We start from the raw sequence: 114942 nt of genomic DNA on the forward strand, positions 1-114942 counted from the left end.
TGGGCGATGACGCAGGGCGAGACGGAGGCGACGGACGTGGTCTGCTGCTGGATGCCGAAGCCCATCAGGACGGTGAAGAAGAGGGCGACGGCGAGGATCAGGTTCATGAAGGGGCCCGCGAACATCACGATGACCCGCTTCCACGGCTTGCGCGTGTAGAACATGCGCGTCTCGTCGCCGGGCTGCAGTTCCTCGTACGCCGCGGAGCGGGCGTCCTCGATCATGCCGCGCCAGGGCGAGGTGGAGCGGGCCGTGACGCGGCCGTCGTCACCGGGCGGGAACATGCCGATCATGCGGATGTAGCCGCCGAACGGGATGGCCTTGACGCCGTACTCGGTCTCGCCCTTCCTGCGGGACCACAGGGTGGGGCCGAAGCCGACCATGTACTGCGGGACGCGGATGCCGAAGAGCTTGGCGGTGGACAGGTGCCCCAGTTCGTGCCAGGCGATCGACACCAGCAGGCCGAACGCGAAGACCACTATGCCGAGGATGAACATCAGGGTCGTCATGCACGGGCCTCCGCCGTCTGTGCCGTCAGTTCCCGGGCCCGGGCCCGGGCCCAGGTCTCCGCTTCGAGGACGTCCGGCACGGTGAGCGAGGTTCCCGCGCGCGGGGTGCCGTGCTCCTCGACGACCCTCGTCACGGTCTCCACGATCCCGTTGAACGGCAGCGCGCCCGCGCGGAACGCCTCCACGCACTCCTCGTTGGCGGCATTGAACACCGCCGGGGCCGTCCCCGCGAGCTCGCCGACGTGCCGGGCGAGGTTCACCGAGGGGAAGGCCTCGTCGTCGAGCGGGAAGAACTCCCACGTCGACGCCTTGCCCCAGTCGAAGGCGGGCGCCGCGTCGGGGACCCGCTCGGGCCAGCCGAGGCCGATGGCGATGGGCCCGCGCATGTCGGGGGGCGTCGCCTGCGCCAGTGTCGATCCGTCCGTGAACTCCACCATCGAGTGGACATACGACTGCGGATGCACGACCACCTCAATGCGGGAGAAGGGAATGTCGTAGAGGAGATGCGCCTCGATGACCTCCAGGCCCTTGTTGACGAGGGTCGCCGAGTTGATCGTGATGACCGGGCCCATGGCCCAGGTGGGGTGCGCGAGGGCGTCCTCGACGGTGACGTGCGCCAGCTGGTCCTTGGTGCGGCCGCGGAAGGGGCCGCCGGAGGCGGTGACGACGAGCTTGCGGACGTCGGCGCGGGTGCCGGCCGCGAGGGCCTGGAAGAGCGCCGCGTGCTCGGAGTCGACCGGGATGATCTGGCCGGGCTCGGCGAGCGCCTTCACCAGCGGGCCGCCGACGATGAGCGACTCCTTGTTGGCGAGCGCGAGGGTGCGGCCCGCCTCCAGGGCGGCGAGGGTGGGCGCGAGGCCGATGGACCCGGTGATGCCGTTCAGCACGGTGTGGCCGTCGGAGGCGGCGAGGAGGGTGGCCGCGTCCGGTCCGGCGAGGATCTCGGGGAGCGGCCCGCCGGGTCCGTACGCGCTGCTCAGGGCCTCCCGCAGGGCCGGTACGACGTCCTCGCGGGCGACCGCGACGGTCCGCACCCGGAGCCGGTGGGCCTGCTCGGCCAGGAGGGCGACCCGGCCGCCGTTGGCGGACAGGCCGGTCACCCGGAAGCGGTCCGGGTTGCGCAGCACGAGGTCGACGGCCTGGGTGCCGATCGAACCCGTGGAGCCGAGGATCACCACGTCCTTCGGGCCGTCGCCCGCCACGGGGTCGTAGACGAGGTGGGGGTCGGCGAGGGGAGCTGGACTGTCACTCATCCCCCCATTGTGGCCGCACCGGCCCCCCGCGGGGACAGCACGTCCTTCGCGCGGGTGCCCCGTCGCCCTGCGCGCCCGCGAGGGAAGATCCCCCTTTGTGGAGACCGCGTGAAGATCGTGTGATAACACTTCACTCTGGCCGGTGGACGACCGGCCGTCACGGGACGACATCCTTGGGGGGATTCTCCATGCGCATACGCGCCGCCCTGCCCGCGCTCGCGGGCGCCGCCGTCATCACCGGCACGCTGCTCGCCTCTCCGGCCCAGGCCGCCGGGTCCGTGCACATCTCCCAGGTGTACTACGACAGCCCCGGCTCGGACGGCGGCTCGAACACGAGCCTCAACGGCGAATGGGTCAGGATCAAGAACTCGACCTCGTCGGCGGTCTCGCTCAAGGGCTGGAAGATCAAGGACGTCACGGGCTACACGTACACCTTCGGCGACGTGCGGATCGCGGCCGGCAGCTCCAAGAAGGTGCACACCGGCAAGGGCACCAACACCGGGACCGACAAGTACTGGGGCCGCTCCTGGTACGTCTGGAACAACACCGGCGACACCGCGAAGCTCTACAGGGCGAGCGGCGCGAAGGCCGACTCCTGCTCGTGGTCCTCGAAGGGCAGCGGATACACGTACTGCTGAGGCACCCGCGCTCCGCCGCCCCTCGGGCCGTCATCCGACCGGGCGGTGGACGTTCTCCCGCGCGCTGGGGCCGGGCGTCGTGTCGGCGATCCACGGGCCCTCGCCCGACGGGTCGAGGATGCCCTGCTCCAGCCACGCGTAGGTGCCCGACAGGACGCCCTCGACGACCTTGCGGTCGAGGTCGTCGGTGTTGGACCACAGGCGGGTGAAGAGTTCCTCGACCCTCAGGCGGGACTGGCGGCAGAAGGCGTCGGCCAGCTGGTAGGCCTCGCGGCCGTGCTCGCCGCGGGAGCGCAGCAGTTCGGCGCGCACGCAGGCCGCGCTCATCGCGAACAGTTCGGCGCCGATGTCGACGATCCGGCCGAGGAAGTTCTGCTTGGTCTCCATGCGGCCCTGCCAGCGGGACATGGCGTAGAAGGTGGAGCGGGCCAGTTTGCGGGCGTGCCGCTCGACGTACCGCAGGTGCGGGGAGAGGTCGACCTGGTGGGTGAACCCGTTGAAGGAGTTCGGGAGCTGGCCGGGGCCCGCGACCAGCTTCGGCAGCCACCTGGCGTAGAAGAGGCCCGCGCCCGCGCCCGCCCTCACCTTGTCCTGGAGGGACTTGTCGGGGTCGATGAGGTCGCCGGCGACCGAGAGGTGGGCGTCGACGGCCTCGCGGGCGATCAGCAGGTGCATGATCTCCGTCGAGCCCTCGAAGATGCGGTTGATGCGCAGGTCGCGCAGGACCTGTTCGGCGGGGACCGCCCGCTCGCCGCGGGCGGCGAGGGAGTCGGCGGTCTCGAAGCCGCGGCCGCCGCGGATCTGGACCAGTTCGTCGGCCATCCGCCAGCCCATCTCGGAGGCGAAGAGTTTGGCCAGGGCGCCCTCGATGCGGATGTCGTTGCGGTCCTCGTCGGCCATCTGCGAGGACAGGTCGAGCACGGCCTCCAGGGCGAAGGTGGTCGCCGCGATGAAGGAGATCTTCGCCCCGACCGCCTCGTGGTCGGCGATGGGCCTGCCCCACTGCTCGCGGGCCGCCGACCACTCGCGGGCGATCTTCAGGCTCCACTTGCCGGCCGCCACGCAGGAGGCGGGCAGCGACAGGCGGCCGGTGTTGAGGGTGGTCAGCGCGATCTTCAGGCCCGCGCCCTCGGGGCCCACGCGGTTCGCGGCGGGCACGCGGACCTGGTGGAAGCGGGTGACGCCGTTCTCGATGCCGCGCAGCCCCATGAAGGAGTTGCGGTTCTCCACGGTGATGCCGGGCGAGTCCGCCTCCACCACGAAGGCGGTGATGCCGCCCCGGTGGCCCTCGCTCCGGGGCACCCGCGCCATGACGACCAGCAGGTCGGCGACGACGCCGTTGGTGGTCCACAGCTTCACGCCGTCGAGGACGTAGTGGTCCCCGTCGGGTACGGCGCTGGTGGCGAGGCGTGCCGGGTCGGAGCCGACGTCCGGCTCGGTGAGGAGGAAGGCGCTGATGTCGGTGCGGGCGCAGCGCGGCAGGAACCGCTGCTTCTGCTCGTCGGTGCCGAACAGCTTGAGCGGCTGCGGCACGCCGATCGACTGGTGCGCCGAGAGCAGCACGCCGACCGCCGGGCTGACCGAGCCGACCAGGGCCAGCGCCTTGTTGTAGTAGACCTGGGTGAGGCCGAGCCCGCCGTACCGGGGGTCGATCTTCATGCCGAGGGCGCCGAGTTCCTTGAGGCCGGCCACGACCTCGTCGGGGATGCGGGCCTCGCGCTCGATGCGGGCGCCGTCGATCCGCGTCTCGCAGAACTCGCGGAGCTTGGTCAGGAACTGCTCGCCGCGCCGCACGGCCTCGTCGGCGGGGAGGGGGTGGGGGTGGATGAGGTCGAGGCGGAAACGGCCCAGGAACAGTTCCTTGGCGAAGCTGGGCTTGCGCCAGTCCTGCTCCCGGGCGGCCTCCGCCACCTGCCGGGCCTCACGTTCGGTGACGACGGGCTTCTTGAGGGGTGGTGCGGACATGAGGCTCACCTCGCCGCGAATCGGGATCTCGGAACCCCATCGGTTACCGAGGGGTGCTACCCGATCGTTGGTACCCGATCCGGGACGGACCCACCACCCCTCGCGCGTCCGTTCAGCCGACGGTGACCGTGTACGACTTCGTGTCCAGACGGCCCTTTCCCTTGAAGACCTCGGTGCCGGACTCGATGCCGGAGACGTACTTGTCGTTGCTCAGCAGCTTGCGCCGGACGAGTGCCTGGGTGAAGTCGTCGAGGTTCAGCGTGGCCTTGGTGGTGTTGGTGCGGCGGACGAAGGAGTAGACGTTCCAGCCGATGTCGCCCCGGTAGAGGTCCCACATGGTGCCGCCCAGGCTGACGCTGCCGTACTTGGTGCCCAGCGGGCCCGCGCCGCCCTGGCGGTTGAGCCAGATCATGACCTCGTCGGTGGGCTGGTCCTGCCAGTCCGCGGTCTTCTTGTCGTGCAGCCACAGGTCGTGGGCGACGTTCATGACGCCGGGGTTCGCGGAGACGGAGAAGTCCCAGCTCGCGGTCACCTTCCTGCGGTCGCCGACCCGGATCGGCAGCCCGGTGCTCGCCTTGTCGACCTTCCAGCCCCAGTGCCAGCCGAGGACGGTGCTGGCATAGGACTTCACGTCGTAGTCCTTGCCGGTGGCGCTGTTGGCCCAGTCGTAGGACGTCCCCCAGGAGATGGTCGAGCCCGTCCGGGAGTTGTCCCAGACGCACTGGCTGCCGACGGCCTTCTCCTGGTTCCAGAGGTTGTTGTTCACGTAGTACTTGCCGAGCGTGACGGTGTCGAAGGCCGCGCACTTCCTGCTCGACTCGCCCGCCTGGGCGACGGTGACGCCGGCCGCGGCCGCGAGCGCGACCGAGGCGGCGACGAGGCCCTTCGCCGTCCGGGAGAGGCGGGGTCTGCGGTGTTGCATCGGGGGTCCTTCCGGGGAACGGTTCCTGTACGTCCTCCCAGTGGCCGCAGAGGGCCCGCGAGGTTGCCGCGGGCCGCGAGATCGGGCCCGCCGGACCGCGCCGGGGAAACCTCGGAGAAACCCTGTCGAAGCGCTTCGACAACCTATGGACACCCACCCCCGCTAGAGCTACTGTCAAAGCACCCTCACCCGCCCCTGTTCCCCCTGCGCACTGTCGAAGCGCTTCACACATCTTGGAGAGCTGGATGGTCACCCTCGCCGAGGTCGCCCAGCACGCCGGAGTCTCGGCGAGCACGGTGAGCTATGTCCTCAGCGGCAAGCGGTCCATCTCCGCGACCACCCGGGAGCGGGTGGAGCAGAGCATCCGCCAGCTCGGCTACCACCCGAACGCGGGCGCGCGGGCCCTGGCGAGCAGCCGGTCGAACATCATCGCGCTGATGATCCCGCTGCGCACCGACATGTACGTGCCGGTGATGATGGAGATCGCCATCGCGGTCGCCACCACGGCGCGCACGTACGGCTATGACGTCCTGCTGCTCACCGGTGAGGAGGGCCCCGACACGGTGCGCCGGGTCACCGGCAGCGGGCTCGCCGACGCGATGATCCTGATGGACGTCCAGCTCGACGACGAACGGCTGCCGCTGCTGCGGGGCGGGGGCGCCCCCGGCCGGGCGAAGTCGAGAGCGGGGGACGACCAGCCGTCCGTCCTGATCGGACTGCCCGCCGACACCACCGGCCTGACCTGCGTGGACCTCGACTGGAGCGCGACCGGCGCGCTGTGCGTGGAGCACCTGGCGGGCTTCGGCCACCACGACGTCGCCGTCATCGGCGAGGCGCCCGCGGTGTACGAGCGGCACACCGGTTTCGCCGAGCGCACCCTCGACGGACTCCGCTCCCGTGCGAGGGAACGGGGCCTGCGCGTGCTGCACCGCCCCTGCGAGAACGGGTACGACGCCATGGCGGTGACGCTGGCCCGGATCCTCGACGAGCGGCCCGGCACCACCGGTTTCGTCGTGCAGAACGAGTCGGCGGTCGAACCGCTGCTCGCCCTGCTGCGCCAGCAGGGCCGGGCCGTCCCCGAGGACGTGTCGGTGGTCGCCATCTGCCCCGACCAGGTGGCCGTGCAGGCGTCGGTGCGGCTGACGTCGGTCGCCATCCCCGCGCAGGAGATGGGGCGGCGGGCCGTGGAGCGGCTGGTGGCCAAGCTCGACGGCCGGGGCGACGACGACGTGGTGCTGCTCGCCCCGGAGCTGACGGTCCGCGCGAGTTCGGGCCCCGCGCCGACCGCTTCCTGACCGGACGGCCGTACCGCCTCCGCCCAGTCCGTCCGACCCGCACGTCCCCGCACGCCCGTCCGACCCGCACGCCCCGTTCGTCCGTCCGGTTCGTCCGTCCGGTCCCGCACGCCCCCGCCCGGCCCGCACGCCTCCCGCACGCCTTTGCTCGCCCCGACGTCCACGAGCCGCCCCGGTGCCGCGTCCGTGGCACCCCCATGTCTCTTCCTCCCCCTCCTCCCCCACTCCCTCTCCCCCCCGTTTCTCTTCCTCCTCCATGACTCACTCCTCCAGGAGCACAGGAGCACGCCACGTGAATCAGCCTGCCGAAAACCAGCCCCAGGTCAGCCTTGCGCAGTCGTCTCCCACCGTGGGCACCTTCCGCGAACGGGACGGTGCGCTGGAGTGGAGCGGCCGCCAGGAGACCGTCCGCGTCGAACCGTGGGGTCCGGACGGGGTCCGGGTCCGTGCGCGGCTCGGCGGTCCCGTCCTCGACGGCCTGCCCGGCGCGCTGCTCGACCAGGCGCCGCCGGCCTCCTCCACGGTCAAGATCGAGGACGGGCGGGGCCGGCTGACGGTCGGCGCGCTGACCGTCGAGGTCGACGCCGAGGGCCTGATCCGGTTCCTGGACACCGCCGACGACCGGGAGCTGCTGGCCGAGGAGCGCGCCCACTTCTGGTGGCCCGGCCCGCGGCTCTACACGGCCGTCGGAGGCGGCCACCACCGGCTGGAGCAGCGGTTCGCCGCCTACGACGACGAGAAGCTCTACGGCCTGGGCCAGCACCAGCACGGGCGGCTCGACCAGAAGGGGCTGGTGCTGGACCTGGTCCAGCGCAACGCCGAGGTCGGCATCCCGGTGCTCACCTCCAGCCGGGGTTACACCCTGCTGTGGAACAACCCGGCGATCGGCCGGGTGGAACTGGCGCACAACGGCACCCGCTGGGTGGCCGACGCGGCCCGCCAGATCGACTACTGGATCACCGCGGGCACCCCGGCCGACGCCCAGCGCCGCTACAGCGCGGTGACGGGCCGCACCCCGATGCTGCCGGAGTGGGCGGCCGGCTTCTGGCAGTGCAAGCTGCGCTACCGCACCCAGGACGAACTCCTTTCCGTGGCACGGGAGTACAAGCGGCGCGGGCTGCCCCTGGACGTCATCGTGTGCGACTTCTTCCACTGGACGCACCTGGGCGAGTGGAAGTTCGACCCGAAGGAGTGGCCGGACCCGGCCGCGATGGTCCGCGAACTGGACGAGCTGGGCGTCAAGCTAGTGGTGAGCGTCTGGCCGTCGGTGTCCCCGTTGTCGGAGAACCATCCGGTGATGGAGCAGCGCGGCTACTTCATCGGCACCCAGTACGGCCCGATGGCGCACGCCGACTGGCCGGACAAGGAGGTCGCCTCCACGGTCCAGGTCGCCTTCTACGACGCCACCAACCCCGAAGCCCGCGAGTTCGTGTGGTCGCGGATACGCGACAACTACCTGGCGCCGTACGGGATCACGGCGTTCTGGCTGGACGCCTGCGAGCCGGAGCTGAAGCCGGGCTTCCCGGAGAACCTGCGGTACTGGGCGGGGCCGGGCCTGGAGGTCGGCAACCTGTACCCGGCCGAGAACTCCCGGACCTTCTACGAGGGCCTGCGCGCGTCCGGCTGCGGCGACGACGAGATCATCACCCTCAACCGCTCGGCGTGGGCGGGCAGTCAGCGCTACGGCGCCGCCCTGTGGTCGGGTGACATCGGCACCGACTTCGCGACCCTGCGCCGGCAGATCGCGGCGGGTCTCAACACCGCCCTGTCGGGCATCCCGTGGTGGAACACCGACATCGGCGGCTTCCACGGCGGCGACCCGGACGACCCGGAGTACCGCGAGGTGATGGTCCGCTGGTTCCAGTTCGGCGCGCTGTCCCCGCTGATGCGCCTGCACGGCTTCCGCGACCCGGGCACGCCACTGGGCCCGGAGATGACCGGCGGCCCCAACGAGGTGTGGTCGTACGGCGAGGAGGCCGGGGCCGTCCTGGAGAAGTACCTGCGGCTGCGCGAGCGGCTGAAGCCGTACGTGCTCCACGTCATGCGGGAGGCGCACGAGGAGGGGCTGCCGGTGATGCGGCCGCTGTTCCTGGAGTTCCCCGACGACCGGGCGGCCTGGTCCGTCGACGACTCCTACCTCCTCGGCCGCGACCTGCTGGTCGCCCCGGTCCTGACGGCGGGCGCGACGACCCGCACGGTCCACCTCCCGGCGGGCGCGCGCTGGACGGACGCCTGGACCGGTGAGACGTACGAGGGCGGCTCGGCCGTGACGGTCGACGCCCCGTTGGACCGGATCCCGCTGTTCCTGCGGGACGGGGCGCGGCTGCCCGTGGCCGGGTAGCCACGAGGGGCGAAGAGACGCGGCCGGTCCCGGGGAGGAGGGACCGGCCGCGTCGCGGCGGTGGGGCCGGGGGCGCTCACGGGCTCCGTGAGGCCCCGCCCCGCCCGGTCAGCTGCTGGACACCGTCAGGTTGTCGGCCCGGAAGTCCAGGCCGCCCGAGGACGAGGTGATCTCGAAGCCGAACTGGACGTCGCCGATGGTCTCGTTGCCCATCCAGCCCTTGGTGTCCTTGATCCACTTGAGGATGGGCAGGATGTTCACGGTGCCGGACGACGAGTTCGAGGTGCGGATGAACGAGAACACCTCGTTGGCGCCGTTGCTGCCCTTGTGGACGGTCCAGGTGTGACCGCCCAGCGTCACGTTGCCCTGGGAGGTGCCGAGGGGGCCGACGGCTCCGGTCTTGTTGACCCAGAGCATGATCTCGTAGTCGTGGTCGGTGTCCCAGATGTCGTACGAGGAGTTGTAGGCGCCGGACGACGGGACGGTGACCTTGTAGCTGCTGGTGAGGGAGGCCAGCGAGGTGATCGTCTTGTTGATCACCTTCTTGGAGTTCGGGTACGACTTGATGCCGCCGGTGTTGGGGTGGTTCGCCCAGACACCCCAGTTGGTGCCGGAGTTGGCCCAGACGCACTGACTGCCGGCGCCGGAGCCCCAGATGTTGTTGTAGAGGGTGTAGCCGTTGAGGCCGGTGTTGCCCCACTGGTCGCAGGAGCTCCACACGGCCGCCTGGGCGGGGGCGGCGGCGAGGCCGACGGTGGCGCCGAGCGCCAGGGCGGGGGCGAGCAGGGCCTTGGTGACCCTGCCGAGGGCGGGAGATGCCATGGTGTCCCTTCCATGGGTGGGGGGAGGTGCGGGGGATGTGCGGGGAGCTACCACGTCCCCAGGGTGAGGACGTGGTCCTCTCCGGCGACGAGGTCGAGCGGCTCCGTGCCGGAGGGAGTCAGGACGTCGACGCGGTGCGTGCGGCGCGGGCGGAGGACGGCGCGGGCTCCTTCGGGGCCCCAGGAGAGGTCGAGATCGGCGCCGAAACGGGTGCGTACGCCCCGCAGTTCGCCCGCCGGGAGGGCGGGGACGGGGGCGGGCAGCAGGACCAGCCGGTCGGGGGTCGACTGGACGAGCGCCTCGATGACGACGGCGGGCAGGGTGTGGGCGGCGTCCGCGTTGTAGACGTCGCGGCGGGGGTAGTGGGCGCTCATCAGGGAGACGTGGAAGAAGTCGCCCTCCAGCACCCGGGCGAGCGCCTCGCCGACGCGCCGGCCGTCGCGCAGCCGGGCCGCGATCAGCGCGTGGTGGAGGTGACCGTGCGCGGAGTGGTTCTCGGCGCCGCGCAGTGCGAGCGCGCGGTGGGCGGCGGCCGCGAGCGCGGGCGTGTCGTAGGGGTTGATCTCGTCGAGGGGCCAGACGGCGTACAGGTGACTGAGGTGGCGGTGGTCGTAGGTGTCGCCGAGGCCGGGCCAGGCCCATTCGGCGAGGGCGCCGTCGGCGTTGGTCCGGTGCGGCGGGAGCCGGTCGGCGAGGGCCAGCAGGCGGGCCGCGCGGTCCGGGTGGTAGGCGGCGGCGGTGCGCAGGGCGTGCCGGGCGGCGGAGAGGTCCATGGCCGCGTTGACCGCGCCCCAGCTCCCGCCCGCGGGCCGGTTCTCCGGTGAGTAGGACGGCACGACGACGAGGTGCCCGTCGGCGTCGGTGCGGGTGAGGAAGTCCTCGTAGAACAGGGCGGTCTCGGCGAGCGCGGCGGCGGTGCGGGGGTCGTGTCCGCCGTGGGTCTCGTCGTGGTCGACGAGCGGCTTGAGCAGCCAGTCGGCGCCGGCCGTCCACAGGTGGAGCGGGTACTCGCGGCTGAAGTGGTAGGTCAGTCCCGACTCGCCGTCGGTGTGCGGCGGGGCGACGATCCCCCGGGCGCCGAAGATCGCGCGGGCGTTCTCCCGCCAGTCGTCGCGCTGGCCGTGGACGAGGGCGGCGAGGGCCTCGGTGACCTCGGGCAGGGCGGCGGCGGCCGCCGACGCCGTCTGGAGGTTGAGGTTGGCGTCGGTGGTGAACGCGCCGGCCCAGGCCGTGTCCCAGTCGCCGGTCCACAGGCCGGTGAGGCGGGGCGGCAGGAGGCCGCTCGCGCTGAGCAGGTGGTAGCGGCCGGCCGCGAAGAGCCGTTCCAGGAGCGCCGTGCCGCCGGGGCGTCCGAGCAGCTGCGAGCCGGGCAGGGCGCGTTCGTCCGGGTCGGCGGCGAGGTCGAGGACGACCCGCTCGTAGGCGGTGCGGTGCAGTGCCGTGTGGCGGTCGCGGAGGTCGTCGTACGTCCGTCCGGCGAGGACGGCGCGCAGGGCGCGGGTCTCCTCGGCGACGTCGAGGTCACCGGTGTGGCGGCGGACGCGGGTGAGGAGCAGGACGGAGTCGGCGCCCTCGACGCGGGTGCCCGGGGCGGCGAGGGAGAGCCGGCCGCCGGTCACCACGACGAGGGTGACGCCGGTGTAGGCGCGGTCGCTGTCCGGGTAGCGGGCGCGGAGGCTGAGGACGGCGCCCTCCGGGGTGAGGAGCGCGCCGTGGCCCACGCCCAGGCGCGCCGGCGCGTTCGGGAGCCGGTGGTCCAGGGTGATGTCGAGGGTGAGGGCCGGGCCGGTGACGTGCTGGACGACGACGTCGTCCGCGCGGGAGACCAGGACGCGGCTGGTCCAGTCGGCGGTGGCGGCGGTGACCTCACCGGTGCGGAAGTCGACGTGCCGGCGGTAGTCGCGGGCGTCGGCGTCCGGTCGGCGGATCCGGGTCTGGAAGGCGGGGTGGAAGGGCTGCACCCATTGCAGGGGCCGTCCGTCGGTGAAGTCCTCGGCCGCCGTGAGGTCCCCGGCGAGCAGGCGGTCCTGGAGGGCGGGGAGTTCGGCGGCGAGGTGCGGGGGTTCGGCGTGTTCGGCGCCGTTGGGGCGGACGAGGGTGTGGTGGGTGACGACGACGCGGTCGTCGTCCGGGTCGCCGAACACGAGGGCGCCGTGGTGGCCGTTGCCGCTGAGGAAGCCGTCCTCCCAGCGGGCGGCCGGGCGCGGCTCCCAGGTGCCGTGGACGGGGCCGGCGGTCATGACGCCAGCACCGCGACGCCGTGGCGGCCGAGGGTGACGCGGTCCGTCACCTCGGTGTCGGTCAGGAGGTCCCGGTGGGTTCCCGGCACCTCGACGGTCACGGAGCCGCGCCCGTGGTGGAGCAGGAACAGCAGGTCGCCGCGGCGGACGGCCTCCACCCCGGCGGGCAGGCCGGCGAGCACCGGGGCGGCCCCCGCGCCGGCCGCGACGCGGGCGAGCAGTGCGCGCAGGGAGTCGGGTTCGGGAAGCGTCGAGACGTACCAGGCGCGGTCCTTGCGGAGCACGGCGGGCAGGCCGTCGAGCTCGCCGCCCCGGTAGGAGGCCTCCACCACGGCGTCGTCGGTGCTGTCGATCTCCTCCGACCACAGGGTGCCGCGGAAGCCGTCGCACACGACGTGCTCGGCGGGGTCCAGCGGCCACCACTCGTGCAGGGTGCGGATGCCGAACAGCTCGCGCAGCCGGGCGTCCATCCCGCCGGGGCGGACCCGGTCGTCCTCGTCGGCGACGCCGGTCAGGAAGCCGCTGACGAGGGTGCCGCCGCCGCGGACGTAGCCGAGGAGGTTGTCGATCGCGGCGTCGGTGAGGAGGTAGAGCTGCGGGACGACGACCAGCCTGTACCGGCCGAGGTCGTGTTCGGGGTGGGCGAAGTCGGTGGTGAGGTGGGACTCCCACAGGGCGCGGTGCCAGGCGCGCAGGACGGCTGCGTGCTCGACGTGCGCGGAGGGCCGGCTCTGCTGGGAACTCGCCCACCAGGCGTGCCAGTCGTGCAGGACCGCGATGTCGTTCACGCTGTGCCGGCCGGCCACCCGTGGGGAGATCCGGGCGAGTTCGGCGCCGAGCCGCTTGACCTCCTGGAAGGTGCGCCCCTCCTCCCCCGCGTGGCCGACCATGCCGGAGTGGAACTTCTCCGCGCCCTGGCGGGACTGGCGCCACTGGAAGTAGCAGACGGCGTCGGCGCCGCGGGCGACGGCCTGCAGGGACCAGAGGCGGTTGAGGCCGCGCGGCTTGGGGTGGTTCACGTCGCGCCAGTCGACGGGTCCGGCCGCCTGCTCCATCAGCATCCAGGGGCCGCGGGCCTGCGAGCGGGTCATGTCCTGGACGAGTGCGCCGTGCTGGGCGCCGAGCGGGTCGCGCGGGTCGGGGTAGAGGTCGACGGAGACGACGTCCTCCTCCTCAGCCCAGCGCCAGGCGTCCTGGCCGGCCCACAGCGGCATGAAGTTGCTGGTCACGGGGAGGTGCGGGGTGGCCTTGCGGACGATGTCCCGTTCGGCGGTGCAGCACTCCAGGAGCATGTCGGAGGTGAACCGCTTGAAGTCCAGCACCTGGGTGGGGTTCTTCAGGTAGTGGGTGCGGCGGGGTGTGTGGATCTCGGCCCAGTCGCCGTAGCCCTGGCTCCAGAAGGCGGTCCCCCAGGCCTCGTTGAGGGCGTCGAGGGTGCCGTAGCGGGTCCGGAGCCAGTGGCGGAAGCGGGCGGCGGCCTCGTCGCCCCAGTCGTAGGTGCAGTACTCGTTGTTGATGTGCCACATGGTCAGGGCCGGGTGGCCGCCGTAGCGGGCGGCGAGGTCCTCGGTGACGGCGGCGGCGAGGCGGCGGTAGGTGGCGCTGGAGTGCGAGAAGTGCTGGCGTCCGCCCCACCACTCGGTGCGCCCGTCCTCGTCGACGGGGAGCGTGTCCGGGTGGAGGTGGCCCACCCAGGGCGGCGGTGAGGCGGTCGGGGTGGCCAGGACGACCCCGACGCCGTGCGCGTGCATCAGGTCCATGAGCCGGTCCAGCCAGCCGAACTCCCGCGCTCCCGGGCGCGGTTCGATCTTCGACCAGGAGAAGACGCCGAGGGTGACGGAGTTGACGCCGGCGTCCTTCATCAGCCGGACGTCCTCCTGCCACGTCTCCTCGGGCCACTGCTCGGGGTTGTAGTCGCCGCCGAAGAGGATGCGGCCGTTCGTCACGGTGTCCAGGCCGGGCATCAGACGGGCTCCCCGTACTGGATGCCGCGCCCGTTGGTGGCGAGGTAGACCCGGCCGTACACCCGTGGGTCACCGGTGATCGTCTCGCCGGTCCAGCCCCACTGGTGGGCGTCGTCGTTGATCCGCACCCAGCTCCCCGCCTCGTCGTCGGAGCGGTACACGGCGGTGATCTCCTCGACGGCCCCGACCAGGTAGAGGGCCGGGTAGGCGGCGCCGTCGGCCGCCTTGCCGAAGCCGAGGGTGTACGCGGCCCGGGGGCCGGCGACCTCCGAGAAGCTCGTGCCGCCGTCCGTGGACCGGTGGAGCCCGTTCCCCTTGGTGCTCAGCCACAGGTCGCCGGACCGGCCGGGTGCCGCGACCAGCTCGAACTGGCTGTCGCCCGCGGGCAGTCCGCTCGCGCGCGGGGCGAAGGTCAGGCCGCCGTCTGTGCTGGCGAAGAGCGTCCCGGTGTCGGTGTCGTAGGCGTAGAAGCGCGTGGGGTCGGCCGGGTCGGCGACCGGGGTGGCGCCCTTGGGGAAGGAGGGGACCTCGGACCAGCCGGCGCCGTTGTCGGTGGAGCGGTGGGCGGGGTACCTGGTGCCGTCCCAGTGCACGAACACCCACAGCAGCACGCTGCCGTCGGTGTTGACGGCGATCGGCCCCGGCGCGTCCTTGCCGAGGGCGGGCTGGGACGCGAAGGGCGTCCAGGTCCGCCCGCCGTCGTCGGAGTGGGCGCCGTTGCCGTGGTCGCCCCAGCCGGTGCGCACGACGTACGAGGGTCTGGCCGCGGCCAGCGCCAGTCCGGTGGCCGTGCCGAAGACGGGGTTCGTGGCCATGCCGCGCGGGGGCGAGGCGGTGAGCCGGTCGTGGTACAGCACGCCGATGTCCCCGCAGCCGCTGATCAGATGCGCCCGCCCGGCCGGGGGCGAGATCAGGTGGCGCACGGACGTCTCCTCCAGGCCGCGGATCCGCGGGGCCCAGTGCTTCAGGTCCCGGGTGCCGTAGAGGGTCGCGCCGGTGCCGTACACGAGGTTCCGCGAGTCGTACGGGTCGACGGCGACGGTCTGGATCCACCAGCCGAACTTGGGGCGTTCCTCACCCCACTTCAGGTAGGGGGTCTCCGACACGTCGAGGACGGCGGTGTCCTTGAGAGAGGTCCAGGTGCGGCCGCCGTCGGTGCTGCGGTACAGGGTGTCGACCGCCGCCCAGCGGTTGTTGGTGGAGACCACGACGGTGCCGGGGCGGCGGGCGTCCACGGCGGCCCCGCCGTAGCCGAAGCGGTCGGCCGAACCGTCGCTCGTGGTGCCGCCGGGCCTCACCGGGGTGACCTCGGTCCAGCGGCCGCTCGCCGTGGCCAACTTGTGCACGCTGCCGTCGGACTGGCCGTTGGGGCCGGGGGCGTCGGCGTACGTCACGTACAGCTCGCGCGCGTGCCGGTCGTACGCGGCCCGGACCGGGACCTTCGCGGCGGTGCCGGCGGGCTGTCCGGGGACGGGCTCCCAGGTGGTGCCGTCGGCGGTGCGGAAGAGGTTGGGCGTCGTGCCGTCGGAGTCGCCCCAGCCGGCGTAGAGGGTGCGGCCGGCCGCGACGAGGAGGGTGACGCCCTGCCCGGTGGGGCTCGCGGCCGCCGGGAAGGCGTCCGCCGCCTTCCAGGTGGCACCGCGGTCCGTGGACTTCAGGAGTCCGTCGTGCCGGGTCCCCAGCCAGAGGGTGTCGCTGTCGCGCGGGTCCACCAGGAGGCGCTCGCCCGTGCCCCGGCCGTCCTCGTTGGCGCCGAGCTTGACGGTGAGGTCGGTGCGGGTCCAGGTGGCGCCGCGGTCCTCGGAGCGCAGGACCGCGCCGTTGCCGGCCCAGGACTGGGCGTAGGTGCCGAGGGCCAGGTAGAGGCGGTCGGGGTGGGCCGGGTCGACGGCGAGGGCCTCCACGCCGAGGAGGTTCCAGTCGTCCCAGCCGAGGTGGTCGGTGAGGGGGGTCCAGCGGGCGGCGCGGTCGTCCCACCGGTAGGCGCCGCCGATGTCGGTGCGGGCGTAGGCCAGGCCCCGGACGGCGGGGTGGAAGAGGACGCCCGTCACGAAGCCGGTGCCGCCGACGACGGCGGTGCGCCAGCGGTAGGCGGGGGCGCCGGGCCGCCGGGCCCCGGCGTCCTGTTCCGCTCGCGCGGCGTGGGCGCGGCCCTGGAGGGCGGGAGCGGCGGTGAGGGCCGCCGCGGCCGCCGTCCCGGCGAGGACGGTGCGGCGGGAGGGGCCGGAGTGGGGAACGGCGGACATGGGTGACCTCGCGGGGGCTCGGGGACGGTCCGGGGTGCGGGTGGGGCGTGCGACGGGCGTCCGGGGTCGGCGGACGGGGGTGAGGGGGACCCACCCGGGGGGCACGGGGAACCGCGCCCCCCGGCCGCCGGGAGGCGCGGGCGGCGGCCGGCCGGGTGCCTCGTACGGCTGAGTCCTCGTACGGGCGAGTGCCTCGTACGGCCGAGTGATCCGTAAGGCCTGGTGATCCGTAAGGCCGGCGGAGCCGCTCTCAGCCCTTCACCGCGCCCGTCAGCATCCCCTTCTTGAAGTGTTTCTGGACGAACGGGGACAGCACCGCCACCGGCAGCAGGGCCATCACCATGACCGCCATCTGCACGGCCAGCGCCGACAGCTGGCCCGTCTTGATGGCCTGCCCCATCCCGACCGGCGCCTCCTGCTTCTGCACCAGCTGGATCATGACGTTCTGGAGCGGCATCATGTCCTGGTCGTTGAGGTAGAGCGAGGCGTTGAACCAGGCGCTCCAGTAGCCGACGGCGTAGAACAGCGTGATCACCGCGAGGACGGCCCGCGACAGCGGCATGACGATCTGCCAGAGGATGCGGAAGTCGCCCGCCCCGTCGATCCGCGCGCTGTCGACGAGTTCCTGCGAGATCCCCATGAAGAAGCCGCGCAGGACCAGGATGTTGAAGACGCTGATCGCGCTCGGCAGGATCAGCGCGAGGTAGGTGTCCGTCAGGCCCAGGGACTGCACCAGCAGGTAGGTCGGGATCAGTCCGGCGCTGAAGAACATGGTCGCCAGCAGGGTCATCAGGATCCAGCGGTGGGCGAGCGACCCCGAGCGGGACAGGCCGTAGGCGCACAGCACGGACACCGTCATCGAGAACGCCGTGCCGACGACGGTGATCAGGACGCTGACGACCGCGGCGCGGGTGACCTGGCCGCCGCTGAGGAGTTCGCGGTAGGCGACGAAGGTGATCTCCTTCGGGATCATCACCAGGCCGCCGGCCTCGTCGATGGTCTTCCGCGAGGACAGACTGGTGACGAGGACGATCCACAGCGGGAAGACGATGGCGAGGCAGGCGAAGCCCAGGGCGATGCCCTTGCCGGCGAGGCCGGCCCTGCTGGGCTCCTCCTCCCACACGGGCCGCGGCGGGGCGGCCCACCGGCCCGGTGGGCGCGCGGCCCCGTCGGTCGCGGATGCGCCGGTCGCGGGCTTGTCCGTCACGATGCTCACTTCTTGTACACCCCCTGCTCGCCCATGAGATGGGCCACCTTGTTCGCCACGAGCACGAGGCCGAGGCTGATGACGCCCTTGATCAGGCCGGCGGCGGCCGCGTAGCCGAAGTCCTGGTTGCGGACGCCGTTCCACCACACGAAGGTGTCGAGGACCTCCGACGCCCCCGGTCCCACCGCGTCGCGTTGCAGCAGGATCTGTTCGAACCCGACGGTGAGGGCGTCGCCGACCCGGAGCACCAGCAGCAGGGCGATGACCGGCCGCAGGGCGGGCAGGGTGACGTGCCACATGCGGCGCCAGCGGTTGGCGCCGTCCATCGCGGCGGCCTCGTACAGGTCCGGGTTGACCGAGGCCAGGGCGGCGAGGAAGACGATGATGCCCCAGCCGGCGTCCTTCCAGACGCTCTGCGCGGTGATGAGGAACTTGAAGGTCTCCGGGTCGGTCATGATGTCGATGCCGTCGTACCCGTGCTGCCGCAGCAGCTGGGAGAGGATCCCCGCGCCGCCGAACAGCTGCTGGAACACGGCGATGACCAGCACCCACGAGAAGAAGTGCGGCAGGTAGAGGATGGCCTGCGACACCGCCCGCACCCGGGGCCGGACCACGCTGTTGATGAGCAGCGCGAGCCCGATCGGGATCGGGAAGTACAGCACCAGCTGGAGGAGGAACAGCACGAGGGTGTTCTGGACCGCGCTCCAGAAGTCCGGGTCCTCGAAGAGGCGCTGGAAGTTCTCCAGGCCCACCCAGGGGCTGTGCAGGATGGAGACGACCCCGTTGTCGCTGATGTAGGGGTCGTAGTCCTGGAAGGCGACCACGTTGCCGAGGATCGGCACGTAGTTGAAGACCAGGATCAGGGCGACCGCGGGCAGCGTCATCAGCAGCAGGACGCGGTCGCGCCGGAACCTGATGCGCAGGCTCAGCCTGCCCGGGGGCCGGCCCTTGACGGCACCGGTGGTTTCGCCGGACGCCGCGGGGGTCCTGTCCGTCTCGTCGGCCTCGGTCCTGCTCCGAGGCACCGTGCTGTGGGACACGGCCGTTCTCCTCGCCTCGGTTCCGGGTCAGCCCGCCGCCGCGCCGTTGTCGTCGAGCAGCTTCTGGTACCAGTCGCGGAGCTGGTCGCCGCCCTTCTTCTTCCAGTCGGAGACGGCGGCCTGCATGTCGCCGATCTTCTTGCGGCCGCGGACGATGTCGTCCTCCAGCTGCTCGAAGTCGTTGGACAGGTTGGTCCAGCGGCTGGGCTCGGTGATCTGCATGCCGTAGAAGGCCGACTTCTTGGTGAAGGCGCCCATCCGCTGCTGCCACTCGACCTGGCCCTTGGCGATGTCCGGGAAGTCGGGGTGGGCGATGGTCGACGCCGGGCTCGCGATCATCACGAAGGCGTTGATGACCTCCTGGTTGCCCTTGTCGTTCTTGACGGGCACCCCGTCCTTGACGGTGTAGTGCGTGCCCTCCACCCCGTAGTTGGTGAGCATGTACTCCTTGGTGCCGTACGGGGCGGCGGTGGCGTTGGCGACGGCCAGCACGTCGCGGATCACCGCCTCGGAGGCCTTCTTGTTGACGAAGGCGAAGATGTTGGCGGGCTGGGTGGCGTAGATGACCGGGTCGGCGCCGCCGTGGCCGAAGATGTCCATGCCCCAGATCCGGAAGTCGGGGTTCTGGGTGGCCTGCGAGGCCTGCTGCCCGTACCAGCTGGAGATGTCGTTGTTGTAGATGAGGAACTCGCCGGCGGCGAACTTGGTGCTCGGGTCGACGGCCTGGCTCTTGCCCAGCTTGAAGTCGGGGTGCACGTACCCGGCGGCGAACAGCTTGCGGGTCCACTCCAGCGCCTCGAGGTAGGAGTCCAGCTCGATGCGGTTGACCAGCTTGCCGTCCTGGACGATCCAGCCGAGGGGCTTCTCCCCGCCGGAGGGCACGCCGAAGCTGTTGAACGCGGTCCACTTCATGTCGCCGCAGGCCCACACCTTGGCCTTGGCGTTGGTGATCTCCTTGGCGAGGGCGGTGAACTCGTCCGTCGTCGTCGGGACCGTGTAGCCCTCCCTGTCGAAGACGTCCTTGCGGTAGAAGGGCACGATGTTCGCCACGTACGACGACGGCATCGGCAGGCCGCGCAGCTTGCCGCCGAAGATCGACCGCTGCCAGGCGTCGGTCGGGATCGCCGCGAGGTTCGGGTACTCCTTGACCTTGTCGCCGGACAGGTAGGGGCCCAGGTCGGCGAACTTGCTGAGGATGGCGCTGGGTATCTTGCCGCCCATGTTCCAGCCGGGGACGACCACGACGTCGGGCACGTCGCTGGAGGCGAGCACGGCGCCGAGCTTCTGGTCGTAGGTGTTGCCGTCCTGGTTCTGCCAGACGACGTCGACGCCGGTGAGGTCGTTCATCGCCGTGTAGTAGGGGTTGTCGCCCTTCGGCGGCGATCCCCAGAACGGCGACATCACGGTGACCTTGCCGCCCTTGCCGAGCTTCTTCGGCACCGAGGTCTTCAGGCCCGCGAGGTCGAGCTTGGAGGTGAAGCCGACCGAGGAGCCGTTCTTGGAGGGGATGTCGGGCGTCACCACGCTGCCGGCGACGAAGGTCGGCAGGATCTTCTTGGCGTCCTTGCCCGAGGTGGTGCCGTCGCGCGAGCCGCTCTCCGAACCGCCGCAGGCGGCGAGCAGCGGCATCCCTCCGGCCACTGCCGCTGTGGCGACCGCCGTGGAGGCGAGGAAGCTTCTCCGGCTGGGTCCGGAAGGACCGGAGGAGGGGGAAGCGGCGTTCGGCGTCATTGCGTCAACCCTTCATGGCGCACCAGGACACCCGGCGGTGGCCGTCGGCTGCGGTGTCTCGAGTGGAACTGGCTGAGCTGAAGCGCCCCGGTCGCCCGGTCGGCGGAGGTCCGCCCGCCTCACGGCGGCGGCTCCGCACTGTCGAAGGATCGTCGAAGCGCTTCGATGTTGCAGTGAGGTTAAGTGAAGGCATGGGGGCGCACAAGGGTGGTTCCCAAGATTCCTCCGAGCCGTCCGGGAGGGGATCGCCCTCGCGCCCGGCTTGAAATGACGCCCATGAGTCCCCGTCATTACCGTGCGGACTCTTGACACCCACCCCGGCGCCGAATGAGCATCGAAGCGCTTCGAAAGCGTCTTCCCGCTCCATCGCAAAGGGAACCCCACGTGACCGCATCCACGCCGCCCGCCCCGCCGTTCCGCGATTCGCGCCTGCCGTTCGCGAAGCGCATCGACGATCTGCTGTCGCGCCTGACCCTCCAGGAGAAGATCTCCTTCCTGCACCAGTTCGCGCCCGCCGTGCAGCGGCTCGGCATCGGGGCGTTCCGCACCGGCCAGGAGGCGCTGCACGGAGTGGCCTGGATGGGTCCGGCGACGGTGTTCCCGCAGGCCGTCGGGCTGGGCGCGACCTGGAACGAGGACCTGGTGCGGCGGGTGGGCGAGGCGGTGTCCCGGGAGGTCCGCGCGATGCGTGCCCGCGACGAGCGCGTCGGCCTCAACGTCTGGTCGCCCACGGTGAACCTGCTGCGCCACCCCCTGTGGGGCCGCAACGAGGAGGGCTACTCCGAGGACCCGCGGCTGACCTCCGCCATCGCCACCGCCTACACGCACGGCCTGCGCGGCGACCATCCGGTCTACTGGCGCACGGCCCCCGTGCTCAAGCACTGGCTGGCCCACAACAACGAGACGGGCCGGGACGTCACCTCCTCCTCGGTCCGCCCGCGCGTGCTGCACGAGTACGACCTGCGGGCCTTCCGCGACACGGTCGAGGCGGGCGCGGTGGCCGGGGTGATGCCCGCGTACAACCTGGTCAACGGGCGTCCCAACCACGTGTCGCCGTACCTGCGGGAGCAGCTGCGGACCTGGACCGAGCAGGAGCTGCTGGTCTGCTCGGACGCGGGCGCGCCCTCCAACCTGGTCGACTCCGAGCACTACTTCGACACCCACGAGGAGGCGACGGCGGCCTCGCTGACCGCGGGCGTGGACAGCTTCACCGACCACGGCACCGACGGCTCGAAGATCGTCGAGCGGGTCACGGGCGCGTACGAGCGGGGGCTGCTGGCCGAGGCGGACATCGACGCGGCGGTCCGCCGCCAGCTCTCGGTGCGGTTCCGGCTGGGCGAGTTCGACCCGCACGCGGACCCGCACGCGGACACCGGCGCGTTCGACACCCCGGCCCACCGCGCCCTCGCCCTGGAGGCCGCCGAGCAGGCGGTGGTGCTGCTGCGCAACGACGGTGTGCTGCCGCTGGCCGCGGACACCCGGATCGCGGTCGTCGGCCTGCTCGCCGACGAGTGCAAGCTCGACTGGTACAGCGGCACCCTGATCCACCGCTCCACTCCCCTGGAGGGGCTGTACGAGCGGTTCGGCACGGAGCGGGTGGAGTTCGCGGAGGGGGTGGACCGGGTCCTGCTGCGGACCGCCGCCGGGACGTTCCTCACCGTGCCGGACGCCCCCGGCGCCGACGACGAGCAGCGCGGCGCCGAGGGCGCCCTCGACCCGGCGCTGCTCGCGGGCCGCACCGACCTCCCCCCGCTCACCGCCGGCCCCGCCGGCACCGAACTGGCCCTGGTCGACTGGGGCGAGGACGTGCTCACCCTGCGCGCCCCCGACGGCCGCTACCTCTCGGTCGCCGAGGACGGCTTCCTGCGCGCCTCCGCGGAGCAGCCCGGCGGCTGGGTCGTGCAGGAGACGTTCCGTCTGGAACCCCACGGCGACGGTCACCTCCTGCGGCATCTCGGCACGGGTCGCCACCTCCGGGTCGCCGCCGACGGCGTGAAGGTTGCCGACGCCGGCGACGGGGACCCCGAGGTGTTCGGCCTGGTCGTCGTCGAGCACGGCGAGAAGGCGGTGGCGCGGGCGGCGGCCGGGGCGGACGTGGTCGTGGTGGTGGCGGGCAACGACCCGCACGTCAACGGCCGCGAGACCGAGGACCGTACGACCCTGCGGCTGCCCGCCCACCAGGAGCGGCTGCTGACGGCCGCCCGGACCGTGAACCCGCGCACGGTGCTGGCGCTGGTGTCGGCCTACCCGTACGCGGTCGAGCCGGAGAACCTGTCCGCGGTGCTGTGGACGGCGCACGGCGGGCAGGCCGGGGGCACCGCCCTGGCCCGGGTGCTGGCCGGCGACGTCTCCCCCGCCGGCCGGCTCCCGCAGACCTGGTACGCGGACGACGCGGACCTGCCCGACCTGCTGGACTACGACGTGATCGGCGCCCGCCAGACCTACCTCTACTTCGAGGGCGACCCCCTCTTCCCGTTCGGGCACGGCCTGTCGTACGCGTCCTTCGGGTACGCCGGCCTGACGGCGCGGGTGGACGGGGAGACGGTGCGGGTCTCCTTCACGGTGACCAACACCGGCGAGGTGGGCGCCGACGAGGTCGCCCAGCTCTACGCACGGGCGGTGGACCCCTCGGTCCCCCGTCCCCGGCGCGAGCTGCTGGCCCACCGCCGGGTCACGCTGGCGCCCGGTGCCCGCGCGGAGCTGTCCTTCGAGGTCCCGCTGTCCGCCTTCGCGTTCTGGGACGTGGCGCGGGGCGGCCTGCGCCGCGAGGCCGGGGCGTACGACCTGCTGGTCGGCGCGTCCAGCGAGGACGTGCGGCTGCGCACGACGGTGACGCTGGACGGTGACGCGGCCGCCCCCAGGCCGGTCCTGCGCGACGGGCTGGCCGCCGTCGACTTCGACGAGCACAGCGGCGCGGAGATCGTGGACCGGACGAAGGTGTCGGGCGACGCGGTGACGCCCGCGGCCGGCGGCCGGGCCGAACTGCTCTACCGCTCCTGCGACTTCGGCGCCGGTGTCACGGGGGTCACGCTGGAGGTGGCGGGCGGGGGCACGGTGGAGATCGCGGCGGCCGACGGGCCGCCGGTGACCCTGACCCTCGGCACGCCCACGCCGGGACCGTACGCCTACACCACGCTGGACGCCCCCTTCACCGCCGCGGGCGTCCACGACCTGCGCATCGGACTGCGCGGCCCGCTACGGCTCGCGCTCGTCGGCTTCTCCGGTCGAGGGTCCGGGGACGGCTGACGCGACGAAGGGGCCCGGCGCCGAAGGGCATCGGTGCCGGGCCCCTTCCGGGACACGTCAGGGCTTCCTGAGCACGTCAGAGGGCGAGACCGGTGAGGACCAGCACGCGCTCGTAGGTGTAGTCGTCCATCGCGAACCGCACGCCCTCGCGGCCCACCCCGGACTGCTTGGCGCCGCCGTACGGCATCTGGTCGGCGCGGTAGGAGGGCACGTCGCCGATGACCACGCCGCCGACCTCCAGCGCCCGGTGGGCGCGGAAGGCGGCCTGGAGGTCGTGCGTGAACACGCCCGCCTGGAGGCCGTACTTGGAGTCGTTGACGGCGGCGAAGGCCTCGGCCTCGCCATCCGCCCTCGTCACCGTGAGGACCGGTCCGAAGACCTCCTCGCGGGCGAGGGTGGTGTCCGCCGGCACGTCGGTGAGGACGGTCGGCGCGTAGGAGGCGCCCTCGCGCTTGCCGCCCGTGAGGAGGGTGGCCCCCGCCGCGACCGCCTCGTCCACCCAGGTCTCGACGCGCTTGGCCGCGTCCTCGCTGACCAGCGGGCCGACGTCGGTGCGGTCGTCGGAGGGGTCACCGGTGACCTGGGCCTCGACGGCGGCGACGATGCGCGGCAGCAGCCGGTCGTACACGGAGGCGTCGGCGATGACCCGCTGCACCGAGATGCAGGACTGGCCGCCCTGGTAGTTGGAGAAGGTGGCGATGCGGGTCGCGGCCCACTCCAGGTCGGCGTCGCTCGCGAAGTCGCCGAGGACGACGGCCGCGCCGTTGCCGCCCAGCTCCAGGGTGCAGTGCTTGCGCGGCACCGAGTCCATGATCGCGTAGCCGACCTTCTCGGAGCCGGTGAAGGAGATCACCGGCAGCCGCTCGTCCTGGACGAGGGCGGGCATGCGGTCGTTGGAGACCGGCAGGACGCTCCAGGAGCCGGCGGGCAGGCCGGTCTCGGCGAGCAGCTCACCGAGGATCAGGCCGGACAGCGGGGTGGCCGGGGCCGGCTTCAGGATGATCGGCACACCGGCGGCGATCGCCGGGGCGACCTTGTGGGCGCACAGGTTCAGCGGGAAGTTGAACGGCGCGATGCCGAGCACGACCCCCTTGGGGAAGCGCCGGGTGAGGGCCAGGCGGCCCTGGCCGCCCGCGTCGGTGTCGAGCCGCTGGGCCTCGCCGCCGTTGAACCGGCGGGCCTCCTCGGCGGCGAACCGGAACACCGACACCGCCCGGCCGACCTCGCCGCGCGCCCACTTGACCGGCTTGCCGTTCTCGCCGGAGATCAGCCGGGCGATCTCCTCGGTGCGCTCGGCGAGCCGCCTGCCGACGTGGTCGAGGGCGGCGGCACGGACGTGCGCCGGGGTGGCGGCGAACCCGTCCCGCACGGCGTACGCGGCGGCCACGGCCTCCTCGACCTGCGCGTCGGTCGGCACGCTGACCCTGCCGACGAGACGGCCGTCCCACGGGGAGGTGACGTCGAAGCTGTCCTCGCCGGTGACCTGGCGGCCGGCGAGCCAGAAGGCGTGAGTGACCCCCGCATTCTTTTCCTGGGGCATGTGAGTCCCGGCCCTTCCGCGTGATGGGGTGTGCTGGCTTTTCCTGATCCACGGTAGGGGCGCGGGGGCACGGGGTCGCTTGTCCGACTCGTAGTGGTGGCGGCCGGGGGTGCGCCGCTTTGGCGAGGTCGGCCGCGACCCGACGGCGGTCCGACGACGGTCCGGCGGCGGCTCACCGCGCGATCCGCCGCAGGACCAGCCACAGCGCCCCCAGCAGCAGCACGCCCAGGCACCAGCTCGCCACCACGTCCAGGGGCCAGTGGTAGCCCCGCCGCACCAGGCCGAAGGAGACGGCCGCGACCAGGACGACGGCCGTGGCGGCGGCCGCCCGGCGCACCGGCCGGGAGCCGAGCCGGGGCAGCAGGACGAGCACGGCCGCCCCGTAGGCCACGGCCGCCGTCGCGGTGTGCCCGGAGGGGTAGTAGCCGGTGGCCGGCGGCACGGCGGGCGTGCCCGGCCGGTCCGTCCACACCTTCAGCGGTACGACGATCAGCGGCACCAGCACCATCAGCGCCGCCCCGGCGAGGGAGGGCAGCCACCACCGCGGCACGCCCGCGGACCGCGCCCACAGGGCCGCGCACCCGGCGACCAGCACCAGCACCGGCACCGCGACCTGCGCGTTGCCCAGGTCGGCCAGCAGCTCGGCGGGCCGGTCGGGGTGGACGAGGGCCCGGCTCAGCCGTGCGTCCAGGTCCAGCAGGGGCCCGTCGGCGGCGACCTGCCAGGTGATCAGGGCCAGCAGGAGCGCGGGCAGGCCGAACAGCAGCGTGCCCCGGGCGGCGCGTGCGGGGGCCGGTGGCGCGGCGGCGCCCTCGGCCTCCGGGCGGGAGCGGGTCGACATGGGGCCCAGCTTGTCAGGACGGGCGGCGTCCCGGTTCGCCCCCGGCCGCCGGACCCGGGAGGGAACAGGAAGAGGACCCCGGGCGTGGACCGGGGTCCGCGCTCGGGGCCGGTGCCCGAAGGGCCTGTCTCCGAAGGGTCTCTGTCCGAGAAGGAGGTCGGCCACCCCGGAACGGGGGGGATGGTTCCGAGGTGGCCGACCGGATCGGGATGCCGCGCGCCCCGGGGGGTTTGGGGCGGGCGACCGTCCGATCGGTGAGGAGATCCGCAGCGGGAAGCTCCGGTGGTGTGCGCGAGGCACGACCGGGTCGAGGCTGGGGAGGCCCCGTCCCGGGACCGCCCACAGTCCCCTGTGGGCGGGGTGTATCTCTCATCTGGGAAGAACCTACGACAGCGACCGGCGGGACGACAGGCGGATCCCCCTCCCGCCATCCACCTCGCACACCTTCTTCACACGCTCTGCCCGGCCCGCGATCTCCCTGGCTCCCGGACCGGACGCACGGGGGCCGCCCGGGATGCGGGCGGGACCGCCCGGATGCGGGCGGCGGCCCGCTCAGACGCCGGCGAAGGCCTGCTCGATGATGTCGAGGCCCTCGTTCAGCAGGTCCTCGCCGATCACCAGCGGCGGCAGGAAGCGCAGCACGTTGCCGTAGGTGCCGCAGGTCAGGACCAGCAGACCCTCCTGGTGGCAGGCCTTGGCGAGCGCGGCGGTCGCCTCGGGGGCCGGCTCCTTCGTCGTGCGGTCCTTGACCAGCTCGACGGCGATCATCGCGCCGCGGCCCCGCACGTCGCCGATGATGTCGAACTTCTCCTGCATGGCGGTCAGGCGGCCCTTCATGACCTCCTCGATCCGCTTCGCCCTCGCGTTGAGGTCCAGCTCCTTCATCGTCTCGATGGAGCCGAGCGCGCCGGCGCAGGCGACCGGGTTGCCGCCGTAGGTGCCGCCGAGGCCGCCCGCGTGGGCGGCGTCCATGATCTCGGCGCGGCCGGTGACGGCGGCGAGCGGCAGACCGCCCGCGATGCCCTTGGCGGTGGTGATCAGGTCGGGGACGATGCCCTCGTCCTCGCAGGCGAACCACTGGCCGGTGCGGCAGAAGCCGGACTGGATCTCGTCGGCGACGAAGACGATGCCGTTGTCGGCGGCGAACCGGCGGATCGCGGGCAGGAAGCCCTTCGCCGGCTCGATGAAGCCGCCCTCGCCGAGCACCGGCTCGATGATGATCGCGGCCACGTTGTCCGCGCCGACCTGCTTGGAGATCTGGTCGATCGCCTGGGCGGCGGCCTCGGGGCCGGCGTTCTCGGCACCGGTCGGCCAGCGGTAGCCGTAGGCCACCGGCACCCGGTAGACCTCGGGCGCGAACGGGCCGAAGCCGTGCTTGTACGGCATGTTCTTCGCGGTCAGCGCCATCGTCAGGTTGGTGCGGCCGTGGTAGCCGTGGTCGAAGACGACGACGGCCTGCCGCTTGGTGTACGCACGGGCGATCTTGACGGCGTTCTCGACGGCCTCGGCACCGCTGTTGAACAGCGCGGACTTCTTGGCGTGGTCGCCCGGGGTCAGCTCGGCGAGGGCCTCGGCGACCTCGACGTAGCCCTCGTAGGGGGTGACCATGAAACAGGTGTGGGTGAAGTCGGCGAGCTGCGCGGCGGCCCGGCGCACGACGGCCTCGGCGGAGGCGCCGACGCTGGTCACCGCGATGCCGGAGCCGAAGTCGATCAGACGGTTGCCGTCGACGTCCTCGATGACGCCGCCGCCCGCGCGCGCGGTGAACACCGGCAGCACGGAGCCCACGCCCTGCGCGACCGCGGCGACGCGGCGGGCCTGAAGCTCCTGCGACTTCGGGCCGGGGATGGCGGTGACGACGCGGCGCTCCTGCGGAAGTGCGGTCATGGGGGCTCCCTGATGGTCTTGCGTACCGGGCGTACCGGGGTGCGTCTCCACGGACGCACGGGTCCTTTTCTCGCAGGTTAGGCCGGGAAGGGGGGTGCGGGCATGCTCCATGTGGGCGTTGTCGGCGGCGTCCGTTGTCCGTCGTGGACATAGCCGCCCCAGGGCCCGGTGCCGACGCCCGGCCGCGTGAGCGGTGAACTCCCCGGGCGGGGGCGTTAGATTGACCGGCGACGGTGGACGGAGCGGCTGGTCGGGGGGCAAGGGCGATGGACGGCGACGGGACGCAGGACCCGCGGGGCACGCACGCGCATCCCGTGCCGCGCCCGGCGGTGCCGCCGGAGCGGCCGGCCGGCCCTCCCGGTGTGCCGCCCCGGCCGGGCGAGGCTCCGCCGCTGCCCGCCGGTGCTCCGCCGCTGCCCGCGGGCGAGCCGTCGGTGCCGCACCCCGGCGGGCCGGGCGCCCGAGCCCTCTCCGCGGCCGCGGCGTGGCTGAACGAGTCCCGCCCCGCCGCCCGGCCGGGCATCTGGCGGTTCGGCCACCGGCCGCCGAAGGACACGCCGGCGGCCGAGCGGCTCGCGCCCGTCACCGTCGTCGGTCTGCTCGTCCCGCTGGTGGTGGCGCTGGTGCTGTGGTCGCTGTGGCGCCGGGGCGGCCTGCCGTACCAGTTCGCGCCGTTGCGGCTGTTCACCCCGGACGACTGGTGGTGGGGCGGCACGCTCGCCTCCCCGAAGACCATGGAGGGCGCCGAGGCCCGGGTGGTGTACGACGGCGCCTTCTTCGCCGTCCTGGTGTACGCCATGGGGCGGCTGGGGAGCTGGGCCGACGTCGTGCGCCACTTCGTCGGCCGCCGGCCGCAGCCCGCGCGGGCGCTGCTCGCGCTGCTGGGCGCCCTGGTCGCGCTGAGCTTCGTGTTCCCGAGCGCCTTCCCGGGGGTGGGCTGGGACGCGCTGCCCGTCGTCGACCCGCTGTTCTCCCTCGTCGCCCTGATCGCCGGCGGCTACGACCTGTTCGCCTCCCGGCTGTTCACCGACACGCTGTACGCCGTGATCACCCTGCTCGTGGTGTGGCCGTTCGCGCGGCTCGGCGGCTGGTGGCCGTACCTGAGGGAACGGCTCGCCGCCCGGCGCGCGGCCGCCGGTCCCCACGCACCCGTTCCCGTCGAGCGGCCGCGTGCCGAGTGGCCGCAGCTGCGGCACGCCGGGCAGCACGAGGCGGCCGACGTGCTGACCGCCGAGGTCGCGGCCGGGCGGATGAACGACGTCGACTGCGCGCGCGTCACCCGCGCGTGGACGACGGGCCGTGCGGACTTCCGGGAGACCGTGCTGCGGCAGGCCGGGGCCGCCTGGACCCACCCCTCCGGCTCCCGAGACCTGCCGCGGCGCACCGGGCGCCACGACCTGCTCGCGCACCAGGTGCGCATCGGGCGGTGGGTGGCGGCCGAGCGTGCCCCGGCGGCCTACCGCGACGCGGGCGCCGCGCTCGGCCCGGACGTGCTGGGCACCTCGCTGCTCGCGGTCGGCCCGTCCGGCTCGGGCAAGACGCGGACGCTGGTGGAACCGGTCGTCGAGGCGCTGGCCCTGCAGGCGCTCACCGGGTCGTGCGCGCTCGTGGCCGTCTCCTCGGCCGGGAGCCCGCTCGCCTCCGACGCCGCCTTCGACGTGATCGTCCGGATCGGGGACCCCGCGTCGGTGCACGACCTCGACCCCTACGCCGGGTCCGACGACGCCGACGAGGCCGCCGCCGTCCTCGCCGAGGCGCTGGTGGGCGACCTCGACACGGTGAGCGCCCAGGGCGCGGCCACCGCCCTCGCCCAGCTCCTCGGCCCCTATCGGGCCGTGCACGGACGCTTCCCCGCGCTGCCGGTCCTGCGCGAGCTGCTGGAGGGCGGGCCGGCGGAGCTGTCCGCACTGCGCGAGGCCGTGGCCGGGGACGAGGTCATGCGCCGCGAGCTGGACGCGCGCGTCCGGCAGGCGGGCGCGCCCGGCGACCCGGGCCGGGCCCTCGCCGACCGGCTGGCCCTGCTGAACCGGCCGGCCCTCGCCGGTTTCCTCGGCGGGAGCGACACGGACGGCGGGACGCGGGGCGGTCCGCACCGGGCGTTCTCCCTGCGGGCCGTCGCCCACCATCCGCTGCGGGTGCGCGTGGATCTGCCCGAGCGCGGCCACGAGGAGGCCGGCCGGCTGATCACCCGGCTGGTCCTCGCCCAGTTCCACGCGGTCGTGCGGGAGGCGGGGCGCGCGCACTTCGCCGCCCTGGTCCTCGACGACGCGACGGGCACGGTGACCGCCGGGTCGGTGCGCCGGATCCAGCGGCTGCGCTCGCAGAACGCGGGGGTGCTGCTGTCGCTGCGCACGGTCGCCGACGTGCCCGAGGCCCTGCACGGTCCGCTGTACGGGGCCGTCGGCTGCCGGATGGCGTTCTGCGGGATCACCACCTGGGACGGCAGCCGGTTCGCGCAGACCTGGGGCACCGAGTGGGTGGAGACGACGGAGGTCGCCCGGCACACCGTCTTCGCCGACCAGCCGATGACCCGGGCCATCCACGCCCTGCGCAAGCTGGTCACCGGCAAGGCCGTGACCACGGACGCGGTGACCGTGCGCGAGGTGGAGCGGGAGCGGTGGTCGGCGTCGCAGCTGGCGCACGAGGTGCCGCCCGGGCACGCGGTGCTGTCCCTGACCACCGTCGGGGGCGAGCACGCGCCGCCGCTGCTGGTGGATCTGCGCGGCTGAGACGAGGCGCGGGGCACCCCTCCAGTGAGGCAGAATCGACATGGCCGCTTCATACGAAGCGGCCAAAAGATCACCCGGTCGACCGCCCGCGCGTCCGCCTCAGACCTGAAGGTCCCATGCCCCCCACGCTCGCCTCGCTCGTCCACCACTCCGCGCTGAAGCTGACCGTGCGGGCGGGCGGGGACCTCCTGGACGTACCGGTGCGCTGGGCACACGTCAGCGAACTCGCCGACCCCGTGCCGTACATGGAGGGCGGGGAGCTGCTGCTGATCACCGCGCTGAAGCTGGACGCGGAGGACCCGGAGGCGATGCGGCGCTACGTGCGGCGGCTCGCCGGGGCCGGGGTGGTCGGGATCGGCTTCGCCGTCGGCGTCGCCTACGAGGAGATCCCCGGGGCCCTCGTGGACGCGGCCGAGGAGGAGGGGCTGCCCCTGCTGGAGGTGCCCCGGCGCACGCCGTTCCTCGCCATCAGCAAGGAGGTGTCGGCGGCGATCGCGGCCGACCAGTACCGGGCGGTGACGGCCGGTTTCGCGGCCCAGCGGGAGCTGACCCGGCAGGCGCTGGCCGACGGCCCGGAGGGTCTGCTCGCCGCCCTCGCCTCCCAGGTCGACGGCTGGGCCGCACTCTACGACGCCTCGGGCGCCGTCGTCGCGAGCGCGCCGGAGTGGGCGGGGCGGCGGGCCGCGCGGCTCACGGCGGACGTGGAGAGGCTGCGGGAGCGTCCGGCGCCGGCCTCGGCGGTGGTCGGCGGTCCGGAGCACTCCGACCACGACGACCGGGTCGAACTGCACTCCCTGGGGACCGGCCGCCGTCCGCGGGCCGCCCTCGCGGTCGGCACGGCGTCGACGCTCGGCACGGCGGAGCGCTACGCGGTCCATTCGGCGATCGCCTTGCTGACCCTCACCACGGAACGCTCCCGCTCGCTCCAGGCGGCGGAGCAGCGGATCGGGGTGGCGGTGCTGCGCATGCTGCTGGCGGGCGAGCCCGACCACGCGCGGGCCGTCGCCGGTGACCTGTACGGCGGTCTGCTGGACGCTCCGTTCCGGGTGCTGGTGGCCGAGCCGGCGTCCGCGCGGGCGCACGCCGAGGCGTCCTCGCACGCGCGCGTGCCCGGCTCCGCCGACCGGGCCGGGGACCCGGCGGGCCGGCTCGCCGAGGTCGTGGAGTCGGCGGCCGCCCGGTCCGGGGAGACCGTGCTGGTGGTGCCCGAGGGCGAGCGGCTGGTGGTGCTGGCCGCCGACGGGGGCGCGGCGGTCGCGGCCGTCGCCTCCTACGGGGTGGCGCTGGAGGAGGCGCGCGCGTCCGGACCGGAGGGCGAGGCGGACGAACCGGTCGTCGGTCTGTCCGCGCCGGCCGGTCCGATCGCCGCGGCGGCCGCGTACAAGCAGGCCGAGCAGGCGCTGTCGGTGGCGCGGCGCCGGGGACGGGTCCTCGTGGAGCACGAGCGGCTCGCGGCGGGCTCGGTCCTGCCGCTCCTCGCGGACGACGCGGTGAAGGCCTTCGCCGACGGCCTGCTGCGGGCCCTGCGCGAGCACGACGCGACGGGCCGGGGCGACCTGGTGGCCTCCCTGCGCGCGTGGCTCTCCCGCCACGGCCAGTGGGACGCCGCGGCGGCCGACCTGGGCGTGCACCGCCACACCCTGCGCTACCGCATGCGCCGCGTGGAGGAGATCCTCGGCCGCTCCCTGGACGACCCGGACGTGCGGATGGAGCTGTGGCTGGCCCTGAAGGCGACGGCACCGCAGTAGCGCGGGGCGCCGAGCCGGACGGCCGGCGGCGAGCCGGACACCACCGGCCCCGCTCACGGACCGGGGGGAGGGCCGGGCCGTCGTCCCTGCCCCGGGCAGAGGCCCCGGCCGGCACGACGCGGGTCGGACGTCCTCGACGGAGTGAACCGGCACGTGCGCCCGGGGGCGCCGGCTCACTCCGTCGGGGCCGTCAGCTGTCGAAGCCGAGCCCGAGCCGGTCCATGGTCCGCAGCCACAGGTTGCGCCGGCCGTCGTGCGTGTCCGCCCGTGCCAGCGACCACTTGGTGAGCGCGATGCCGGTCCAGGCGAACGGTTCGGGCGGGAAGGGCAGCGGCTTCCTGCGGACCATCTCCAGCGAGGTCAGCTCGGTGGGCTCGCCCGCCAGCAGGTCGAGCATCACCTCGGCGCCGAACCGGGTCGCGCCCACGCCGAGCCCGGTGTAGCCGGCCGCGTACGCCACCTTGCCGTGGTGGGCCGTGCCGAAGAAGGCCGAGAAGCGCGAGCAGGTGTCGATCGCGCCGCCCCACGCGTGCGTGAAGCGCAGCCCCTCCAGCTGGGGGAAGCAGGTGAAGAAGTGCTCGGCGAGTCTGGCGTACGTCTGCGGCCGGTCGTCGTACTCGGCGCGCACCCGGCCGCCGTAGGGGTAGATCGCGTCGTAGCCGCCCCACAGGACGCGGTTGTCGACGGAGAGGCGGAAGTAGTGGAACTGGTTGGCGCTGTCGCCGAGGCCCTGCCGGTTCCTCCAGCCGATCGCGTCGAGCTGTCCGGCGCTCAGCGGTTCGGTCATCAGCGCGTAGTCGTAGACGGGCACGGTGTAGGCGCGGACCCGTCTGACCAGGCTGGGAAAGACGTTCGTGCCGAGCGCGACCTGCCGCGCGCGGACCCGCCCGTACGGGGTGCGGACGGCCATCCCCGCGCCGTACGGCTTCAGCGTCAGCGCGGGGGTGTGCTCGTGGACGCGGACGCCGAGGCGCAGGCACGCCCGCTTCAGGCCCCACGCGAGCTTGGCCGGGTGGAGCATGGCCACGCCGCGGCGGTCGTACAGCCCCGCCCGGAAGGTGGGTGAGGCGACCTGCTCGCGCACGGCGTCGCCGTCGAGGAACTCGATGCCCCGGGCGAGGCCCCTGCTCTCGATCTCCTCGTACCACTCGCGCAGTTCGCGCGCCTGGTAGGGCTCGGTCGCCACGTCGATCTCGCCGGTGCGCTCGAAGTCGCAGTCGATGCCGTACCGGGCGACCGCCGCCTCGATCTCGTCGAGGTTGCGCGCGCCCAGTTCCTCGAGCCGGTGGATCTCGTCCGGCCAGCGGGTCAGCCCGTTGGCCAGGCCGTGGGTGAGGGAGGCCGCGCAGAAGCCCCCGTTGCGGCCCGAGGCGGCCCAGCCCACCTCGCGGCCCTCCAGCAGCACCACGTCCCGCTGCGGGTCGCGCTCCTTGGCGACGAGCGCGGTCCACAGTCCGCTGTACCCGCCGCCGACGACCAGCAGGTCGCAGGTCGTGGCGTCGGTGAGCGCGGGTTCGGGGCGGGGCCTGCCCGGATCCTCCAGCCAGTACGGGACCGGCCGCGCCTGCGCGAGCGAGGTCGTCCAGTGATGGTCTCTGCCACGGCTCATGGCGCTCGGGGCCATGATGTCAACTCCCTACGGCGGGCTCTCGGCGGACACGGAAGGCGGGATTCAGGCCTTCTGCTTCTTGCGGCGGTGGGTGACGGCCATGGAGGTCAGCACGAGCAGGACGGCGACGAGGAACATGGCCGTGCCGACGACGTTGATCTGGACGGGCGTTCCGCGCTGCGCCGAGCCCCAGACGAACATGGGGAAGGTGACGGTCGAGCCCGCGTTGAAGTTGGTGATGATGAAGTCGTCGAAGGAGAGCGCGAAGGCGAGCAGCGCGCCCGCGGCGATGCCCGGCGCGGCGATCGGCAGGGTGACCCGCAGGAAGGTCTGCAGCGGGCCGGCATACAGGTCCTGGGCCGCCTGTTCCAGCCTCGGGTCCATCGACATCACGCGCGCCTTGACGGCCGTCACGACGAAGCTGAGGCAGAACATGATGTGGGCGATGAGGATCGTCCAGAATCCCAGCCGCGCCCCCATGTTGAGGAACAGGGTGAGCAGCGAGGCCGCCATGACGACCTCGGGCATGGCCATGGGCAGGAAGATCAGCGAGTTCACGGCGCCGCGCGCGCGGAAGCGGTAGCGGACGAGCGCGAAGGCGATGGCCGTGCCGAGCGCGGTCGCGCCGAGGGTCGCCCAGAGCGCGATCTGGAGGCTGAGCGACAGCGATCCGCAGAGCCCGGAGACCCCGCAGGGGTCCTTCCAGGCGTCCGTGGAGAACTGCTGCCACGCGTAGTTGAAGCGTCCCTTCGGCTTGTTGAAGGAGAACACCGTGACGACGACGTTGGGCAGCAGCAGGTAGGCGAGCGTCAGAAGGCCCGCGATGACGACGAGATTCCTCTTGAACCAGTTGACGAAGGGCATCAGACCAGGTCCTCCGTCCCCGACCTGCGGATGTAGAAGGTGACCATGAGAAGGATCGCGGCCATGAGGAGGAACGACAGGGCCGCGGCCGTCGGGTAGTCCAGCACCCGCAGGAACTGCGTCTGGATGACGTTGCCGATCATGCGGGTGTCGGTGGAGCCGAGGAGTTCGGCGTTGACGTAGTCGCCGGACGCCGGGATGAAGGTCAGCAGCGTGCCGGAGACCACGCCCGGCATCGACAGCGGGAAGGTGACCTTGCGGAAGGTGGTGACGGGCCGGGCGTACAGGTCGCCGGCCGCCTCGTGCAGCCGTCCGTCGATGCGCTCCAGCGAGGTGTAGAGCGGCAGGATCATGAACGGCAGGAAGTTGTACGTCAGACCGCAGACCACGGCCAGCGGTGTGGCCAGCACCCGGTCCCCCGAGGTCCAGCCGAGCCAGCTCGTCACGTCGAGCACGTGCAGCGCGTCGAGGGCGCCGACGACGGGCCCGCCGTCCGAGAGGATCGTCTTCCAGGCGAGGGTGCGGATCAGGAAGCTGGTGAAGAACGGCGCGATCACCAAGACCATGATCAGGTTGCGCCAGCGGCCCGCGCGGAAGGCGATCAGGTAGGCCAGCGGATAGCCCAGCACCAGGCACATGACCGTGGCGGCGGCCGCGTACAGGACCGAGCGCAGGAACTGCGGCCAGTAGTCGCCGAGCGCGTCCCAGTAGGTCGCGAAGTGCCAGGTGACCTTGTAGCCCTCTTCGAGGGAGCCCGTCTGCACGGACGTGGAGGCCTGGTAGACCATCGGCAGCGCGAAGAAGACCAGCAGCCAGAGCATGCCGGGCAGCAGCAGCCAGTACGGCGTCAGGCGGCCGCGCCGGCGGGGCGGCTTCCTCCCCGGCTCGGCCGGGGAGAGCGGCGGTGGCGCCTCGGTGAGCGTCGCCATCACAGCGCCGCCTCTTCTTCGAGCCCTGCGTCGATGGCCTGGGCGGCGTCCAGGCCGAAGGTGTGGGCCGGGCTCCAGTGCAGGACGACCTCCGCGCCGGGGACCAGCCGGGGGTCGCGGTCGACGTTCTGGACGTAGACCTCCAGCTCGGGGCAGACGGCGCTGTCGACGACGTACTGCGTGGAGACGCCGATGAACGAGCCGGCGGCGATCGTGCCGGTGACGCGGTTGCGGCCCTCCGGGACGCCGCCCGCGTCGTCGGCGTGGGTGAGGGAGATCTTCTCGGGGCGGACGCCGACCAGCACCTTGCCGCCGGTGGTGGCCGGCGCGGCGCAGCGGGCCGCGGGCAGCACGAGCTTGCCGCCGCCGGCCCTCAGCACGATGTCCTCGCCGCCGGCCGAGTCGACCTCGGCCTCGATGAGGTTGGAGGTGCCGAGGAAGTTCGCGACGAACGTGCTGCGCGGGTTCTCGTACAGGTCGGCGGGCGAGCCGAGCTGCTCGACGCGGCCCGCGTTCATCACGGCGACCGTGTCGGCCATGGTCATGGCCTCCTCCTGGTCGTGCGTGACGTGCACGAAGGTGATGCCGACCTCGGTCTGGATGCGCTTGAGCTCCAGCTGCATCTGGCGGCGCAGCTTTAGGTCGAGGGCGCCGAGGGGCTCGTCGAGGAGGAGCACCCGGGGGTGGTTGATGAGGGCGCGGGCCACGGCGACGCGCTGCTGCTGGCCGCCGGAGAGCTGATGCGGTTTCTTGCGGGCCTGCTCGCCGAGCTGGACCAGTTCCAGCATCTCCTCGACCTGCTTCCTGACGCCCTTGACGCCGCGCCGGCGCAGACCGAAGGCGACGTTCTCGAAGATGTCGAGGTGGGGGAAGAGGGCGTAGGACTGGAAGACGGTGTTCACGGGCCGCTTGTAGGGCGGGAGGGCCGTGACGTCCTGGTCGCCGAGGTGGACGGTCCCGGCGGTGGGCTCCTCCAGGCCGGCGATCATGCGCAGGGTGGTGGTCTTGCCGCAGCCGGAGGCGCCGAGCAGGGCGAAGAAGGAGCCCTGGGGGACGGTCAGGTCGAGCGGGTGGACGGCGGTGAAGGAGCCGTAGGTCTTGCTGATGCCGGTGAGGCGGACGTCGCCGCCGGTGCTGGTCGTCGTCTTCATCTCGTCACGCCCCGGTGAGCTTCGCGAACTGCGCTTCATAAGCTGTCTCTTCCTTCGCGCTCAGCGAGCGGAAGGCGTGCGACCTGGCCTGCGTGGCCTTGTCGGGAAGGATCAGCGGGTTGTTCGCCGCGTCCTCGTCGATCTTCGCCAGTTCGTCCTTCACGCCGTCGACGGGACAGACGTAGTTGATGTAGGCGGCGAGTTCGGCGGCCGGCCCCGGCTCGTAGTAGTAGTCGATGAGCCGCTCGGCGTTCGTCTTGTGACGCGCCTTGTTGGGGACCAGCATGTTGTCGCTGGAGGTGATGTAGCCGCTGTCCGGGATCAGGAAGTCGACGTCCGGGCTGTCGGCCTTGAGCTGGACGACGTCACCGGCCCAGGCGATGCAGGCGGCGAAGTCGCCGCTGGTGATGTCCGAGGTGTAGTCGTTGCCGGTGAAGCGGCGTATCTGGCCGCTGTCGACGCCCTTCTGGAGCCGGGCGACGGCCGCCGCGTAGTCGTCGTCGGTGAACTTCCCCGGGTCCTTGCCCATGTCCAGCAGGGTCATGCCGATGCTGTCGCGCATCTCGGTGAGGAACCCGACGCGGCCTTTGAGCCTGGGGTTGTCGAGGAGGTCGGAGACGGACTTCACCTCGATGCCGTCGAGCGCCTTCTTGTTGTAGGCGATGACCGTGGAGATGCCCTGCCAGGGGTAGGAGTAGGCCCGTCCGGGATCCCAGTCGGGGGTGCGGAACTGGCCGGACAGGTTGGCGTAGGCGTGTGGCAGGTGGGACGGGTCCAGTTTCTGGACCCAGCCGAGGCGGATGAGGCGGGCGGCCAGCCAGTCGGTGAGGACGAGGATGTCGCGGCCGGTGTCCTGGCCCGCGGCGAGCTGCGGCTTGATCTTGCCGAAGAACTCGTTGTTGTCGTTGATGTCCTCGGTGTACTCGACCTTGATCCCGGTCCGCTTCGTGAACGCGTCGAGCGTCGGGTGGTTCTTGCCCGCCTCGTCGACGTCCATGTACTCGGTCCAGTTGGAGAAGCGGACGGTCTTCTCCCGCGCCGAGTGGTCCTCCGCGGACGTGCCGCCCTCGGTCTTGCCGGCCGCGGGGATCCCGCAGGCGCTCAGCGCCCCGAGACCGCCCAGGGCCAGGGCGCCGCCCGCCGAGGCGCGCAGCAGCGACCGGCGGGTCATGGCCGCCCTGCCGTTGCGGAGACTGCGCCGCAGGGCGGCCGCCTGGGGCGGGGTCAGGCGGTCTGGCTCGTACTGCTGCTCCATGCGCGTGGTGCCCTTTCGGGAGGATGCGGCCCGGTCGGCGGCCGCGTTCGTGACTGTGTGACTACCGGTCCCCGAAGACGGTGCGGTGCCAGTCCTTGCGGACCACCGCGGTGTTGTCGAACATGACGTGCTTGATCTGGGTGTACTCCTCGAACGAGTACAGGGACATGTCCTTGCCGAAGCCGGACGCCTTGTGTCCGCCGTGCGGCATCTCGCTGATGATCGGGATGTGGTCGTTGACCCACACGCACCCGGCCTTGATCTCGCGCGTCGCCCGGTTCGCCCGGTAGACGTCCCGGCTCCACGCCGAGGCGGCCAGTCCGTACGGCGTGTCGTTGGCGAGCGCGATCCCTTCGTCGTCGCTGTCGAAGGGGAGGACCACGAGGACCGGCCCGAAGACCTCGGACTGGACGATCTCGCTGTCCTGTGCGGCGTCCGCGATCAGGGTGGGGAGATAGTACGCGCCGTTCTCGAGATCTCCCCGAGGGGCCCCGCCGCCGGTCACCACGCGCGCGTGGGCACGCGCCCGGTCGACGAGGGCGGCGACCCGGTCGCGCTGGACGTGCGAGACCAGCGGCCCGAGGTCGGTGCCCGGGGCGAAGGGGTCGCCGAGCCGGACGGTCTCCATCAGGGCGGCCGTCCGCTCGACGAACGCCTCGTAGAGCGGGCGTTGCACGTACGCGCGCGTGGCGGCCGTGCAGTCCTGTCCGGTGTTGATGAGCGAGCCGGCGACCGCGCCCTGCACGGCGGCGTCCAGGTCGGCGTCGTCGAAGACGACGAAGGGCGCCTTGCCGCCCAGCTCCAGGTGCAGCCGCTTCACGGTGGCGGTGGCGATCTCCGCGACCCGCCTGCCGACGGCGGTGGACCCCGTGAAGGACGTCATGGCCACGTCGGGGTGGCCGACGAGGCGCTCGCCGGCCTCCCGCCCGGTCCCGGTGACGATGTTGACCACCCCGTCGGGGATGCCCGCCGCGGTCGCCGCCTGCGCGAAGAGGAGGGAGGTGAGCGGGGTGAGTTCGGCGGGCTTGAGCACGATCGTGTTGCCCGCGGCGATCGCCGGGAGGATCTTCCAGGCGGCCATCTGGAGGGGGTAGTTCCAGGGGGCGACGGAGCCGACGACCCCGACGGGTTCGCGCCGTACGTAGGAGGTGTGGTCGCCGGAGTACTCGCCGGCCGACTGGCCCTGCAGGTGCCGGGCGGCCCCCGCGAAGAAGGCGGTGTTGTCGACGGTGCCGGGGACGTCGAACTCGCGGGTCAGCTTCAGCGGCTTGCCGCACTGGAGGGACTCGGCGCGGGCGAGGTCCTCGGCCTGTTCGGCGAGGACGGCGGCGAAGCGGTGCAGGGCGTCGGAGCGCTCGCCCGGGGTGGCGCCCGCCCAGGCCGGGAAGGCGGCCCGGGCCGCGGCCACGGCCGCGTCGACGTCGTCCGTCCCGGCGAGCTCGTGGGTGAGGACCTCTTCCCCAGTGGCCGGGTCGGTCACGGCGTGCGTGCGGCCGGACGTGCCCGGGCGGAGGCGGCCCGCGATGTACTGGGTGCCGTCCGCGAAACGTTCCCGCGCGGGAAACCGGCCGAGTGGGTCCGGGGTGGTGCTTCCCGGGTTCTGCATGTCGCTCTCCTCCGCCTTCGCCCCGATGTCCACGGGGGCGGGTGACGTAGCTCCAGCCTGATTTGAGTGCCGATCCTGACAGAGCAATAGGTCGCCAACAAGTGATTCCGTTGTTGCCTTTTGGTTACGCGACGGAATCTGTCGACCAGGTGTCGAGTCGGACCGGAAAAGGAGAGACGCACTGTCCGTGGCGCGTGCCACAGTGGAACGCATGGCGAAGATCGATTCCCGGGAAGCCCTGATCAGGGAGGTCCGGACGGGGGCGAGAATCAAGTATCTGCACTTCTGGGGCCACCGTGCGCGGTCCGACGGAGAGGTGGGCCCGAGCTGCCTGAGCCAGTGGTGGCCGTCCCCGTTCACCGTGGCCGGCGTGGAGTACCGCACGGCCGAGCACTGGATGATGGCCGGCAAGGCCCGCCTGTTCGGCGACGCGGAGGCGGAGCGGCGGGCGCTGGCCGCCGGCCATCCCTCCGAGGCGAAGAAGGCGGGGCGGCTGGTGCGCGGCTTCGACGAGGCGGTCTGGGAGCGGGAACGGTTCCGGATCGTGGTCGAGGGCAGCGTCCACAAGTTCGGCGCGGACCCGAGGATGCGGGGGTACCTGCTGGGCACGGGCGAGCGGGTGCTGGTGGAGGCGAGCCCCGTGGACCGCGTCTGGGGCATCGGCCTCGCCGCGGACGACGAGGCCGCGACGGCCCCGGAGCGCTGGAGGGGCCTCAACCTGCTGGGCTTCGCACTGATGGAGGCGAGACTGCGGCTGCGGGGGGCGTGAACGGGAGGGCCGTCCCCATGGCTGCTACAGCTACGGCTACGGCTACGGCTACGGCGCCACGATGAGCAGTACAGCCAGGCCCACCCCGAGGGCCAGCCCGACGGCCCCGCAGATGATGCCGGCCAGGGCCTGTCCCGGGTTCGTGGCCTCGCCCCGGTCGGCCTTGCTCCTGCCGATCAGCCCGAAGATCAGGGCGAGGACGCCCACGACGATCGCGACCGGCCAGAGGCAGAAGCCCACGGCGGCGACGATGCCGAGGACCATCGCCGTGATCCCCATGCCGTTGCTCGGGGCCGGCGGCATGCCGGGCCACCCGTAGTGGCCCGGGGCGCCGCCGTAGGTCGGGGCGGCGCCGTGACTCGGGGTGGCGCCGTAGCCGTGCGGGCCCGGGTGACCGTAGCCGCCGGGGTAGCCGTACGGCACCTGTCCGGGCCCGTCGGGGGATATCGGCGGCGGTGGCACCGCCCCGTCGGCGGGCGGGGCGAAGGGGCCGGGAGACGCCACGGGCGACGCGGTACCGGGGCGGGGCGGCGGGAAGGAAGCGAACGGGGCGTCGCCCCCGGAGGTGCCGACGGGGGGAGTCGGCGTCACGCCGGGCAGCGAGGTCACCGTCCGCTGGTCGTGGACGGAGGGCGGCACGAGGTCCCGCGGCAGGGGGACCTCGCCGGCGGCGATGGTGACGCCGGAGCCGTGGTCCGCGGCCGGGGCGGGGGCGGGCCAGGGGTCGGGGTCGGCGGACGCGCTCCCGCCGTCCGGCTCGTCCAGGGGGACGTGGGCGTACTGCGGCCCCTCGGTGCCCTCGGGCACGGAGCCGGGCGCTGCCCATGGGTCGTGGGACGGATCGCCGGCCGGACCACCCGGTACGTCGTCGGACATGCGCGGGACCCCCTCTGTCGTGCGTCCCGCAATGCTAGGGCCTGTCCGGCGCACGCCGGCGGGCGGCCGGAGGCGAGGCGGGCGGGCGGAGATGAGGCGGGTGGAGGCGGGGCGGACGGGTGGAGGCCGGGCAGGTCGGACGGAGGAGAGATGGGCGGGTGGTCGGAGGCGGTGCGGGCGAAGGCGGGGCAAGTGACCGGAGACGCGCAGAGGCCGGAGACGCGCAGAGGCCGGACAGGTGGGCCGGAGGCGAGGCGGGCAGCCGAAGGCCGGACGGGCAGGCGGAGGCGGGGCGGGGAAACGGCCGGACCGGCCGCGCGGTCCGGAACCGGACGCCACGCGGGGCCGGACGCCACGCGGGGCGGACGCCCTTGGACCCGACGCCTCGGCGCCCCGACACCCCTCGCCCTTGGACCCGGCGCCCCGACACCCCTCGCCCTTGGACCCGGCGCCCCGACGCCCCTGCGTCCGACGGCACGGTGCCCCACGCCCGGCTCCGCAGGAGGCCGGCAGCACAGCCACAGCCACAGCCACAGCCACAGCCACCGTCTCCCGGACCGTCCGGGCCCTGGTTCCGCCCCCCGCCCGTCGAGGCCCTGGTTCCTCCCCCGGCCCGTCCGCCTACGATGATGCCGTCCCACCGATCAGCCGATCATCCGCACCCTCGCCGGCCCGCGCGGCCCGGGGTGCCGTCCCGGGGAGGACCCCTTGAGCCTGAACGCCTTCATCGCCGGCCTGCCCAAGGCCGAACTGCACGTCCATCACGTCGGATCGGCCTCCCCGCGGATCGTCTCCGAACTCGCCGCCCGCCACCCCGACTCCAAGGTCCCCACCGACCCGGAGGCGCTGGTCGACTACTTCACGTTCACCGACTTCGCGCACTTCATCGACGTCTACCTCTCGGTCGTCGACCTGATCCGCACCCCGGAGGACGTCCGGCTGCTGACGTACGAGGTGGCCCGCGACCTGGCCCGCCAGCAGGTGCGCTACGCCGAGCTGACCATCACCCCCTTCTCCTCCACCCGCCGCGGCATCGACGAGCGCGCCTTCATGGACGCGATCGAGGACGCCCGCAAGGCTGCCGAGTCGGAGTTCGGCACGATCCTGCGCTGGTGCTTCGACATCCCCGGCGAGGCCGGTCTGGAGTCTGCCGAGGAGACGACGCGACTGGCCACCGACGACCGGCTGCGCCCCGAGGGGCTGGTCTCCTTCGGCCTGGGCGGGCCCGAGATCGGCGTACCGCGCCCGCAGTTCAAGCCCTACTTCGACCGGGCGATCGCGGCCGGGCTGCGGTCCGTGCCGCACGCGGGGGAGACCACCGGTCCGGAGACGGTGTGGGACGCCCTGACCCATCTGCGCGCCGAACGCATCGGGCACGGCACCAGTTCCGCGCGCGACGAGAAGCTCCTCGCCCACCTCGCCGAGCACCGTGTCGCGCTCGAGGTGTGCCCGACGTCCAACATCGCCACCCGCGCGGTCCGCACCCTCGACGAGCACCCGCTGCGCGACTTCGTCGCGACGGGCGTGCTGGTGACGATCAACTCCGACGACCCGCCCATGTTCGGCACCGACCTGAACAACGAGTACGGCGTCGCCGCCCGCCTCCTCGACCTGGACGAGCGCGGACTGGCCGACCTGGCGAGGAACGCCGTCGAGGCGTCCTTCCTCGACGGGCCCGGCAAGGCGAGGATCACCGCCGAGATCGACCGGTACACCACGGAGTGGCTCGCCCCCTGACGGTCGTCCCGCGCTCCGGCCGCCACCACAATGGGCCCATGCAGACCGTGACCGCCGTGGCCCACCGCGGCGACCCCTACCGCGTCCGTGAGAACACCCTCGACTCGCTGCGTTCCGCGCTCGACCGGGGCGCGGACGCCGTCGAGATCGACGTGCGGCTCACCCGGGACGGTGTGCCCGTGCTGCTGCACGACGAGACGCTGAAGCGGCTGTGGGAGCAGGACCGGCCGCTGCTGTCGCTGTCGGCGGCCGAGGTGCGCGGGCTGACGGGGGGCGGGGTGCCGACGCTCGCGGAGGCGCTGGCGGCGACCGGGGGCAGCCGGGTGATGATCGACCTGCCGGGCACCCGGGAGGTGCGGACGGCGCGCCGGGTGGTGGACGCCGTCCGTGAGGCCGGGGCGGCGGAGCGCGTCTACTACTGCGCCGGCGCCGGCGCGATGCTCGCCGTCCGGGCCGCCGACCCGTCCGCCGAGATCGCGCTGACCTGCACGAGCCTGGCCCCGCCGCGGCCCGCGCTGCTGGCGGCGGTCGGGCCCCGCTGGCTCAACTACCGCTTCTCCCTGGTCGACCGCGACCTGGCCGACCGGGTCCACCGGGACGGCCGGCTGCTGTCCGTGTGGACCCCGGACACCCGCCGCTCCATGCGCCGGCTCATCGGTCTCGGCGTCGACTCGATCACCACCAACCGCGTCGACGTCCTGCGGGCCCTCCGCGACGGGAGCCGACCGGCGGCCGACCGGCGCGGCTGACCGGCGGCGGGAGCGGACCGGCCGGGAGCGGACCGGCCGGGAGCCCTTAGGGGGCGGTCCCCGACGACACCCCTGTCACATCAGCCACTTGCTCCGGGACAGTCCGGGGTCGGACACCCTCCCGGGTGACGATCCGGCCGTCGCCGGGAGACCGCAGGATGAGCACGCATCCGACGCCGATCCCCCAGGAGCCTCCCGCATGCGCACTCGCCGCCGTACCGTCGCCCTGGCCGCCTCCCTGGTGCTCGCCCTCGGGGCGGGCCCGCTGGTGGTCCCCGCCGTCGCCGCGTCCCCTCCGGCCGCGTCCGCCCCGGCCGATCCGCGCCCCGGCGGCCTCGACACGCGGGCCCTGCGCGAGGCGGTCGCCGGGCTGCCGAACGGGGACGCGACGGCGGCCCTGGTCCGGGTGGGCGGCACCGACGGCACCTGGCGGGGCAGCGCCGGCGTGCACGACCTGGCGAGTGGCCACCGAGCCGACCCGCACGCCCGTTTCCGGGCCGGGTCGGTGACGAAGGTGGTGACCGCGGCGGCCGTGCTGAAGCTCGCGGCACGCGGTGGGGTCGACCTGGACCGGCCCGTCCAGCGCTATCTGCCCGGTCTCCTCGGCAGGGACTTCCGGCCGGTCACCGTACGGCAGTTGCTGAACCACACCAGCGGCATCCCGGCCGGCGACGGTCTCGGCGACACCTTCGCCGAGCTGTACGCCCACCGCTTCGACACGCTCGCACCGCGGGCGGTCGTGGCGTCGGCGGCGGCGAAGGGACCGGAGTTCGATCCCGGCTCGAAGCAGCATTACCTCAACATCAACTACACGATCCTCGGCCTGCTGATCGAGAAGGTGACCGGGCGGTCGTACGCCTCCGCGGCCACCGGACTGGTGCTGGCACCCGCCGGGATGCGTGACACGTACTTCCCCGGCACCGACCCGCGCATCGCCGGTCCGCACCACCACGGCTACCAGACCGTCAGGAGGGCCGACGGGACGACCGGGTTCGTCGACGTCACCGAGTGGAACCAGGCGGACCGGTTCGCGGCCGGGGACATGATCTCCACGACCGCGGACCTGGAGCGCCTGCTGACCTCCCTGTTCGGGGGGCGGATCGTGCCGCGGCCCCAACTGCGCGAGATGTTCACGCTCCCGGCGCACATCGAGGGGGCCACCTACAGCGCCGGGCTCCAGCGGTTCGAGTACGGCGGCCGGGTCTACTGGCTCAAGACGGGCGGCCGGTACGGATACCACACGGTGGTCGCCGGGACCCGGGACCTGAGCCGGACCCTCGTCCAGTCGGTCAACGCGACGGACGCGAAGGGCGAGGGGATGAACCCGGTGGCCGAGCGCATCGCCCTCGCCGCGCTCAAGTAGCGGCCACGGGCCGGCCGTCGGGGGCGGTGAGCGCCTCCAGTCGCTTGATCTTCCGCCGCACGACGTACAGCGGGATCACGCCGAGGACGCCGAACGACATGTCCAGCACGCTCCACCACGGGGGGATGCCGCGGATCGGCCCGCAGACCAGGGCCAGCGGGATGATCCCGGCGCAGGCGATCATCGCGAACTCGACGACCCAGACGTTGCGGACCGGGTCCCGGTAGGGGCCGTAGAAGGCGACCGCGATGACGAGGTGCGCGAAGGCCAGCCAGTCGGTGCCGTAGAGGACGAAGGGGTACTCGGCGTCGACGACGTCGAGCCCCTGCCGCACCCGCACGATCCAGTCCATGAGGGCGGGGAGGTGTTCCGGCACGGACAGGGACCGCAGCAGGTCCTCGGTCCAGTGCAGTTCGTGCACCAGGGGGAAGGCCGTGGCGCCGCTGAGCACCAGGCAGACGACGAAGATGACAAGCCAGACTCGGATGCCCCGGAGCAGGGCGGCTCTGTCGCTCATGCGGGCAGCGTACGCCCACGAGTTGAACGTGTTCAAAACGGGGCCGGCATGCGTGACGCCACCCGAGCCGCCGACTTTCCCTATACCCGGAGGGGGTATAGAGTGCCGTCATGGATACCCCCCATGGGTATCCATGACGGACGGACGAAGAGAGACGAGTCGGGAGCCCGGTATGAACCCCCTGCAGAAGATCGGCGCGTTCACGGCGGCGCTGGCCGCGGCCTTCGGCACCGCCTACGGGGTCGGCACCGTGCTCGGCCCGGCCGACCCGCCGACGGCGGCCGTCGGGCACACCGAGGGCCACAGCCCGGAGCCGGCCGCGGAGCCCCCGGCCGGGGAGCTCCTCCCCGCCGGTCTCCAAGTCTCCCAGGGCGGCTACTCCCTGGACCTGGAGACCACCGCCGTGCCGGCGGGGAGGAGCGGCCTGCGCCTCGTCGTCCGGGACGCCGACGGCGAGCCCGTCACCCGCTACGAGAGCGCGCACGGCAAGCAGCTGCACCTGATCGTCGCCTCGCGCGAGCTGACGACGTACCGCCACCTGCATCCCGTCCGGGCCGCCGACGGCACCTGGAGCACACCGGTGGACCTGCCCGCCGCGGGCGGCTACCGCGTCTTCGCGGACTTCGTGCCGGCCGGCGGGGACGAGGGCCTCACCCTCGGCTCCGACCTGACGGTCACCGGCCCGTACCGGGCGAGCCGGGCGCCCGCGCCCGCGGCGACCGTCACCGTCGACGGCTACACCGTCGCCCTGGAGGGCAGGCTCGCCGCGGGCGGCGAGAGCGACCTGGCCTTCACCGTCCGCCGGGACGGACGGCCGGTCACCGACCTGGAGCCCTACCTCGGCGCCTACGGCCACCTGGTCGCCCTGCGCTCCGGCGACCTGGCCTACCTGCACGTCCACCCGCACGAGGAGGCCGAGGGCGGGGAGAGGTCCGGACCCGAGGTGTCGTTCGCGGCCACCGCGCCCAGCGCCGGCACCTACCGGCTGTTCCTCGACTTCAAGGTCGACGGGACGGTCCGCACCGCGGCGTTCACGGTACGGACGGGCGACGCGCCGGCACCCGCGACCGACTCCGGCTCCGGCTCCCACGAGGAGACCCCGCACGGCCACTGAGCCCGCCCGCCGCCAGGGCCCCCGACGTCGACGGGCGCGGATGTGCGACCCTTTCGTGCGTGTTCGGTTTGCGACGTCTTCAGACACTGGACCGGGTGGCGATCGGCCTCCTGGCGACCGGACTGGCCTGCGTGGCCACGGGTCTGCTCCCCACCGGCCCGGCCTCGGACGCGATGACCCGTGTCGCCCCGCTGGTGGCGTTCCTCGGCACGGTGGTCGTGCTCGCCGAGCTGACCAGCCGCGCCGAGGTCTTCGACGTGGTCGCGGCCCGGATCGCCCGTGCCGGCCGGGGCCGGTACCCGCTCCTCTTCCTGCTCTGCGTGGCGTTCGCCTCGGTCACCACCGTCGCCCTGAACCTCGACACCACGGCGGTCCTCCTCACCCCGGTGATGCTGGCGATGGCCGCCCGCGTCGGCATCGCGGCCGTCCCCCTGGCGATGACCACGGTCTGGCTCGCCAACACGGCGAGCCTGCTGCTGCCCGTCTCCAACCTGACGAACCTGCTGGCCGCGGACCGGGTCGCGCTGTCCCCGCTGGGGCTGGCGGGCCGCATGTGGGCCCCGCAGCTCGCGGCGATCGCGGTGACGGCGGCCTGCCTGTGGGGGTTCTACTGGCGGCGGGGACGACGGGGCGCGCCGGTACCCGGCGAGAGGGTCCCGGGTACGGGCCCGGGCGCGGCGCTCGCGGCGGACGTACGGCCCGAGGACCGTCCGGACGCGCGGGGCGCGGACCGTTATGTCCCGCCCGGTCCGCACCGGCCTGCCGACCCTGTGCTGTTCCGCGCCTGTGCGCTGGCCTGCGGCGGGTTCCTGCTGGCGATCCTGGTCGCGGACGTGGAGCTGTGGCTGGCCTCGGCGACGGCCGCCGCGGTCGTCGTCGCGGCGTTCGCGGTGCGCGACCGGGCCGCGCTGCGGCTCTCCCTGATCCCGTGGCGGCTGCTGGTCATGGTCCCCGGCATGTTCCTGGTCGTGGAGACCGTCAATGCCCACGGCCTGCACACCCTGCTGGCCTCCGCGGTCGGCGACGACGGCGGCCTCGCGGGCATGTTCCGCGCGGCGGCGGTCGGCGCGGGCATGTCCAACGCCCTCAACAACCTCCCCGTCTACCTGGCGGGAGAGGCGGCCGTCCCCCTGGCCAACCACGACCAGTTGCTGGCCCTGCTGATCGGCACCAACGCCGGCCCGCTGATCACCCCGTGGGCCTCCCTGGCCACCCTGCTCTGGTACGAACGCTGCCACGCCCACGGCGTACGGGTGCCGCCGGCCCGCCTGATGGGAACGGGTGCGGTCCTCACGGTGGCGGCGGTGACGGCGTCGGTCGCGGCGCTGGCGCTCACCCGGTGAGAAGCACCGGGCGGCCCGCCCCCGGGCCGGGCGTCTCCGGCCCGCGCCGCGCCGGGGCCGGCTCCGGCGGTCCCGCCTGAGCCTCTCGTCCGGACGCGGCCCCCGGCACGGACCCCGCCCTCACCTCCGTACCGATGCCAGGTCCCGACACCAGCGTTCGACACCGACAGCCGACAGCCGACAGCCGACAGCCGGGACAACGCTTCCGGCCGGCCCGCGACGAAGGGGTGCCGGTGTCCGGCCCGTCGGCGCCGCACCCGCACGGGCGCGGCGCGTGGACCGACGTCACCGGCGCGTGGCGGCCTCCGAGGGCGCGCGCGACGACGTGCCCGGCTCGGTGGACGGTGACGGTGACGGTGTGACCCGCCGGGGTGACTCGGACGGGACCGGCGTGGTCCCCTGTCGCACATCGGTGCGGCCGGGGCGGGGCACGGGCAGCGCGGTGGCGGGGGTGGAGGGCAGGGTCTCGCGGGCGGGGTCCGAGGTGGGCGCCGGTGACGTCGACGGGGTCGGCGCGGCCGGGGGGCTGCTCGCGGGCGGCGGGGCCATCGGCACCGCCGGGACGGCCGGCCCGTCCGGCCCGCCCGGGCGCAGCGGCAGGACGACGAGCGTGGCGACCGCGCAGGTCGCGCCCACTCCCACCGCGGCCCGCAGCAGCCGGCGGCGGGCGGCCCCGCGCCGGACCGCCTCGTAGTGGCCGGGCGGCGGGGCGAGGTGACCGGAGGGGGGCCGCAGGACGACGGTCAGCGGGTCGTCGGAGTCGCGCGTGCCGTCGCCGGCGTCGTCAGCGTACGTGATCAAGGCTTCTCCCCAGGTGTGCGCGGAGCAGTTCGCGGGCCGCGTGCAGATCGGCCTTGACGGTTCCTTCCTTGCGCCCGGTGAGCGCGGAGACCTCCCGGATCGGCATGTCAGCGTAGTAGTGCAGCAGGATCGGCACCCGCAGCCGGTCGGGCAGCGACTGCACGAGCAGCCGGACCGACGGGTCGGCGGGCGGGGCGGGCGGGTTCACCGCGGCCTCCACGGTCGCCCGGCGCACGGCCCGGCGTTCGCGTTCGCACTTGCGCCAGTGGTCGCGGACCAGGTTGGCCGCGGTGACGTAGAGGAAGCCCTGCGGTTCGGCGACGGCCGTCCAGCGGGCCCAGAGCCGGGTGAACGCCTCCGAGGCGATCTCGTGGGCGGTCTCGTCGTCGTCGACGAGCCGGCGGCACCAGCCGGCCAGACGCGGGTAGAGGGCGGCGAAGAGTTCGGCCGCCGCCCTCTCGCGGGATCGCTTCACCGTTCTCCCGCGGAGGTCAGGACCGCGAACACGATCACGTTGTCGCGGTACCCGTCCCCGGTGACCGGGCCGCCGCAGGTGATGAGACGCAGCTCGGGCCGGTCCACGTTCCCGTAGACGTCGGTCGTGGGGAACTCCGTCTTGCCGACGGTCCGTACGGCGGTGACCTCGAAGTCCACGCTCGTGCCGTTCTCCAGGCGCGCCGTGATCCCGTCGCCGGGCCGCAGCCGGTCGAGCCGGCGGAAGACGCCGTCGCCGTGCTCGCCGACCGTGACGTGGCCGAGGATCACCGACGGCCCGGTCTGGCCGGGCGTCGGCGAGTACCGGTACCAGCCGGCCCGGTCGTCGGCGGTGACGGCGGGCACCTCCACCCTGCCGTCGGCCCGCAGACCCAGCCGTACGACCGGGGTGTCGACCCCGATGGCCGGGATCCGCAGGGCCACGGGTGCCGAACGCACCGGCGGACGCGCCGCCCCCGCCGGGGAACCCGGCGAGGAGGCGGGCGAGGTGACCGGCGCGGCGGACGGTGCGCCCGGGGTCCGGCCGGCCGGACGACCGCCGGCGCAGCCCGCGAGCAGGCCGGCGCCGGCCGCGGCGAGGAAGGCGCGCCTGGAGTACGGACTCATGCGCCGGTCGTCCTCCGGCGCCGCAGCACGTAGACCCCGGCGCCGGCCACGGCGAAGGCCGCGGCGGCCCCGCCGCCGATCACGGCGCCGGCGCCGGAGGACGACGCGGCCGTCCCCGCCTCACCGGTGTCGGCGGCGCCGCGGGGAACGACGGAGACCTGGTCGCGGGAGCCCGGCATCACGGTGGGCTCGGTCACCGGCGTCGCCTCCGAGGGGGCGGGAGCGGTGGTGGGGGCGGTGGCCGGGGGGACGGACGGGACGGGCGTCGGCGTCCCCCCGTCGGCGGACGCGGGCCCCGCGCCGATCAGCAGGACGGTGCCCGCGAATGCCAGGGCGCCGAGGCCGGTTCGGTGTACGAATCGCATGTGTCGCTCTCCTTCGTCGGTCCGCACGGGCTGCGTGACGGATCGAGCGGAGAGACGAGACAGCGGGAACACAGGTTGTAAAGAGATGGCAAAGCCGTGGGCGGCCCGGAACGGACACACGGCGCCGCCCCGGACGGGCGACCCGTCCGGGGCGGTGACACACGACGACCGGACCCCGGACGGGCCGAACCACCAGGCACCGACCCGGAGCACCGCACCCGGTCCACTCCGAACGCCCCACCACGGACCGAACCACCACGGCCCCGCACGGACCGAACCACCACGGCCCCGCACGGACCGAACCGGCACGGACCGAACCACCACGGCCTCACACGGACCGAACCGGCACGCCTCACGACGGACCGAACCGGCACGACTCGGCCCCACACGACTCGGCGCGACGCAGACCGGACAGCCGCGACGCGACCCCTCGCGCCCCGGCCCGAACCCGCACGGACCAACGGGACGTGAACCGGCGCAGGCCGGCACGGGGTGCCCCCTGACGGCCCGGACCGGTACGGTCCCGCACGGCGCAGACCGGCACGGACCAGTGCGGCGTGAACCGCCCCGGGCCGGCACGACGCGATCCCTGGCCGCCCGGACCGGCACAGGTGGACCGACCGGACCGACGCGAGCCGGCACAGGCCGGACCGGCTCGAGCCGATGCGGCACAGTTCGGTCCGAACCGGACAGGGCCGGCACGGGCCGACCCGGACAGGGCCGACCCGGACAGGGCCGACCCGGACAGGGCCGGCACGGCGCACGCCGGTGCCGCCCCCCGCGACCGCCGGAGGCCTACGCGTCCAGCGACGTCATCACGTGCTTGATCCGCGTGTAGTCCTCGAAGCCGTAGCCCGACAGGTCCTTGCCGTAGCCGGACTTCTTGAAGCCGCCGTGGGGCATCTCGGCGACCAGCGGGATGTGGGTGTTGATCCACACACAGCCGAAGTCGAGCTTCTTGGACATCCGCATCGCGCGGCCGTGGTCCTTGGTCCACACCGAGGAGGCGAGGGCGTAGTCGACGCCGTTGGCCCACTCGACCGCCTGGTCCTCGTCCGTGAAGGACTGGACGGTGATGACCGGCCCGAAGACCTCGTTCTGGATGATCTCGTCGTCCTGCCGGAGGCCGGAGACGACGGTCGGGGCGTAGAAGTAGCCCTTGTCGCCGACCCGCTGTCCGCCCGCCTCGACCTTGGCGTGGGCGGGCAGCCGCTCGATGAAGCCGCTGACCTGCTGGAGCTGGTGGGGGTTGTTCAGCGGGCCGAAGAGCACGTCCTCGTCGTCCGGCTGCCCGGTCTTCGTCTCGGACGCGGCCTTGGCCAGCGCCGCCACGAACTCGTCGTGGATGGCCTCCTGGACGAGGACGCGGGTGGCCGCCGTGCAGTCCTGGCCGGCGTTGAAGAAGCCCGCCACGGAGATGTCCTCGACGGCCTTGGCGATGTCGGTGTCCTCGAAGACGACGACCGGCGCCTTGCCGCCCAGCTCCAGGTGGACGCGCTTGAGGTCCTTGGAGGCGGTCTCGGCGACGGACATGCCGGCGCGCACGGAACCGGTGATGGACGCCATCGCCGGGATCGGGTGCTCCACCATCAGGCGGCCGGTGTCGCGGTCGCCGGTCACGACGTTGAAGACGCCCTTGGGCAGGATCGAGCCGACGATCTCGGCGATCAGGACGGTGGAGGCCGGGGTGGTGTCCGAGGGCTTGAGGACGACCGTGTTGCCCGCCGCGATCGCCGGGGCGAACTTCCACACGGCCATCATCATCGGGTAGTTCCACGGCGCGACCTGCGCGCAGACGCCGACCGGCTCGCGGCGGACGATCGAGGTCATGCCGTCCATGTACTCGCCGGCCGAGCGCCCCTCCAGCATCCGGGCCGCGCCCGCGAAGAAGCGGATCTGGTCGACCATCGGCGGGATCTCCTCGGACCGCGTGAGGCCGATCGGCTTGCCGGTGTTCTCCACCTCGGCGGCGATCAGTTCCTCGGCGCGCTCCTCGAACGCGTCCGCGATCTTCAGCAGGGCCTTCTGCCGCTCGGCGGGGGTGGTGTCGCGCCACGCCGGGAAGGCGGCCGCGGCGGCCTCCATGGCCGCGTCCACGTCCGCCGGGCCGGACAGCGGTGCCGTCGCGTACGCCTCGCCCGTCGCGGGGTTGACCACCTCGGTGGTCCGTCCGTCGGCGGCGTCCCGGAACTCACCGGCGACGTAATTCCGTAGGGTGCGCAGCTCCGTGCTCACTGCCGGCCTCCTGTGCAGGGTCGAACTGTCCAATGGATGAGACACCCACCCTAATCGGCACACCGACGTTTTCAACACCCCCGATCGCGCCACCACTGCGAAATCCGCAAGTCTCAGTCACGTAAACAACGAATTTCATCGCCCGCGCCTTGCGTAACTGTCGATACGTCGTGCAGAGTGACCCCGTGGCCAGTCGAAGCGCAGAGCACCGGGACTCCCGCGAGTCCAAGAACGGCACCCCGCACCTGGATGCCGTCAGTCTCGGCATCATCGAGCAGCTCCAGGAGGACGGCCGCCGGCCGTACGCCGCGATCGGCAAGGCCGTCGGCCTGTCGGAGGCGGCCGTGCGCCAGCGCGTCCAGAAGCTGCTCGACCAGGGCGTGATGCAGATCGTCGCCGTCACGGACCCGCTCACCGTGGGATTCCGCAGGCAGGCGATGGTCGGGATCAACGTCGAGGGCGACACCGAGGCGATCGCCGACGCGCTGACCGACATGGCGGAGGTCGAGTACGTGGTGATGACCGCGGGCTCGTTCGACGTCCTCGCCGAGATCGTCTGCGAGGACGACGACCACCTGCTCGACGTCATCAACAAACGCATCCGTGCGCTGCCCGGCGTGCGCTCCACCGAGAGCTTCGTCTACCTGAAGCTCAAGAAGCAGACCTACATGTGGGGAACCCGATAACCGTGAGGACCCGATAACCGTGAGCTCCAAGGACCTCAGCCGCACCGCGTACGACCACCTGTGGATGCACTTCACCCGCATGTCCTCGTACGAGAACGCCCCCGTGCCGACGATCGTCCGGGGCGAGGGCACCCACATCTACGACGACAAGGGCAAGCGCTACCTCGACGGCCTCGCGGGCCTGTTCGTGGTCCAGGCCGGTCACGGCCGCACGGAACTGGCCGAGACCGCCTTCAAGCAGGCGCAGGAGCTGGCGTTCTTCCCGGTGTGGTCCTACGCCCACCCCAAGGCCGTGGAGCTGGCCGAACGCCTCGCCCACCACGCGCCCGGCGACCTGAACAAGGTCTTCTTCACCACCGGCGGCGGCGAGGCGGTCGAGACCGCCTGGAAGCTCGCCAAGCAGTACTTCAAGCTGACCGGCAAGCCCACCAAGCACAAGGTCATCTCGCGCGCGGTGGCCTACCACGGCACCCCGCAGGGCGCCCTGTCCATCACCGGCCTGCCGGCCCTCAAGGCCCCCTTCGAGCCGCTCGTGCCGGGCGCGCACAAGGTCCCGAACACCAACATCTACCGCGCCCCGATCTTCGGCGACGACCCCGAGGCCTTCGGCCGCTGGGCCGCCGACCAGATCGAGCAGCAGATCCTCTTCGAGGGCGCGGACACCGTCGCCGCGGTCTTCCTGGAGCCGGTCCAGAACGCCGGCGGCTGCTTCCCGCCCCCGCCCGGCTACTTCCAGCGGGTCCGCGAGATCTGCGACCGCCACGACGTGCTGCTCGTGTCGGACGAGGTCATCTGCGCCTTCGGCCGCCTCGGCACGATGTTCGCCTGCGACAAGTTCGGCTACGTGCCGGACATGATCACCTGCGCCAAGGGCATGACCTCGGGCTACTCCCCGATCGGCGCCTGCATCATCTCCGACCGCCTGGCCGAGCCGTTCTACAAGGGCGACAACACCTTCCTGCACGGCTACACCTTCGGCGGCCACCCGGTCTCCGCGGCCGTGGGCCTCGCCAACCTCGACCTGTTCGAGCGCGAGGGCCTGAACCAGCACGTTCTCGACAACGAGGGCGCCTTCCGCGCCACCCTGGAGAAGCTGCACGACCTGCCGATCGTCGGCGACGTCCGCGGCAACGGCTTCTTCTACGGCATCGAGCTGGTCAAGGACAAGGTGACGAAGGAGTCCTTCACCGAGGAGGAGACCGAGCGCGTCCTGTACGGCTTCCTGTCCAAGGCGCTCTTCGACAACGGCCTGTACTGCCGTGCCGACGACCGCGGCGACCCGGTCGTCCAGCTCGCCCCGCCGCTGATATCGAACCAGGAGACCTTCGACGAGATCGAGCAGATCCTGCGCGCCACGCTGACGGAGGCGTGGACGAAGCTCTGACCTCCCCCCGGGGACCCTGTCCCCGGGGGTCCCGATCCCCGGCCGAGCCGTGGGGATCTTCCTTTCAGGTGATCAACACCGGCCCCGGTGCCGTCCGTTCGAGTGAGAAACGGCGGCCCGGGGCCGTGTGCTGTCCGGATGCCCGACCCGGGCTGCCTAGCGTTCCAGTGACCGATCGGCCCTGCCTTCGTTCCCCCGGACGGGGGAACGGCACGGGAACTACGGATCTGAACGAAGGTGTACGCCCATGGAGGCCCCGCCGGACAACGACGTGCTGTGGGCACGTGCCCTGCACTACACGCACCCCGACGGCTCCCCCGCGCTGGGCGGCGTGTCGCTCGGCGTGCGGGAGGGCGAGATCCTCGCCGTCACCGGCCCGCGCGGCAGCGGCAAGACGGCCCTGCTGCACTGCCTGTCCGGGCTGACCCGGGGCCAGCGCGGCGAGGTGTGGTTCAACAGCGTCCCCGTGCACACCATGGGCCCGATGGCCCGCGAACGGCTCCGCCGCGACCGCTTCGGCTGGATCGACCCGGCGCCGGCGCTCGTGCCGGAGCTGAACGTCTGGGAGAACGCGGCCCTGCCCCTGATGCTGCGCGGCACCAGCCGCCGCCGGTCCAAGGCCACCGCCCTGGAGTGGCTGGAACGCCTGGACGTCGGCGACAGGCACCGCCTGCGGCCCCACGAACTGACCCAGGCGGAACGCCAGCGCGTGTGCATCGCCCGCGCCCTCGCCCCGGCCCCGTCCGTCCTCTTCGCGGACGAACCGACGGCCCCCCTGCACCGGGCGGACCGCGGCCACGTGCTGCGCACGCTGACCACGGCGGCCCGCTCGCACGGCATCACCGTGGTCCTGGCCACGCACGACGCCGAGACCGCGGCCCTCGCCGACCGCACGGTCCCGCTCCTGGACGGACGCCGGGTGCGCACCGTCCACCTGCCGCCGGTCACCGAGTCGGAGGGCCGGGCGACGTGCTCGCTCTCCGCCTGACCCGCAGCGCCCGACCGGCCGTGCACCTGCGCCGCCTGCTCGTCGCGACGGCCTCGGCCGGCACCGGATTCCTGCTGCTGGGCACCCTCGGCCACGCCCTGGGCCACCCCGGCTCCCCGGGAGGATCGGCGCTCCGGCTCGCCTGGTGCGCGGTCCCGCTGGCCGCCGCCGTCCACTTCGCCCTCGCGGTCGCCCGCACCGACCCGGGCACCCGGCCCCGGCCCGGCCTGGCGGCGATCGGCCTGGGTCCCGCCCGCCTGATGGCGATCTCGGCGGCCACGACGGCCCTGTCCACCGCGCTCGGCTCGATGCTGGCCCTGCTCCTCTTCCTCCACCTCCGCGGCGACCTCACGGGCATGCCCTTCGACGGAGCGGCGGCGTCCTTCCTGGCGGCGGACGTACCGCTCCCCCTGCCCGCCGCCCTCACCCTCCTGGCCCTGACCCCCGCGGCGGCCTCGCTGACGGTGGCCCTGGCGCTCCGCCCCCGGGACGCCCGGCCGGCCGGGACCGCCCGGGGCGCGGGCCTGGCCCTGCGCCGCTTCACCGTCTCCGCGGGCGTCCGGGAGACGTTCGGCGCGTACGGCAGGTTCGGCGCGAGGCAGGCCCACCGGGCCGTGGCCGCGCCCGCCCCGGACGCCGGCGCCCGGCGCTCCCGTCACACCACGGCCACGGCGGCGCCGGACGGGGACGGTGACACCCTGGGCCCCCGTCGCACGGTGACCGCGGCCGCCCCCGGCGGGGACGGCGCGGCCCGGGAGATCCCGCCCCACGACCCCGGCGGCGCCCCGCACGACCCCCCGCGCCCCGACCCCACCGGCCTCCCCTGGGGCGCGGCCCTCCTCGCCGCCGGCCTCGCCGTCGAGGCGTACGCCGGCCGCACCCCCGGCCACCAGGTCACCCTCCCCGGCGGCCCCACGGGCCCCACCGCGGTCCTGGTCGGCTGGACGCTCACCGCGATCGGCCTCGCCGTGGCCGGCCCCGGCCTCACCCATCTCTGCGGCCGCGCCCTGCAGTCGGCCCGCCCCGGCGCCCTCCGCCTCCTCGCCGGCCGCGGCCTGATGGAGGAGGCGTCCCGCATCGGCGCCCCCCTGGGCATCCTGTGCGCGGTGGTCTCCGGCGCGTACACCATGGCCGTGCTGCGCGAGCCCGCCGACCCGTCCTTCGGCCCGCTCGCCGCCCTCGGCGCGGCCCTGGTCGCCGGCTGCGCCCTCGCCACCCTCCTCACGGCCGCCGTCGAGGCCCGCCAGGCCCGCGCCGGCACGACGGCCGCCCTGCTCCGCCTCGGCGCCCCGTCCACGGCGCTGCGCAGCGCGGCGGCGCTGCGGGCCGCCGCGCTGGCCGCGCTGTTCGTCCCGCTCACGCTGACCGTGGCGGCGCTCGCCGCCCTCCCACTGACCCCCTGAGCCGCCCGGGGCAGTCAGCGCGGCCGGGGCGCCCGGGGCGGTCGGGGCAGCCGAAAATCCGCGCGGAAAACCTCTCCGGCGACCGATGACTTCCGCGCGGCTCCCGGGTCTGCCCCCTCGGAAGAACCCGCACGACACCGTGCCCGACCGCACGGCACGAACGGCACGAACCGATGGGAGACACCCGATGAGCACCCCGGCCCACCAGCAGATGGTCTTCGTCAACCTGCCCGTGAACGACCTGGAGGCCTCCAAGAAGTTCTTCACGGACCTGGGCTATTCGCTCGACCCCCGGTTCAGCGACGAGAACGCGGCCTCCGTGGTGATCAGCGACACCGTCGTCGCGATGCTGCTCACCAGGCCCTTCTACTCGACCTTCACCAAGAAGGAGATCGCGGACGCCACCAAGACCAGCCAGGTCATGATCGCGCTGGGCGCGGAGAGCCGCGAGAAGGTGGACGAACTGGTCGACCGCGCCCTGGCGGTGGGCGGTTCGCCCGCCAACGAGACGCAGGACCTCGGCTTCATGTACGGGCGTTCCTTCGACGACCCCGACGGCCACACCTGGGAGGTCGCCTGGATGGACCCGTCGGCGTTCGAGGGCTGATCCGCCCCGACGGGGCACCCCGGTACGGGCGGGTCCGCCTCGGCACCCGCCCGGCCGGACGACGGCCCGCGCGGCCGGACGACGGCCCGCGCGGCCGGACGACGGCCCGCGCGGCCGGACGACGGCCCGCGCGGCCGGACGGCCCGCGCGGACCGCACGGCCGCGAAGCAGAGTCCCCCGCCCGGTGCGTCGGGGGACTCGGCGACACCGTCCCGGCACCTCCGGCGAACTCCCTTCCGACGCAGGGGCGGTGGGGACGAAGGGCCGCCGCCGTGCCGGAAGCGACGGGGCGGAGGGGGAGGCCGGTGCCGCGCGACGCGACCGCGAACCCGCCCTCGCGGGGCGGCCCGTGGTGGACGGAGGGCCGGGCCGAGGAGACTCCCGACGCGCTGAAACGTATCGGCGGTCCATGAGTGGGCAAAGCCGAGGGGCCGGAACCATCGACGCATTGACACTTCTTATGGAACGCTTATAGACCTGTGGGATCCCCGGGGAGGTCGCCGCCGCCGCACAGAGGCCGGCATCTCCCCCTCCGCGCCCCGCAGTTGCACATCACGTAAAGGACAAACGTGTCCCCATCCCGCCGTACCGCCGCTCGTTCGGTGCGCCTGTCCGCTCTCGTCGGCGCCTCGGCCGCCCTTGTCCTCGGCGCCTCCGGCTCCGCGCTGGCCACCGACCCCGCCGGCATCGACCAGTTCTCCGCGGCAGCCTCCTGTGACGGGGCGAAGGGCGTCATCACCGTCACCGGCACGGACGTGACCGACACCCCCACCGTCGTCAGCATCTTCCTCCAGAACAACAACGCCGACCTGAAGCGGGTCGGCAAGCCCACCCGGGTCGAGGAATCGGCCGAGGGCGTCACCGCCGTCTTCGCCGAGCAGTGGGGGCCGAACGCCGAGTACCGGATCCACATCAAGGCCGGCAAGCTCGAAGCCGACATCGCGCCCAACCTGACCACCCCGGCCAAGGCCTGCCGGGCGGCGGACACCACGCCCACCGCCCCCACCACGCCGTCGGCCCCCTCGAAACAGTCGACGGCCTCCTCGACCCCGTCGACGACCCCCTCCGACAGCGCTTCCGGCGGCGCCTCCGCCACCGCCTCGCCCCCGTCGAAGCCGACGGCCCCCGCCCCGTCGCCCTCCACGAGCGAGAGCACCGCACCCGCCGGCACCGTGAGCAACGTCCCGTCGCCCGCCGCCCAGGATTCCAACCTCGCCGAGACCGGGGCCAGTTCCCGCACCGGCCTGGTCGTCGGCATCGCGGCCGTCCTGGTCCTCGTCGGCGGCGGCGCGGTCTTCTTCGGCATGCGCCGCAAGGGAACCGGCAACCGCTGACCACCCGGGCGTCCCGCGCCGCCCCGTTCGTCGGAGCGGCGCGGGACGCCCGCCGGTTCAGCCGAAGACCGTCTTCTCCAGCCAGAACTCCAGCAGCTCGCGATCGCCGAGGACCTCCAGCTCCGGTGTGTCCAGGGGCAGTCGGCGGTAGAAGGCGAGCAGGACCGGGGTGAGCGGGCCGCGCAGCGTCACGGACGCCGTCCCGGGTCCCCGTCGCCACTCGATCCCGTCCTCGGTCAGCCGCACCCACCATTCGGCGTCCAGGCCCGCCGGTACGTCGGTGGCCTGCAGCCGGATGCCGCGATCCCGGTGCCGCGCGGCACGCAGCTCGCCGGACGCCCGCTGCGGCAGGTTCCGCTGCACCCACTCCACGATGTACAGCCACTCGTCCAGCGCGTCGGCGGCGATCTCCGGCGCCACCTCGTAGGGCAGCCCGGCGGTGAGCGCGGCGTCGGCGCGGTGCACGGTGATCTCGTGGGTCATCCGGCGGGCCCAGAACCGGGCGTCGCCCTCCCCCGTCCAGCCCCAGACCTCGGCGTCGGGCCCGGCCTCCCGCAGCGCGGCGACGACCGCGTCGCCGGTCTCCGCGAGCCAGGCGTCCAGCGCGGCGGGATCGGCGCGGGCCGACGGACCGTCGTGCGCGGGGACCTGTTCGTCGCGGACGTTCTCCCGCGCCCGGGTCCGCACCAGCAGCTCCGTCCAGCGCAGGGCGCCGCCCGTGTGCCGGACGAGCTGTTCCAAGGACCAGTCGGGGCAGGTCGGCACGGTGGCCGACAGATCGGTCCCGGAGGTCACGATGGACCTCAACTGCCCTACCTGATGGGCTATTTCGTCGCAGTACCGGTCGTGCGCGAGAAGGCTCATGCCCTCACCGTACGGGCGCGCGGTTCAGCCGAGCACGACGATTTCGGCCGCGTCGAACTCCACCCCGACCGTGTCCCCGGTCTCCGGTGCGAGCCGCAGCGCGCAGGCGGCCTCCAGGCGCGGGGCGTCCCGCGGCTGCAGGTGGACGGCGACGTGGGTGCCCTTGAAGGTGCGGGCGGCGACCGTGCAGGGCAGGCCCTGCCCGGCGGCGACCAGCCGCACCCCGGCCGGCCGCACCAGCAGCGTGCGGGTGCCCTGCGGGGAGCCGGCCGGCACCGGCACCTTGCCCCACGGCGTGTCCGCGGCCTCCCCGGCCACGCTCGACTCCACCACGTTGTCGAAGCCGAGGAAGCGGGCCACGAACGCGTCCGTCGGCCGCTGCCACACCTGAAGCGGCGTGCCGGACTGGGCGATCCGCCCGTCCCGCATCACCACGACCCGGTCGGCCAGCGCGAACGCCTCGCCCTGGTCGTGGGTGACCGCGAGCACCGTGGTGCCCAGCCGGCCGAAGAGTTCCCGCAGTTCGACGACCAACCGCTCCCGCAGCGACCGGTCGAGCTGCCCGAGCGGTTCGTCCAGCATCAGCAGCCGCGGGCTGGGCGCGAGCGCGCGGGCCAGCGCCACCCGCTGCTGCTCGCCGCCGGAGAGCGCGGCGACGGCCCGGCCGGCCGCGTCCGGCAGACCGACCAGGTCGAGCAACTCCCCCACCCGTTCGCGCCGTCGCCCCCGGTCGGCGCCGCGCACGCGCAGTCCGAAGGCCACGTTGCCGCCGACGTCGCGCTGCGGGAACAGCTGGTGGTCCTGGAACATCAGCCCCAGCCCGCGCCGGTGCGCGGGCACCCCCGCCTGGTCCCGCCCGTCCAGCATCACCCGTCCGGCGTCCAGCGGTTGCAGCCCGGCCACCGCCCGCAGCAGCGTCGACTTGCCGCTGCCGCTGGGCCCGAGCACACACACCACCTCGTGCTCGGCGACGGTGAGATCGAGGGCGTCCAGCACCGCCCGGTCCCCGAACCGCACGGTCGCGCCTTCCAGCCTCAGCATCAGAACTCCCCCGTCCGGTCGGTGCGCAGCCGCTCCAGCACCAGCAGGGCGATCGCGCACACCACCATCAGAATCGTCGAAAGGGCCATGGCCTGGCCGTAGTTCAGCTCACCGGCCCGCCCCAGCAGCCGTGCCACGGCGACCGGGAGGGTCGGGTTGTCGGGCCGCGCGATGAACACCGTCGCGCCGAACTCCCCCAGCGACACCGCGAAGGCGAACCCGGCCGCGACCAGCAGCGCCCGCCGCACCATCGGCAGGTCCACCTCCCGCCACACCCGCCACGGCGTGGCCCCCAGCACGGCCGCGGCCTCCCGCAGCCGGTCGTCCACGGCCCGCAGCACCGGCAGCATGGTCCGCACGACGAAGGGGACGCCGACCAGCGCCTGTGCGAGCGGTACCAGGATCCAGGTGGCCCGCAGGTCCAGCGGAGGTTCGTCGAGCGCGATCAGGAAGCCGAAGCCGACGGTCACCGCGGAGACCCCCAGCGGCAGCATCAGCAGCGCGTCGAACCCGCGGACCAGACGCCCGGCGTCCCGGCGGGTCAGGGCCGCCGCCGCCAGAGCGCCGACCGTCACCGCGATCGCGGTGGCGGCCAGGGCGTACTCCAGCGAGTTCCCGACCGCCTCGATCGGCGGCACCAGGAACACGTTGCCGTCGTCGTCGGCCAGCGCCCGGTAGTAGGCGAGGTCGGGGGCGTCGAGGGAGCGCTGCACCAGCACGGCCGGCGGCAGCACGAGCAGCAGCGCGACCGTGCCGAGCACCCCGGCCAGCAACGCCCACTGCCCCGCCCCGCGCGGTCGCCGCGCCGTCCCCGCCGCGTCCACGAGCCGCAGCGCGCTCTCCCGCCGCCGTACGGTCCACGCGTGCACGGCGAGGATCGCGCCGACGGCGGCGAACTGGACGATCGTGAGGACGGCCGCCGTCGACAGGTCGAAGATCTCCGAGGTCTGCCGGTAGATCTCCACCTCCAGCGTGGAGAACGTCGGCCCGCCGAGGATCTGCACCACGCCGAAGGAGGTGAAGGTGAAGAGGAACACCATGAGCGCGGCGGCGGCCACGGCCGGCGCGAGGGCCGGGAGGGTGACCTGCCGCCAGGCCCGCAGCGGTGAGGCACCCAGCATGCGCGCGGCCTCCTCCTGCCGCGGGTCGAGCTGCGCCCACAGCCCGCCGACCGTCCGCACGACCACGGCGTAGTTGAAGAAGACGTGGGCCAGCAGGATCGCCCACACGGTGGTGTCCAGCCGTACGCCCCACAGGTCGTCGAGGAGGCCGCCGCGCCCGACCAGCGCCAGGAACGCCGTACCGACGACCACCGTCGGCAGGACGAACGGGACGGTCACGACGGCCCGCAGGACCTGCTTGCCGGGGAAGGAGAACCGGGCGAAGACGTAGGCGGCGGGCAGGGCGAGCAGCAGGGTCAGCGCGGTGGAGGCGAGGGCCTGCCAGGTGGTGAACCACAGGACGTGCCGGATGTCGGACTGCCCGAGCACGTCGAGCAGGCGCCCGAAGTGCCAGCCGTCGCCGGCGCGCAGTCCGCGCGCGGTGATCGCGGCGACCGGGTAGGCGAAGAACAGCCCGAAGAACGCGACGGGCAGGGCCATGAGCCCGAGCCGCGCCGCGCTCCCGGTACGCCGGCGGCCGGCCGGCCGCCGCCCTACTTCAGTACGAGCGAGGTCCACGACTTGACCCACTGGTCGCGGTCCGCGGCGATCTTCGCCGGGTCCATCGTCTCGGGATCCTCGGCGGCGGGGCCGTACGCGGTGAACTCGGCGGGCACGGCGGCGCCCTTCGCCACCGGGTAGACGAACATGTTGAGCGGCATGTCCTCCTGGAACTCCTTCGAGATCAGGAAGTCGATCAGCGCCTTGCCGCCCTCGCTGTTCTTCGCGTTGCTCAGCAGTCCGGCGAACTCGATCTGCCGGAAGCAGGTGCCGGCCGCGACGCCGGTCGGCGCGGTCGCCGGCTTCGGGTCGCCGTAGATCACCTCGGCGGGCGGGGAGGAGGCGTAGGAGACGACGAGCGGCCGGTCGGCCCCGGCCTTCCTGCCGCCGGCCGACCCGGAGAACTCCTCGTTGTAGGCCTGCTCCCAGCCGTCGACGACCTTCACCCCGTTGGCCTCGAGCTTCTTCCAGTAGTCCGGCCAGCCCTTGTCGCCGTACTTCGCCGCGGTGCCCAGCAGGAAGCCGAGGCCGGGCGAGGAGGTGGAGGCGTTCTCGGTGACGAGGAGGTTCTTGTACGCCGGCTTCACCAGGTCGTCGAAGTCGGCGGGCGGCGTCAGCTCGTGGTCGGCGAAGTACTTCTTGTCGTAGTTGACGCAGACGTCGCCGTAATCGACGGGGGTGACCCGGTGCTTGCCGGCGGCCGGCCGGTACCGGCCGTCGACCTGGTCGAGCCCCTTCGCCTCGTACGGCTGGAAGAGGCCGTTGTCGAGCGCGCGGGAGAGCAGGGTGTTGTCGACGCCGAAGAAGACGTCGCCCTGGGGGTTGTCCTTGGTGAGGATCGCCTTGTTGACGGCCTGCCCGGCGTCGCCGTCCTTGAGGACCTTCACCCGGTAGCCGGACCGCTTCTCGAAGTCGGCGAGCACGCTCTTGGAGACGGCCCACGAGTCGTGGCTGACGAGGGTGACGGTCCTGCTCCCGCCCTGCGCGGATCCGCCGTCGTCCGACGACCCGCAGGCGGACAGCGTGACGAGGCCGAGGCCGACGGCCGCGGCCACGAGCGTCCTGGTGTGCACTGGTATTCCTCCTGGAGGTGACCAGGAAGAGACGCGGCCCTGCCCGGGGCCCGCGAGGGGGCTCCCGGGCAGGGCGCAACAGCTCGAGTGATGACCGAACTTCCTACCCAGAATGACCTGGGCGAGGTTCAGAGGGTCTGCGGCCCGGTTGCCGCACTCTCAGCGCTGTGGCGCTCCCCTGTCGGAATATGAAGATGTCCGATGATCCGCACTGCCCGAAAACAGGACAGTGCTTTCATCCCTACTTACGCCTTACGGCTTACGCCGGTCAGACTACCGCTCGGTGGCGGCGAGCTGACCACACGCCCCGTCGATCTCCTGACCGCGGGTGTCCCGGACGGTGACGGGTACCCCGTGCGCCGCGATGGCCTCGACGAACGCCTTCTCGTCCTCGGGCCGGGAGGCGGTCCACTTGGAGCCCGGCGTCGGATTCAGCGGGATCAGGTTCACGTGCACGGGCCGGCCCTTGAGCATGCGCCCGAGCCGGTCACCCCGCCAGGCCTGGTCGTTGATGTCGCGGATCAGCGCGTACTCGATGGACAGCCGGCGTCCGGACTTCTCCGCGTACGCGAACCCGGCGTCGAGCACCTCGCGCACCTTCCACCGCGTGTTCACGGGGACGAGGGTGTCGCGCAGCTCGTCGTCGGGGGCGTGCAGCGAGATCGCGAGCCGGCACTTGAAGCCCTCGTCGGAGAACCGGTTGATGGCCGGCACCAGCCCGACCGTCGAGACGGTGATCCCGCGCTGCGAGAGCCCCAGACCGTCGGGCGCGGGGTCGGTGAGCGCGCGGATCGCGCCGACGACCCGCTTGTAGTTGGCGAGCGGCTCGCCCATGCCCATGAACACGATGTTGGACAACCGGGCCGGCCCGCCGGGGACCTCTCCGTCGCGCAGCGCCCGCATCCCGTCCACGATCTGGTGGACGATCTCCGCGGTGGACAGGTTCCGGTCCAGCCCGGCCTGCCCGGTGGCGCAGAAGGGGCAGTTCATCCCACAGCCGGCCTGCGAACTGATGCACATGGTGACCCGGTCCGGGTACCGCATCAGCACCGACTCCACGAGCGTGCCGTCGAACAGCCGCCAGAGCGTCTTGCGGGTGGTCCCCTGGTCCGTGGACAGATGCCGCACGACCGTCATCAGCTCGGGCAGCAGCGCCTCGCGCAGCTTCTCGCGAGCGCCGGCGGGGATGTCCGTCCACTCGGCCGGGTCGTGCGCGAACCGCGCGAAGTAGTGCTGGGACAGCTGTTTCGCACGAAACGGCTTCTCCCCGGTCTCCGCCACCGCCTCCTTCCGCTCGGCGGGCGAGAGGTCGGCAAGATGCCGCGGCGGCTTCTTGGCTCCGCGGGGGGCGACGAAAGTGAGTTCTCCGGGTGCAGGCATAACACGTCCAGTGTGGCAGATCATCGCCGGGTGCCCGGGCCGGAGGGGGGTGGGGGTGGTCACCCTCGCCTGTCGCCTGTCGGCGTCGGCCGGCTTCGGACGGCCCGGAGGCGGCCCGGCCCTCGGCCGGCCGTGCCCAGACAGGGGCGCCACCACCCGTCATTCCACCTGCACGGGAGCGACCGGGAGCCGTTCCCTGCAGGGCCAGGTGAAGGTGCGGTCGGGTTCGAGGTGGAGGTGCCCCCGGTGGACGGCGTGGACGCCGTTCTCGGCGTCGGCCGTGAAGGACACGCGGACCAGCCGGGTGGAGGCTCCCAGCTCCTCGAAGGCTTCGCGCAGCCCCAGGCACTCCTCGGTCGCCAGGTCCTCGTCGACGTCGAGCAGGCCTTCCGGAGGCTGCGGCCCGTGCGCCCGGAGCAGCCGGTGCCGAGTGGGCGACGCGTCGGCCGGCAGCCGGGCCCGGTCCAGGGGTCTCGGCCCGTCCGCGCACCGGAACGGGAAGAGTGCGTGATCGTCGATCACCGCGTACGCGTACCCGCGCACGTCCCGCACGGCCTTCCCCGGCTCCCGCGCCGTCTCGCCGGGTCCTCGCGCGCCACGCCCGCGGGGGCGGCACCGTACGGACTCCGCTCGGCATCGGCTCGGAGCCGCCCCGGGAAGCCGTTCAGGGCCTCTTGACCGGCTGCCTGGCCTCAGGGTGGGGCCGGGCCGCGACGGGCCCCGGTCCGCGCCGATCCGGTCAGGGTGAGACGAGGATGAGCGTGGCGGTCGGCAGGAGGGTGCCCAGGACGCTGAGCGACCAGTAGCCGCGGGCGTCGAGCGAAGTCCGGCGTGCCAGAGGCCGGTTGGCGGCGGACCAGAGCAGCAGGTAGAGAGCGACGACGGGGGCGATGATCACCAGCCACAGGGCCATGCCGTCGTTCTCCGTGGGTTCCCGGGGCCCCAGCCAGTTCGCCGCGAGGAACCAGAGCAGCCAGATCGGCACCACCGCCGGGACTCCGAGCAGCAGGTTCACGCCCAGGGCCGTGTACCAACGTCCGGCCATCCAGACCCCTCCCCGTGATCGTCTGCGGAAACGGTACAGCGAAGATCGGCGGAGCGGCTTCGACGTCCACGAGCGGCAGCACGCCCTTGCCGCGGCCGGCCTCGTCCCGATGCCGGACCCCGGGAGGCCGTACGCCTCAGCCCGGCAGCACGGGATGCAGGCCCTCCGCCGCTTCCACGCCCCGGTCCTCCCGGACGCGGACGAGAACGTCAAGGACGTGAGCGCGTACCTCGGCCACGCCGATCCGGCGATTCTCCGGGTGCGGGCACCGCCCTCCCCGGGGCGCGGATCGACGCGGATGCCCGGGCCGGCTCAGAACAGCCCGGCGATCACAGCGGCGCACCACCCGGCGTACGCCTTGGTCCGGTGCCATCCTCCGCAGTACAGCTTCGGTCTGCGCCGTCCGTTCTGCGCGAGGAGCGCCTTGCACCACCGGCACTGCAGGTCACCGTGGTAGGTGCCGTCTTCCTCGCGTCTCGCCCGCCCCATGCGGAGAACCCTAGCGGCCCGCTCGTCGGCCGGTCCATGCGACGAGCCCCCGTCCTCGCGGGGACGGGGGCTCGTCGCGGGAGCGGAGCGGGACGTCGCTCAGCCGGAACCCACGAACAGCACCAGCAGCAGCCACACCACCGGCGCGGTGGGCAGCAGGGAGTCCAGGCGGTCCATGATGCCGCCGTGGCCGGGGAGCAGGGTGCCCATGTCCTTGATGCCGAGGTCCCTCTTGATCATGGACTCGCCGAGGTCGCCGAGGGTCGCGCTGGCCGCGACCGCCAGGCCGAGCAGCAGCCCCTGCCACCAGGCGCCGTCCTCGATCAGGAACTGCATGCACAACGCGCCCACGACCATCGCGAAGGAGACGGCGCCGAGGAGGCCCTCGCGGGTCTTGCCGGGGCTGATGCGCGGAGCGAGCTTGCGCTTGCCGAAGCGCCAGCCGACGGCGTACGCCCCGGTGTCGCTGACGACGGTCAGGAGCAGGAACGTCATGACGCGGCGCGCCCCGTCGTCCGCGGTGAGCATCATGGTGACGAACGTGGCCAGGAACGGGACGTAGAAGGCCGCGAAGACACCGGCCGTGACGTCCCTGAGGTAGCCCTCCGGCGGTTCCGTCATCCGCCAGACCAGGACCGCCAGCGCGGTCAGGGCCATCGCGATCCAGGCACCCTCGGCGCCCCTGACGTACCCCGCGACGACCATGGCGGCACCGCCGACCGCGAGCGGCACCAGCGGAGCCTTGATGCCCTTGCGCTCCTGGAGCCGGCTCGTCAGTTCCCACAGGCCGACGACGACGGCGACCGCGACCACGCCGACGAAGACGGCCTTGACCACGAACAGTGACGCGATGATCACCGCACCGAGTCCGACGCCGACGCCTATGGCCGCAGTCAGGTCACGGCCCGCGCTCTTCTTCTGCGGGACGGGTGCCGGCTGTGGTGCGTCGGGCATGGGCTCCGGATTCTGCGGCACCACCGCAGGGGGCAGAGCCGACGGGGTCTCGTGACGGGACGTCCCCACGGAGGACGTCCCGTCACGGAATGTCTCGTCACGGGACGTGCCGCCGTGGGGTGTCCCCTCGCGGAACGTCTCGTCTCGGAACAGGGGGCCGCCCAGCCGAGCGGCCCCCCGGTCGTCATCCTGGTCTCCGCCGTGGGCGGGTACGTCGGGGACGATGGGCATGGGGCGAGTCTGCTGCGCCTCAGGCGCATCGTACGCGGGACCCGCCGCGGCAGCCCCCTGGACGGGTCCGTGCGGGACGGCCCCGTGATCGTTGGGCCCCCAGTACCCGGCCTGTGAACCGGCACGTGGCGGAGCGCCCCAGGAAGAGTCGTTCATCAGACCTCGAGCAGCTCCGCTTCCTTGTGCTTCAGGAGCTCGTCCACCTGCGCGACGTACTTCGCGGTGGTGTCGTCGAGTTCCTTCTCCGCACGGCGGCCCTCGTCCTCCCCGACCTCGCCATCCTTGATGAGCTTGTCGATGGCGTCCTTGGCCTTGCGGCGCACGGCGCGGATGGACACCTTGGCGTCCTCGCCCTTGCCCTTGGCGACCTTGATGTAGTCGCGGCGGCGCTCCTCGGTCAGCTCGGGGAACACCACCCGGATGATGTTGCCGTCGTTGCTCGGATTGACACCGAGGTCCGAGTCGCGGATCGCCTGCTCGATGTTGCGCAGCGCGCTCTTGTCGAACGGGGTCACGACCGCCATGCGCGGCTCCGGCACGGAGAACGAAGCCAGCTGGTTGATCGGCGTCGGCGCGCCGTAGTAGTCGGCCACGATCTTGTTGAACATCGCCGGGTGCGCACGGCCGGTGCGGATCGCGGCGAAGTCCTCCTTGGCGACCACGACGGCCTTCTCCATCTTCTCCTCGGCCTCGAGGAGGGTCTCTTCGATCACCACTTGCTCCTGCGTGTCTTGAGTAGGCCCGGCTGCGGTTCCTCGCGGAGACGGCGGCCGGCTGCGTCGCGTCTTCTTCCTGCACGGTTCCCGACCGGCAGGACATTGTCCATCCCCCGACCAGGGTCCGTCCCCCGACCGGAGTCCGTCGCCCGGTCGGGCTGTGTCGTACGAACCGGGGTTCCCCCGGGCCGGACCCGGGTTTTCCCGGTCAGGCCCGGCTGCCCTGCTCACTCACCAGCGTGCCGATCTTCTCACCCTTGACGGCCCGCGCGATATTGCCCTCTGCCAGAAGCTCGAAGACAAGGATCGGGAGCCTGTTGTCGCGGCACAGCGTGATGGCGGTGGCGTCGGCGACCTTCAGGTCGCGGGTGATGACCTCGCCATAGCCGAGGGCGTCGAACTTGACGGCCCCCGGGTTGGTCTTCGGGTCGGAGTCGTAGACGCCGTCCACGCCGTTCTTGCCCATCAGGAGGGCCTCGGCGTCGATCTCCAGGGCCCGCTGGGCGGCGGTGGTGTCGGTGGAGAAGTACGGCATGCCCATACCGGCGCCGAAGATGACCACGCGGCCCTTCTCCAGGTGGCGCACGGCGCGCAGCGGGATGTACGGCTCGGCGACCTGGCCCATGGTGATGGCGGTCTGGACGCGGCTGTCGATGCCCTCCTTCTCCAGGAAGTCCTGGAGGGCGAGGCAGTTCATCACCGTGCCGAGCATGCCCATGTAGTCCGAGCGGGCCCGGTCCATGCCGCGTACCTGGAGTTCGGCGCCGCGGAAGAAGTTGCCGCCGCCGATGACCACCGCGATCTCCGCACCGTCGCGCACGACGGCCGCGATCTCGCGCGCGATCTTGTGCACCACGTCGGGGTCGACACCCAGGCTGCCGCCACCGGCGAAAGCCTCTCCGGACAGCTTCAGCAGGAACCGTCCGCTCACTTTGCCGTCGTCGCTCTTCTGGGCCTTGGTGGTGGTCATGGGAGATCCCGCCTCTTTCACGTGGTGCACATACGAAGAAGGCCATTGCCGGTGGGGTGTTCGCAACCCTTGCGCGGCAATGGCCTCCTCGTCAGATCTGCTGTCGTCCGCCACACGCCAGGTGACGGCGTCCACGGACGACTGCTGCCGACCCTACCGGGGCCGGGCGTCCGTCGCGGTACGGACTCAGATGCCGACCTTGATGCGCGAGAAGCGCTTCAGGGTGACACCGGCCTCGTCCAGGACCTTCTGCACGGACTTCTTGTTGTCCAGGGCGTACGGCTGGCCGAGGACCGTGGCGTCCTTGAAGAAGCCGTTGAGGCGACCCTCGACGATCTTGGCGATCGCGGCCTCGGGCTTGCCCTCGGCGCGGGTGGTCTCCTCGGCGATGCGGCGCTCCGACTCGACGACCTCGGCCGGCACGTCCTCCTTGGAGAGGTACTTCGGCGCGAAGGCGGCGATGTGCTGGGCGATGCCCTTGGCGACCTCGGCGTTGGGCTTGTCCAGCTCGACGAGGACACCGATCTGCGGGGGCAGGTCGGGCATCGTGCGGTGCATGTAGACGGAGACGTAGCCGTCGGCGAACTGCGCGAAGCGGTCCAGGACGATCTTCTCGCCCAGGTTGGCGTTGGCCTCGTCCACGAACGCCTGGACGGTCTTGCCGGGCTCGATCTCGGAGGCGAGCAGCGCCTCGATGTCGGCCGGGGAGGTCTTGGCGACGTGCTCGGCGATCGCCTTGGCGACGGCCTGGAACTTGTCGCCCTTGGCGACGAAGTCCGTCTCGCACTTCAGCTCGACCAGGACGCCGGAGGAGTTGTCGTCGGCGACGATGGAGACCACGGCGCCGTTCTCGGCGGAGCGGCCCTCGCGCTTGGCGACGCCCTTCTGGCCCTTGATGCGGAGCGCCTCGACGGCCTTGTCGACGTTGCCCTCGGCCTCGTCCAGCGCCTTCTTGCAGTCCATCATGCCGGCGCCGGTGAGCTCGCGGAGCTTCTTGACGTCGGCGGCGGTGTAGTTCGCCATGAGTCTGTGAGTCTTTCTCGAAGTCTGGAAGATCGGAGATCTACGGGGTCTGCGGCCCACAGGGAGCTGGAGAACCGCGACCCACCGCTGACCTACGGGTGAACGGCGGGAGCGGACGTGATGTCACCGCTCCCGCCGTCGCACGTCCCGACGGGTCAGGCCTGCTCGCCCTCGGCGGCCGGAGCCTCAGCCTCAGCCTCGGCGGCCGGAGCCTCGGCCTCGGCGGCCGGAGCCTCAGCGGCCGGGGCCTCTTCGGCGGCGGGCGCCTCGGCGGCGGCCTCGGCCGGCTTCTCGGCGTCGGCCTTCTTCTCGCCCTCGAGCAGGTCGCGCTCCCACGCGGCCAGCGGCTCGCCGGCGGCCTTCTCGCCCTTGCCCTCGGTGGCGACACCGGAGCGGGAGATGAGGCCCTCGGCCACGGCGTCGGCGATCACGCGGGTGAGCAGGGTGACGGAGCGGATCGCGTCGTCGTTGCCCGGGATCTTGTAGTCGACCTCGTCGGGGTCGCAGTTGGTGTCGAGGATGGCGACGACCGGGATGTTGAGCTTCCGGGCCTCGCCGACCGCGATGTGCTCCTTCTTGGTGTCCACGATCCAGACGGCGCTGGGAACCTTGGACATCTCGCGGATACCACCGAGGGTCTTCTCGAGCTTGGCCTTCTCACGCGAGAGGACCAGGAGCTCCTTCTTCGTCAGACCCGACGCGGCGACGTCCTCGAAGTCGATCTGCTCGAGCTCCTTGAGGCGCTGCAGACGCTTGTAGACGGTCGAGAAGTTGGTGAGCATGCCGCCCAGCCAGCGCTGGTTGACGTAGGGCATGCCGACGCGGGTGGCCTGCTCGGCGATGGCCTCCTGCGCCTGCTTCTTCGTGCCGACGAACATGACCGTGCCGCCGTGGGCGACGGTCTCCTTGACGAACTCGTAGGCGCGGTCGATGTACGACAGCGACTGGAGCAGGTCGATGATGTAGATGCCGTTGCGCTCGGTGAAGATGAAGCGCTTCATCTTCGGGTTCCAGCGACGGGTCTGGTGACCGAAGTGGACGCCGCTCTCCAGCAGCTCCCGCATCGTGACGACGGCCATGGCCGTTCTCCTTGTTTTTCTCGGTTGTGCCGCGGGTACCGGACGGTTCCCGCGCCTGACGCCCGCGATGCGCCGAGCCACGAAGGACCGAGGGGCGCGGATACCGGAATCCGGCTACTGCCGGGACCCCGGTACCGGGGCGTGCGAAGTCGACCCGGTGACCCGGATCGCCAGAAGAAGTGTACGGGACCGGCGGGGCACCGGGTGACGCCGCTGTCCACAACCGGGGAGTGGTCCACAGGTACGGGCGCCACCGGCCGGCGGGCGGGGACCGTACTGCCATGCACGTCAAGCGACTCCTGCCCCTGCTGCCGGCCCTCCTGCTCGCCGCGACGGCCTCGGCGGCCGGCGCCACGCCCGGATGGGCCGTCCGGGCTCCGGCCGCGGTCCGGTCCCCGGGTCCGGCCCCCGCCCCTGACCCGTCTCCGGCCCCGCCTTCGGCGACGGCCCCGCCTTCGGCGCCGGTCCAGCCTTCGATGCCGACCTCGCCTTCGGCGCCGGTCCAGCCCTCGGTGCCGGCACCGGATCCGGGCCCCGGGACGGATCCGGCCCCGGAGACGGCGCCCGTTCCGGCGATCGCCCGGTCCTGGCCGGTGGGCACCCGTCCCGTGGTGGTACGCGGCTGGGACCCCCCGGCCACCCCGTACGCCCGCGGCCACCGCGGTGTCGACCTGGCGGCCCCCGTCGGCGCCCCCGTCCGGGCGGTGGCGGCGGGCCGGGTGCTGTTCGCGGGCCGGGTGGCGGGCAGGGGCGTGGTCTCACTGGAGCTGGCGGGCACGGGCACCCCGCCCCTGCGCACCACCTACACGCCGGTGCGCCCCTCGGTCTTTGAGGGCGACGAGATCGCCCCGGCCCAGCCGGTCGGCACCCTCGCCGCCGCCACGCCCTCCCACTGCGCCACCGCGTGCCTCCACTGGGGCCTGCTCAGGGGCGAGACCTACCTGAACCCGCTGTCCCTGCTGCCGGCGTGGCTGAGGGCGAGGGCCCCGGCGCGGCTGCTGCCCGTACTGGGCGTACCGCTGCCGTGACCGGCCCGGTGATCCGCGGCGACCGTGCCGTCCGGGGGCGGCCGTCGGTCACCGGTGGACGGCGTCCCGCGGTCGCCGGGCCGCACGGCCCGCCCCGCCGCCACCGGCGGGCGCCGGACAGCGAACAGCAGGTACGGACACAGGCACCGGTACAGGCACGGGCACGGGCACGGGCACAAACATCGTCACCGTCACCGGCAGTGCCGGCGCGCCAGGTGAACCCGCGGTGCGCGGCCTACCCCCGGACCCCGCGCACCACCATCCCCACCGCCGCCTCCGTCACGACGGAGGTCTCCTCCACCCCCAGCTCGATCCTCCGCACGGCCGCGTCCACGACGCCCTGGACCAGCATGGCCGCCAGCCGCGGTTCCGCGTGTCCCATCTCCGCCACCGCTTCGACGATCATCGCCACGAGCCCCCCGTGCGCGGCCCGGATCTTCTCCCGCGCTCCCGCGTCCAGCTCGCTCGCCGAGATCGCCACGACGGCACGGTGCCGCCGGTCCCCGACCAGCGCCAACTGCCGGCGGACATACGCCTCGACCTTCGCCTCCGGCTCTTCCTCCGCGGCCATCGCCGCCTCGACCTCGGCCGCCCAGACGGGGAAGTCGACCTCGCACAGCTCCTCGACCACGGCCGCCCGCGACCGGAAGTACTCGTACACGGAGGAGCGCGCGAGCCCCGTCCGCTCGGCGAGAGCGGGGAAGGTCAGCGCCTCCGTACCGCCCTCGGACAATAGCGAGCGGGCCGCGTCCAGCAGGGCGGCTCGCTGCATCGACCGGTGCTCGGCCACGGAGGCCGCTCGAATCCTTGGCACGTCGACCACTGTACGGACGCCGCACCCGCATGGGGAGTGGCTCCGCCCGCACGCCCCCGCAAGGCCCGCGCGACGGCCGCAGGGCCACGGCCCGTCACCGCACCGACCGGGTCCGGCCCGGCCCGGTCCCACCGGGTCCGACCGGACCCGGTGGGGTCAGCGGCCGAAACCGGCCAGCTTCGCGCGCAGCTGGAGCACCGACTTGGTGTGGATCTGGCTGACCCGGCTCTCGGTGACTCCCAGCACGTTGCCGATCTCGGCGAGGGTCAGTCCCTCGTAGTAGTACAGCGTCACGACCGTCTTCTCCCGCTCGGGCAGGGTGTTGATGGCCCGCGCCAGAAATCGCCGCAGCTCACGGTCCTCGGCCACCTCCACGGGGTTGTCCGCGGCGGTGTCCTCCAATGTGTCCATGACACTGAGGCCGTCCCCGCCCTCGCCGCCGACGTGCAGCAGCTCCTCCAGGGCCACCACGTTGGCCAGCGACAGCTGGCTGAACACGGAGTGCAGGTCGTCCACCGCGATGCCCAGTTCGGCGGCCACCTCGACCTCCGACGGAGTCCGTCTGAGGCGTGCCTCCAGGGTGGCGTAGGCCCGCTCCACGTTCCGCGCCTTCTGCCGCACCGAACGGGGGATCCAGTCCAGCGCGCGCAGTTCGTCGATCATCGCGCCCCGGATCCGGGTGATCGCGTACGTCTCGAACTTGATCTCCCGTTCGATGTCGAACTTCTCGATCGCGTCGATCAGCCCGAACACGCCCGAGGACACGAAGTCGGCCTGCTCCACGTTGGGCGGCAGGCCCACGCTCACCCGGCCCGCCACGTACTTCACGAGCGGCGAGTAGTGCAGGATCAGTTGCTCCCGCAGCCGCTCGTCCCCCGTCGCCTTGTACGACCGCCACAGTTCGTCGAGTGTCGAGGGAGCGGGCGGCCGCACGCTGCCACCGTCACGGGCGGCTGGGGGGATCGCCGCCCGGTCGGACCCGGAGGTGTGCTGGGGCATTCGTCGCCTTGTGTCGTTCTGCCGTGATGTGCGTGCGGGGTCTGGGGTGAGCCGTCGGTCTGGTGTCGGGTGGTGCCGGGCGGCCGGTCCGCGCCGGAATCCTCGTGAGCGTAGCGTGACTGGGCCGTCGCGGTGTGCGAACAGCGTGCCCGTCCTGTACGCGGATACGTTCCGCCGGGCACCCCGGCGAGACGCGCCCCTCGCCCTGGGTGACGGGCGGACGGCGTCAACTACGGTCAATCTCAAGGGCTTCGGCGTTCCCTCGGACGGCCGAACCCCCTCGGTCAACACGGGCGACGCCCCGCTCGGACGGAGATCATCGCCTGGCGTGTCAACTTCCAGTCGTCGCCGTGTCGTTCGACGTAACCGAGTGCCCTGAGTTCGTACAGTCTCGCGATCGCGTCGTCCTCGGTGGTGCCGCCCTCCCGGGCGATCTCGTCGACCGCCGCCGGCCGCCGGCCGGGAAGCGCGGCCAGGACTCGCCGGGCGTCCGGCTCCAGGAGGTCGTGGGGCAGCACCGGGCCGCGCCGCTCCGGAGCCAGCTCTCCGATGCCGCCGACCAGTTCGACGACCTCGGCGGCGTCGGTGACCAGCACGGCCTCCTCGCGCAGGAGCTCGTGCACCCCCGCCGAGAGCGAGCTGGTGGCGGGGCCGGGGACGCCCATGGTGTGCCGACCCAGCCGCTGGGCCGCCCGCGCGGTGACGAGGGAGCCGCTGCGGTGGGCCGCCTCGACCACCACGGTGCCGCCGGTGAGCGCGGCGATGACCCGGTTGCGCAGGATGAACCTGCTCTGTGTGGGATGGTCGCCCGGCGGCAACTCGCCCACGACCAGTCCCTGCTGCGCGATCCGGTTGATCAGCTCCGTGTGCCCGCGCGGGTAGGGCCGGTCGACCCCGCAGGCGAGCACGGCGACGGTGGCACCCCCGGCGGCGAGCGCGCCCCGGTGGGCGGCGCCGTCGACGCCGTAGGCCCCGCCGGAGACCACCACCCAGCCGCGCTCGGCGAGTCCGGCGGCGAGGTCGGCCGCCATGTGCGCGCCGTACTCGGTGCAGGCGCGGGCGCCGACGACCGCGACCGACCGGAGCGCCCACATCCGCAGGCTGGGCCGGCCCCGGACCCACAGGCCCAGCGGCCGGGCGTCCCCGAGATCGTCCAGTGGGCCGGGCCATTCGGTGTCCCCCGGGCACACGAACCGCACGCCGGCCTCCCGGGCGACGGCCAGGTCCCGTTCCGGCTCGGCCCGGGCGGCCCGCGCCAGGAGACCGGCCCATCGCCGCCCGCTCACCCCGGGCAGGGCCTCCCGGCCGGGGCGCAGCCGCCGTACCACCTCTGCGGCACCGCGCTCGCGCACCCAGCGGCCGCCGGCCTCGTCGCCGGGTTCGAGGACCCGGGTGAGAAAGGCCCGCGCGAGCCGGTCCCCGCCCGGTCCGTCGGTGCCGGTCACGCCGGCGCCCCCAGCGCCATCGGCACGCCGCGCGGGACCCCCGTACGCAGCTGCAGGGCCAGGGCGACGTCCCCCGCGTCGGGCCGGTCGTGTCCGACCAGGTCGGCGACGGTCCAGGCGACGCGCAGGACGCGGTCCAGCCCGCGGGCGGTGAGCAGCCCCCGCTCCAGGCTCCGCTCGGCCTCCTCCATCGCACCGGGCGCGGGATGCCACCGGCTGCGCAGTTCCCGTCCCGGCACCTCGCCGTTGGTCCGCCAGGGAGTGCCCGCCAGCCGGGCCCCCGCGCGCTCGCGTGCGGCCCGGACCCGGTCGGCGACGGTCGCGGTGGAGTCGCCGCCGGGGCCGCGGTGGGCCAGCTGGGCCCTGCTGACCGGGTCGACCTCCACCCGCAGGTCCACCCGGTCGAGCAGCGGTCCGGAGAGCCGGGCCTGGTAGCGGCGGATCGCCGAGGGCGGGCATTCGCACAGGCTGTCGCGCTGGGAGAAGCGGCCGCACGGGCACGGGTTCGCCGCCAGCACCATGAGGAACCGTGCGGGAAACCGCACCACGCCGGCGCTGCGCGCGATCACGACGTGACCGGCCTCCAGGGGCTGCCGCAGGGCGTCGAGGGCATGGGGGCTGAACTCCGGGGTCTCGTCGAGGAAGAGGATGCCGCGGTGCGCCATCGACACGGCTCCGGGCCGGGCGACGTGGGGTCCGCCGCCCACGAGCGCCTGCAGGGTGGCCGAGTGGTGCGGGGCGCAGTACGGGGGGACGTCGATCAGCGGTTTGCCCGGTGGCAGCAGGCCCGCGACCGAGTGGACGGCCGTCACCTCCAGGGACTCCTGCCGGCCGAGCCGGGGCAGGACGGCCGGCATGCGCTCCGCGAGCATCGTCTTGCCGGCGCCCGGCGGACCCTCCAGGAACAGGTGGTGCCCGCCCGCCGCGGAGACCTCGACGGCCGTGCGCGCCGAGCGCTGTCCCACCACGTCCGCGAGGTCGTGCCCCGGATCGTGCGGGGCGGTGCCGAGTCCGTGCGTCCCGGTGGCCGCGCCGGTGCCGGGCATCCGCAGACCGGCCATGAGCGGGTCGGGCCGGCCGGAATCTTCCGGTTCCTCATCGGGCACCGGTTCATCGGCGAGGACGGCGATCAGCTGGCGCAGGCTGCGCACGCCGAGCACGGAGACGCCCGGGACCAGTGCGGCCTCGGCGGCGGCGCACTCGGGCACGACCACCTGTGCGTAGCCGGCGTCCGCCGCCGCGAGCACCGCGGGGAGGATCCCGCGGACCGGGCGGACCCGTCCGTCGAGCCCCAGCTCGCCGATCATCACGATGTCGGCGAGCACCCGCGGGTCGATCCGCTCGGCCGCGCCGAGCACGGCACTGGCGATGGCGAGGTCGAAGCCGCTGCCCGCCTTGGGCACGGAGGCGGGGCTGAGACCGACGGTGAGCTTCTTCTGCGGCCATTCGCCGCCCGAGTTCACCACCGCCGCCCGGACCCGGTCCCGGCTCTCGCTCAGGCTCTTGTCGGGCAGCCCCACCAGGGTGAACGCCGCCACTCCTGGTTCCAGGTCGGCCTGGACCTCGACGACGACGCCTTCGACGCCCACCAGCGCCACCGAGCAGGTGCGCGCGAACCCCATCTCAGGCCACCCCCCGCACGTGCTCGACGAGGGCGGCCCCGCGGCGGGGCAGGAGGACACCGACCAGGTCGATGCGGACGCCGCCCGGCGGGGCTCCTCCGTGCGCCTGGATCCATCGTTCGGCCAGTCCCCGCAGCCGCTGTGCCTTCTGGGGCGTCACCCCGGCCATGGGGTGCTGGAAACCACCGCCGCGGCGGGTCTTGACCTCGCAGACGACCAGCGCGTCGCCGTCCCGCGCGACGATGTCGATCTCACCGGTCCTGCCGCAGCGCCAGTTGCGCTCCAGGACCGTCATCCCGGTCTCCGTCAGCCGCCGCGCGGCCAGGTCCTCGCCGTACCTGCCGAGTGCTCCTCGTGCCAGATCCGTCTTCATGCCGGCACCACCTCCGGCGCCCACGTTCACGCATCGGCGGAGACCGGAAGGATCTTGGTGTACAACTCGGCGGCTGTGGACAACTCCGTCACCCCCGGGAGCGGCGGAAATCAGCGGGTATCAGCCGGAAGGCTCCCTCGGGAGCGGCGGTCAGCCGCCCGGAAGCTCCAGGTCGCTCTTGTTCAGCTCCTCGATGTTCACGTCCTTGAACGTGAGCACCCGTACCTGTTTCACGAACCGGGCCGGCCGGTACATGTCCCACACCCAGGCGTCCGCCATCGACACCTCGAAGAACACCTCACCCTGGACCGAGTGCACCTGCATCTCGTAGTCGTTGGTCAGGTAGAAACGCCGCTCGGTCTCGATCACGTATTTGAACAGACCGACGACGTCGCGGTACTCCCGGTAGAGCTTCAGCTCCATCTCGGTCTCGTACTTCTCGAGGTCCTCGGCGCTCATGGCATGTTCCCCTTCAGCCGTGCGATCCCCCCATTGTGCGCCAGTCCGGAGAGCCGCTAGACGATTTCCGTGTCGAGGGTGACGGGCCGGGCGGGAGGACCTTCGTCGAGCAGCCTGCTCAGCAGCCCTGCGAGTCTGGTCGGATACACCGTCTCATGTGCCCGGGCCAGTTCCCGACACGTCCACCAGCGCGCTCCGGAAACGCTCCGCCGCTCCAGTTCGGTGAGGGCCGTCGCCCGGGGCTCCGCCCCGGACGCGTCGGCCGTACGGGCCAGGTAGTACCACTCGTCCTGGTCCCAGCGGCGGCCCGCGAACGGGAAGGAGCACCTCCGGCGCCACAGCACCGGGCCGAGTTCGACGTCGGTGATGCCGGTCTCCTCGGCGAGTTCCCGCAGCGCGGCCTCTTCGCGGGTCTCGTCGCCCTCCACGCCACCGCCGGGCGTGAACCACCAGGCGTCGGCGGGGTCGTCCGGCTCGTGGCCGTGCAGCAGCAGGATGCGGTCCTCGGGGTCGAGCAGCACCACCCGGGCGACCCTGCGCAGTCCGCCCTCGTACGGGTCGACCCCCGCGTCCGTCGTCTCAGCGGGCACCGGCGGGCTCCGGACGGGTGCCGGCCCGGCCCCGGGCGACACGCTTGGCGATCGGTCCGTAGGCGCCGCCGCCGAGGACGAGCACCGCGCCGGCCACGATCAGCAGGCCGATCGTGCGCAGCGGCCCCGGCTCGGAGAGCGTGCCCAGCGCCTCGAAGCCGGTGGGACGCTCGAGCATGCCGTCCATGGGCCACACGACGGCGTCCACGCGGGCCTTGACGGACCCGCGGGAGACCGTGCCGCTGGCGGCGTCCGTGAGGTGGGCGGTGGAGTCCAGGGAGCCCTGCCGCTCGTCGCCGAGCAGGAAGAGACGGCCGTCGGGGACCTTCACGGTCGGGAAGTCCGTGATCTCGGCGAGGCTGCCCTCGGGCAGGTACGGCTCCTCGATCTGCTTGCCGTTGACGGTCAGCCTGCCGTCGGTGCAGCAGGAGACGGTGTCGCCGCCGACTGCAACGACCCGCTTGACGACGGGCGCGTTGCTCGCCCACGTCTTGTCGGTGAAGACGACGACGTCCCCGCGCCGCACCTCGTCGCCGTCCACGACCTGGGCGAGGACCCGGTCACCGGCGGTGATGGTCGGGGACATGGAGCTGGTGGGGACGGTGTACGGCCGGTAGACGAGCGCCGCCCAGCCGAATCCGCCGAGGAACAGCGCGAGGCCCAGCGCGACGGCCACACCGGACAGCACCTGTCCGGTCCGCCCGCCCGCCGGGCCACTGCCGGTGCCGCCGCCGTGCGGGGCCGTACGTGTTGTGCTCTCGCCACCCATGGATCGGCACCCTACCCGGCGGTACGAGCCGGGGGCAGCCCCTCGTCCCCGGCCGGGGCCGGGGCTTGGGAAAGGGTTTGCCGAGCGAATCAGCGGTTCCCGGCCGCCCCGGTGCGCCGGCGGCGCCAGAGTGCCACCGGGACGACACCGGCCAGCGCGACGCTCTGCGGAGCGACCGTGAGCGCGGCCGAGGTTGCCGGGCCTGCCTGGAGACCCTGCTGGTCGAAGGTGTCCGGAACCGGCAGCGTGCCCCAGCGGTTGATCGGCCAGGCCTTGACGATGGCACGCCCGACGACCTGGTCGACGGGGACCATGCCGTGGTTCTTGTCGGCCTGGTTGTAGCGGGAGTCGCGCGAGTTCTGACGGTGGTCGCCCATCACCCAGATGAAGCCCTCGGGCACCTTCACCGTGAACTGGCCGCCCTGGTCGTCCATGCTGCACGGGGTGTTGCCCGGGTACACGTACGGCTCGTTCAGCGCCTTGCCGTTGACCCTCAGCGGGCCGGTCTTGTTGCAGGAGACGGTGTCACCGCCGACCCCGATCACCCTCTTGATCAGGTCCTTCTCCTCCACCGACGGCATCAGGCCGATCCAGCTGAGGAAGGTCTGGATCGCGTTCGGCTCGGCGGTGGGCTCGCCCGCGAGCCAGGCGGCCGGGTCGTGGAAGACGACGACCTCGCCGCGCTCGGGCTCGGAGCCGAACCACGGGGTGAGCTTGTCGACCAGGACCCGGTCACCCTCCTGGAGGGTGTTCTGCATCGAGTCGGAGGGGATCGAGAACGCCTGCACCAGGAACGTCTTGATCAGCAGTGCGAGGACGAGCGCGATGCCGATCAGGATCGGCAGTTCCTTCCAGAACGAACGCGGTTTCTTCGCCCTGGGGGCGCCGTCGCCGGAGCCCTGTCCCGTCCCGGGGGGCTGCCCGTCACCGGGCCCGCCGTCCCCGGCCGCCGGAGCGTCGTGCCCGGAGGTCACAGCGCCGTCCGCGGCCGGGCCGGCCTCGTCCACGGGGTGTCCGCGGTGCTCCTCGCCGTCGTGCCCGGACCGTGCGCCAACCGCCACATCCCCCACGCCAACTCCTCACTCTGTGCCGCTGCCTGCCCCACATGCGGCGCAGGCCCACCACTCCCATAACGAGCGGGAGTTCCGCAGGGCTCGGGAGTCGGATCGTTCCGTTCGGATCGTCGGGGGCAACCCTATGCGACCCGTCGGACCGCGCGGTCGCCCCGGACGCCGAGTCGGTCACGGAGGAAAAGGTTTGCGGTTCCTTGAGGGAGTTCCAGTGACCCAGCGGCCAGGCGATCACCATGGCGCGCCCCACCACCCCGTCCTCGGAGACCGTGCCGCCGTACGTGTCCTGGTGGGACCGGGAGTCCGCGGAGTTCTCCCGGTGGTCGCCCATCACCCACAGGCGTCCCTCGGGGACGGTGATGTCGAAGGGCGTGAGCGAGGGGGCGTTGGCGGGGTGGAGGTAGTCCGCCTCGTTCAGGGGCACGCCGTTGACGGTGACCCGCCCTTGCGCGTCGCAGCACTGGACGTGGTCGCCGCCCACGCCGACGACCCGCTTGATGAGGTCCTTCTCGTCGTCGGACGGCAGCAGCCCGATGAAGGTGAGCCCTTGCTTGATCTGCTTGACGACGACGGGGTCGTCCTTCTTCGCGGTGGTCTGCTCGTCCTGCAGCCAGCCGCCGGGGTCCTTGAAGACGACGACGTCCCCGCGCTGCGGCTTGGAGCCGAACCACGGGGTGAACTTGTCGACCAGGACCCGGTCACCGATCTGGATCGTCTGCTCCATGGAGCCGGAGGGGATCACGAAGGCCTGCACGAGGAAGGTCTTCAGGACGAGCGCGATCAGGACGGCGACCCCGACGAGCAGCGGGATCTCCCGAACGGCGCTGCGCCTGCGCTTGCGCTTGACCTTGCGCTGGAGTTTGCGCCGCTCCGCGCGCGTGCGGCCGCCGGCCGGCACGGCGGCACGCCGGACGCCGGTGGGCAGGAGGTTGTCCGCGGCGCCACCGGACACGCCGCGGGGCTTGCCGCGGTTACCCATGGGCGCCCGCCGGGTCCGGCTCGGTGCTCGCCTCCGGCACACGCGCGTAGCCGCTCGGTCGGTGCAGACGGGTGAGGTGGGCGAAGGGCCAGGTGATCCAGTCGGCGCGGCCGATCACGACGTCCACGGGGACCATGCCGCCGCCCGGCGAGCCGAGACGGTCGCGGGAGTCGCTGGATTCGCTGCGGTGGTCGCCGAGGACGAACAGGGTGCCCTCGGGCACGGCCACGTCGAAGGGCACCGTGGACGGGCTGTCGCCCGGATACAGGAACGTCGACTCGTCGACCGGCCGGCCGTTCACCTGGATCCTCCCCTCCTTGTCGCAGCAGACCACGTGGTCTCCCCCCACACCCACAACGCGCTTGATGTAGTCGGCGTCCCCGAAGTACCCGCTGCCGTCGAAGACGACGACGTCACCGCGGCGCGGCTCGGCACCGAAACGGTACGCCAACCTATTTACGAGAACGCGGTCGCCGATCCTCAATCCGTTCTCCATGGATCCGCTGGGAATCTGGAACGGTTTCACCACGAAGAGGTTGAGGAGCAGCAGGAACAGCAGGCAGATCAGCAGGGTGAGACCGATCCGGCCGCCCGGCAGCCGGGTCGTGATCCGTGCCGGGAACGCGAAACGCGACCGGCCCTCCGGTCCCTCCGGGTCCGGGATCGCTCCGGGACCGGAAGGGCGGGAGGAGCGGTCGCGCTCCGTCGGCTGAGCTTCGGTGTCCATCGGGGCCCGATGTTATCGGGCCCCTCACGAACTCCCGAAGGCGCTCACCTGTCGCGCTTCTCCTTGATCTTCGCGGCCTTGCCGCGCAGCTCACGGAGGTAGTAGAGCTTGGCGCGACGCACGTCACCGCGGGTGACCAGCTCGATCTTCTCGACGATCGGGGTGTGCACCGGGAAGGTGCGCTCGACGCCGACGGAGAAGGAGACCTTGCGGACCGTGAAGGTCTCGCGGACACCGGCGCCCTGGCGGCGGATGACCACACCCTTGAACTGCTGCACACGGGAGCGGTTGCCCTCGATGACGCGGACGTGGACGTTGACGGTGTCACCCGGGCGGAAGGCCGGGAGGTCACTGCGCAGCGACGCGGAGTCGACGGTGTCGAGCAGGTGGGACATTTCGTCTGCTTTCCTCGTTGATGCCACAGGTCATCAACGGAAACTAGGAGTTCTGAAGGGGAGTGGCGCGCGTCGGGGCGGGCGTCGTGTCCCCCCGTGGCAGGGGCGCACGCCGGACTGCGCACAACAGCGACCTATTGTTCCACGGCGTCGGTCCTGCGCCAAAATCGGCCGTACGGCGCGCCCTCCGGGTCGGGCGACCAGCCCAGGATGGAGAGCATCTCGCGGTCCTTCTTGTCGAAGGCCCGCGGGTCGCAGCGCTCGATCAGGTCGGGCCGGTTGGCCGTCGTGCGCCGCAGGGCCTCGTCGCGGCGCCAGCGCGCGATCTTCCCGTGGTGTCCGCTGAGCAGCACCTCGGGGATCTCCCGGCCGCGCCAGGCGGGCGGCTTGGTGTAGACGGGGCCTTCCAGGAGCGAGGCCATGGCGCCGGGCGCGAAGGAGTCGTCGCGGTGGGACTCGGCGTTGCCCAGCACGCCGGGGAGCAGCCTGGCCACGGCCTCCGTGACGACCAGGACGGCCGCCTCGCCGCCGGCCAGGACGTAGTCGCCGATGGAGACCTCGTAGACGGGGATCCGGGTGGCGTACTCGTCGATGACGCGCCGGTCGATGCCCTCGTAACGGGCCGGGGTGAAGATCAGCCAGGGCCGCTCGGAGAGTTCGACGGCGAGTTCCTGGGTGAAGGGCCGGCCGCTCGGGGTGGGCACGACGAGCGCGGGGGCGTGCGCGCCCCGCTCGTAGCCGTCGGCGAGGACGGTGTCGAGGGCGTCGCCCCACGGCTCGGTCTTCATGACCATGCCGGGGCCACCGCCGTACGGGGTGTCGTCGACGGTGTTGTGGCGGTCGTACGTCCACTGCCGCAGGTCGTGCACCTGGACGTTCAGCTGTCCACGCGCGCGTGCCTTGCCGACCAGGGAGACGTTCAGCGGGTCGAGGTACTCGGGGAAGATCGTGACGACGTCGAGGCGCATCAGGAGCCTTCCCCGGCCCGGTCGGCGTCCTCGCGTGCCTTCTCGTCCGCGTCCTCGTCCCGCGCGGAGGCGATCTCGGCGCGGTCGTCGATCAGGCCGGGCGGCGGGTCGATGACCGCCCGCTGCTCCTCCAGGTCGATCTCGACGACGATCGTCTCGACGAAGGGGATCATCACCTCGCTCCCGTCGGCGCGCTCGACGATGAAGAGGTCCTGGGAGGGCAGGTGCGAGATCTCCGTGATGCGGCCGACCTCGACGCCGTCCTTCGTCACCACGTCCAGGTCCATGAGCTGGTGGTCGTAGTACTCGTCCTCCTCCTCGGGGAGCTCCTGCGGGTCCACCTCGGCGATCAGGAGGACGTTGCGCAGGGCCTCGGCCGCCGTGCGGTCGGTGACCCCCGCGAAGCGCAGGAGGAGACGGCCGCTGTGCACCCGGCCGGTCTCGATCGTGAGCGGACCCTTGGCGGCGGGGTCCGTCGCCAGTACGGCCCCGGGGGCGAGCCGCAGTTCCGGCTCGTCGGTGCGGACCTCCACGGTGACCTCGCCCTTGATGCCGTGGGCGCGGCCGATCCGTGCGACTACGAGCTGCACTGTCGAAGATCTCCTGTCATGCCTGTCGTACCTGTCATGCCTGGCGTCCGTGTGCGCGCGCCCGCCGCAACGACTGCGGGCCGGGGACGGCCCGGAGGCCCTCCCCGGCCCGAGCCGGTGCTGCTGTTGCGTCAGCGGACGTGGTCGACGTCGACGAGGTCGACGCGGACACCGCGGCCGCCGATGGCGCCCACGACGGTGCGCAGGGCGCGTGCGGTGCGGCCGTTGCGGCCGATCACCTTGCCGAGGTCGTCCGGGTGGACCCGGACCTCGAGCACACGCCCGCGGCGCAGGTCGCGCGAGGCGACCTGCACATCATCGGGGTTGTCGACGATGCCCTTCACGAGGTGCTCAAGCGCCTCTTCGAGCATGCTGCTCAGGCCTCGGTCGACTCGGACTCAGCCGCGGCCTCGTCCTTCTTCTCAGCCTTCTTCTTCTGGGTGATGGCCTCACCCTTGCCCGTGTCGTCGCCGCCGAGGGCCTCGAACGACGGACGCGCCTTCTTCGGCTCGGCGACGAGCAGCGGAGCCGGGGCGGGCTCGCCCTTGAACTTCTGCCAGTCGCCGGTCTTCTTCAGGATGGCGAGGACGGGCTCGGTCGGCTGCGCGCCGACACCCAGCCAGTAGGCCACGCGGTCGGCGTCGACCTCGATGACCGACGGGTGGTACGTCGGGTGGTACTTGCCGATCTCCTCGATCGCACGACCGTCACGACGGGTACGGGAGTCGGCGACGACGATGCGGTAGTGAGGCGCACGGATCTTGCCCAGACGCTTCAGCTTGATCTTGACTGCCACGGGAGTGAGTTCTCCTGGATTGACGTGGTTGGGCACGGCGAGATTGCCGCGTGGGGTTGCGGTACCCGAGTGCCCGACGGACGCGTCAGCCGGAGGAGAGAGGGGTCCTGTTCGGCTGTCGAGTACAGCTGACCATTCTGCCACACGCCGCGGGCCCTCCTGAGCTGCGGGGCGCGGAGCACGCCTCGGCCCGGGCATGCCACAGGAGCACCCGGCGCCACGACCGCCTCACGGCGGCCGCGCACGGGTGCGGGTACCGCGGTGGGGGGGGGGGGGGGGGGGGGGGGGGGGGCCGGCCCCCCCCACCGCCCGTCGAACCGGCAGCCACGAGATGCCGGTGCGTCCCTGCGCGCGGCTACGCCGCGCCCATGACCTCCGGGATGCGGAACGGCTTGCCGCAGCCGCCGCACACGATCGGGGCCTGGGCCAGGACCGACGGAACGACCCGGACGTTGCGTCCGCAGTCGCAGACGGCCTTGACGCGGACGCCGCCACCGGAGGAGCCGTGCCGGGCGGCCGGGCCGCGGAAGGCACGGGTCGTCTCGGCGGTGGTGGCGGCCACGTGGGCCTTGAGGGCCCGCTGGAGGCGCTCGATCGTCGGCCGGTAGCGCCGCTTGGCCTCGGGATTGAGCACCACCAGGGAGAAGCCGCTGCTGGGATGCGGTTCCTCCGGGTGGTCCAGGCCAAGCTCCTCGGCGATCGCGAGGAACCGGCGGTTGTGGTAGCGGCCGGCGCGGGAGGTGTCGCGGACCCCGCGGGCGGCGGCGATGCCGTGGACTGCCTCATGGAGCAGTCGTTCGAAGGAGAGTTCGTGACCGCAGGCGGACGACGACTCCCCGATCAGTGACTCCGGCGCGGCAAGATCGGGCAGTTCGGGGTGGTACCGCTGAATGTCGGCCCACGCCTGTGCCAGCTCTGCGGCGAGAACAGGTGGTGTCTGTGTCGTGCTCACGTAATGACAACGAGCGGGGGTGCCGCTGTGTTCCGATTCCGGGGCATCCCAAATAATTTGCACGTACCCGTCAGTTGCCCCTGATGCGTCCTGACGAGGGCGGGTGCGCTGATCTGCGGAGAAGCCTCACAGCTCGTACCAAGCCGGTGCGTAGCCCCACGTACGCCCCTCGTCTCCCAGCATGTACACGGCCGGGCGGGAGAGTGTCCGGACGGTGCGCAAGAGACGTTTCGGTCGCTCTCGGAGCCGGGGACGCCGGTTCGGTGGGCGCGCGCGACGACGGCGACGTTACCGGGCGCGCCCTCGGCCCCGGGCACCGCCCCGTCCTCCGCGACCGGATCCCGGCACCGGCAGGGGAAGTCGTCCGCACGCGAGGTGGGGACGGGTGCCTCTGCCATGGCACGACGGTACGGGCCCACGTCGCCGGAACGTGAAATCCCGCCACACGCGCGGGCAGCGCGCAAGCCGGCCTCCGCGACCCCTGGACGCGGGGTCGAGGGGGGAGTTACCTGGCATACGGGAGGGAGTGCGGGCGCACTGACGGGGGCCACCTGAACGGGTACGCGGCAAACTCTCGGCGGATTGGGGCGCTTATCCATGACACCTACGCTCGTGCGGGAGCACCTGCCTCATGCGGGGCCCGCGCTCCGCGTCGACCGCGGTGCACGCGCGCGTGACTGGTCCGAGATCCAGGAGCGGATGCTGGTTCCGCTCTACGAGGCCGTCTACGAGCGACTGGGAGTGGGGTCCGGCACCCGTCTCCTGGGCCTCGGCTGCGGTTCCGGGCTGGCCCTGCTGATGGCGGCCTCCAGGGGCGCGGTCCTCACCGGCGTCGAGACCCGGGCACCGGAGCGGCTGGCCCTCGCCCGGCAGCGGCTGACCCCGGAGGCGGACGGCACGCGCGCGGGGAGCGGCACGCGCCCCGTGGACGGCACACGGCTCGTGGACGACATGCGCCTCGCGGACGGCTCGCCCGGGGACCCGGCCGGCGCGAAGACGCCCGCGTACGACCTGGTGACCGCCTTCGAACCCGTCGGATGCCTGGCGGGCGACTCGGAGGGGCTCGGCGCGCTGCTCGCGGCCGCCGCACCGCTGGCCGCACGCGGAGCACCCGTGGTGCTGGTGGGCTGGGGTCCGCCGGAGCGCTGCGCGACCTCGTCCGTGTTGCGGGTCGCCGCCGGACTGGCCGATCCGCCGCGGACGGCGGGGAGGTGGCGCCCGGCGCTGCGCGACGACCTGGAGGAGGTCGCCCAGCGGGCCGGTCTGCGGCCCGACGGCTCCGGCCGGGTGGCCTGCCCGTTCGGGTACGCGGGCGTGGACAGCGCCCTCAGGGGCCTGTTGTCCACGGGCCTGTTCGACGCGGCGATCTCCGCGACGGACCAGGCTCAGGTGGACAAGGAGGTGACCGAGGCGCTCCACCCCCACCGGCGGCCGGACGGGACGGTGTGGATGCCGAACGTGTTCCGGTACCTGATCGCCCGGGTCCCCTGAGGCCTCGCCCCTGAGGCCCCGGGCCCGCCGGCCCCGCCCGGTCCCGGCCCCCGGTGCCGTCGCCCCTACGCCTCGGCGTCCTTGGTCAGCCTGGTGATGCCCGCGATGCGGTACGCGTCCGCCTCGTCCAGCGTCTCGTTCTCCAGCAGCGCCCGGGCGAGGGCGTCCAACTGGCCCCGGTGGTCGCGGAGTTTGCGGCAGGCCTCCTCGTAGCACTCGTCGACGACGCGTCGCATCTCGTCGTCGATGGAGTCGAGGGTCCGCGGCGCGGCGGAGAGCCCGTAGGCCTGCTGGGCGTCTCCGGGCAGGGCCGACATGCGGCCGACGCGCTCGCTCATGCCCCAGCGGCCGACCATGCCGCGCACGATGCCGGTGACCTGTTCCAGGTCGTTCTCGGAACCGGTCGTGATCATGTCGTAGACGACGTGCTCGGCGGCCATGCCGCCGAGCGCGCCGATGACCCGGCCGCGCAGGTACTCCTCCGTGTACGCGTACCGGTCGGCGTCCGGCGTCGACAGGGTCACGCCGAGGGCGCGGCCGCGCGGCACGATGGTGATCTTGCGGACCGGGTCGGCGCCGGGCTGGAGCATCCCCAGCAGGGCGTGCCCGCTCTCGTGGTACGCCGTCCTGCGCCGCTCCTCCTCGGGCATCACCAGGGAGCGTTCCGCGCCGAGCTGCACCTTCTCCAGCGCCTCCGACAGGTCGCTGCGGGTCACCTGGTCCTGCCCGCGCCTGACGGCGAGCAGCGCCGCCTCGTTGGCGAGGTTGGCCAGCTCGGCGCCGGTCATGCCCGGGGTCGTACGGGCCACCTGGGCGAGGTCGACGTCCCGGGCGAGCGGGATCTCCCGGGTGTGGATCGCCAGGATCGCCTCCCGGCCGCCGCGGTCGGGGGGCGAGACGTTGACGATCCGGTCGAAGCGGCCCGGCCGGGTGAGGGCCGGGTCCAGGATGTCGGCGCGGTTGGTGGCGGCGAGGACGATCACGCCCTCGGAGCCGGAGAAGCCGTCCATCTCGGTCAGGATCTGGTTGAGGGTCTGCTCGCGCTCGTCGTGGCCGCCCATGGCCGAGCCGCCGCCGCGGGCCCGCCCGATGGTGTCGATCTCGTCGATGAAGATGATCGACGGGGCCACTTTGCGGGCCTCCGCGAACAGCTCCCGCACCCGGGAGGCGCCGACGCCCACGATCATCTCGATGAACTCGGACGCCGACGCGGAGAAGAACGGCACGCCCGCCTCCCCGGCCACCGCCCGCGCCAGCAGCGTCTTGCCGGTGCCGGGCGGGCCGGCGAGCAGCACACCGCGGGGCATCTTGGCGCCCATCCTGCGGTAGGCGTCGGGGTTCTTCAGGAAGTCGACGACATCGCTCAGCTCGCCCGCGACCTCGTCGATGCCGGCCACGTCGGCGAAGGTCGTCCGTTCCTGCCCCGGCTCCAGCTCGACCGGCCGGGGCGGCGCCTTGCGGCCCAGCATCCCGCCCGCCCCGCCGAAGCCCGAGCGCATCCGTCGGGCGATGAACACCCACACGGCGACGAGCAGCACCATCGGGGCGAGCGCGATCAGCAGATTGGCCAGAAGGCTGCGCTGGCGGACGACGGGCTCGGCGGTGACGGTGACGTCGTTCTCGGTCAGGTGCTCCCAGAGCCGGTCGTCGGCGAAGGTCGGCCGCTCGGTGCGGAACTTGGTGTACGTGCCGTCGCCCTGCGGTTTGTCCCGCTCCTTCCTGAGCTGCCCCTGGATCGCGTCGCCCTTGGCGTAGATCTTGCTGACGTTGCCAGCGTCGACCTGCTTGCTGAACTCGGTGTAGGAGATCGTCGGCTCGTCGCCCTCGTTGTAGAACGACAGCACGAGCAGTGCGATCAGGAAGACGACCAGCGCGGCGAGGATCAGGCTCCACCAGCCGCCGCGCACCCGCCGTCCCCCCGACGGCGGCTTCGGCGGCTCCTCCGGGGCGCCCTCGGTGCGCCAGGGCTTGTCGGTCGACTTCCGTGGCGGCGCGGGGTTGGTCATATCGGGACGTTACGACACACCGCAGCCGTCAGCACCCGCGGGAACGCGAAGGGGTCACCCGTCCCGGCACGAGGGGGCACACGAAGGGGGCGCCCCTCGAGGAGGGGCGCCCCCTTCGTCGTACGGCCGTGATCAGCCCATGAACTTCTTGAACTCGTCGGGCAGCTCGAAGTCCTGGCCGGCCTGCTGGCCCGGCAGACCGAGGGCACCGCCCTGGGCGGCGGCGGCCCTGCGGGCGGCCTCCTCCTGCTCCTGCTGCCTGCGCTTCATCGGGTTGCCGGAGCGCTGCTTGCCCTTGGCCTTCTTGGGCTGCTTGCGGGCGCGGCCGGGACCGCCCATGCCCGGCATCCCCGGCATGCCCGGCATCCCGCCGCCCTGGGCCATGCGGGACATCATCTTGCGGGCCTCGAAGAACCGCTCGACCAGGCCCTTCACGGCGCTGACCTCGACACCGGAACCCTTGGCGATACGGGCGCGGCGCGAGCCGTTGATGATCGTCGGGTCCTGGCGCTCGCCGGGGGTCATGGACTTGATGATCGCGGCCGTGCGGTCGACGTCGCGCTCGTCGATGTTCTGGATCTGGTCCTTGATCTGGCCCATGCCCGGCAGCATGCCGAGCAGCTTGGAGATCGACCCCATCTTCCTGACCTGTTCCATCTGGGACAGGAAGTCGTCCAGGGTGAAGTCCTGGCCCTTCTTGGACGCCAGCTTGGAGGCCATCTTCTCGGCCTCTTCCTGACTGAACGTCTTCTCCGCCTGCTCGATCAGGGTGAGCAGGTCACCCATGTCGAGGATGCGGGAGGCCATCCGGTCAGGGTGGAACGCGTCGAAGTCGTCGAGCTTCTCGCCGTTCGACGCGAACATGATCGGCTTGCCGGTGATCTGCCGGATCGACAGGGCGGCACCACCGCGGGCGTCGCCGTCGAGCTTGGAGAGCACCACGCCGTCGAAGCCGACACCGTCGCGGAAGGCCTCCGCGGTGTTGACGGCGTCCTGGCCGATCATCGCGTCGACGACGAAGAGGATCTCGTCGGGCGAGACCGCGTCGCGGATGTCCGCGGCCTGCTGCATCAGCTCGGCGTCGATGCCGAGCCGGCCTGCGGTGTCCACGATCACGATGTCGTGGACCTTGGACTTCGCGAAGTCGATGGAGTCCTTGGCGACCTGGACCGGGTCACCGACGCCGTTGCCCGGCTGCGGCGCGTAGACGGCCACGCCGGCCCGCTCGGCGACGACGCTGAGCTGGTTGACGGCGTTGGGGCGCTGGAGGTCGGCGGCGACGAGCAGCGGCGAGTGGCCCTGCTCCTTCAGCCAGCGGCCGAGCTTGCCCGCGAGGGTCGTCTTGCCCGCGCCCTGGAGACCGGCCAGCATGATCACGGTGGGCGGGTTCTTGGCGAAGCGCAGGCGCCGGGTCTCACCGCCGAGCACGTGGACGAGCTCGTCGTTGACGATCTTGAGAACCTGCTGGGCGGGGTTCAGCGCCTTGGAGACCTCGGCGCCGAGGGCCCTTTCCTTGACGTTCTTGATGAACGACCGGACGACCGGCAGGGCCACGTCGGCCTCGAGGAGGGCGATACGGATCTCGCGGGCCGTGGCGTCGATGTCCGCCTCGGACAACCTGCCTTTGCCGCGGAGGTTTTTGAAAGTCGCGCTGAGGCGGTCGGAGAGGGTATCGAACACGGTGGCGTCGGTCCTCGAAGTCGGGGGCGGAACTGGGCTGCCCTCCAGAGTATCCGGCCCGGCAGGCAAATCGTCCCCGCCCACCGCAGCGAGTGGACGGGGACGGATCCCCGCGCCGGCGGGGAGCAACCGAAGATCGTGACACGTTCGTCGTTCACGATCGGACCATCCCCGCACCAGCGGGGAGCACACCTGGTCAACGCACCGAACGGCCACGAGGTCACCCCCGCAGCATCTCCTCCAGCTTCCGTGCCAGGGAGACCGCCTCGTCGCCTGGGAGCGGGCTGCCGGAGCGGCCGGTGACGTAGAACGCGTCCACCGCGTTCGCGCCCAGCGTGCTGACGTGGGCGCTGCGCACCCGTACGCCCGCGTCCTCCAGCGCCCGCCCGATCCGGAACAGCAGGCCCGGCGCGTCCTGCGCGCGCACCTCGATCACGGTGGCCAGCCGGGAGGCCGCCGGGGCGACGGTCACGCGCGGCGGGGGCGCGACCACGCCCCGGCGCCGGGGGTAGGCCGCGTCGCGTTCCGCGAGCCGGCCCGCGACGTCCAGGGAGCCGTCCAGGGCGCGCACCAGGTCGGCGCGGAGCCGGGCGGCCTGGGGCAGTGAGCCGTACTCCGCGGCGACCCGCCAGTTCAGCAGCAGGACGGAGCCCTCGACGCCGGACGGCAGCTCCAGCGCCCGCAGCTCCGCCGTGCGCACGGTCAGCCGGTGCATGGCGAGCACACCGGCCGCCGCGGGCAGCACGCCCGGCTGGTCGGGTACGGCGATGAGCAGTTCCACGCCGAGCGGCTCGGGATCGCCGGCCGGCCGGTCCGCGAGGTCGGCCGCGGGTTCGGTCTGGGCGCGCAGCGACAGGACGGGGCCGCCGGTGGCGACCGTCTCGATGGCGAGCCGTTCCTGTTCGGCGGTGGCCGCGGCGGCCTCGGGCTCCTCGGGGGCGTCCCCGGCGAGCACCGCCGAGACGCGTTTGACCAGGTCGGCCACGAGCGAACCCCGCCAGGCGGACCAGGCGGCCGGGCCGGTGGCCAGTGCGTCGGCCTCGGTCAGCGCGTGCAGCAGTTCCAGGGTGCCCTGGGAGCCGACCGCCTCGGCGACCGAACGGACGGTGGCGGGGTCCTCCAGGTCACGGCGGGTGGCCGTCTCGACGAGCAGCAGGTGGTGGCGCACGAGGGTGGACAGGACGGCCACGTCGGTGCGGTCGAAGCCGATGCGGGCGGCCACGTCCTTGACGATGATCTCGCCGGCCACGGAGTGGTCGCCGGGCCAGCCCTTGCCGATGTCGTGCAGCAGGGCGGCGACCAGCAGCAGGTCGGGGCGGCTGACGCGACGGGTGAACCCGGAGGCGCGCACGGCGGTCTCGATGAGGTGGCGGTCGACGGTCCAGATGTGCACGGCGTTGCGCTGGGGGCGGCAGCGCACCCGCTCCCAGTCGGGCAGCAGCCGGGTGATCAGCCCCTCGGCCTCCAGCGCCTCCCAGACCTCGACGGTGGGCTGTCCCGAGCCGAGCAGGGTGACGAGCTGCTCGCGGGCCTCGGCGGGCCAGGGGGTGGGCAGGGGACGCACGGTGGCCGCGAGGCGCCGTACGGCGTGCAGGGAGAGGGGGAGGCCGGCCTGGGCGGCGGCGGCCGCGGCGCGCAGGGGCAGCACGGGGTCGCGTTCGGGGCGCGCGGCGCGGGCGAGCACCACCTCGCCGTCCTGTTCCACGACCCCTTCGGCCAGCGGGGAGCGCTCGGTGACGGGCTTGCCGCCCAGGATGGCGCGCAGCCGGGGCCGCGTCGAGCGTGATCTGAGCACGCGCCCCACCTCGCGCCAGGTGACGTCGCCGGCGTACGAGATGACGCGCGCGGCCTCGTACACCTGGCGCAGCAGGGTGTCGGCGTCGAGGAGGCCGAGTCCGGCGGCGACCTGGTCCTGTTCCTGCAGGGCCAGCCGGTCGGTGGCGCGGCCGGTCGCCAGGTGCAGGGCGTCGCGGACGTCGAGGAGCCGGCGCCGGGCGTCGTCGAGGCCCTCGCGGGGCGCGTCGGCGAGCCAGGAGGCGGCGACGGCGCGCAGGGCGGTGGCGTCGCGCAGGCCGCCGCGGGCCTCCTTGAGGTCGGGTTCGAGGAGGTACTGCAGCTCGCCCTGGCGTTCGGCGCGCTCGGCGCACAGTTCCCGGAGTTCGGGCAGCCGCTTGGACGCCTGGTTGCGCCAGTCGGCCAGTACGGCCGTCCGCAGTCCCGCCGTCAGTCCCGGGTCGCCCGCGAGGTGGCGGGCGTCGAGCAGGCCGAGCTGGACCTTGAGGTCCTCGCCGGCGGTGCCGCGGGCCTCGGCCGGGGTGCGGACGGAGTGGTCGAGGGCGAGGCCGAGGTCCCAGACCGGGTACCAGAGGCGGTCGGCGAGGGCGGCGACGGCCGGTGCGTCGGTGCCGTCGTGCAGCAGGAGGAGGTCGAGGTCGCTGCGCGGGGACAGTTCGCCGCGGCCGTAGCCGCCGACGGCGACCAGGGAGACGCCCCGCGGGTTCTCGCCGGCGGCGGTGAACAGGCCCGCCAGCCAGTCGTCGGTCAGTCCGGAGAGGGCGGAACGGCGCGACGGCCCGGACCGCACCCCCTCGGTGAGGAGGTGCAGCCGGGCCGCCGCGTAGCCGCTGGGTCCCGAGTCCTCTGCATCCTTGCGCACGTCCGTACTCGTCACCCAGTGACTCCTGTTCCGTTCCTCTGTCAGAGCGCGTCCGGGCCGCGCTCGCCGGTGCGGACCCGCACGGCGGTCTCGACCGGGAGGGACCAGACCTTGCCGTCACCGATCTTGCCGGTGCGGGCCGCCTTGACGACGACGTCGATCAGCTGTTCCGCGTCGTCGTCCTCGACCAGCACCTCGATGCGGATCTTGGGGACGAGGTCGACGGTGTACTCGGCACCGCGGTAGACCTCGGTGTGTCCCCGCTGACGACCGTAGCCGCTGGCCTCGGTGACCGTGAGGCCGTGGACGCCGAAGGCCTGGAGGGCCTCCTTGATCTCGTCGAGCCGGTGCGGCTTCACGACGGCGGTGATGAGCTTCATGCGTCCACCTTCTTGCTGGCGCTGGCAGTGTCGGCCACCGGGCCCGTGACGTTGGTCCGGGCGGCACCGCCGCCCGCACCGCTGAAGTCGTACGCGGTCTCGGCGTGCTCGGCCTGGTCGATGCCGGCCACCTCGTCGTCCTCGGGGACCCGCATGCCGATCGTCCTGTCGAGCAGGAAGGCGAGGACCGCGGAGACCACCAGCGAGTAGCCGAGGACCGCGAAGACGCCGGCGCACTGCTTCCAGAACTGGTCGAGGCCACCGCCGTAGAAGAGGCCCTGGACATCGGACTGGCCCTTGCCGCTGGCGAAGAAGCCGACGAGCAGGGAGCCGACGACTCCGCCGACCAGGTGAACGCCGACCACGTCGAGCGAGTCGTCGTAGCCGAACCTGTACTTCAGGCCGACGGCCATGGCGCACAGCACACCGGCGACGGCGCCGACGGCGATCGCGCCGAGCGGGGAGACCGCACCGCCGGAGGGCGTGATGGCGACCAGGCCGGCGACGGCGCCGGAGGCGGCGCCCAGTGTGGTGAACGCGCCGTGGCGGATCTTCTCGTAGATCAGCCAGGCCAGCATGGCGGCGGCGGTGGCGACCTGCGTGTTGACGAACATCAGCGCGCCGACGCCGTCGTCGTTGCCGAGCCACGAGCCGGCGTTGAAGCCGAACCAGCCGAACCACAGCAGGCCGGCGCCGAGCATGACCAGCGGGAGGCTGTGCGGGCGCATCGGGTCCTTCTTGAAGCCGACGCGCTTGCCGATGACCAGGATCACGCCGAGGGCCGCGGCACCGGCGTTGATGTGCACGGCCGTACCGCCGGCGAAGTCGATGACGCCGAGCTCGAAGGCCCAGCCGCCGGCGCCCCACACCCAGTGGGCGACCGGGAAGTACACGACCGTGGCCCACAGGGTGATGAACAGCGCCCAGGCGCTGAACTTCACGCGGTCCGCGAGCGCTCCGCTTATCAGGGCGGGCGTGAGGACGGCGAACATCAGCTGGAAGACCAGGAAGACGAAGACGGGGATGGTGTAGCCGTCCCACAGCTCCGTCAGGCCGATGTCGCTGAGGCCCACCCAGTCGGAGTTCCAGCCGATGACCGAGCCGGAGTCGGTGCCGAAGGCGAGGGAGAAGCCGTAGAGCACCCACAGGATCGTGACGATCCCCAGGCTGATGAAGCTCATCATCAGCATGTTCAGGGTGCTCTTGACGCGGACCATGCCTCCGTAGAAGAAGGCCAGGCCCGGGGTCATGAGCATCACCAGGGCGGAACAGATGAGCATGAAGCCTGTGTTCGCGGACGACAGTGTGGGTGCGTCCGCCGCAAGCGTGATGGCTGGAGCCATCGGCGTCTCCTCGTCGTTGGTACGGCCCCGTGCGGGCGAAGCCAGAGCGGGATTGAGGGGTGGGCCGGTTATGCGCCATGAGATTCGCGCAGCGCCGTTTCGGTGGACGCCCCTCGTTGTTTCGCCGCCGTGACGAAGGCACCGCGCGCGTTACGCCTCGATGAACTGGCCGATGCGCCCCGAACGGATCGTTGTCGTGGCGCAACCTTCTCCGGAGCGACGCGAACCGGCCGCGGTCGGCCTTCCGGTGACCTGGCATGGGGGGAGCCGAGTCGGGCGGTTCGGGAAGGCCGGCCGCGGCCGGGGTCCAGGGGTTTCGCCGGGTCTCAGACCGCCTCCGCGGCCTCCGGGAGCTCCACGGCGAGCCGGTCGGTGAGATCGACGACCTCGGTGAGGTCTCCGAAGTCGCGGACGGCCGTGTCGACGGTCTTTCGGATACGAGTGTCGACCCGCTCGGAGCGCACCTTTTTCGCCGCCCTCATGGCCTGTTCGGCGAGCACGGCGCTCCGCTCGGGTTCCCTGCGCAGCAGGTGCACGGTGGCCAGGCCGATGAGGTTGAGCGCGTAGGACCGCTGGTGCTCGTCGTCCTTCGCGAAGAGGTCCACGGCCTTCTGCATCAGCGGCTCGGCCAGCGAGGCGTACGCGGGGCTGCGGCCGGCCACGTAGGCCAGGTCGCGGTAGGAGTGGGAGTTCTCGCCGTGCAGCTCGGCCTCGGAGAAGAACCGGATCCAGTCGGGGTCGGGCTCGTCCCAGTCCTCGGCGTCGGCGAAGGTGTCCTCGGCCATCCTGACGGCGCGCTTGCATCGGCCGGGCTGGCCCATGTTGGCGTAGGCGCGGGCCTCCATCGCATACAGCATCGACTGGGTGCGCGGGCTCGCGCAGTCCCGGCTGCCGTACTGCGCGAGGTGGATCAGCTCCAGGGCGTCCTCGGGCCGTCCGAGGTGGATCATCTGCCGGCTCATGCTGGACAGCACGTACGAGCCGAGGGGCCGGTCGCCGGCCTCCTTGGCGGCGTGCAGCGCGAGGACGAAGTACTTCTGTGCGGTGGGCTGGAGCCCCACGTCGTACGACATCCACCCGGCCAGTTCGGCCAGTTCGGCGGCGACCTTGAAGAGCTTCCTGCCGGTGGCCTGGGGCTGCGGTTCCTGGAGGAGTTCCGTCACCTCGTGGAGCTGGCCGACGACCGCTTTGCGGCGCAGTCCGCCGCCGCACTGGGCGTCCCACTGGCGGAACATGGCGGTGGTGGACTCCAGCAGCTCCAGTTCGGGCCGGGAGAGCCGGCCGCGGGCGCGGCTGGTCGGGAGGGAGCCGGTGTCCTCGTGCGCGGCGGGCGGGGAGGGGACGAGCCAGCGCTGCATGGGCTCGATGAGGGTGGGGCCCGCGGACAGGGTGAGCGAGGAGCCGAGGAAGCCGCGCCGCGCCAGCATCAGGTCGCTGCGCGAGAACTCGCTGAGCAGGGCCACGGTCTGCGGGCCCGTCCAGGGCAGGTCGACGCCGGTGGCGGAGGGCGCCTGGCGCGTGGTGCGCAGACCGAGGTCCTCGACGGAGACGACGCAGCCGAACCGCTCGGAGAAGAGGTCGGACAGGATGCGGGGGATCGGCTCGCGGGGGTTCTCCCCGTCGATCCAGCGACGCACGCGCGAGGTGTCGGTGGAGATGTGGTTGGCGCCCAACTGGCGTGCCCTGCGGTTGACTTGACGGGCGAGCTCGCCCTTCGACCAGCCGCTGCGCACGAACCAGGAAGTGAGCAGGCCGTTCGGGCGCTTGTCCGCGTGCACGGCGCTCCCCGCGCCCGTCCCGCCTTCGCCGTTGCCGCTCACTGGAACGCCCCCATCCCTGAGACCACTTGTCGCTCTGATGCGCCAAGCCTTATCAGAATGCCCGTAAACAGGGCCCGACGTCCGGCGGTTCTCACCCTTCGAACGGAGGGCCGGCTTGCCTCCGGCATACCCGTGACGGCATGTGCCCCTGGCCCTCGCGCACTCACCGTAGTCTCACGATCACGCCTCCGGCCACGGCGGTCCCGGAAACGCCACCATTCGCCACCCCTACGAATGAACTCACGGTGGCGTACAGGCGATTCACTTGACAGAGGACGGCCGAGGCGGGCGGAACGGTGCACTCAGGGGCGCGAGCCACCCTTCACACCACCCCGAACACTTCCGGGCGCCGTCTCGGAACAGGCGGCAGCAGGAAGGCGTCGGCACGCAGAGTCACGCGATGCGTCCGCTGCGTAACCATCGGTGTGTCGGACCCGTTGGAGGGGGCATGGGCTTCACGATCGGCGGCATCCGCGAGATCCGCTCCGGTACGCGCAGGCGCGGTCGCTCGTCCGAGTGCACCGCGGTCGCCGAGTTCACCGGGCTGTGGGGCTGGGACGTGGTGCCGGGCGCACGCGCCGCGGCCGGCGTCTGCTCCTGCGGCCGCGGTGACTGCCGTCGGCCCGGCGCGCACCCCCTGGACTTCGCGCCCGAGGTACCGGCCGGCGCCACCCTCGACGACGTGACGAGGACCTGGGCGGACTTCCCCGGCGCCGCCGTGATGCTCCCGGTCGGCCGCGCCTTCGACGTGATCGAGGTGGCCGAGCCCGCCGGGCGCCGCGCGCTGGCCCGCCTGGAACGCATGGGCCTCCCGCTCGGGCCGGTGACCGCCACCCCCGAGGGCCGCGCCCAGTTCCTGGTCGCCCCCGGCGCCGCCGCCGACCTGCCCGGCCTGCTCTACCGGATGGGCTGGGACGACCCGTCCTCCCTCGACCTGCGCGGCCTCGGTCCGGGTACGTACATCACCGCGCCGCCCTCCGACCGCGGCGGCCTCGGCCCGGCGCGCTGGCTGCGCCCACCGGCGCTGGACTCGGCGACCAGGCTCCCGGCGGCCCGGCTCCTGCTGGGCACGCTGGCGTACGTGGCGCACCGGTCACGCGCGTAGCCCCGGCCCGGCGGCGCGGTGCGGCCGGGCGGCACCGCCCCGGTCGTGACCGGGCTCACGGTGTACACAGCGAAGCGCCCGTCCCCCGACTGCACCTCGGGGGGCGGGCGCTTCTTCGTGACCGGTCACCGCGTCGGGTCCCCGGTCACCCTCCGACGAGAGCGTCGACGAACGCCTCCGGCTCGAACGGCGCCAGGTCGTCCGCGCCCTCGCCGAGCCCGATGAGCTTGACCGGCACGCCCAGCTCGCGCTGGACGGCGATCACGATGCCGCCCTTGGCCGTGCCGTCGAGCTTGGTCAGCACGATGCCGGTGATGTCGACGACCTCGGCGAACACGCGGGCCTGCACGAGGCCGTTCTGCCCGGTCGTGGCATCGAGGACGAGGAGCACCTCGTCGAGCGGGGCGTGCTTCTCCACGACCCGCTTGACCTTGCCCAGCTCGTCCATGAGGCCGGTCTTGGTGTGCAGCCGGCCGGCGGTGTCGATGAGGACCACGTCGACCCCCGTCTCCTTGCCCTCCTTGACCGCATCGAAGGCGACGGAGGCGGGGTCGCCGGCTTCGGGACCGCGCACGGTGTGGGCACCGACGCGCTCGCCCCAGGTCTGGAGCTGGTCGGCGGCGGCGGCCCGGAAGGTGTCGGCGGCGCCCAGGACGACCGTACGGCCGTCGGCGACGAGCACGCGCGCGAGCTTGCCGGTGGTGGTGGTCTTGCCGGTGCCGTTGACGCCGACGACCATCACGATGCCGGGCTTGCGGCCCTCGGGCTCGGTCCGCACCGTGCGGTCGATCTCGGTGCCGATCAGCTTGAGCAGTTCGTCGCGCAGCAGGCCGCGCAGTTCGTCGGGCGTGCGGGTGCCGAGCACCTTCACCCGCTCGCGCAGTCGTTCGACCAGCTCCTGGGTGGGCATGACGCCGACGTCGGCGGTGAGGAGGGTGTCCTCGATCTCCTCCCAGGTGTCCTCGTCGAGGTGCTCGCGCGAGAGCAGCGTGAGCAGGCCCTGGCCGAGGGCGTTCTGGGAGCGGGAGAGACGGGCGCGGAGGCGGACCAGCCGCCCCGCGGTGGGCTCCGGGATCTCGATCCGGGGAGCCTCGACAACGGGAGGCTCCTCGACGGTGGTGGGAGTGCCGCCGCCGAGGTCCACCTCCTCGATCGTGCGGCGCGGTTCTTCGCGCGGCGTCTCGGCCTCGTCGCCGACGTGCGGCTCGGCCGGAGGCGCCGTGATGTCGGGCGCGGCCGGGGGCGGCGGCGGCAGCGGCTTCTTCCGCCGGCTGCCGACGATGAGCCCGCCGAGCGCGACGAGCACGACCACGGCGATGACTACAGCAAGGATGACGGTTTCCATAACGCGTCCAGTATGGCGTGACCTTGCGCGGGACGTCCGTCGTCCACGCGGGGGTCCGTGCCCCGCCGGGCCGGGCCGGCCGCCCGCCCGGCTTCCGCCGGCCGGGAGGGCCGCCGGGGGGCGACGACGGCGCCGGTGTGCGCCGGCGCGGCGGCGGCCCGGCCGGTCCCGTACGCGCCGGCGGTCGGCGCGCACCCGGAGGAGGGCGCCACGGCCTGCGGCTGTCCCGCGAGAAGGACGTGCCGCCCCGGCTCACGGTGTGAGCCGGGGCGGCACGTCCTACGAGTGTCGAGGAGAAGGGCAGCGGGGACTTGGCCCGTCTCCTCGAGTCCAGGGGCCTCGGTGCGAGGCTCAGCCCATCTCCTCCAGCGCCTTGCCCTTCGTCTCCTTGACGTACTTGAGGACGAACGGGATGGAGAGAGCGGCGAAGACCGTGTAGATCACGTAGGTCGCGGAGAGGTTCCAGTCGGCCAGGGACGGGAAGCTGGCGGTGATGGCCCAGTTGGCGATCCACTGGGCGGCGGCGGCCACACCGAGCGCGGCGGCGCGGAGCTTGTTCGGGAACATCTCGCCGAGGAAGACCCACACGACCACACCCCACGACAGGGCGAAGAAGAGGACGAAGATGTGGGCGGCGATCAGGGCGACCCAGCCCTGGGTGGCGGGCAGCTTGCCGTCGACCAGGTCGAAGGAGAACGCCCAGGCCTCCAGGGCCAGGCCGATCACCATGCCGACGGAGCCGATCAGGGCGAGCGGCTTGCGGCCGACGCGGTCCACGAAGATCATCGCGATCACGGTGCCGAGGATGTTGATGATCGACGTCGTGAAGGAGTAGAAGAACGAGTCCGTCGGGTCGACGCCGACCGACTGCCACAGCGTCGAGGAGTAGTAGAACGCGACGTTGATGCCGACGAACTGCTGGAAGACCGACAGGCCGATGCCGATCCAGACGATCGGCTTGAAGAAGAAGGATCCGCCGAGCAGGTCCTTGAAGCTGGACTTGTGCTCGCTGTTCATGGCGTGCTCGATCTCGGTGATCCGGGCGTCGAAGTCGACGTCCTTGCCCTCGACCTCCATGAGGATCTCGCGGGCCCGCTCGCGCTTACCAACGGAGATCAAGAAGCGCGGGGACTCGGGGATCGCGAAGGAGAGCAGGCCGTACAGGACGGCCGGGACCACCATGACGCCGAGCATGACCTGCCAGGCCTCGAGACCCATGATCTCGCCGCGCTGGTCGCCGCCGGCGGCGTTGAGCAGACCCCAGTTGACCAGCTGCGACACGGCGATGCCGATGACGATCGCGGCCTGCTGGAAGGAGCCGAGGCGGCCGCGGTAGGCGGGCGGGGCGACCTCGGCGATGTAGGCCGGGCCGATGACCGAGGCCATGCCGATGGCGAAGCCGCCGACGACCCGCCAGAAGGCGAGGTCCCACAGCGAGAAGGGCAGCGCCGAGCCGACGGCGCTGACGGTGAACAGCGCGGCGGATATCTGCATGCAGCGGATACGGCCGATGCGGTCGGCCATGCGGCCGGCGGTCGCGGCGCCGATGGCACAGCCGATCAGGGCGATGGCGATGACCTGGGCCAGGGCCGCGGAGCCGACGTCGTAGCGGTCCCGGACGGCTTCCACGGCACCGTTGATGACGGAGCTGTCGTAGCCGAAGAGGAAGCCGCCCATCGCGGCCGCCGCGGCGATGAAGATGACGTGCCCGAGATGATCGGGGTGAGCCGTCCTGGCTCCTGGCTGAGGTGCCTGCGCTGTGCTGGTCACGTGTTCTCCTCGGGCCACCCGGCAGCGCTGCCGGGCGTGGGGGGGCGAGCCGTTTCAGGTGAGGGTTCCCGTGGTAAGCGAATCGACACCACTGACACCTGAAGGTAAAAGCAACGTTGCAGAGACTATGCCTTCAAGTTTCGAAGTCAATACTTCGACAGAGGTGAGCTTCCCCCCAGGTCGCACGGGGATTACGTTCACTTCTTGAAGGCTTGAAAAGATGCTGGTCACACTAGATGTAGGCCGCAGGTTGATTCAGCGGAGGCGCTGCGAGATGACCTTCGACACACCGTCACCCTGCATGGACACGCCATAGAGCGCGTCGGCGACCTCCATCGTGCGCTTCTGGTGCGTGATCACGATCAGCTGCGAGGACTCCTGGAGCTCCTCCATGATCCGGATCAGCCGCTGGAGGTTGGTGTCGTCGAGGGCGGCCTCGACCTCGTCCATGACGTAGAAGGGACTGGGCCGGGCCTTGAAGATCGACACGAGCATCGCGACCGCGGTCAGCGACCGCTCGCCGCCCGAGAGCAGGCTGAGCCGCTTGACCTTCTTGCCGGGCGGCCGGGCCTCGACGTCCACGCCCGTGGTGAGCATGTTGTCGGGGTCGGTCAGGATCAGCCGTCCCTCACCGCCCGGGAACAGGCGGCCGAACACGCCCTCGAACTCACGGGCGGTGTCGTGGAACGCCTCGGTGAAGACCTGCTCGACGCGCTCGTCGACCTCCTTCACCACCTGAAGGAGGTCGGTGCGCGTCTTCTTCAGGTCCGCCAGCTGCTCGCTGAGGAACCGGTGGCGCTCCTCCAGCGCGGCGAACTCCTCCAGGGCGAGCGGATTGACCTTGCCGAGCTGCTGGTACGCGCGCTCGGCCGCCCTCAGCCGTTTCTCCTGCTCCGCCCGGACGAAGGGCCGGGGCCGGTTGCGCGGGTCCTCGGGGTCCTCCGGCAGTACCTCGCCCTCGGCGGGCGGCGAGGGCGGCACCGGCTGGTGGGGTCCGTACTCGCGGACCAGCCCCGCCGGCTCGACGCCCAGCTCCTCCAGCGCCTTCGTCTCCACCTGCTCGATCCGCAGCCGTTTCTCGGCGCCGAGCACCTCTCCCCGGTGGACCGAGTCCGTCAGCTTGTCGAGTTCCGCCTTGAGGTCGCGCCCGGCGGTCCGCGCGGCGGCCAGCTCCCGCTCGCGCCGCGCCTTGGCGGCGTCGGCGGCGCCCCGCTCCCGCTCGGCCCGGCCGAGCGACACCTCGACGTGCGCGAGCAACTGCCGCGCACCGGCTGCGACGGCCTCCGCGACGGCGGCCTCGTGCCGCAGCCTGGCCCGGCGCTGCTCGGCACGCGCGCGTGCCTCGCGTTCGGCCCGCGCGGCCCGGTCCAGCGAGTCCGCCCGCCCGGCGAGCCCCTTGACCCGCTCCTCGTGCGTGCGGACCTGCAGGCGCGCCTCCATCTCGGTCTGCCGCGCGTTCGCCCCGTCGGCGGCGAGCCGGTCCCGCGCGGAGGTGTCGGGCTCCTCCTCCACCGGCATCTCCTCGGCGACGGCCAGCCGCTCGGCCAGTTCCTCGGCCTCCCCCGCGGCCCGGTCGAGCGCGTCCTGCGCACGGGCGGCCGCGGCCTCGGACCTCTCGGCCTCCCCCGCGGCGCCGCGCGCCTGCCCGGCGAGCCGCCCGAGCTGCTGGGCGACGGCCGACTTCTCCCGGTCGGCGGCCCGCCGCCGCTCCCCCAGCTCCTCGACCAGCGCGGCGCACTCCCGGCGCCGCTCCCCCGCGGCCCGCTCCGCCCCGGCCAGCTCCTCGCACCGCACCGCCAGCTCCTCCAGCTCGGCGGCGGCCTCGTCGACGGAGGCCCGCACCTCCAGCAGACTGGGCGCCCCGGCGGAACCGCCCTGGGCGAAGTGCGCGCCGAGCAGGTCCCCCTCGGCGGTGACGGCGGTCAGTTCGGGCCGCGCGTGGACGAGATCCTCGGCGTCCTGCAACGTCCCGACGACCACCACGCCCCGCAGCAGCCGCCGTACGGCGGGCATCAGCTCGGCGGGGGCGCGGACCAGGTCGGCGGCGAAGGGGGCGCCGGGGTGCGCCACCGGGTCGGCACCGGGTTCCCGCGGCCCCTCGTGCCGGCCCGGCCCCGTACCCGCCGGCCCTCCGGCGGCGGCGCGCTCCGGGGCGGTGGCGGCCCCCGCGGACGGCCCCCGCGCCGCGCCCGTCAGCAGGAGTGCCGCCCGGCCCGCGTCCCGTTCGCGCAGGAGGCGGATGGCTTCGGCGGCGGCGGACGGGGTGGTGACGGCGAGGGCGTCCGCGGCGGTGCCGAGGGCCGCGGCGAGCGGGACCTCGTGTCCGGGGGCGACGGTGAGGAGTTCCGCCGCGGGGCCGAGCAGGCCGGTGAGACGGTCCTTCGCGTCCAGGAGCGCGCCCGTGCCGTCCTTGCGGCGCAGGCCCATGGCGAGGGCCTCGTGGCGGGCCTGGGTGGCGGCGCGCCTGCGTTCGGCCGCGGTGGCCGCCTCGCGGGCGGCGGTCGAGGCGTTCTCGGCCTCGGCGAGCCGCCGCCTGGCCTCGTCGTGCCGCTCGCCCAGTTCCTGATCGCCCGCCTCCAGCTCGTCGACCTCCGCCTTCAGGGCCTCGTACTCCTCCTGCGCGGTGACCGCCCGTTCCCGCGCCTCGTCGCGGGCGGCGGCCAGACGGTCGATCTCGGCCCGGGCGGAGGCCGCTCGGGAACGGGCGGCGCTGACCTGGCCGTGCAGCCGGGCGAGCCCCTCGCGGCGGTCGGCGATCGCGCGGGCGACTTCCTTCAGCCGCCGCTCCTCGGCCGCCAGCTCCCGCTCCAGATCGGCGCGGTGGGAGACGGTGTCGTCGAGGGCGTACCGGGCCGCTTCGAGAGCGGCCTCCAGCTCCGCCTCCTGCTCGCGGACGCGGGCTGCCTCGCGCTCCAGGTCCTCGGGGTCGCGGCCGCGCCGCTCCTCGTCCGGCGCGGAGGTGGCGCTCTTCACGCGGGCGTCGGCCAGCGAGACCGTGCCGCGGACGCGTTCGGCGAGCTGGGAGAGCTCGTACCAGGTCTGCTGGGCCCGCTGGAGCCGGGGCGCGAGCCGCCGGACCTCGTCCTCCAGGAGGGCCTCGCCCTGAAGGGCCTTGCGCAGCTCCCGCTCGGCGGTGTCCTTGCGTTCCTTCAGGGCGGCCTCGTCGGCGATCTCCACGGCGAGCGCCTCGCGCAGCCGTACGAGGTCGTCGGCGAGGAGGCGCAGGCGGGCGTCGCGCAGGTCGGCCTGGATGACGGCGGCGCGGCGGGCGACGGCGGCCTGCCGGCCGAGCGGCTTGAGCTGTCTGCGCAGTTCCTCCGTCAGGTCCTGCACGCGCGCGAGGTTGGCCTGCATCGCGTCCAGTTTCCGCAGCGCCTTCTCCTTGCGCTTACGGTGCTTGAGGACGCCGGCGGCCTCCTCGATGAAAGCGCGGCGCCCCATGGGGTCGGCGTGCAGCACGGAGTCGAGCCGGCCCTGGCCGACGATGACGTGCATCTCCCGGCCGATCCCGGAGTCGGACAGCAGGTCCTGGATGTCGAGGAGCCGGCAGGTGTCGCCGTTGATCTGGTACTCGCTGCCGCCGTTGCGGAACATGATCCGCGTGATGGTGACCTCGGCGTACTCGATGGGCAGGGCCCCGTCGGAGTTGTCGATGGTGAGGGACACCTCGGCGCGGCCCAGCGGGGGGCGGCCGGTGGTGCCGGCGAAGATGACGTCCTCCATCTTGCCGCCGCGCAGCGACTTGGCGCCCTGCTCGCCCATGACCCAGCTGAGCGCGTCCACGACGTTGGACTTGCCCGAGCCGTTGGGCCCGACGACACACGTGATGCCCGGCTCGAACCGGAGTGTGGTCGCAGAGGCGAACGACTTGAACCCTCGGAGGGTCAGGGCCTTGAGGTGCACGCCGCTGGACTTTACCGGCCGGCGATGTCTCACTCCATGAACCGGCGGTTTCACCCAGGAGGGCGCAGGGCAGACCAGACGTTGAAGGCGGGGAAAGGACGCACGGGGAAACGCCGGCAGACACGGGGAAAGAAAGAAGGGACGCCGAAGCGTCCCTTGCAGACTCTGCGCACTGAGCGGTCCGACGCGGTTTCATGAGTCGCCCGACCACTGCGTTTGCTGTTGTGGAGCAGTGCAGCGATCAGGTGAGCGCGGGCTCCGCCTGGTGTGCGTCGATGCTCTCCATGAACCTGTCGTGAGACGCGGCAGCCGTCAGAGCGTCGTTCTCGGCCTGGATCCGTCCGAGCTCGTTTTCCAGGTCCTGGACGCGCTGCTGCAGCCGTCGCATCTCGGCGAGGAGTCGCGGGTCGGAGCCGCCGACGTAACCGAGAAGCGCCTTTGCCATGATGGATGGTCCTCCACAATGAGTGACCGACCGAAGCGGTGTGGGTCGTGAGGGATTCGCACCCGCGGTGTTGACCGGATTGTTCTGGTGTTGCCGTTCATCCATGCCAAACAGCTGGGTGCGCGGGGTGCTTTCAGCGTCTCACCAAAAAGTTTGACGGTCAACACGATCACGCCCCGTATCGGCGGGCAACCCTCGCGTGCGCGGCTCGGAACGGCGGCGCGACGACTCCTCGGGACCCTCGGGGCGTGGCGATCATCCTTGCGTGCGGAGCCTGCCGACGCAAGCGATTCTCGGCACCACCTGCCTCTTTCCACCGGGCGCGGCCGCCACCGCCCCTCCCCCGCGCCCCCATGGGGCGGTTTCGCGCGCGCCCGTCAGCGGATCGCGAAGCCGTCGTAGCCGCCGCGGGGTGTGTCCCATATCTCGGTGACCCCGTCCACGCGGCCGGGCGTGTCGCCGCCCTGGAGCCAGTCCAGCAGTCCTTCACAGCCCTCCCGGGAGCCCTCCGCGACCACCTGGACCCGTCCGTCGGCCACATTGAGAGCAAAACCACTCAGGCCGCCGATCTCCAGCGCCTTCGCCCGCGTGAACCAGCGGAAACCCACACCCTGGACATGTCCGCGCACCCAGGCGACCAGCCGTACATCCTCGCTCATGGAGGCAACCTAACCAGGCGAAGTCACTCGGGACACTTCCTCCCCCAGCGGCATGCGGTACCGTCCCCACCCAATGAATCTCATATGAAACTCACTCGATGGAGTGAGTCAGGTTGACCATGAGGAGCCATGTGCCCCCTCCGCCGCGGTCGACCACGGGAGTCCCGCGGACACCAGGTGACCGGGGACTCCGCCCGGACCAGTTGGACGAGGAAGGCCAGAACATGGGACGCCACCGACGCTCCGACGCAGGCCGTGCCGCGGCGGCCGGCCACACCGGCGGCTCGCACCCGGAAGGCCGCCCACGGCGGGACGTGTACGGCGGCGACCGGCCCACCATGGGGACCGCGCCCTATCTGAACCCTGAGGCGTACGCCGAGACGGTCGCCCGGAGCCAGGAGTACCTGTTCGCCCCGGACGACGACCGCGCGGCCGCCGAGGACACCGCGGTCCTCGCCTCCGACGGGTTCCCCTCGGTCGGCTTCGCCTCCGACGACTTCGCCTCCGACGGGTTCACCTCGGACGACTTCGCCTCCGACGGCTTCACTCCGGGCCGTGGGCCGGCGCGCGGTGCCGGTGGCCCCGGCGGTGCGGGCCGCCGCCGCAAGCGGAAGGCCGTGACGCCGGTGAAGACCGGCCTGCTCGGGATGTCCGCGGCGGTCGCCCTCGGCACGGTGGCGGTGGCCACGGGTGTGGTGCCCGGCCTCGACAGCTACCGGCTGGGCGGGGGCGGCGGCGCGGGCGACCGCGTCCAGGCCGCCGACTCGCCCACCAACTCGGCCTCCGAGCAGGGCGGCACCTCCGGCTCCGCCGAGACCGGCCGCGACACCACGTCGACCAGCCGCGACGCCGGCCGCGCCACCTCGCCCTCGGCCTCCGCCCCGACCTCGGCCACCCCCTCCCCCTCGGCCCCGAAGGCGTCGCCGAGCGCGTCGACGACCACCGAGAAGCCCGAGGCGACGCCGACGGAGAAGCCGGAGAGGACCCCCTCCGGGGCGGCCACGAAGGCCCCCCCGAAGTCGTCACCGCCGGCGGTGACGGTCTCGGCGGAGATCCAGGCGGCGGCCGAGGTGCTGAAGCTCGTCAACGAGGAACGGGCCGAGGCCGGCTGCAGCGCCGTCTCCGCGAACAGCTCTCTGGCCGACCTCGCCCAGAGGTTCAGCCAGGACATGGCGGCGCGCGGCTTCTTCGACCACACCGACCCGGACGGCGCGTCCCCGTGGGACCGCGCCGCGAAGGCCGGCATATCCGACCTCGGCGGCGAGAACATAGCCCGCGGCCAGGCCGACGCGGCGGCGGTGATGGAGGCCTGGATGAACAGCCCCGGTCACCGCGCCAACATCCTCAACTGCGACTTCAAGACCCTGGGCGTCGGCGTGCACCTCGGCTCCGGCGGCCCCTGGTGGACGCAGGACTTCGGCTACTAGGACCCTCGCCGCGCCCTCGAGCCGACGGCGGCAGGGCGAGGGCGGCAGGGCTCCGGGGGGTGCCCTGCCCGGCTAGGCGGCCGACGCCGCGCGGCCCGCGGCGAGGGTCCGCGCCGTCTGCGCGACCCGGCGGCCCAGGTGTTCCGCGGTGGCGATGTCGGCCTTGTGCACCGCTTCGGGTCCCCGGTCGACGTCGGTCTGGGCTGCCGCGCCGAGGAAGACGCCCAGGCGGTTGAGGTCGTTCTCGGAGGCCGTGCTGCTGTTCCAGCCGGGGAGCAGGCCGAGGTTGATCCAGTGCATGCCGAGCTGCGCGGCCAGGATCTGGAAGAACTGCAGGGTGTGCAGCTTGTCCCCGCTCTTGGAACCGGAGTTGGTGAAGCCGGCGGCCGGCTTGTCCTTCCATGCCTGGGTGGCCCAGCGGGCGGAGGTCGCCTCGGCGAAGGCGTGGAAGGCGGCGGACGCGGTGCCCATGTAGGTGGGCGATCCGAACACGATCGCGTCCGAGCTGTCGAGCAGCGCCCACTGTTCCTCGGTGATCGCGTCGACCTCGATCAGGTGCGCCTCGGCACCGGCCTGGACGGCGCCGGAGCGGACGGCCTCCGCGATGACGGCGGTGTGGCCGTAGCCGGAGTGGTAGGCGATGGAGACAACGGGGGTGGTCACGTGCGTCCTCCTCGAAGCAGGTCAGGGGAACCGGCGGGAGCGGCTGACGGCTCGCCACCGGTGACGAAAGGAAAGCACTAACTTCTAGTTAGCGCAATCTGCCGGCTAGCGCTGCGTTCGAGTACGCTTGGGTCATGACCGGCATTCAGGAGCGCACCCCGGAGCAGGACCTCCCGTACGACGTGTTCGCCAAGGCCTGCCCCTCGCGCGGCACGCTGGAGCATGTGACGGGGCGCTGGGGCGCCCTCACCCTGGGAGCCCTGCACGAGGGCTCGCTGCGCTTCAACGAACTGCGCCGACGCGTCGACGGCGTCAGCGAGAAGATGCTGTCCCAGACCCTGCACGCGCTGGAGCGCGACGGCCTGGTGCACCGCGAGGCGCAGCCGACCAACCCGCCCCGAGTGGACTACGAACTGACGCCTCTGGGCCACGAGGTCGCGGAGCGGCTGCTCGGCCTGATCCGCCTGGTGGAGGGACGGATGGACGAGGTCCTGGCGTCCCGCGGGCGTTACGACGAGACGCGCGGCGGCCTCTGACACCGCGGGCAGAAGTAGCTGGACCTGTTCATCCAGGGGCGTCGGCGCATCGGTGTGCCGCAGCGCCGGCACGGCAGTCCCTCGCGCCCGTAGGCGTCCAGTGACCGGTCGAAGTAGCCCGACTCGCCGTTGACGTTGACGTACAGGCTGTCGAAGCTGGTGCCGCCGACGGCGAGGGCCTCCGTCATCACGTCCCGGACGTGGCCGAGCAGTTCGAGGGTGCGCGGGCGGGTGAAGCCGGCCGTGGGGCGGTCGTAGTGGAGGCGGGAGCGCCACAGGGCCTCGTCGGCGTAGATGTTGCCGACACCGCTGATCAGCGACTGGTCGAGCAGGGCCCGCTTGACGGTGCTGCGCTTGCGCCGCAGGGCCTGGTGGAAGGCCTCGTCGTCGAACAGCGGGTCGAGGGGGTCGCGCGCGATGTGCGCGATGACGTCGGGCAGCCCGTCGGGGGCGGTGTCGTGCAGCGACAGGCCGCCGAAGGTGCGCTGGTCGACGAAGCGCAGCTCGGTGTCCACCTCGTCGGCGAAGCGGACCCGGATGCGCAGGTGCTTCTCGTCGGGGGCCGCGTGGGGCTGGACCAGCAGCTGGCCGCTCATGCCGAGGTGGGCCAGGATCGCCTGCGGCGTGTCCTCCAGCGGCAGCCACAGGTACTTGCCGCGACGGCTGGGGGTGCCGATGCGATGGCCTTCGAGGCGGTGCGTGAAGTCGTCGGCGCCGGCCAGGTGACGGCGTACGGCACGCGGGTGCAGCACCTCGGCGTCGGCGACCGTGCGGTGGGCGACCCACCGCTCCAGACCGCGCCGGACGACCTCGACCTCGGGCAACTCGGGCATGGGATCCCCCGTACGGAGCGCCCGCCTCCGAGTGGGGGGCGGGCGCTCGTCTCGTACTGCTGGTGGTGCTGTCGTCGGTGTTCGTCAGGCGGAGGCGGACTCGGGGTCCGGGCTGCTGCCGTCGGAGGCCCCGACGGCCTGGGCCGTCGTCGCCGCCTTGGCACGCTCGTCCGCCGCGGCCCGGATGGACCGCCACGCGGACTCGGCGGCCTGCTGCTCCGCCTCCTTCTTGCTGCGGCCGGTGCCGGTGCCGTACGAGACGCCTCCGACGCGGGCAGCAGCAGTGAAGGTCTTCTCGTGATCGGGGCCGGTCTCCGTCACCAGGTACTCGGGAACGCCGAGTCCTTCGGTCGCGGTGAGCTCCTGGAGACTGGTCTTCCAGTCCAGGCCGGCTCCGAGGTTCGAGGACTTCTCGATCAGCGGGTCGAACAGGCGGTGCACCAGTTCGGAGGCCGCGTCGAGGCCCTGGTCGAGATAGACCGCGCCGATCACCGCTTCGAGGGTGTCGGCGAGGATGGACGCCTTGTCCCGGCCGCCCGTGCCCTCTTCGCCCCGGCCGAGCCGGATGAAGGAGCCCAGGTCGAGGCCGCGGCCGACCTCCGCCAACGCACGCGAGTTGACCACCGCGGCCCGCAACTTGGCCAGTTGGCCTTCGGGCAGGTCGGGGTGGGTGCGGTACAGCGTGTCCGTGACGACGAGGCCGAGCACGGAGTCCCCGAGGAACTCCAGCCGCTCGTTCGTCGGCAGACCGCCGTTCTCGTACGCGTAGGAACGGTGGGTCAGCGCACGCACCAGAAGGGCGGACTCGAGCTGATAGCCGAGCCGCCCTTCCAGAAGCGTGTGGGACGAGGCCGTGTTGTCCGCCTTTTTCTTGGCGAGTGAATCCGCCTTGGCGTCATCTGCCTGCTTGGGGCTGGACACGGTGCCTCTCACCAGCCGCTCAGACCTCGAGGACCTGGCGCTTGTTGTAGGTGCCGCAAGACGGGCACGCGATGTGCTGCAGCTTGGGCTCGTGGCAGCGCTCGCACGCAACCAGGGTGGGGACCGCAGCCTTCCACTGCGACCGGCGGTGGCGCGTGTTGCTGCGCGACATCTTCCGCTTCGGAACAGCCACGGCTACTTCTCCTGCTTCTCGTTGGCGCGCGCCGATCGAGGCGCTTCGCCACTCATCTCGTCCTTCTCGCCGTCTTCGAGTGAACCGGCGAGTCCCTGCAGTGCCGCCCAACGGATGTCGACGGCGTCATGGTGGTGGTCCGGGTCGTCCGCGAGGCGTGCTCCGCACTGGGCGCACAGTCCTGGACAGTCGTCCTGGCACACCGGCTGCATCGGCAGTGCGAGCACCACCGCATCACGCAGCACGGGTTCGAGGTCGAACAGGCCGTCCTCGAGAAAGAGCGTGTCCTCGTCTTCCTCGGCGTCGTCGGCCGGTTCCGCCTTCACGCGGCCCCGGTCGTCGGCGTCAGGGTACGAGAACATCTCCTGGAAATCCGCTTCGAGCTCCAGCTCGACCGGCTCCAGACACCTTACGCACTCCCCCTCGGCCCGTGCACGGGCGGTGCCCGTGACGAGCACTCCGTCCATGACCGACTCGAGTCGGAGTTCCAGCTTCACCGGGGTGCCTGTCGGCACTCCGATGACCCCCTGGATCCCGAGGTCCCCGGGGGCTTCGATCTCACGGGACAGGCGCTGGAGCGCGCCAGGACGCCGCCCCAGCTCGTGCGTGTCGAACACGAGAGGGTTGCGGTGGTCGAGGCGGGCGTTCAGGGCCATTCCTGCTTTCGATCTTCCGTGCTGTGGGGGCCGCCGCCCTCAGGTGTTGCGGGCAGCGGCGATCGCGGACATACACGCGACCGAAGGGCCAGGATACTGGAGCATTCGCTCACAGCCCAATCCGGCCTCCCCGACCCCGCCCCGGACCTCGGCTCCTACAGGCCGCGGCCCTGTTCGTAGGCGCGCAGCTGCTCGGCGCTGATCATGCTGGTGTCGAACAGGCTGGCCTCGTCGAGGGCGTAGCCCTGCTGTTCCTGGGGGGACTGCTGCGGGGGCTGCTGCGGGTCGTACGGCGCCTGCCGGGGGTCGTAGTCCTGGACGGGGGTTCCGCCCGCCTGCGCGTAGTCGAACGGGGCGGCGGCGTAGGGGTCGGCCTGCTGGTAGCCGTAGGCGTCCTGCTGACCGCCGTAGCCCTGCTGCTGGTAGCCGTACGGGTCCGGCTGCTGCTGGTAGGCGTAGGAGTCCTGGGGCTGCTCGTACGACCGCTGCGCGGGCCGCTCGGCCGGGGTCTCCCGCTCGGCGAGGGCGGCGAGGTCGGCGAGGTAGTCGGCGTCGGAGGAGTGCTGGAAGGTCGTGTCGTCGTCGGCCAGGGCGCCGAGGTCGTCGCTGGCGATCCGGCCGTGCAGCTTCTGCCGGCCGCGGCCGACGGCTTCCAGGGTCTTGGCGAGGACCGCCTCGAAGGCGCCCAGCTTGACGTCGACGTAGGCGTCGGCGTCGCGGCGCAGGGTCTCCGGGTCGTGGCTGCGCTCGAGGGCGTCCTCGTCCTCGTACCCCTGCTCGTCGACGCCGGGGCCGGTGCCCAGGAGCTTCTCGCGGCCGCGGCCGACGGAGCCGAGGGTCTTGGTGAGGACGACCTCGAAGTTGGCGAGCTTGGAGTCGACGTAGTCGTCGGCCTCCGCGCGGACGTCCTCGGCCTCCTTGCGGGCCTCGGCCAGGATCCGGTCGGCCTCGGCCTGCGAACGGCGGGCGATCTCGGTGTCGGAGATCAGCGAGCCGCGCTCGGCGTGCGCGGTGGAGATGATCCGGTCGGCCTCCTGACGGGCCTGTTCGACCATCTGCTCGCGGCCGCCGATCAGCTCCCGCGCCTGGGCGAGGGAGTCGGGCAGGGCGGCGCGCACCTCTTCGAGGAGGGCGAGCAGTTCGGCGCGGTTGACCACGCACGAGGCCGACATCGGCATCGACCGGGCACTGGAGACCGCCGTGACGATCTCGTCGAGCTTCTTCTGCACGTCCACCGGTTGCTCGCCACTCTCTGCTGCTGTGTTGGAGACGGACGGAACGACTGTACGGCCACGAGGTGTCCGGCGGACACCGAGTGACGGGCCGTCAGTTCCTCAGTCCTTGCGGAGACGTCCGGAGAGTGCTTCCAGGACGAGCGGCGGAACCAGGTGGGAGACGTCGCCGCCCCAGGTCGCGACCTCCTTGACCAGGGAGGACGACAGGAAACTGTAGGTGGGGTTGGTGGGGACGAACAGCGTCTCGACACCGGAGAGGCCGTTGTTCATCTGGGCCATCTGCAGCTCGTAGTCGAAGTCGCTGACGGCGCGCAGGCCCTTGACGATGGCCGGGATCTCGCGCTGCTTGCAGAAGTCGACGAGGAGACCGTGGAAGGCCTCGACGCGGACGTTCCCGTACTCGGCGGTCACCTGGCGGATCAGGTCGATCCGCTCGTCGATCTCGAACAGGCCCTTCTTGGACTTGTTGATCATCACCGCGACGTAGACCTCGTCGTACAGACGGGAGGCACGGGAAATGATGTCGAGATGTCCGTTGGTGATCGGGTCGAACGACCCGGGACAGACGGCGCGGCGCACTTGAGATCCCTCGCTCTCCGGTCCGGTCATCGTGCGTCTTCGCACGTAGAGGCGGCGCGACCGTACCAAAACGTTCCCTCGCCGTAGCGACGGGACCGGATCGCCTCGAAGCCGTCCGGCCACGCGAAAACGCCGCCTCTGGTGCTGCGCTCCACGGTGACGAGGGCTTCCGCCGCGAGCCACCCCTGCGAGCGGAGTGTGAGCAGGATCTCCCGAAGATCGTCGTCGGTGACGGCGTACGGGGGGTCGAGGAAGGCGAGGTCGTACGGCTGCGCCGGCGGCGTCTGGATGATCTGCCGGGCCTTGCCGGCCCGGACCTCGGCGCCCGGCAGGCCGAGGGTCCGTACGTTCTCCCGGATCGTGCGGGCCGCTCGCGCGTCGGCCTCGACCAGCAGGGTGTGGCCCGCCCCCCGGGAGAGGGCCTCCAGCCCCACGGCGCCCGAGCCGGCGTAGAGGTCCAGGACGCGTTCGCCGTCGAGGGGGGCGCCGCCGAGCAGGGACTGCCAGGTGGAGAAGAGGGCCTCGCGCGCGCGGTCGGAGGTGGGGCGGGTGCCGGTGCCTGGCGGGACGGCCAGGCGACGTCCGCCGGCTTTTCCGGCGATCACGCGGGTCATCTCGGGGTCCTTGTTCGGGGGCGTTCTTACGGGGGCGGTACGTGTCGGTACGTGGTCAGTCTGGCAGGCGGAGGTGCGGGGTGCTCGATCACGGTCGGCGGTGCCGGGCGGGGCCTGTGGGGCCTCCCGTCCCGTGGGGTCTCCCGTCCCGTGCCTCACGGGGCACCCGTCCGCCCCGCCGTACGCGGGCTGCCGTCCGTCCGGCCGGGTCGGCGGGGGCAGGGGGCTCTCCGCCTCCCGCCCCGGCGCACGCGGTGGTCCCCCGCCCACCCTGGCGGGGGAAGCCGTCCGCTCCACCGCACGCGGGAGCCCTCCGGTCTGGCACGGGGAGTCCTCCGGCCGCCCGGACGCGGGGAATCGCGGGCCGGCAGCGACGCGCGATCCCCCGCGCCCGGGCACCCTGGCGGCCGGGTGCTCAGCCCTTCTCCAGGTACTGCTCCCGCTCCTCGTCCAGGAGGGCGTCCAGGGCGGTGCGCAGACCCGGGTAGGCGGCCAGCTCCGGGTCGGACGCGACCACCTGGGCCGCCTCCTGCCTCGCCTCGGCGATGACCTCCTCGTCCTCGATGACGGCGAGGACGCGCAGGCTGGAGCGGGCGCCGGACTGGGCCTGACCGAGCACGTCGCCTTCGC

The 114942-nt window shown here is 72.6% G+C and carries 100 protein-coding genes and 1 pseudogene (2 of these 101 running past the window's edge); 23 read left to right on the forward strand and 78 right to left on the reverse strand.

Annotation, left to right across the window (positions count from 1 at the left end):
- Both ACZ5FU_RS00230 and dxr read right to left on the reverse strand, forming a co-directional pair.
- A protein-coding gene (locus ACZ5FU_RS00230; protein WP_451526356.1) for a M50 family metallopeptidase crosses the window boundary here: on the reverse strand, window positions 1-509 show its beginning. 796 nt of this gene lie to the left of the window's left edge; 509 of the gene's 1305 nt are visible here — the first part of the coding sequence; its start codon is at window positions 507-509; the stop codon falls past the left edge of the window.
- Window positions 506-1762, reverse strand: coding sequence for a 1-deoxy-D-xylulose-5-phosphate reductoisomerase (dxr, locus tag ACZ5FU_RS00235; RefSeq protein WP_451777271.1), 1257 nt, complete (start codon window positions 1760-1762; stop codon window positions 506-508). Before dxr ends, ACZ5FU_RS00230 begins: the two co-directional genes overlap by 4 nt.
- 188 nt (window positions 1763-1950) lie before the next feature.
- On the opposite strand from dxr, the gene ACZ5FU_RS00240 reads away from it, so the two are divergent.
- Window positions 1951-2400 carry a lamin tail domain-containing protein gene (locus tag ACZ5FU_RS00240; protein ID WP_468644928.1) on the forward strand — a complete coding sequence of 150 codons (450 nt, stop codon included), beginning with the start codon at window positions 1951-1953 and terminating at the stop codon, window positions 2398-2400.
- A gap of 30 nt (window positions 2401-2430) precedes the next feature.
- Here the strand turns inward: ACZ5FU_RS00240 and ACZ5FU_RS00245 are convergent, their stop codons facing one another.
- Together ACZ5FU_RS00245 and ACZ5FU_RS00250 are read right to left on the reverse strand one after the other, a co-directional pair.
- Window positions 2431-4365, reverse strand: coding sequence for an acyl-CoA dehydrogenase family protein (locus ACZ5FU_RS00245; protein WP_451526353.1), 1935 nt, complete (start codon window positions 4363-4365; stop codon window positions 2431-2433).
- Between the two features lie 112 nt (window positions 4366-4477).
- Window positions 4478-5287 (reverse strand): GH12 family glycosyl hydrolase domain-containing protein, encoded by an 810-nt coding sequence (locus ACZ5FU_RS00250; protein ID WP_469044004.1) that lies wholly within the window; start codon window positions 5285-5287, stop codon window positions 4478-4480.
- A gap of 245 nt (window positions 5288-5532) precedes the next feature.
- Between ACZ5FU_RS00250 and ACZ5FU_RS00255 the strand changes: the two genes are divergently transcribed.
- Together ACZ5FU_RS00255 and ACZ5FU_RS00260 are read left to right on the forward strand one after the other, a co-directional pair.
- On the forward strand, window positions 5533-6582 hold the full coding sequence (locus ACZ5FU_RS00255; protein WP_451526351.1) for a LacI family DNA-binding transcriptional regulator: 1050 nt from the start codon (window positions 5533-5535) through the stop codon (window positions 6580-6582).
- A 292-nt stretch (window positions 6583-6874) separates the two neighbouring features.
- Entirely contained in the window at window positions 6875-8923 is a 2049-nt protein-coding gene (locus tag ACZ5FU_RS00260) for a glycoside hydrolase family 31 protein (protein WP_451526350.1), read from the forward strand.
- Between the two features lie 108 nt (window positions 8924-9031).
- Here the strand turns inward: ACZ5FU_RS00260 and ACZ5FU_RS00265 are convergent, their stop codons facing one another.
- The 7 genes from ACZ5FU_RS00265 to ACZ5FU_RS00295 form a co-directional block, all read right to left on the reverse strand.
- Window positions 9032-9745: a glycoside hydrolase family 12 protein gene (locus ACZ5FU_RS00265; protein WP_451526349.1), complete on the reverse strand. Its 714-nt coding sequence runs from the start codon at window positions 9743-9745 to the stop codon at window positions 9032-9034.
- A 47-nt stretch (window positions 9746-9792) separates the two neighbouring features.
- Complete coding sequence (locus tag ACZ5FU_RS00270) at window positions 9793-11985, reverse strand: glycosyl hydrolase family 95 catalytic domain-containing protein (RefSeq protein ID WP_451526348.1); 2193 nt, start codon at window positions 11983-11985, stop codon at window positions 9793-9795.
- Entirely contained in the window at window positions 11982-13949 is a 1968-nt protein-coding gene (locus ACZ5FU_RS00275; RefSeq protein ID WP_451526347.1) for a beta-galactosidase, read from the reverse strand. The genes ACZ5FU_RS00270 and ACZ5FU_RS00275 overlap by 4 nt, the downstream gene beginning before the upstream one ends.
- A complete protein-coding gene (locus ACZ5FU_RS00280) occupies window positions 13949-16195 on the reverse strand; it encodes a 1,4-beta-glucanase (RefSeq protein WP_469044006.1) in 2247 nt (748 codons plus the stop codon). The genes ACZ5FU_RS00275 and ACZ5FU_RS00280 overlap by 1 nt, the downstream gene beginning before the upstream one ends.
- Window positions 16196-16445: 250 nt before the next feature.
- Entirely contained in the window at window positions 16446-17402 is a 957-nt protein-coding gene (locus tag ACZ5FU_RS00285) for a carbohydrate ABC transporter permease (protein WP_451526345.1), read from the reverse strand.
- 5 nt (window positions 17403-17407) lie between these two features.
- Window positions 17408-18442: an ABC transporter permease gene (locus ACZ5FU_RS00290; RefSeq protein ID WP_451526344.1), complete on the reverse strand. Its 1035-nt coding sequence runs from the start codon at window positions 18440-18442 to the stop codon at window positions 17408-17410.
- A 27-nt stretch (window positions 18443-18469) separates the two neighbouring features.
- Entirely contained in the window at window positions 18470-20173 is a 1704-nt protein-coding gene (locus tag ACZ5FU_RS00295; protein ID WP_451526343.1) for an extracellular solute-binding protein, read from the reverse strand.
- Between the two features lie 384 nt (window positions 20174-20557).
- On the opposite strand from ACZ5FU_RS00295, the gene ACZ5FU_RS00300 reads away from it, so the two are divergent.
- Entirely contained in the window at window positions 20558-23419 is a 2862-nt protein-coding gene (locus tag ACZ5FU_RS00300; RefSeq protein WP_469044008.1) for a glycoside hydrolase family 3 C-terminal domain-containing protein, read from the forward strand.
- A gap of 76 nt (window positions 23420-23495) precedes the next feature.
- Here ACZ5FU_RS00300 and ACZ5FU_RS00305 read toward each other — a convergent pair whose 3' ends face one another.
- The 4 genes and pseudogenes from ACZ5FU_RS00305 to gabT form a co-directional block, all read right to left on the reverse strand.
- Window positions 23496-24959: an aldehyde dehydrogenase family protein gene (locus ACZ5FU_RS00305; RefSeq protein ID WP_469044010.1), complete on the reverse strand. Its 1464-nt coding sequence runs from the start codon at window positions 24957-24959 to the stop codon at window positions 23496-23498.
- Window positions 24960-25131: 172 nt separating this feature from the next.
- Window positions 25132-25800, reverse strand: coding sequence for a phosphatase PAP2 family protein (locus tag ACZ5FU_RS00310; protein ID WP_469044012.1), 669 nt, complete (start codon window positions 25798-25800; stop codon window positions 25132-25134).
- A gap of 158 nt (window positions 25801-25958) precedes the next feature.
- A pseudogene (locus tag ACZ5FU_RS00315) lies at window positions 25959-26173 on the reverse strand (phosphatase PAP2 family protein); the annotation flags it as partial.
- A 179-nt stretch (window positions 26174-26352) separates the two neighbouring features.
- Window positions 26353-27687, reverse strand: coding sequence for a 4-aminobutyrate--2-oxoglutarate transaminase (gabT, locus tag ACZ5FU_RS00320; protein ID WP_451526339.1), 1335 nt, complete (start codon window positions 27685-27687; stop codon window positions 26353-26355).
- 266 nt (window positions 27688-27953) lie between these two features.
- Between gabT and ACZ5FU_RS00325 the strand changes: the two genes are divergently transcribed.
- Both ACZ5FU_RS00325 and ACZ5FU_RS00330 read left to right on the forward strand, forming a co-directional pair.
- On the forward strand, window positions 27954-30416 hold the full coding sequence (locus ACZ5FU_RS00325; protein WP_469044014.1) for an ATP/GTP-binding protein: 2463 nt from the start codon (window positions 27954-27956) through the stop codon (window positions 30414-30416).
- A 116-nt stretch (window positions 30417-30532) separates the two neighbouring features.
- The gene (locus ACZ5FU_RS00330; RefSeq protein ID WP_469044016.1) at window positions 30533-32164 is read left to right on the forward strand and encodes a PucR family transcriptional regulator; all 1632 of its coding nucleotides are present in this window, start codon (window positions 30533-30535) and stop codon (window positions 32162-32164) included.
- Window positions 32165-32354: 190 nt separating this feature from the next.
- On the opposite strand, the gene ACZ5FU_RS00335 is transcribed toward ACZ5FU_RS00330, so the two are convergent.
- The 6 genes from ACZ5FU_RS00335 to ACZ5FU_RS00360 all read right to left on the reverse strand — a co-directional run bounded on the left by ACZ5FU_RS00335 (window position 32355) and on the right by ACZ5FU_RS00360 (window position 39578).
- A complete protein-coding gene (locus tag ACZ5FU_RS00335) occupies window positions 32355-33788 on the reverse strand; it encodes an NAD(P)/FAD-dependent oxidoreductase (RefSeq protein WP_469044018.1) in 1434 nt (477 codons plus the stop codon).
- 48 nt (window positions 33789-33836) lie between these two features.
- Window positions 33837-34637 carry an ABC transporter permease gene (locus tag ACZ5FU_RS00340; protein ID WP_451526335.1) on the reverse strand — a complete coding sequence of 267 codons (801 nt, stop codon included), beginning with the start codon at window positions 34635-34637 and terminating at the stop codon, window positions 33837-33839.
- Window positions 34637-35566, reverse strand: coding sequence for an ABC transporter permease (locus ACZ5FU_RS00345; protein ID WP_451526334.1), 930 nt, complete (start codon window positions 35564-35566; stop codon window positions 34637-34639). The genes ACZ5FU_RS00340 and ACZ5FU_RS00345 overlap by 1 nt, the downstream gene beginning before the upstream one ends.
- Window positions 35566-36717, reverse strand: a complete 1152-nt coding sequence (locus tag ACZ5FU_RS00350; RefSeq protein WP_469044640.1) for an ABC transporter ATP-binding protein — start codon at window positions 36715-36717, stop codon at window positions 35566-35568. The genes ACZ5FU_RS00345 and ACZ5FU_RS00350 overlap by 1 nt, the downstream gene beginning before the upstream one ends.
- 4 nt (window positions 36718-36721) lie before the next feature.
- Window positions 36722-37972, reverse strand: coding sequence for an ABC transporter substrate-binding protein (locus tag ACZ5FU_RS00355; RefSeq protein WP_451526333.1), 1251 nt, complete (start codon window positions 37970-37972; stop codon window positions 36722-36724).
- A gap of 61 nt (window positions 37973-38033) precedes the next feature.
- Window positions 38034-39578 (reverse strand): gamma-aminobutyraldehyde dehydrogenase, encoded by a 1545-nt coding sequence (locus tag ACZ5FU_RS00360; RefSeq protein ID WP_468644947.1) that lies wholly within the window; start codon window positions 39576-39578, stop codon window positions 38034-38036.
- Between the two features lie 211 nt (window positions 39579-39789).
- On the opposite strand from ACZ5FU_RS00360, the gene ACZ5FU_RS00365 reads away from it, so the two are divergent.
- Window positions 39790-40347: an NADAR family protein gene (locus ACZ5FU_RS00365; RefSeq protein ID WP_469044020.1), complete on the forward strand. Its 558-nt coding sequence runs from the start codon at window positions 39790-39792 to the stop codon at window positions 40345-40347.
- 48 nt (window positions 40348-40395) lie between these two features.
- Here ACZ5FU_RS00365 and ACZ5FU_RS00370 read toward each other — a convergent pair whose 3' ends face one another.
- Entirely contained in the window at window positions 40396-41223 is an 828-nt protein-coding gene (locus ACZ5FU_RS00370) for a DUF4190 domain-containing protein (protein WP_451526330.1), read from the reverse strand.
- 654 nt (window positions 41224-41877) lie between these two features.
- On the opposite strand from ACZ5FU_RS00370, the gene ACZ5FU_RS00375 reads away from it, so the two are divergent.
- The 3 genes from ACZ5FU_RS00375 (at window position 41878) to ACZ5FU_RS00385 (ending at window position 45072) form a co-directional block, all read left to right on the forward strand.
- Complete coding sequence (locus ACZ5FU_RS00375) at window positions 41878-42960, forward strand: adenosine deaminase (RefSeq protein WP_468645027.1); 1083 nt, start codon at window positions 41878-41880, stop codon at window positions 42958-42960.
- A gap of 38 nt (window positions 42961-42998) precedes the next feature.
- Entirely contained in the window at window positions 42999-43709 is a 711-nt protein-coding gene (locus ACZ5FU_RS00380; protein WP_451526329.1) for a glycerophosphodiester phosphodiesterase, read from the forward strand.
- Window positions 43710-43908: 199 nt separating this feature from the next.
- Window positions 43909-45072, forward strand: coding sequence for a serine hydrolase domain-containing protein (locus ACZ5FU_RS00385; protein ID WP_468644951.1), 1164 nt, complete (start codon window positions 43909-43911; stop codon window positions 45070-45072).
- Here the strand turns inward: ACZ5FU_RS00385 and ACZ5FU_RS00390 are convergent.
- The gene (locus ACZ5FU_RS00390; protein WP_451777310.1) at window positions 45065-45589 is read right to left on the reverse strand and encodes a hypothetical protein; all 525 of its coding nucleotides are present in this window, start codon (window positions 45587-45589) and stop codon (window positions 45065-45067) included. The genes ACZ5FU_RS00385 and ACZ5FU_RS00390 overlap by 8 nt on opposite strands.
- Window positions 45590-45761: 172 nt before the next feature.
- Between ACZ5FU_RS00390 and ACZ5FU_RS00395 the strand changes: the two genes are divergently transcribed.
- Complete coding sequence (locus tag ACZ5FU_RS00395) at window positions 45762-46703, forward strand: hypothetical protein (protein WP_469044023.1); 942 nt, start codon at window positions 45762-45764, stop codon at window positions 46701-46703.
- An 86-nt stretch (window positions 46704-46789) separates the two neighbouring features.
- Window positions 46790-48046, forward strand: a complete 1257-nt coding sequence (locus ACZ5FU_RS00400; protein ID WP_451526365.1) for an SLC13 family permease — start codon at window positions 46790-46792, stop codon at window positions 48044-48046.
- Between the two features lie 285 nt (window positions 48047-48331).
- On the opposite strand, the gene ACZ5FU_RS00405 is transcribed toward ACZ5FU_RS00400, so the two are convergent.
- From ACZ5FU_RS00405 to ACZ5FU_RS00425, 5 genes are all read right to left on the reverse strand, one after another.
- Window positions 48332-48847: a hypothetical protein gene (locus ACZ5FU_RS00405; RefSeq protein WP_451526325.1), complete on the reverse strand. Its 516-nt coding sequence runs from the start codon at window positions 48845-48847 to the stop codon at window positions 48332-48334.
- Entirely contained in the window at window positions 48831-49322 is a 492-nt protein-coding gene (locus tag ACZ5FU_RS00410) for an RNA polymerase sigma factor (RefSeq protein WP_451526324.1), read from the reverse strand. The genes ACZ5FU_RS00405 and ACZ5FU_RS00410 overlap by 17 nt, the downstream gene beginning before the upstream one ends.
- Window positions 49319-49948 carry a class F sortase gene (locus ACZ5FU_RS00415; protein ID WP_451526323.1) on the reverse strand — a complete coding sequence of 210 codons (630 nt, stop codon included), beginning with the start codon at window positions 49946-49948 and terminating at the stop codon, window positions 49319-49321. The genes ACZ5FU_RS00410 and ACZ5FU_RS00415 overlap by 4 nt, the downstream gene beginning before the upstream one ends.
- On the reverse strand, window positions 49945-50313 hold the full coding sequence (locus tag ACZ5FU_RS00420) for a sortase-dependent protein (RefSeq protein ID WP_451526322.1): 369 nt from the start codon (window positions 50311-50313) through the stop codon (window positions 49945-49947). The genes ACZ5FU_RS00415 and ACZ5FU_RS00420 overlap by 4 nt, the downstream gene beginning before the upstream one ends.
- A 795-nt stretch (window positions 50314-51108) precedes the next feature.
- A complete protein-coding gene (locus tag ACZ5FU_RS00425; protein WP_469044025.1) occupies window positions 51109-52548 on the reverse strand; it encodes a gamma-aminobutyraldehyde dehydrogenase in 1440 nt (479 codons plus the stop codon).
- Between the two features lie 170 nt (window positions 52549-52718).
- Here ACZ5FU_RS00425 and ACZ5FU_RS00430 point away from each other — a divergent pair, with 170 nt between their 5' ends.
- From ACZ5FU_RS00430 to ACZ5FU_RS00455, 6 genes are all read left to right on the forward strand, one after another.
- Window positions 52719-53234, forward strand: coding sequence for an Lrp/AsnC family transcriptional regulator (locus tag ACZ5FU_RS00430; protein ID WP_363091985.1), 516 nt, complete (start codon window positions 52719-52721; stop codon window positions 53232-53234).
- A 19-nt stretch (window positions 53235-53253) separates the two neighbouring features.
- Complete coding sequence (locus tag ACZ5FU_RS00435) at window positions 53254-54618, forward strand: aspartate aminotransferase family protein (protein ID WP_451526320.1); 1365 nt, start codon at window positions 53254-53256, stop codon at window positions 54616-54618.
- A 247-nt stretch (window positions 54619-54865) separates the two neighbouring features.
- Window positions 54866-55606 carry an ABC transporter ATP-binding protein gene (locus ACZ5FU_RS00440; RefSeq protein WP_451526319.1) on the forward strand — a complete coding sequence of 247 codons (741 nt, stop codon included), beginning with the start codon at window positions 54866-54868 and terminating at the stop codon, window positions 55604-55606.
- Window positions 55588-57009, forward strand: coding sequence for a hypothetical protein (locus tag ACZ5FU_RS00445; protein ID WP_469044026.1), 1422 nt, complete (start codon window positions 55588-55590; stop codon window positions 57007-57009). Before ACZ5FU_RS00440 ends, ACZ5FU_RS00445 begins: the two co-directional genes overlap by 19 nt.
- A gap of 187 nt (window positions 57010-57196) precedes the next feature.
- Complete coding sequence (locus ACZ5FU_RS00450; RefSeq protein ID WP_451526317.1) at window positions 57197-57616, forward strand: VOC family protein; 420 nt, start codon at window positions 57197-57199, stop codon at window positions 57614-57616.
- A 569-nt stretch (window positions 57617-58185) separates the two neighbouring features.
- Window positions 58186-58950, forward strand: coding sequence for an LAETG motif-containing sortase-dependent surface protein (locus ACZ5FU_RS00455; protein ID WP_469044028.1), 765 nt, complete (start codon window positions 58186-58188; stop codon window positions 58948-58950).
- Between the two features lie 57 nt (window positions 58951-59007).
- Here the strand turns inward: ACZ5FU_RS00455 and ACZ5FU_RS00460 are convergent, their stop codons facing one another.
- The 13 genes from ACZ5FU_RS00460 to rpsB all read right to left on the reverse strand — a co-directional run bounded on the left by ACZ5FU_RS00460 (window position 59008) and on the right by rpsB (window position 71476).
- Window positions 59008-59814 carry a maleylpyruvate isomerase family mycothiol-dependent enzyme gene (locus ACZ5FU_RS00460; protein ID WP_469044030.1) on the reverse strand — a complete coding sequence of 269 codons (807 nt, stop codon included), beginning with the start codon at window positions 59812-59814 and terminating at the stop codon, window positions 59008-59010.
- Between the two features lie 24 nt (window positions 59815-59838).
- Window positions 59839-60855: an ABC transporter ATP-binding protein gene (locus ACZ5FU_RS00465; protein ID WP_468835793.1), complete on the reverse strand. Its 1017-nt coding sequence runs from the start codon at window positions 60853-60855 to the stop codon at window positions 59839-59841.
- Complete coding sequence (locus tag ACZ5FU_RS00470) at window positions 60855-62534, reverse strand: ABC transporter permease (protein WP_469044031.1); 1680 nt, start codon at window positions 62532-62534, stop codon at window positions 60855-60857. The genes ACZ5FU_RS00465 and ACZ5FU_RS00470 overlap by 1 nt, the downstream gene beginning before the upstream one ends.
- The gene (locus ACZ5FU_RS00475) at window positions 62510-63589 is read right to left on the reverse strand and encodes a thiamine ABC transporter substrate-binding protein (protein ID WP_469044032.1); all 1080 of its coding nucleotides are present in this window, start codon (window positions 63587-63589) and stop codon (window positions 62510-62512) included. Before ACZ5FU_RS00475 ends, ACZ5FU_RS00470 begins: the two co-directional genes overlap by 25 nt.
- Before the next feature lie 273 nt (window positions 63590-63862).
- Window positions 63863-64969 (reverse strand): dual-specificity RNA methyltransferase RlmN, encoded by a 1107-nt coding sequence (rlmN, locus tag ACZ5FU_RS00480; protein ID WP_451526311.1) that lies wholly within the window; start codon window positions 64967-64969, stop codon window positions 63863-63865.
- 159 nt (window positions 64970-65128) lie between these two features.
- Window positions 65129-65521 (reverse strand): hypothetical protein, encoded by a 393-nt coding sequence (locus ACZ5FU_RS00485; RefSeq protein ID WP_468644968.1) that lies wholly within the window; start codon window positions 65519-65521, stop codon window positions 65129-65131.
- Window positions 65522-65708: 187 nt separating this feature from the next.
- Window positions 65709-66014, reverse strand: a complete 306-nt coding sequence (locus ACZ5FU_RS00490) for a hypothetical protein (RefSeq protein WP_451526309.1) — start codon at window positions 66012-66014, stop codon at window positions 65709-65711.
- Window positions 66015-66326: 312 nt separating this feature from the next.
- Window positions 66327-66503, reverse strand: coding sequence for a hypothetical protein (locus tag ACZ5FU_RS00495; protein ID WP_451526308.1), 177 nt, complete (start codon window positions 66501-66503; stop codon window positions 66327-66329).
- Window positions 66504-66602: 99 nt separating this feature from the next.
- On the reverse strand, window positions 66603-67844 hold the full coding sequence (locus ACZ5FU_RS00500) for a phosphatidate cytidylyltransferase (RefSeq protein ID WP_451526307.1): 1242 nt from the start codon (window positions 67842-67844) through the stop codon (window positions 66603-66605).
- Window positions 67844-68401, reverse strand: a complete 558-nt coding sequence (gene frr, locus ACZ5FU_RS00505) for a ribosome recycling factor (RefSeq protein WP_053748032.1) — start codon at window positions 68399-68401, stop codon at window positions 67844-67846. The genes ACZ5FU_RS00500 and frr overlap by 1 nt, the downstream gene beginning before the upstream one ends.
- A gap of 211 nt (window positions 68402-68612) precedes the next feature.
- Window positions 68613-69374 carry a UMP kinase gene (gene pyrH / locus ACZ5FU_RS00510; protein ID WP_451526306.1) on the reverse strand — a complete coding sequence of 254 codons (762 nt, stop codon included), beginning with the start codon at window positions 69372-69374 and terminating at the stop codon, window positions 68613-68615.
- Window positions 69375-69560: 186 nt separating this feature from the next.
- Window positions 69561-70397, reverse strand: a complete 837-nt coding sequence (tsf, locus tag ACZ5FU_RS00515; RefSeq protein ID WP_451526305.1) for a translation elongation factor Ts — start codon at window positions 70395-70397, stop codon at window positions 69561-69563.
- A gap of 155 nt (window positions 70398-70552) precedes the next feature.
- A complete protein-coding gene (gene rpsB, locus ACZ5FU_RS00520; protein ID WP_469044034.1) occupies window positions 70553-71476 on the reverse strand; it encodes a 30S ribosomal protein S2 in 924 nt (307 codons plus the stop codon).
- A gap of 476 nt (window positions 71477-71952) precedes the next feature.
- Here rpsB and ACZ5FU_RS00525 point away from each other — a divergent pair, with 476 nt between their 5' ends.
- On the forward strand, window positions 71953-72504 hold the full coding sequence (locus ACZ5FU_RS00525) for a M23 family metallopeptidase (protein ID WP_469044036.1): 552 nt from the start codon (window positions 71953-71955) through the stop codon (window positions 72502-72504).
- A 235-nt stretch (window positions 72505-72739) separates the two neighbouring features.
- Here the strand turns inward: ACZ5FU_RS00525 and ACZ5FU_RS00530 are convergent, their stop codons facing one another.
- The 17 genes from ACZ5FU_RS00530 to ACZ5FU_RS00610 all read right to left on the reverse strand — a co-directional run bounded on the left by ACZ5FU_RS00530 (window position 72740) and on the right by ACZ5FU_RS00610 (window position 86052).
- Complete coding sequence (locus tag ACZ5FU_RS00530; RefSeq protein WP_451526364.1) at window positions 72740-73294, reverse strand: TetR/AcrR family transcriptional regulator; 555 nt, start codon at window positions 73292-73294, stop codon at window positions 72740-72742.
- A 180-nt stretch (window positions 73295-73474) separates the two neighbouring features.
- Window positions 73475-74317, reverse strand: coding sequence for an RNA polymerase sigma factor WhiG (gene whiG, locus ACZ5FU_RS00535; RefSeq protein ID WP_401480715.1), 843 nt, complete (start codon window positions 74315-74317; stop codon window positions 73475-73477).
- Between the two features lie 284 nt (window positions 74318-74601).
- Window positions 74602-75762 (reverse strand): DNA-processing protein DprA, encoded by a 1161-nt coding sequence (dprA, locus tag ACZ5FU_RS00540; RefSeq protein WP_451777335.1) that lies wholly within the window; start codon window positions 75760-75762, stop codon window positions 74602-74604.
- Window positions 75759-77384 carry a YifB family Mg chelatase-like AAA ATPase gene (locus tag ACZ5FU_RS00545; protein ID WP_468835774.1) on the reverse strand — a complete coding sequence of 542 codons (1626 nt, stop codon included), beginning with the start codon at window positions 77382-77384 and terminating at the stop codon, window positions 75759-75761. The genes dprA and ACZ5FU_RS00545 overlap by 4 nt, the downstream gene beginning before the upstream one ends.
- A 1-nt stretch (window position 77385) precedes the next feature.
- Complete coding sequence (locus tag ACZ5FU_RS00550; RefSeq protein ID WP_451526300.1) at window positions 77386-77787, reverse strand: YraN family protein; 402 nt, start codon at window positions 77785-77787, stop codon at window positions 77386-77388.
- A gap of 120 nt (window positions 77788-77907) precedes the next feature.
- Window positions 77908-78216 (reverse strand): DUF2469 domain-containing protein, encoded by a 309-nt coding sequence (locus tag ACZ5FU_RS00555; RefSeq protein ID WP_003965949.1) that lies wholly within the window; start codon window positions 78214-78216, stop codon window positions 77908-77910.
- A gap of 56 nt (window positions 78217-78272) precedes the next feature.
- A complete protein-coding gene (locus ACZ5FU_RS00560) occupies window positions 78273-78806 on the reverse strand; it encodes an NUDIX hydrolase (protein ID WP_451526299.1) in 534 nt (177 codons plus the stop codon).
- Entirely contained in the window at window positions 78796-79575 is a 780-nt protein-coding gene (gene lepB, locus ACZ5FU_RS00565) for a signal peptidase I (protein WP_451526298.1), read from the reverse strand. Before lepB (ACZ5FU_RS00565) ends, ACZ5FU_RS00560 begins: the two co-directional genes overlap by 11 nt.
- An 89-nt stretch (window positions 79576-79664) precedes the next feature.
- A complete protein-coding gene (gene lepB / locus ACZ5FU_RS00570) occupies window positions 79665-80582 on the reverse strand; it encodes a signal peptidase I (RefSeq protein WP_451526297.1) in 918 nt (305 codons plus the stop codon).
- Entirely contained in the window at window positions 80500-81624 is a 1125-nt protein-coding gene (gene lepB, locus ACZ5FU_RS00575; RefSeq protein WP_451526296.1) for a signal peptidase I, read from the reverse strand. Before lepB (ACZ5FU_RS00575) ends, lepB (ACZ5FU_RS00570) begins: the two co-directional genes overlap by 83 nt.
- Window positions 81617-82351, reverse strand: coding sequence for a signal peptidase I (lepB, locus tag ACZ5FU_RS00580; RefSeq protein ID WP_468835770.1), 735 nt, complete (start codon window positions 82349-82351; stop codon window positions 81617-81619). Before lepB (ACZ5FU_RS00580) ends, lepB (ACZ5FU_RS00575) begins: the two co-directional genes overlap by 8 nt.
- A gap of 44 nt (window positions 82352-82395) precedes the next feature.
- Window positions 82396-82746, reverse strand: a complete 351-nt coding sequence (gene rplS / locus ACZ5FU_RS00585) for a 50S ribosomal protein L19 (protein WP_468835768.1) — start codon at window positions 82744-82746, stop codon at window positions 82396-82398.
- Window positions 82747-82880: 134 nt separating this feature from the next.
- Window positions 82881-83714 carry a tRNA (guanosine(37)-N1)-methyltransferase TrmD gene (trmD, locus tag ACZ5FU_RS00590; protein WP_451526293.1) on the reverse strand — a complete coding sequence of 278 codons (834 nt, stop codon included), beginning with the start codon at window positions 83712-83714 and terminating at the stop codon, window positions 82881-82883.
- Window positions 83714-84304, reverse strand: coding sequence for a ribosome maturation factor RimM (rimM, locus tag ACZ5FU_RS00595; RefSeq protein ID WP_469044038.1), 591 nt, complete (start codon window positions 84302-84304; stop codon window positions 83714-83716). Before rimM ends, trmD begins: the two co-directional genes overlap by 1 nt.
- 131 nt (window positions 84305-84435) lie before the next feature.
- Complete coding sequence (locus ACZ5FU_RS00600; RefSeq protein ID WP_005479813.1) at window positions 84436-84675, reverse strand: RNA-binding protein; 240 nt, start codon at window positions 84673-84675, stop codon at window positions 84436-84438.
- Window positions 84676-84680: 5 nt separating this feature from the next.
- Window positions 84681-85100, reverse strand: coding sequence for a 30S ribosomal protein S16 (gene rpsP, locus ACZ5FU_RS00605; protein WP_401480736.1), 420 nt, complete (start codon window positions 85098-85100; stop codon window positions 84681-84683).
- Between the two features lie 355 nt (window positions 85101-85455).
- The gene (locus ACZ5FU_RS00610) at window positions 85456-86052 is read right to left on the reverse strand and encodes a hypothetical protein (RefSeq protein WP_392240295.1); all 597 of its coding nucleotides are present in this window, start codon (window positions 86050-86052) and stop codon (window positions 85456-85458) included.
- 597 nt (window positions 86053-86649) lie between these two features.
- Between ACZ5FU_RS00610 and ACZ5FU_RS00615 the strand changes: the two genes are divergently transcribed.
- The gene (locus ACZ5FU_RS00615) at window positions 86650-87543 is read left to right on the forward strand and encodes an SAM-dependent methyltransferase (protein WP_451777343.1); all 894 of its coding nucleotides are present in this window, start codon (window positions 86650-86652) and stop codon (window positions 87541-87543) included.
- A gap of 65 nt (window positions 87544-87608) precedes the next feature.
- Here the strand turns inward: ACZ5FU_RS00615 and ftsH are convergent, their stop codons facing one another.
- From ftsH to nsdA, 6 genes are all read right to left on the reverse strand, one after another.
- Window positions 87609-89549, reverse strand: a complete 1941-nt coding sequence (gene ftsH, locus ACZ5FU_RS00620; protein ID WP_451526290.1) for an ATP-dependent zinc metalloprotease FtsH — start codon at window positions 89547-89549, stop codon at window positions 87609-87611.
- A gap of 132 nt (window positions 89550-89681) precedes the next feature.
- Window positions 89682-91229, reverse strand: coding sequence for a signal recognition particle protein (gene ffh, locus ACZ5FU_RS00625; protein WP_451777345.1), 1548 nt, complete (start codon window positions 91227-91229; stop codon window positions 89682-89684).
- A 220-nt stretch (window positions 91230-91449) separates the two neighbouring features.
- Window positions 91450-93900 (reverse strand): [protein-PII] uridylyltransferase, encoded by a 2451-nt coding sequence (locus tag ACZ5FU_RS00630; protein WP_469044040.1) that lies wholly within the window; start codon window positions 93898-93900, stop codon window positions 91450-91452.
- A 26-nt stretch (window positions 93901-93926) separates the two neighbouring features.
- Entirely contained in the window at window positions 93927-94265 is a 339-nt protein-coding gene (locus tag ACZ5FU_RS00635) for a P-II family nitrogen regulator (RefSeq protein WP_007493361.1), read from the reverse strand.
- The gene (locus tag ACZ5FU_RS00640) at window positions 94262-95608 is read right to left on the reverse strand and encodes an ammonium transporter (protein ID WP_451526287.1); all 1347 of its coding nucleotides are present in this window, start codon (window positions 95606-95608) and stop codon (window positions 94262-94264) included. The genes ACZ5FU_RS00635 and ACZ5FU_RS00640 overlap by 4 nt, the downstream gene beginning before the upstream one ends.
- Window positions 95609-95934: 326 nt before the next feature.
- Complete coding sequence (gene nsdA, locus ACZ5FU_RS00645) at window positions 95935-97428, reverse strand: transcriptional repressor NsdA (RefSeq protein ID WP_451526286.1); 1494 nt, start codon at window positions 97426-97428, stop codon at window positions 95935-95937.
- 448 nt (window positions 97429-97876) lie between these two features.
- Between nsdA and ACZ5FU_RS00650 the strand changes: the two genes are divergently transcribed.
- Complete coding sequence (locus ACZ5FU_RS00650; protein ID WP_451526285.1) at window positions 97877-98533, forward strand: bifunctional DNA primase/polymerase; 657 nt, start codon at window positions 97877-97879, stop codon at window positions 98531-98533.
- A 145-nt stretch (window positions 98534-98678) separates the two neighbouring features.
- On the opposite strand, the gene ftsY is transcribed toward ACZ5FU_RS00650, so the two are convergent.
- From ftsY to ACZ5FU_RS00675, 5 genes are all read right to left on the reverse strand, one after another.
- Entirely contained in the window at window positions 98679-99878 is a 1200-nt protein-coding gene (ftsY, locus tag ACZ5FU_RS00655) for a signal recognition particle-docking protein FtsY (protein WP_451526284.1), read from the reverse strand.
- A gap of 351 nt (window positions 99879-100229) precedes the next feature.
- Window positions 100230-101648 carry a sugar porter family MFS transporter gene (locus tag ACZ5FU_RS00660; protein ID WP_451777350.1) on the reverse strand — a complete coding sequence of 473 codons (1419 nt, stop codon included), beginning with the start codon at window positions 101646-101648 and terminating at the stop codon, window positions 100230-100232.
- A gap of 255 nt (window positions 101649-101903) precedes the next feature.
- Entirely contained in the window at window positions 101904-105551 is a 3648-nt protein-coding gene (locus ACZ5FU_RS00665) for an AAA family ATPase (protein ID WP_469044042.1), read from the reverse strand.
- Window positions 105552-105792: 241 nt separating this feature from the next.
- Window positions 105793-105996: a hypothetical protein gene (locus tag ACZ5FU_RS00670; protein ID WP_073491170.1), complete on the reverse strand. Its 204-nt coding sequence runs from the start codon at window positions 105994-105996 to the stop codon at window positions 105793-105795.
- Between the two features lie 377 nt (window positions 105997-106373).
- Window positions 106374-106655 carry an acylphosphatase gene (locus ACZ5FU_RS00675; RefSeq protein WP_451526281.1) on the reverse strand — a complete coding sequence of 94 codons (282 nt, stop codon included), beginning with the start codon at window positions 106653-106655 and terminating at the stop codon, window positions 106374-106376.
- 224 nt (window positions 106656-106879) lie between these two features.
- On the opposite strand from ACZ5FU_RS00675, the gene ACZ5FU_RS00680 reads away from it, so the two are divergent.
- Window positions 106880-108082, forward strand: a complete 1203-nt coding sequence (locus ACZ5FU_RS00680) for a CAP domain-containing protein (protein WP_469044044.1) — start codon at window positions 106880-106882, stop codon at window positions 108080-108082.
- 72 nt (window positions 108083-108154) lie between these two features.
- On the opposite strand, the gene ACZ5FU_RS00685 is transcribed toward ACZ5FU_RS00680, so the two are convergent.
- Window positions 108155-108745, reverse strand: coding sequence for a flavodoxin family protein (locus ACZ5FU_RS00685; protein WP_451526279.1), 591 nt, complete (start codon window positions 108743-108745; stop codon window positions 108155-108157).
- 134 nt (window positions 108746-108879) lie between these two features.
- On the opposite strand from ACZ5FU_RS00685, the gene ACZ5FU_RS00690 reads away from it, so the two are divergent.
- Complete coding sequence (locus tag ACZ5FU_RS00690; protein WP_363092102.1) at window positions 108880-109281, forward strand: winged helix-turn-helix transcriptional regulator; 402 nt, start codon at window positions 108880-108882, stop codon at window positions 109279-109281.
- Here the strand turns inward: ACZ5FU_RS00690 and mutM are convergent.
- From mutM to recG, 8 genes are all read right to left on the reverse strand, one after another.
- Window positions 109254-110114 (reverse strand): bifunctional DNA-formamidopyrimidine glycosylase/DNA-(apurinic or apyrimidinic site) lyase, encoded by an 861-nt coding sequence (mutM, locus tag ACZ5FU_RS00695; protein ID WP_451777371.1) that lies wholly within the window; start codon window positions 110112-110114, stop codon window positions 109254-109256. The genes ACZ5FU_RS00690 and mutM overlap by 28 nt on opposite strands.
- Before the next feature lie 84 nt (window positions 110115-110198).
- A complete protein-coding gene (gene rnc, locus ACZ5FU_RS00700) occupies window positions 110199-111047 on the reverse strand; it encodes a ribonuclease III (RefSeq protein WP_451526277.1) in 849 nt (282 codons plus the stop codon).
- A 7-nt stretch (window positions 111048-111054) separates the two neighbouring features.
- A complete protein-coding gene (gene rpmF / locus ACZ5FU_RS00705; RefSeq protein WP_007493396.1) occupies window positions 111055-111228 on the reverse strand; it encodes a 50S ribosomal protein L32 in 174 nt (57 codons plus the stop codon).
- A gap of 2 nt (window positions 111229-111230) precedes the next feature.
- Window positions 111231-111884: a YceD family protein gene (locus tag ACZ5FU_RS00710; protein WP_451526276.1), complete on the reverse strand. Its 654-nt coding sequence runs from the start codon at window positions 111882-111884 to the stop codon at window positions 111231-111233.
- Window positions 111885-112039: 155 nt separating this feature from the next.
- Window positions 112040-113119 carry an ATP synthase subunit B family protein gene (locus ACZ5FU_RS00715; protein ID WP_469044046.1) on the reverse strand — a complete coding sequence of 360 codons (1080 nt, stop codon included), beginning with the start codon at window positions 113117-113119 and terminating at the stop codon, window positions 112040-112042.
- Between the two features lie 99 nt (window positions 113120-113218).
- Window positions 113219-113698, reverse strand: a complete 480-nt coding sequence (coaD, locus tag ACZ5FU_RS00720; RefSeq protein WP_451526363.1) for a pantetheine-phosphate adenylyltransferase — start codon at window positions 113696-113698, stop codon at window positions 113219-113221.
- Between the two features lie 26 nt (window positions 113699-113724).
- Window positions 113725-114312 carry a 16S rRNA (guanine(966)-N(2))-methyltransferase RsmD gene (rsmD, locus tag ACZ5FU_RS00725; RefSeq protein ID WP_451526274.1) on the reverse strand — a complete coding sequence of 196 codons (588 nt, stop codon included), beginning with the start codon at window positions 114310-114312 and terminating at the stop codon, window positions 113725-113727.
- 415 nt (window positions 114313-114727) lie between these two features.
- Window positions 114728-114942, reverse strand: partial view of an ATP-dependent DNA helicase RecG gene (recG, locus tag ACZ5FU_RS00730; protein ID WP_451526273.1) — the 3' portion only. 1990 nt of this gene lie beyond the right edge of the window; the window shows 215 of its 2205 coding nt (coding positions 1991-2205); the start codon falls outside the window, past its right edge; its stop codon occupies window positions 114728-114730.

Source organism: Streptomyces sp. NPDC031554 (assembly GCF_055580685.1).

Excerpts from the sequence above, each read along its gene's own strand:
- ACZ5FU_RS00600 (WP_005479813.1), bottom strand. The coding sequence starts at position 84,675 with ATGCTCGAAGAGGCGCTTGAGCACCTCGTGAAGGGCATCGTCGACAAC.
- ACZ5FU_RS00390 (WP_451777310.1), bottom strand. The coding sequence starts at position 45,589 with ATGAGCGACAGAGCCGCCCTGCTCCGGGGCATCCGAGTCTGGCTTGTC.
- ACZ5FU_RS00650 (WP_451526285.1), top strand. The coding sequence starts at position 97,877 with ATGGGCTTCACGATCGGCGGCATCCGCGAGATCCGCTCCGGTACGCGC.
- ACZ5FU_RS00345 (WP_451526334.1), bottom strand. The coding sequence starts at position 35,566 with ATGGCGACGCTCACCGAGGCGCCACCGCCGCTCTCCCCGGCCGAGCCG.
- ACZ5FU_RS00555 (WP_003965949.1), bottom strand. The coding sequence starts at position 78,216 with ATGAGCGCCGAGGACCTCGAGAAGTACGAGACCGAGATGGAGCTGAAG.
- lepB (WP_451526296.1), bottom strand. The coding sequence starts at position 81,624 with ATGGGTAACCGCGGCAAGCCCCGCGGCGTGTCCGGTGGCGCCGCGGAC.
- ACZ5FU_RS00380 (WP_451526329.1), top strand. The coding sequence starts at position 42,999 with ATGCAGACCGTGACCGCCGTGGCCCACCGCGGCGACCCCTACCGCGTC.
- ACZ5FU_RS00305 (WP_469044010.1), bottom strand. The coding sequence starts at position 24,959 with ATGCCCCAGGAAAAGAATGCGGGGGTCACTCACGCCTTCTGGCTCGCC.
- ACZ5FU_RS00350 (WP_469044640.1), bottom strand. The coding sequence starts at position 36,717 with ATGAAGACGACGACCAGCACCGGCGGCGACGTCCGCCTCACCGGCATC.
- ACZ5FU_RS00675 (WP_451526281.1), bottom strand. The coding sequence starts at position 106,655 with ATGAGCGAGGATGTACGGCTGGTCGCCTGGGTGCGCGGACATGTCCAG.
- ACZ5FU_RS00385 (WP_468644951.1), top strand. The coding sequence starts at position 43,909 with ATGCGCACTCGCCGCCGTACCGTCGCCCTGGCCGCCTCCCTGGTGCTC.
- ACZ5FU_RS00360 (WP_468644947.1), bottom strand. The coding sequence starts at position 39,578 with ATGCAGAACCCGGGAAGCACCACCCCGGACCCACTCGGCCGGTTTCCC.
- ftsY (WP_451526284.1), bottom strand. The coding sequence starts at position 99,878 with ATGGAAACCGTCATCCTTGCTGTAGTCATCGCCGTGGTCGTGCTCGTC.
- ACZ5FU_RS00450 (WP_451526317.1), top strand. The coding sequence starts at position 57,197 with ATGAGCACCCCGGCCCACCAGCAGATGGTCTTCGTCAACCTGCCCGTG.
- gabT (WP_451526339.1), bottom strand. The coding sequence starts at position 27,687 with ATGACCGCACTTCCGCAGGAGCGCCGCGTCGTCACCGCCATCCCCGGC.
- ACZ5FU_RS00355 (WP_451526333.1), bottom strand. The coding sequence starts at position 37,972 with ATGGAGCAGCAGTACGAGCCAGACCGCCTGACCCCGCCCCAGGCGGCC.
- trmD (WP_451526293.1), bottom strand. The coding sequence starts at position 83,714 with ATGCGCCTCGACGTCGTCACGATCTTCCCCGAGTACCTCGACCCGCTG.
- ACZ5FU_RS00330 (WP_469044016.1), top strand. The coding sequence starts at position 30,533 with ATGCCCCCCACGCTCGCCTCGCTCGTCCACCACTCCGCGCTGAAGCTG.
- ACZ5FU_RS00270 (WP_451526348.1), bottom strand. The coding sequence starts at position 11,985 with ATGACCGCCGGCCCCGTCCACGGCACCTGGGAGCCGCGCCCGGCCGCC.
- rpsB (WP_469044034.1), bottom strand. The coding sequence starts at position 71,476 with ATGGCCGTCGTCACGATGCGGGAGCTGCTGGAGAGCGGCGTCCACTTC.
- ACZ5FU_RS00275 (WP_451526347.1), bottom strand. The coding sequence starts at position 13,949 with ATGCCCGGCCTGGACACCGTGACGAACGGCCGCATCCTCTTCGGCGGC.
- ACZ5FU_RS00365 (WP_469044020.1), top strand. The coding sequence starts at position 39,790 with ATGGCGAAGATCGATTCCCGGGAAGCCCTGATCAGGGAGGTCCGGACG.
- ACZ5FU_RS00255 (WP_451526351.1), top strand. The coding sequence starts at position 5,533 with ATGGTCACCCTCGCCGAGGTCGCCCAGCACGCCGGAGTCTCGGCGAGC.
- ACZ5FU_RS00465 (WP_468835793.1), bottom strand. The coding sequence starts at position 60,855 with ATGCTGAGGCTGGAAGGCGCGACCGTGCGGTTCGGGGACCGGGCGGTG.
- whiG (WP_401480715.1), bottom strand. The coding sequence starts at position 74,317 with ATGCCCCAGCACACCTCCGGGTCCGACCGGGCGGCGATCCCCCCAGCC.
- ACZ5FU_RS00670 (WP_073491170.1), bottom strand. The coding sequence starts at position 105,996 with ATGGCAAAGGCGCTTCTCGGTTACGTCGGCGGCTCCGACCCGCGACTC.
- ACZ5FU_RS00265 (WP_451526349.1), bottom strand. The coding sequence starts at position 9,745 with ATGGCATCTCCCGCCCTCGGCAGGGTCACCAAGGCCCTGCTCGCCCCC.
- ACZ5FU_RS00340 (WP_451526335.1), bottom strand. The coding sequence starts at position 34,637 with ATGCCCTTCGTCAACTGGTTCAAGAGGAATCTCGTCGTCATCGCGGGC.
- ACZ5FU_RS00495 (WP_451526308.1), bottom strand. The coding sequence starts at position 66,503 with ATGGGGCGGGCGAGACGCGAGGAAGACGGCACCTACCACGGTGACCTG.
- ACZ5FU_RS00640 (WP_451526287.1), bottom strand. The coding sequence starts at position 95,608 with ATGGCTCCAGCCATCACGCTTGCGGCGGACGCACCCACACTGTCGTCC.
- ACZ5FU_RS00460 (WP_469044030.1), bottom strand. The coding sequence starts at position 59,814 with ATGAGCCTTCTCGCGCACGACCGGTACTGCGACGAAATAGCCCATCAG.
- ACZ5FU_RS00680 (WP_469044044.1), top strand. The coding sequence starts at position 106,880 with ATGGGACGCCACCGACGCTCCGACGCAGGCCGTGCCGCGGCGGCCGGC.
- rplS (WP_468835768.1), bottom strand. The coding sequence starts at position 82,746 with ATGTCCCACCTGCTCGACACCGTCGACTCCGCGTCGCTGCGCAGTGAC.
- ACZ5FU_RS00310 (WP_469044012.1), bottom strand. The coding sequence starts at position 25,800 with ATGTCGACCCGCTCCCGCCCGGAGGCCGAGGGCGCCGCCGCGCCACCG.
- ACZ5FU_RS00370 (WP_451526330.1), bottom strand. The coding sequence starts at position 41,223 with ATGTCCGACGACGTACCGGGTGGTCCGGCCGGCGATCCGTCCCACGAC.
- ACZ5FU_RS00295 (WP_451526343.1), bottom strand. The coding sequence starts at position 20,173 with ATGACGCCGAACGCCGCTTCCCCCTCCTCCGGTCCTTCCGGACCCAGC.
- ftsH (WP_451526290.1), bottom strand. The coding sequence starts at position 89,549 with ATGACCAACCCCGCGCCGCCACGGAAGTCGACCGACAAGCCCTGGCGC.
- ACZ5FU_RS00245 (WP_451526353.1), bottom strand. The coding sequence starts at position 4,365 with ATGTCCGCACCACCCCTCAAGAAGCCCGTCGTCACCGAACGTGAGGCC.
- rlmN (WP_451526311.1), bottom strand. The coding sequence starts at position 64,969 with ATGCCTGCACCCGGAGAACTCACTTTCGTCGCCCCCCGCGGAGCCAAG.
- ACZ5FU_RS00635 (WP_007493361.1), bottom strand. The coding sequence starts at position 94,265 with ATGAAGCTCATCACCGCCGTCGTGAAGCCGCACCGGCTCGACGAGATC.
- ACZ5FU_RS00325 (WP_469044014.1), top strand. The coding sequence starts at position 27,954 with ATGGACGGCGACGGGACGCAGGACCCGCGGGGCACGCACGCGCATCCC.
- dxr (WP_451777271.1), bottom strand. The coding sequence starts at position 1,762 with ATGAGTGACAGTCCAGCTCCCCTCGCCGACCCCCACCTCGTCTACGAC.
- tsf (WP_451526305.1), bottom strand. The coding sequence starts at position 70,397 with ATGGCGAACTACACCGCCGCCGACGTCAAGAAGCTCCGCGAGCTCACC.
- ACZ5FU_RS00545 (WP_468835774.1), bottom strand. The coding sequence starts at position 77,384 with ATGGGGTTCGCGCGCACCTGCTCGGTGGCGCTGGTGGGCGTCGAAGGC.
- ACZ5FU_RS00490 (WP_451526309.1), bottom strand. The coding sequence starts at position 66,014 with ATGGCCGGACGTTGGTACACGGCCCTGGGCGTGAACCTGCTGCTCGGA.
- pyrH (WP_451526306.1), bottom strand. The coding sequence starts at position 69,374 with ATGACCACCACCAAGGCCCAGAAGAGCGACGACGGCAAAGTGAGCGGA.
- ACZ5FU_RS00440 (WP_451526319.1), top strand. The coding sequence starts at position 54,866 with ATGGAGGCCCCGCCGGACAACGACGTGCTGTGGGCACGTGCCCTGCAC.
- ACZ5FU_RS00615 (WP_451777343.1), top strand. The coding sequence starts at position 86,650 with ATGACACCTACGCTCGTGCGGGAGCACCTGCCTCATGCGGGGCCCGCG.
- ACZ5FU_RS00250 (WP_469044004.1), bottom strand. The coding sequence starts at position 5,287 with ATGCAACACCGCAGACCCCGCCTCTCCCGGACGGCGAAGGGCCTCGTC.
- ACZ5FU_RS00525 (WP_469044036.1), top strand. The coding sequence starts at position 71,953 with ATGCCGACCTCGCCTTCGGCGCCGGTCCAGCCCTCGGTGCCGGCACCG.
- rsmD (WP_451526274.1), bottom strand. The coding sequence starts at position 114,312 with ATGACCCGCGTGATCGCCGGAAAAGCCGGCGGACGTCGCCTGGCCGTC.
- lepB (WP_451526298.1), bottom strand. The coding sequence starts at position 79,575 with ATGGGTGGCGAGAGCACAACACGTACGGCCCCGCACGGCGGCGGCACC.
- ACZ5FU_RS00420 (WP_451526322.1), bottom strand. The coding sequence starts at position 50,313 with ATGCGATTCGTACACCGAACCGGCCTCGGCGCCCTGGCATTCGCGGGC.
- ACZ5FU_RS00280 (WP_469044006.1), bottom strand. The coding sequence starts at position 16,195 with ATGTCCGCCGTTCCCCACTCCGGCCCCTCCCGCCGCACCGTCCTCGCC.
- ACZ5FU_RS00500 (WP_451526307.1), bottom strand. The coding sequence starts at position 67,844 with ATGAACGACTCTTCCTGGGGCGCTCCGCCACGTGCCGGTTCACAGGCC.
- ACZ5FU_RS00690 (WP_363092102.1), top strand. The coding sequence starts at position 108,880 with ATGACCGGCATTCAGGAGCGCACCCCGGAGCAGGACCTCCCGTACGAC.
- ACZ5FU_RS00335 (WP_469044018.1), bottom strand. The coding sequence starts at position 33,788 with ATGGCCCCGAGCGCCATGAGCCGTGGCAGAGACCATCACTGGACGACC.
- ACZ5FU_RS00710 (WP_451526276.1), bottom strand. The coding sequence starts at position 111,884 with ATGGCCCTGAACGCCCGCCTCGACCACCGCAACCCTCTCGTGTTCGAC.
- lepB (WP_468835770.1), bottom strand. The coding sequence starts at position 82,351 with ATGGACACCGAAGCTCAGCCGACGGAGCGCGACCGCTCCTCCCGCCCT.
- mutM (WP_451777371.1), bottom strand. The coding sequence starts at position 110,114 with ATGCCCGAGTTGCCCGAGGTCGAGGTCGTCCGGCGCGGTCTGGAGCGG.
- ACZ5FU_RS00415 (WP_451526323.1), bottom strand. The coding sequence starts at position 49,948 with ATGAGTCCGTACTCCAGGCGCGCCTTCCTCGCCGCGGCCGGCGCCGGC.
- ACZ5FU_RS00240 (WP_468644928.1), top strand. The coding sequence starts at position 1,951 with ATGCGCATACGCGCCGCCCTGCCCGCGCTCGCGGGCGCCGCCGTCATC.
- ACZ5FU_RS00395 (WP_469044023.1), top strand. The coding sequence starts at position 45,762 with ATGAACCCCCTGCAGAAGATCGGCGCGTTCACGGCGGCGCTGGCCGCG.